At 42.3% G+C, this 84,199-nt stretch carries 77 protein-coding genes, 2 pseudogenes and 1 riboswitch; of the genes and pseudogenes, 60 read left to right on the plus strand and 19 right to left on the minus strand.

Annotated elements, in window-relative coordinates:
- Positions 1-695 precede the first annotated feature (695 nt).
- Positions 696-3,179, plus strand: coding sequence for a putative bifunctional diguanylate cyclase/phosphodiesterase (locus ACED29_RS13285; protein WP_371697845.1), 2,484 nt, complete (start codon positions 696-698; stop codon positions 3,177-3,179).
- Here the strand turns inward: ACED29_RS13285 and ACED29_RS13290 are convergent.
- On the minus strand, positions 3,145-4,119 hold the full coding sequence (locus ACED29_RS13290; protein ID WP_182742943.1) for an alpha/beta fold hydrolase: 975 nt from the start codon (positions 4,117-4,119) through the stop codon (positions 3,145-3,147). The genes ACED29_RS13285 and ACED29_RS13290 overlap by 35 nt on opposite strands.
- A gap of 61 nt (positions 4,120-4,180) precedes the next feature.
- On the minus strand, positions 4,181-5,989 hold the full coding sequence (locus ACED29_RS13295; protein ID WP_371697878.1) for a DUF885 family protein: 1,809 nt from the start codon (positions 5,987-5,989) through the stop codon (positions 4,181-4,183).
- A 215-nt stretch (positions 5,990-6,204) separates the two neighbouring features.
- Between ACED29_RS13295 and add the strand changes: the two genes are divergently transcribed.
- Positions 6,205-7,203 carry an adenosine deaminase gene (gene add / locus ACED29_RS13300; protein ID WP_371697846.1) on the plus strand — a complete coding sequence of 333 codons (999 nt, stop codon included), beginning with the start codon at positions 6,205-6,207 and terminating at the stop codon, positions 7,201-7,203.
- A 71-nt stretch (positions 7,204-7,274) separates the two neighbouring features.
- Here add and hemN read toward each other — a convergent pair whose 3' ends face one another.
- From hemN to ACED29_RS13315, 3 genes are all read right to left on the minus strand, one after another.
- A complete protein-coding gene (hemN, locus tag ACED29_RS13305) occupies positions 7,275-8,651 on the minus strand; it encodes an oxygen-independent coproporphyrinogen III oxidase (RefSeq protein WP_124017782.1) in 1,377 nt (458 codons plus the stop codon).
- A 295-nt stretch (positions 8,652-8,946) separates the two neighbouring features.
- Positions 8,947-9,696, minus strand: a complete 750-nt coding sequence (locus ACED29_RS13310) for an NRDE family protein (protein WP_371697847.1) — start codon at positions 9,694-9,696, stop codon at positions 8,947-8,949.
- Positions 9,697-9,740: 44 nt separating this feature from the next.
- Positions 9,741-11,327: a metal transporter gene (locus tag ACED29_RS13315; RefSeq protein WP_371697848.1), complete on the minus strand. Its 1,587-nt coding sequence runs from the start codon at positions 11,325-11,327 to the stop codon at positions 9,741-9,743.
- Between the two features lie 316 nt (positions 11,328-11,643).
- Here ACED29_RS13315 and ACED29_RS13320 point away from each other — a divergent pair, with 316 nt between their 5' ends.
- The 3 genes from ACED29_RS13320 (at position 11,644) to ACED29_RS13330 (ending at position 15,653) form a co-directional block, all read left to right on the plus strand.
- The gene (locus ACED29_RS13320) at positions 11,644-12,240 is read left to right on the plus strand and encodes a YhgN family NAAT transporter (protein WP_124017779.1); all 597 of its coding nucleotides are present in this window, start codon (positions 11,644-11,646) and stop codon (positions 12,238-12,240) included.
- Between the two features lie 261 nt (positions 12,241-12,501).
- The gene (locus ACED29_RS13325) at positions 12,502-12,813 is read left to right on the plus strand and encodes a hypothetical protein (RefSeq protein ID WP_182742118.1); all 312 of its coding nucleotides are present in this window, start codon (positions 12,502-12,504) and stop codon (positions 12,811-12,813) included.
- Positions 12,810-15,653, plus strand: a complete 2,844-nt coding sequence (locus tag ACED29_RS13330) for an immune inhibitor A domain-containing protein (RefSeq protein WP_371697849.1) — start codon at positions 12,810-12,812, stop codon at positions 15,651-15,653. Before ACED29_RS13325 ends, ACED29_RS13330 begins: the two co-directional genes overlap by 4 nt.
- Before the next feature lie 81 nt (positions 15,654-15,734).
- Here ACED29_RS13330 and ACED29_RS13335 read toward each other — a convergent pair whose 3' ends face one another.
- Positions 15,735-16,322, minus strand: coding sequence for a chorismate lyase (locus tag ACED29_RS13335; RefSeq protein ID WP_124017776.1), 588 nt, complete (start codon positions 16,320-16,322; stop codon positions 15,735-15,737).
- 128 nt (positions 16,323-16,450) lie between these two features.
- On the opposite strand from ACED29_RS13335, the gene ACED29_RS13340 reads away from it, so the two are divergent.
- Entirely contained in the window at positions 16,451-16,852 is a 402-nt protein-coding gene (locus tag ACED29_RS13340; RefSeq protein ID WP_124017775.1) for a flagellar basal body-associated protein FliL, read from the plus strand.
- The gene (gene rlmF, locus ACED29_RS13345; RefSeq protein ID WP_371697850.1) at positions 16,852-17,934 is read left to right on the plus strand and encodes a 23S rRNA (adenine(1618)-N(6))-methyltransferase RlmF; all 1,083 of its coding nucleotides are present in this window, start codon (positions 16,852-16,854) and stop codon (positions 17,932-17,934) included. The genes ACED29_RS13340 and rlmF overlap by 1 nt, the downstream gene beginning before the upstream one ends.
- On the opposite strand, the gene ACED29_RS13350 is transcribed toward rlmF, so the two are convergent.
- Positions 17,931-18,785, minus strand: a complete 855-nt coding sequence (locus ACED29_RS13350) for a formate dehydrogenase accessory sulfurtransferase FdhD (protein WP_124017773.1) — start codon at positions 18,783-18,785, stop codon at positions 17,931-17,933. The two genes, rlmF and ACED29_RS13350, sit on opposite strands and share 4 nt — an antisense overlap.
- A gap of 341 nt (positions 18,786-19,126) precedes the next feature.
- On the opposite strand from ACED29_RS13350, the gene ACED29_RS13355 reads away from it, so the two are divergent.
- The 18 genes and pseudogenes from ACED29_RS13355 (at position 19,127) to ACED29_RS13440 (ending at position 36,699) form a co-directional block, all read left to right on the plus strand.
- On the plus strand, positions 19,127-19,594 hold the full coding sequence (locus ACED29_RS13355; protein ID WP_124017772.1) for a DUF3305 domain-containing protein: 468 nt from the start codon (positions 19,127-19,129) through the stop codon (positions 19,592-19,594).
- Complete coding sequence (locus tag ACED29_RS13360) at positions 19,591-20,286, plus strand: DUF3306 domain-containing protein (protein ID WP_371697851.1); 696 nt, start codon at positions 19,591-19,593, stop codon at positions 20,284-20,286. Before ACED29_RS13355 ends, ACED29_RS13360 begins: the two co-directional genes overlap by 4 nt.
- A gap of 142 nt (positions 20,287-20,428) precedes the next feature.
- A complete protein-coding gene (locus ACED29_RS13365) occupies positions 20,429-22,108 on the plus strand; it encodes a 4Fe-4S binding protein (protein WP_371697852.1) in 1,680 nt (559 codons plus the stop codon).
- 10 nt (positions 22,109-22,118) lie between these two features.
- Positions 22,119-22,784 (plus strand): molecular chaperone, encoded by a 666-nt coding sequence (locus tag ACED29_RS13370; RefSeq protein ID WP_182723744.1) that lies wholly within the window; start codon positions 22,119-22,121, stop codon positions 22,782-22,784.
- 50 nt (positions 22,785-22,834) lie between these two features.
- Positions 22,835-23,032, plus strand: coding sequence for a formate dehydrogenase (locus ACED29_RS13375; protein ID WP_124017768.1), 198 nt, complete (start codon positions 22,835-22,837; stop codon positions 23,030-23,032).
- Positions 23,033-23,048: 16 nt separating this feature from the next.
- Positions 23,049-25,898 carry a formate dehydrogenase subunit alpha gene (locus tag ACED29_RS13380; RefSeq protein ID WP_124017791.1) on the plus strand — a complete coding sequence of 950 codons (2,850 nt, stop codon included), beginning with the start codon at positions 23,049-23,051 and terminating at the stop codon, positions 25,896-25,898.
- 25 nt (positions 25,899-25,923) lie between these two features.
- Positions 25,924-26,520: a formate dehydrogenase FDH3 subunit beta gene (gene fdh3B, locus ACED29_RS13385; protein WP_124017767.1), complete on the plus strand. Its 597-nt coding sequence runs from the start codon at positions 25,924-25,926 to the stop codon at positions 26,518-26,520.
- A gap of 48 nt (positions 26,521-26,568) precedes the next feature.
- The gene (locus tag ACED29_RS13390) at positions 26,569-27,585 is read left to right on the plus strand and encodes a formate dehydrogenase subunit gamma (RefSeq protein ID WP_124017766.1); all 1,017 of its coding nucleotides are present in this window, start codon (positions 26,569-26,571) and stop codon (positions 27,583-27,585) included.
- Positions 27,586-27,920: 335 nt separating this feature from the next.
- Positions 27,921-28,310, plus strand: coding sequence for a septal ring lytic transglycosylase RlpA family protein (locus ACED29_RS13395; protein ID WP_182757256.1), 390 nt, complete (start codon positions 27,921-27,923; stop codon positions 28,308-28,310).
- A gap of 292 nt (positions 28,311-28,602) precedes the next feature.
- A pseudogene (locus ACED29_RS13400) lies at positions 28,603-28,951 on the plus strand (DUF1287 domain-containing protein).
- 222 nt (positions 28,952-29,173) lie between these two features.
- On the plus strand, positions 29,174-29,611 hold the full coding sequence (locus ACED29_RS13405; protein ID WP_371697853.1) for a hypothetical protein: 438 nt from the start codon (positions 29,174-29,176) through the stop codon (positions 29,609-29,611).
- A 119-nt stretch (positions 29,612-29,730) separates the two neighbouring features.
- Complete coding sequence (locus ACED29_RS13410; protein WP_371697854.1) at positions 29,731-30,663, plus strand: hypothetical protein; 933 nt, start codon at positions 29,731-29,733, stop codon at positions 30,661-30,663.
- Between the two features lie 95 nt (positions 30,664-30,758).
- A complete protein-coding gene (locus ACED29_RS13415) occupies positions 30,759-31,457 on the plus strand; it encodes a polymorphic toxin-type HINT domain-containing protein (RefSeq protein WP_371697855.1) in 699 nt (232 codons plus the stop codon).
- A 323-nt stretch (positions 31,458-31,780) separates the two neighbouring features.
- Positions 31,781-32,578 carry an EcsC family protein gene (locus ACED29_RS13420; protein ID WP_124017762.1) on the plus strand — a complete coding sequence of 266 codons (798 nt, stop codon included), beginning with the start codon at positions 31,781-31,783 and terminating at the stop codon, positions 32,576-32,578.
- A 327-nt stretch (positions 32,579-32,905) separates the two neighbouring features.
- A complete protein-coding gene (locus ACED29_RS13425; protein WP_371697856.1) occupies positions 32,906-33,829 on the plus strand; it encodes a formate/nitrite transporter family protein in 924 nt (307 codons plus the stop codon).
- Positions 33,830-34,044: 215 nt separating this feature from the next.
- Entirely contained in the window at positions 34,045-34,758 is a 714-nt protein-coding gene (locus ACED29_RS13430) for a ZIP family metal transporter (RefSeq protein ID WP_371697857.1), read from the plus strand.
- Between the two features lie 312 nt (positions 34,759-35,070).
- Positions 35,071-35,940, plus strand: a complete 870-nt coding sequence (locus tag ACED29_RS13435; RefSeq protein WP_371697858.1) for a DMT family transporter — start codon at positions 35,071-35,073, stop codon at positions 35,938-35,940.
- Positions 35,941-36,366: 426 nt separating this feature from the next.
- Positions 36,367-36,699 (plus strand): multidrug efflux SMR transporter, encoded by a 333-nt coding sequence (locus tag ACED29_RS13440; RefSeq protein WP_124017758.1) that lies wholly within the window; start codon positions 36,367-36,369, stop codon positions 36,697-36,699.
- 208 nt (positions 36,700-36,907) lie between these two features.
- Here ACED29_RS13440 and ACED29_RS13445 read toward each other — a convergent pair whose 3' ends face one another.
- Entirely contained in the window at positions 36,908-38,071 is a 1,164-nt protein-coding gene (locus tag ACED29_RS13445; RefSeq protein WP_371697859.1) for an iron-containing alcohol dehydrogenase, read from the minus strand.
- A 253-nt stretch (positions 38,072-38,324) separates the two neighbouring features.
- On the opposite strand from ACED29_RS13445, the gene ACED29_RS13450 reads away from it, so the two are divergent.
- The 6 genes from ACED29_RS13450 (at position 38,325) to ACED29_RS13475 (ending at position 43,570) form a co-directional block, all read left to right on the plus strand.
- Positions 38,325-39,194 carry an AraC family transcriptional regulator gene (locus ACED29_RS13450; RefSeq protein WP_124017756.1) on the plus strand — a complete coding sequence of 290 codons (870 nt, stop codon included), beginning with the start codon at positions 38,325-38,327 and terminating at the stop codon, positions 39,192-39,194.
- A 58-nt stretch (positions 39,195-39,252) separates the two neighbouring features.
- Entirely contained in the window at positions 39,253-39,576 is a 324-nt protein-coding gene (yqfB, locus tag ACED29_RS13455) for a N(4)-acetylcytidine aminohydrolase (RefSeq protein WP_124017755.1), read from the plus strand.
- Between the two features lie 349 nt (positions 39,577-39,925).
- Entirely contained in the window at positions 39,926-41,263 is a 1,338-nt protein-coding gene (locus ACED29_RS13460) for a coproporphyrinogen III oxidase family protein (protein WP_124017754.1), read from the plus strand.
- A gap of 90 nt (positions 41,264-41,353) precedes the next feature.
- On the plus strand, positions 41,354-42,199 hold the full coding sequence (locus ACED29_RS13465; protein ID WP_371697860.1) for a PfkB family carbohydrate kinase: 846 nt from the start codon (positions 41,354-41,356) through the stop codon (positions 42,197-42,199).
- A 277-nt stretch (positions 42,200-42,476) separates the two neighbouring features.
- Positions 42,477-43,169, plus strand: coding sequence for an MOSC domain-containing protein (locus tag ACED29_RS13470; protein ID WP_124017752.1), 693 nt, complete (start codon positions 42,477-42,479; stop codon positions 43,167-43,169).
- A gap of 41 nt (positions 43,170-43,210) precedes the next feature.
- Positions 43,211-43,570, plus strand: coding sequence for a DUF4870 domain-containing protein (locus ACED29_RS13475; protein ID WP_182757237.1), 360 nt, complete (start codon positions 43,211-43,213; stop codon positions 43,568-43,570).
- Between the two features lie 93 nt (positions 43,571-43,663).
- On the opposite strand, the gene ACED29_RS13480 is transcribed toward ACED29_RS13475, so the two are convergent.
- Together ACED29_RS13480 and ACED29_RS13485 are read right to left on the minus strand one after the other, a co-directional pair.
- Positions 43,664-45,583 carry a methyl-accepting chemotaxis protein gene (locus ACED29_RS13480; protein ID WP_371697861.1) on the minus strand — a complete coding sequence of 640 codons (1,920 nt, stop codon included), beginning with the start codon at positions 45,581-45,583 and terminating at the stop codon, positions 43,664-43,666.
- A 216-nt stretch (positions 45,584-45,799) separates the two neighbouring features.
- Entirely contained in the window at positions 45,800-47,449 is a 1,650-nt protein-coding gene (locus ACED29_RS13485; RefSeq protein WP_124017749.1) for an electron transfer flavoprotein-ubiquinone oxidoreductase, read from the minus strand.
- A 231-nt stretch (positions 47,450-47,680) separates the two neighbouring features.
- Positions 47,681-47,813, plus strand: a riboswitch (molybdenum cofactor riboswitch).
- Here ACED29_RS13485 and moaA point away from each other — a divergent pair.
- From moaA to ACED29_RS13540, 11 genes are all read left to right on the plus strand, one after another.
- Positions 47,801-48,781 (plus strand): GTP 3',8-cyclase MoaA, encoded by a 981-nt coding sequence (gene moaA, locus ACED29_RS13490; RefSeq protein WP_124017748.1) that lies wholly within the window; start codon positions 47,801-47,803, stop codon positions 48,779-48,781. Its footprint overlaps the riboswitch before it by 13 nt.
- An 86-nt stretch (positions 48,782-48,867) precedes the next feature.
- The gene (gene moaC / locus ACED29_RS13495; RefSeq protein ID WP_124017747.1) at positions 48,868-49,344 is read left to right on the plus strand and encodes a cyclic pyranopterin monophosphate synthase MoaC; all 477 of its coding nucleotides are present in this window, start codon (positions 48,868-48,870) and stop codon (positions 49,342-49,344) included.
- 64 nt (positions 49,345-49,408) lie between these two features.
- Positions 49,409-49,657 carry a molybdopterin synthase sulfur carrier subunit gene (gene moaD, locus ACED29_RS13500; protein WP_124017746.1) on the plus strand — a complete coding sequence of 83 codons (249 nt, stop codon included), beginning with the start codon at positions 49,409-49,411 and terminating at the stop codon, positions 49,655-49,657.
- Position 49,658: 1 nt separating this feature from the next.
- Positions 49,659-50,126: a molybdopterin synthase catalytic subunit MoaE gene (moaE, locus tag ACED29_RS13505; protein WP_124017745.1), complete on the plus strand. Its 468-nt coding sequence runs from the start codon at positions 49,659-49,661 to the stop codon at positions 50,124-50,126.
- A 42-nt stretch (positions 50,127-50,168) separates the two neighbouring features.
- A complete protein-coding gene (gene modA / locus ACED29_RS13510; RefSeq protein ID WP_273058983.1) occupies positions 50,169-51,017 on the plus strand; it encodes a molybdate ABC transporter substrate-binding protein in 849 nt (282 codons plus the stop codon).
- Positions 51,017-51,697: a molybdate ABC transporter permease subunit gene (gene modB, locus ACED29_RS13515; protein WP_124017743.1), complete on the plus strand. Its 681-nt coding sequence runs from the start codon at positions 51,017-51,019 to the stop codon at positions 51,695-51,697. The genes modA and modB overlap by 1 nt, the downstream gene beginning before the upstream one ends.
- Positions 51,681-52,793, plus strand: a complete 1,113-nt coding sequence (locus ACED29_RS13520) for an ABC transporter ATP-binding protein (RefSeq protein ID WP_371697862.1) — start codon at positions 51,681-51,683, stop codon at positions 52,791-52,793. Before modB ends, ACED29_RS13520 begins: the two co-directional genes overlap by 17 nt.
- Positions 52,794-53,283: 490 nt before the next feature.
- Positions 53,284-53,760 carry a hypothetical protein gene (locus ACED29_RS13525; protein ID WP_235781676.1) on the plus strand — a complete coding sequence of 159 codons (477 nt, stop codon included), beginning with the start codon at positions 53,284-53,286 and terminating at the stop codon, positions 53,758-53,760.
- 13 nt (positions 53,761-53,773) lie between these two features.
- Positions 53,774-54,451 carry a response regulator transcription factor gene (locus ACED29_RS13530; RefSeq protein WP_182698745.1) on the plus strand — a complete coding sequence of 226 codons (678 nt, stop codon included), beginning with the start codon at positions 53,774-53,776 and terminating at the stop codon, positions 54,449-54,451.
- 67 nt (positions 54,452-54,518) lie between these two features.
- Complete coding sequence (locus tag ACED29_RS13535; RefSeq protein WP_182698724.1) at positions 54,519-55,760, plus strand: HAMP domain-containing sensor histidine kinase; 1,242 nt, start codon at positions 54,519-54,521, stop codon at positions 55,758-55,760.
- 36 nt (positions 55,761-55,796) lie between these two features.
- The gene (locus ACED29_RS13540) at positions 55,797-56,471 is read left to right on the plus strand and encodes a TIGR01621 family pseudouridine synthase (RefSeq protein WP_182723753.1); all 675 of its coding nucleotides are present in this window, start codon (positions 55,797-55,799) and stop codon (positions 56,469-56,471) included.
- Between the two features lie 58 nt (positions 56,472-56,529).
- On the opposite strand, the pseudogene ACED29_RS13545 reads toward ACED29_RS13540, so the two are convergent.
- A pseudogene (locus ACED29_RS13545) lies at positions 56,530-56,730 on the minus strand (diguanylate cyclase domain-containing protein); the annotation flags it as partial.
- 45 nt (positions 56,731-56,775) lie between these two features.
- Positions 56,776-57,984, minus strand: coding sequence for a diguanylate cyclase (locus tag ACED29_RS13550; protein ID WP_371697863.1), 1,209 nt, complete (start codon positions 57,982-57,984; stop codon positions 56,776-56,778).
- A 154-nt stretch (positions 57,985-58,138) separates the two neighbouring features.
- On the opposite strand from ACED29_RS13550, the gene ACED29_RS13555 reads away from it, so the two are divergent.
- Together ACED29_RS13555 and ACED29_RS13560 are read left to right on the plus strand one after the other, a co-directional pair.
- Positions 58,139-58,306, plus strand: a complete 168-nt coding sequence (locus ACED29_RS13555) for a YqaE/Pmp3 family membrane protein (protein WP_124017736.1) — start codon at positions 58,139-58,141, stop codon at positions 58,304-58,306.
- 105 nt (positions 58,307-58,411) lie between these two features.
- Positions 58,412-58,606 (plus strand): DUF2986 domain-containing protein, encoded by a 195-nt coding sequence (locus tag ACED29_RS13560; protein ID WP_371697864.1) that lies wholly within the window; start codon positions 58,412-58,414, stop codon positions 58,604-58,606.
- A gap of 33 nt (positions 58,607-58,639) precedes the next feature.
- Here the strand turns inward: ACED29_RS13560 and moeB are convergent, their stop codons facing one another.
- Together moeB and glp are read right to left on the minus strand one after the other, a co-directional pair.
- Positions 58,640-59,410, minus strand: coding sequence for a molybdopterin-synthase adenylyltransferase MoeB (gene moeB, locus ACED29_RS13565; RefSeq protein ID WP_347690816.1), 771 nt, complete (start codon positions 59,408-59,410; stop codon positions 58,640-58,642).
- Between the two features lie 7 nt (positions 59,411-59,417).
- Positions 59,418-60,671, minus strand: coding sequence for a gephyrin-like molybdotransferase Glp (gene glp / locus ACED29_RS13570; RefSeq protein ID WP_182698730.1), 1,254 nt, complete (start codon positions 60,669-60,671; stop codon positions 59,418-59,420).
- 135 nt (positions 60,672-60,806) lie between these two features.
- Here glp and ACED29_RS13575 point away from each other — a divergent pair, with 135 nt between their 5' ends.
- The gene (locus ACED29_RS13575; protein WP_259396219.1) at positions 60,807-61,124 is read left to right on the plus strand and encodes a GIY-YIG nuclease family protein; all 318 of its coding nucleotides are present in this window, start codon (positions 60,807-60,809) and stop codon (positions 61,122-61,124) included.
- 8 nt (positions 61,125-61,132) lie between these two features.
- On the opposite strand, the gene ACED29_RS13580 is transcribed toward ACED29_RS13575, so the two are convergent.
- From ACED29_RS13580 to hslR, 4 genes are all read right to left on the minus strand, one after another.
- On the minus strand, positions 61,133-62,992 hold the full coding sequence (locus ACED29_RS13580; RefSeq protein WP_371697865.1) for a M14 family metallopeptidase: 1,860 nt from the start codon (positions 62,990-62,992) through the stop codon (positions 61,133-61,135).
- Positions 62,993-63,169: 177 nt separating this feature from the next.
- Positions 63,170-64,726 (minus strand): phosphoenolpyruvate carboxykinase, encoded by a 1,557-nt coding sequence (locus ACED29_RS13585; RefSeq protein WP_371697866.1) that lies wholly within the window; start codon positions 64,724-64,726, stop codon positions 63,170-63,172.
- A gap of 253 nt (positions 64,727-64,979) precedes the next feature.
- Positions 64,980-65,840, minus strand: a complete 861-nt coding sequence (gene hslO / locus ACED29_RS13590; RefSeq protein ID WP_371697867.1) for an Hsp33 family molecular chaperone HslO — start codon at positions 65,838-65,840, stop codon at positions 64,980-64,982.
- Between the two features lie 25 nt (positions 65,841-65,865).
- Entirely contained in the window at positions 65,866-66,264 is a 399-nt protein-coding gene (gene hslR / locus ACED29_RS13595; protein ID WP_124017728.1) for a ribosome-associated heat shock protein Hsp15, read from the minus strand.
- Positions 66,265-66,528: 264 nt separating this feature from the next.
- On the opposite strand from hslR, the gene gspC reads away from it, so the two are divergent.
- The 12 genes from gspC to ACED29_RS13655 all read left to right on the plus strand — a co-directional run bounded on the left by gspC (position 66,529) and on the right by ACED29_RS13655 (position 78,086).
- Positions 66,529-67,443: a type II secretion system protein GspC gene (gene gspC / locus ACED29_RS13600; protein WP_371697868.1), complete on the plus strand. Its 915-nt coding sequence runs from the start codon at positions 66,529-66,531 to the stop codon at positions 67,441-67,443.
- Between the two features lie 24 nt (positions 67,444-67,467).
- A complete protein-coding gene (gene gspD / locus ACED29_RS13605) occupies positions 67,468-69,597 on the plus strand; it encodes a type II secretion system secretin GspD (protein WP_371697869.1) in 2,130 nt (709 codons plus the stop codon).
- The gene (gspE, locus tag ACED29_RS13610; protein ID WP_124017725.1) at positions 69,590-71,149 is read left to right on the plus strand and encodes a type II secretion system ATPase GspE; all 1,560 of its coding nucleotides are present in this window, start codon (positions 69,590-69,592) and stop codon (positions 71,147-71,149) included. The genes gspD and gspE overlap by 8 nt, the downstream gene beginning before the upstream one ends.
- Before the next feature lie 3 nt (positions 71,150-71,152).
- Positions 71,153-72,385, plus strand: a complete 1,233-nt coding sequence (gene gspF, locus ACED29_RS13615) for a type II secretion system inner membrane protein GspF (protein WP_124017724.1) — start codon at positions 71,153-71,155, stop codon at positions 72,383-72,385.
- 86 nt (positions 72,386-72,471) lie between these two features.
- The gene (gspG, locus tag ACED29_RS13620) at positions 72,472-72,906 is read left to right on the plus strand and encodes a type II secretion system major pseudopilin GspG (protein ID WP_124017723.1); all 435 of its coding nucleotides are present in this window, start codon (positions 72,472-72,474) and stop codon (positions 72,904-72,906) included.
- Position 72,907: 1 nt separating this feature from the next.
- Entirely contained in the window at positions 72,908-73,480 is a 573-nt protein-coding gene (gene gspH / locus ACED29_RS13625; protein WP_371697870.1) for a type II secretion system minor pseudopilin GspH, read from the plus strand.
- A complete protein-coding gene (gspI, locus tag ACED29_RS13630; protein ID WP_259395689.1) occupies positions 73,473-73,895 on the plus strand; it encodes a type II secretion system minor pseudopilin GspI in 423 nt (140 codons plus the stop codon). The genes gspH and gspI overlap by 8 nt, the downstream gene beginning before the upstream one ends.
- Positions 73,876-74,589, plus strand: coding sequence for a type II secretion system minor pseudopilin GspJ (gspJ, locus tag ACED29_RS13635; protein WP_371697871.1), 714 nt, complete (start codon positions 73,876-73,878; stop codon positions 74,587-74,589). Before gspI ends, gspJ begins: the two co-directional genes overlap by 20 nt.
- Positions 74,589-75,575: a type II secretion system minor pseudopilin GspK gene (gene gspK, locus ACED29_RS13640; protein WP_124017720.1), complete on the plus strand. Its 987-nt coding sequence runs from the start codon at positions 74,589-74,591 to the stop codon at positions 75,573-75,575. The genes gspJ and gspK overlap by 1 nt, the downstream gene beginning before the upstream one ends.
- 50 nt (positions 75,576-75,625) lie before the next feature.
- Positions 75,626-76,837 (plus strand): type II secretion system protein GspL, encoded by a 1,212-nt coding sequence (gene gspL / locus ACED29_RS13645; protein ID WP_182757246.1) that lies wholly within the window; start codon positions 75,626-75,628, stop codon positions 76,835-76,837.
- 1 nt (position 76,838) lies between these two features.
- The gene (locus ACED29_RS13650; RefSeq protein ID WP_124017718.1) at positions 76,839-77,315 is read left to right on the plus strand and encodes a type II secretion system protein M; all 477 of its coding nucleotides are present in this window, start codon (positions 76,839-76,841) and stop codon (positions 77,313-77,315) included.
- Between the two features lie 9 nt (positions 77,316-77,324).
- Positions 77,325-78,086 (plus strand): type II secretion system protein N, encoded by a 762-nt coding sequence (locus tag ACED29_RS13655; protein ID WP_124017717.1) that lies wholly within the window; start codon positions 77,325-77,327, stop codon positions 78,084-78,086.
- A 143-nt stretch (positions 78,087-78,229) separates the two neighbouring features.
- Here ACED29_RS13655 and yrfG read toward each other — a convergent pair whose 3' ends face one another.
- A complete protein-coding gene (gene yrfG, locus ACED29_RS13660) occupies positions 78,230-78,895 on the minus strand; it encodes a GMP/IMP nucleotidase (RefSeq protein WP_371697872.1) in 666 nt (221 codons plus the stop codon).
- 202 nt (positions 78,896-79,097) lie between these two features.
- Between yrfG and ACED29_RS13665 the strand changes: the two genes are divergently transcribed.
- The 3 genes from ACED29_RS13665 to ACED29_RS13675 all read left to right on the plus strand — a co-directional run.
- Positions 79,098-79,583, plus strand: coding sequence for a GNAT family N-acetyltransferase (locus ACED29_RS13665; RefSeq protein WP_371697873.1), 486 nt, complete (start codon positions 79,098-79,100; stop codon positions 79,581-79,583).
- Positions 79,584-79,892: 309 nt separating this feature from the next.
- Positions 79,893-80,492: a phage tail protein gene (locus ACED29_RS13670; RefSeq protein ID WP_124017714.1), complete on the plus strand. Its 600-nt coding sequence runs from the start codon at positions 79,893-79,895 to the stop codon at positions 80,490-80,492.
- Positions 80,493-80,586: 94 nt separating this feature from the next.
- A partial coding sequence (locus ACED29_RS13675; RefSeq protein ID WP_371697879.1) for a beta strand repeat-containing protein occupies positions 80,587-84,199 on the plus strand: 3,613 nt, incomplete at its 3' end.

Here is an 84,199-nt window from a genome sequence, read left to right on the forward strand (position 1 = left end):
TCGCCGATGGTAGTGTGGGGTCTCCCCATGCGAGAGTAGGTCATTTCCAGGCGCCAAATAAAACAGCAAGGCCACTCTAACCGAGTGGCCTTTTTGTTTTGTGCCTTAAACCTAAGCAATTAGTCAGTGTGGATGATATGCCCATGCGAGTGTCCGTAATTTTACGTCTATAGTTAAAATACTTTGAGTTATCTGATGTTTACCTGTGCACATTAAGTAAAACATTATTGCCGTATGATCGATATGCTCAGATGAGAGATGATGGCTGTACGCTACAAACTGATGTATCAGGCTTTTGCTCTAACTGACTAACATTGAACCTTAGTTAACCTAAATAACTTATTGTCTACTTGTTCACATTTGGCTGTTAGATGGTTAATCTAGTCATCTCATTGTTTTGCAGTTTGATTAGATAAAGCTTAGCGTTATGCAATAAGTTGTTTCGTTTGATTTATTTTAGAGTACGTTACACCAATAATATCCTGAGTGTTTATTGTCATGGTGCATGTTTTATCTAGGTAAATAAAATTACACTTACAGCAGAAACAAGGTAGAGTATGTAGATCGATTTAAAGCTCCTAATAAATCAATAGTTTTTTATTTTGTATATGTTATTCGTCTTCATAACTATTGCTTTACTTGTTGATAAGATAACCGTTAGCGTATCTTCATATATTTAATTGGGTGGGTTTATTTTGCCTCGTTTGCCAAAAATTTCTCTGTCTATAATTGTCCCTGTGTGTGTTTTCACCCTCTACTTCGGCTTAGTATCTGGAGAGTATTTTTATGAGCATGCTGAGCTAAATGATCAGTTGGCATTAAGACAATCAGAGCAAATACAGAAAGACTTATTCAGAATGCGTCATGTGGTTGAATCTTCAATATTGATCCAAGATCCTGAACGGATAGAGCAGGAGGTTGCGTTAGTTTCAACCGATCAGAATATGATGGTCTATGTGATCCTTGATTCAGATAGTAAGATTCAATTTGCGAATCATATTATTTGGCGAGAAAGTAATGCTACCAATGTGTTAGAAGGTTATTCTGCTGATTTGCATAGAAGTGTTGTCAGCAACAATAAATCTTATTTAAAGGTTAACTTTGATCGTCTATCTATCCAAGCCTACTACCCTGTTAATGCGAATTCACGTTACAGTTATTCAAACTCCGTTGAACTGATTTACTTAGAATATGACATTGCTAATATACTAGCTGAAGCTGTTGATAGTCTCTTAAAGCGTTTTATGGAGATATGGGGCATTGGCGCTTTGTTACTGTCGTTATTTTGCGTGATGTTGCACTATTTGCTTATTCGGCCATTGAGCCAATTAAGCCAAGCCGCCAAAAACCTTGATTCACCTGATTTTAATACTGATATTGTGTGTGCATCAACTGAGTTGGTTAACTTACGAGATTATCTAAATCAAGTTAATGGGCGACTATCTCGAAGTAAGAAGCGTCTTAATGATGCTGAGCAACGCTGGCTATTTGCTGTTGAGGGGGCACGTAATGGTATTTGGGATTGGTGTATTTCTACTGGTGATGTGTTTGTTTCTGATCGTTGGAAAGATATCATAGGCTATCAGCCTTATGAGCTCGATAATGATTATTCTGTGTGGGAATCTCGTTTACATCGCGATGATAAAGCACAGGTTTTAAATACACTACAGAATTACATTCAGAATCAACATGAATATTATGAGAGTGTTTACCGTTTGCGCCATAAAGATGGCCGTTATATTTGGATTCTTGATCGTGGGAAAATTGTTGAGTGGGATGAACTCGGTCGGCCACTGCGTATTATTGGTACGATAACAGATGTTTCTGATGATGTTAAAAATCAATCAATTACCAATGAAAAACAAAGTCATAGCGGCCTTACGGATATCATTAATCGTGACCTATTAGCTGATCAACTGTTCGATCTACAAGTTTTCAGTCGTGAAACTGGCCAGTTCTCTGCACTGTTGATGATTAATTTAGATAATTTTAAATTAATTAATGATGGCTTGGGACGCCAGCTTGGTGACCGATTATTAATGCAGATAGCGGCAAGGTTATCAGCTACTTTTTCCAGTGTTGGCCAAGTTGCACGCCTTGGTGCTGATGAATTTGTCTTTTTAGTCAAAAACTTTGGTAATGATATCGATCAAGCAAATAAGCGTGCGCTAGCATTGGCAAGCGAAGTTAGACAGTTGATTGGGCGTAGTTTTACTATTTCAGATCAAAATTTATCCATTACTGCTCGGATTGGATTAGTTGTTTTTGATGGTATTGAGTCTTTAGAGCCGCAAGTATTACTGGCTCGTGTCGACAGCGCTTTAGAACAAGCAAAAGAGAGCCGTTCTAATGGTTGTGCTATTTATCAATCTGAATCTGTTCAGCATCAGGTTCAACCATTTAAATTACAAAACGAATTGAAACTTGCGATTCATAATCAGCAAATGTCTTTAGTCTATCAACCCGTTGTCGATCAGGCTGGACAGCTCAATAGTGTAGAAGTCTTGATGCGTTGGTATCATCCGCAGTATGGCTACATTAGCCCACGCAAGTTTATTACATCTGCTGAGTTGTCTGACTGTATCTTTGAGTTAGAGTTGTGGGCGCTAGATCAAGTTTGTGAAATGATTAAAACACTTCAACAAGCTAATGCAACTATTCCCATAATGTCGTTAAATATATCTTCACGCCATTTTCATCAAGATCACTTTGCTAATGTGATAATGAATCGAATTAACGCAGCACAAATATCTCCATCGTTACTTCAATTTGAGTTAGCGGCAGATGTGTTTGTGGTAAATGCGAGTGTCGCTAAAAACAAAATTGCTGAGTTACAACGATTTGGTATCAATATTGCGATGGATAATTTTGGCAGCGGATCTTGTGCTGTTTATTTGCTGCAAGGTATTCGTTTTTCACAAGTGAAACTAGCAGCCGTTTACCTTGAAGACATTGAATTTAACCCTGAAACCTTCAATATTGTTAATGCTATTATTGAGTTTGCGGCTAAATTAAATTTCCCTGTGGTGGCTAAACAGGTGGAGAATAAGCAGCAACTTAATTTATTAACACACGCAAAATGTACTTGGTTCCAAGGTTATATTATTAGTAGGCCATTAGATAATGACGACATCATTCAATTGATTAAGACTCAGCTATCTTTGAGTGTTGTGCCATAAAATCGATAGCATAAGAAAGCGCAATATTACGCATTTTATCACTCTCAATAAACACCTCGTGATACGCGCCTTCAATGACGACTTTATGACAATGATTACTGAGTGTTTGATTTTGCGACTCGTTACATACAATCCTATCTTTTTCAGCTTGCAAGATTAATATCGGGGTTTGGCTGTTTTTAGCATAGCTAATCGTGCTCTGCGCCGCATTCATTGCTTCAAGTAACCAATGATTCGTGGGCGAGCCCAATTGCACCTGAGGATTTTCCTCAAACACATTGCGATAGTGCTGGTAGCGATATTGGCTATGAGTGAGAAGATTTCGCTTAAAGCTATCGGGTTTGTAATGAGTACCACCAAGCACAAATGTACTGTGCACTTTACCTGCTTCAAGGCGATTGTTATCAAGTTTTTGAGCTAACCAATGGACAAGTGATTTCGCAAACGGTAGCCGTATACCAAACATTGGTGCTGAAAATACCGCTGCTGCAAATGTTTGTGGGTATTGATTAAGGTAATCACTTGCGATGGTACAGCCCATTGAGTGGGCGATACAAAATAACTCATCATGCTGTTGTGGACTAACTATTTGCTCGATAAATTGAGCCAAGTCAGCAGTGTAATCGCTAAAGTTTTCTACATAACCCTGAAATGGATTATGGGTGAGTCTATCTGATAAGCCTTGGCCTCGATGATCTAAAGCGTAAACGCTGAATCCTTGTTGATACAAATCAAACATCAATTCTTGATACTTTAAATAAGATTCAACTCTGCCATTGCTGATCACGATAGCGCGTTGCTTATTGGGGTGTTCGACCATTGCATAGGCAATGTTTATATTATCAGGAGTACAGAAACTAGATTGCTGTACTTGCTGCCAAAAGTGTCGCTGTTCGCTGGTATCGAGTTTTAATTCTGATGAAAATTTCATGTAATGCATTGTGATTAAGCCAGTATGTTTGAATCTAAAATAATATTTAATTTCTGAGTGTTTGTTTAATTTATACCTTGCTTGTCTCTTCTATATTCGCCTGCTGGCGAGTGATAAACTCATCAACCATTTGCTCTAGAACCGTCATTGGGATGGAGCCATTTTCTAAAATAGCATCATGGAACTTTCTGATATCAAAATCTTTTCCTAATGCTTTCTCTGCTTTAGCGCGTAAGCGTTTTATAGTTAATTCACCAATTTTGTATGATAAAGCTTGGCCCGGCCAAGAAATATAGCGATCGATTTCCGTGGTGACGTTGTGCATTGAAAGGGCTGTATTACTGGCCATAAAGTCGATCGCCTGCTGACGACTCCAACCTTTAGCGTGCATGCCTGTATCAACGACTAGTCGCGCAGCCCGCCACATTTCATAGGTTAAACGGCCAAAGTTGCTATAAGGGTCTCGATAAAACCCTGCTTCAACACCTAAATATTCTGAGTATAAACCCCAACCTTCACCAAATGCAGAGATGTAACTGTAACGCCTAAAATTGGGTAAGTCAGTGAGTTCTTTATTGAGTGAAATTTGCAAATGATGCCCTGGAACGGCTTCATGTAACGTTAATGCTTCTAGCTCGTAAAGTGGTCGTTTATCCAAGGCATAAGTATTGACCCAATAATAGCCGGGCTCGTCGTCACGGTTTGAGCCAGAGTAGCGCCCAGTAGTATATTTAGGTGCTATTTCTGCGGGCACTGGCGCAATACCATAAGGGGTGCGGGGTAATTTTCCAAAATACTTAGGCAATATGGCATCGGCTTTTTTGGCAATAAACGCTGCTTCTTTAAGTAGCTCATCTGCCGTTTTGGGATAGAACTGTGGGTCGGTGCGTAAGAATGCTAAAAATTCAGCAAAACTGCCCTGAAAGCCAACATCTTTAATGACTTGCTCCATTTCTGCTCTGATTCGCGCGACTTCTTGCAATCCAAGTTGATGGACTTCATCTGCTGTCATAGGCAGTGTGGTGTAATATTCCACTCTGTTTTGATAAAAAGCTTTACCATCCGGTAAGGCGGAGGCGGCAATATCTACCCGTGCATTGGGAATATATTCTTGAGTCATAAAATCATAAAACTGCTGATAAAGTGGCAGTACAATTTGCTCAACAGTTTCCCGACCTTGTTTGGTTAACGCTTGCTTTTCTGCTGCGCTAAAATACTCTGGATAGTGGGTAAACGGTGTAAAGTAACCACTGGCCTCAACAGGCACAATAAACGCGCTAATGCTGTCTTCAAAACCATTTAAGGTGATTTTTGCTGGGGTGATGCCACTGGCTAAGCCTTGTTTGAGCCAGTATGTTTGCTGAGCAAAATAGCGCGGTAGTTGTTTAAGTTTGGCTAAATAATGCTGATAATCCTCAACACTACTGAAACGCGCTTTAGCAATCGATGCGATGTAAGCATGGAAACCACTTTCTGCCGTAATAGGTAAATAGTGGTCATGAAAATGATACATATCGACGTCATTTTGTAGCTGGTCTTGCAAGATTTTGGCATTGATGACATCAGATTTTGATAACTGTGTTCGATCAAGTTGTTTGAGTGTATTGAGAATTTCGACAGTCTGTTGGTTTTTTTTTGCTAAGGTTTCTGCAGATAAATCGTCAAGCTTTCCTGCTGCTGTCGCATCACCTAAACTGGCGGCTAACTCTGGAGAATAGGCTAAATTAAGAGCCCAACTCTGGTCTATAATCACTTGCAAATCTGGCGCTATCAGTGTCTGTTGGCCTACGATTGATTCATTAACTTGAGTCGTCGGCGTATAGCTATTACAAGCCGATAAACTTAACATTATCAGTAACGGTAGGATCAGTAAGCGCATCGATAGTCCTTGATGTTTTAATCTGTTTGTCAGCATTAGAGTATGCCCGATTTAAGCATAAAAAACACATCACAAATAAGTATGTTTTTTTGCTGTCATAGATTCCATATAAAAATATTGCTCATCAGAATTTATATCAATACATGTTAAACTTAGTGCTATTCTCTGACCGACAAAACTAAACTAACGGCAGGGTAAGTTTATAGGGGTTAATTATGATAGATAAAACCATTCCGCTGGTTGATTTGCATCGACATTTAGACGGTAATGTTAATGTAAAAACCATTTGGGAATTAGGCCATCAACACGGTATTCAGCTACCCGCTAATTCGCTTGAAGAGCTTGCGCCATTTGTGCAAATCCAAGATAAAGAAAACAATCTAGTGGATTTTCTGAAGAAACTCGATTGGATGGTGGCAGTATTAGCTGATCTTGATGCTGTGAAACGTGTTGCCTATGAGAATGTTATTGATGCAGCATCACAAGGTTTAGATTACGCTGAGTTGCGTTTTAGTCCATATTACATGGCGATGAATCATAATTTGCCCATTGAAGGTGTCGTTGAAGCCGTTATCGATGGCGTACGTGCCGGTGTAAAAGAGCGTGATATTCAGATTAACCTGATCGGTATTATGTCGCGTTCATTTGGACAAGAAAAATGTCGCTTAGAGCTTGAAGGCATACTTGCTCATCGTGACAGCATTGTCGCGATGGACCTAGCCGGAGATGAACTTGGTTTTCCTGGCGACTTATTTACTGAGCACTTTAAGCGTGTTAGAGATGCAGGATTACACATTACTGCTCATGCTGGCGAAGCCGCGGGTGCTGAAAGTATGTGGCAAGCCATTAACGTTCTTGGTGCGACACGAATTGGCCATGGCGTGAATGCGATTCATGATCCTAAGTTGATGGAGTATTTGGCTAAGCATCGTATTGGAATTGAGTCATGTCCAACCAGCAACTTACATACGTCTACCGTTAAAGATTATGATGTTCATCCACTGCGTAAATTTATGGACGCAGGTGTATTGATTGGTCTTAATACCGATGACCCAGGTGTGAGCGCTATTGATATCGCGCATGAATATCGTGTGGTTAAATCTGAAATGGGTTTCAGTGATAGTCAACTGGCGACATTGCAACGTAATGGTGTTGAAATGGCCTTTATGTCTGACAGTGACCGCAAAGCGTTATACGCTAAAAAAGCTAAGTAAATAGCGAGTATGAATAAAAATAGCCAGCAAATGCTGGCTATTTTTGTATTCTACTTTGTATAAACAGTGAGTTAAATTACTCTTGAAAACTGCTGTTGACGGGCTTTTTGGCGATAATAGACATCAAAGCACATGCAAATATTACGAATAAGTAGCCGACCGGTCGGGCTTACTGTGAGTTTTCTATCAGTAATATTGACGAGCTTATCATCGATAAAAGTTTGTAATAGTTTGAGATCTTCCACAAAATATTCTTCAAAGTTTATCGCAAATTTTTGTTCAATTTTGGCCATGTCTAAATCAAAATGGCAGATAATTTGTTTAATTACCGCACGGCGAATTTCGTCATCGTGATTTAAACTACACCCTTTCCACAAAGCATGACCATTAGCATCAATCGCTTCGTAATATGGACGAATGTCTTTTTGGTTTTGGGCATAACAATCGCCAATTTGGCTAATAGATGACACTCCTAAACCAAGTAAGTCACATTCTTCTTGGGTGGTATAACCTTGGAAATTACGATGTAATTTACCGGCATTTTGTAATTTTGCTAACTCATCATTGGGCTTGGCAAAATGATCCATACCAATAAATTGATAACCTGCTGCGGTTAACGATTCAATCGTTTGATGCAGCATATCTAATTTCTGTTGTGGCGATGGCATATCGACTTCTTTAATTTTACGCTGCGCCGCAAAACGCGATGGCAAGTGTGCATAGTTAAAGACAGATAGACGATCGGGAGAAAGCTCAATAATTCGGGCTATCGTTTTAGCAAACGTTTCGGGAGTTTGTAGCGGTAATCCATAAATTAAATCAACGTTAGTTGACACAAACCCGAGTTCTTTTGCCCTAGCCATTAAGTCGAAAATAAATTGTTCGTCTTGCTCACGGTTAACGGCAACCTGTACTGCTTTATTAAAATCTTGTACACCAATAGACACTCGGTTAAACCCAGCTTCTTTTAAGGTATCAAGCATGCTCAGCTCGATTTCTCTAGGGTCGACTTCAATAGAGTATTCACCCACATCTGCAAAATTAAAGTGTTCTTTAATCAGTGCGGTCAGTTTTAGAATTTGTTCAGGGTTTAAAAATGTAGGTGTACCGCCACCCCAATGCATTTGGGTTACGGTGTAATTTTTGAACAATGGTGCACGTTTAATAATTTCAGTGGCCAGATATTCAATGTATTGATCGGCTTTGTGTGCGTGGCGAGTAATAATTTTATTACAACCACAGTAATAGCAAAGCTTAGCGCAAAAAGGGATATGTACATAAAGCGACAGTTTGTCTGATTTACTGTTTTGAATGGATGTCAGTAAATTCTGCTCAGTAAAGGCATCGTCAAACTCTAGTGCGGTCGGGTAAGAAGTATAACGGGGACCGCTGTAATTGTATTTTTCGATCATCGACTGATCCCAACTAATCTGAGTGGGCTGCTTCAAGGCGTGTCCTCCGGTGGTAAATTAGCAACAGGCGAATTATGCAATGTTCATGATCAAATAACCTTGATCTAGGTTGTAAAAATGAATGTTGCCTAGTGGAATAAAGGCACTTGAGCTAAGTCTTATATTGAATCTTAGTGGTAATGCGGGGTGGGTCACAGTTTGCAATAGCCAATGTGAGAGGTATTGAGCAGTAAGTCAGTCTTAAGGGTGAAGTTAACCTTACATTGGGATATCGGTGAGGTCAAAGGTGATGATTTTAGCCAACAGGTTTCATCTATTAGCCCTGTTGCGGTTAGTTAATACTAAAGTGCTGAGTCCCTAAATTACGCGCTTTACCATCATATCTCACTTCAGTAAGTTGCACATTTCCGTTTTTATGTTTCAACACTATGCTGGTTGAACGAGTACCGTATTCTTCATGCTGGATAAAAATAGCAGACAGTAGGCGTTCCCACTCAAGGCTAATACCTGTTTGAGGTAAATCTTGATCCTTTGGTTGTGAGGTATCTCGCATGATAGCGAGTAATTGGTCTATGCAAGGTGTCTGCATTTGCTTGATATAGGTTTGCAGCTGTTGCTGGCCTTTAGCCATTTTAGGCCATATATCATCCAATGCGCCGTTACTTACCGCATGAAATCCAGGCTCGAGTATAGTGGTAGTTGATGTTTTACTGTTAAAGCAGAGGAGTTGGTTGTGGTGTTCGAAGACTAAATTAAACGGATTATAATTAACCGAGTGTTCAGCTAGCCATTGACTATTAACGTGCTGTTTTGTTAGCGCATCAACCACTAATTCTCCACGACTGCGAACGCCATTTTGCAGTTCAATGGAGCGAATATTGGTTATTCCTGCAAATTGGCCTTGCTCATTAATGCCTAACCAAGTGCCGCCAGCTTGCTTGTCTTGCCCAGCAATAATGGCAGGATGAGTTGGCCAGCGATACGCTGGTTCAGTTGCTCTGTGATGAAATTCGTCACGGTTTGCACAAATAATTAAGGGGTAGTCGGGATGCGCCTCAACGGCAATAAATAAAATACACATAGCGGCCCCCTTAAATATATTGTCATCATTAGCGACTAAATAGATTAATGATGATGTTTATGTGTCGATGCTGAGTCATGATGATGTGGCGCTTTAATGTCTGATGGATGGCCGTGATCATGTGGATGTGACACTGATTTGAGGTTAATCATCAAACGGCTTAAAAATTTGCGCGGCCCGAGCCTAAGTAAACTGGCACCAAACAATAAAGCTATGGCCACTAAACCAACAATGTTAGCAGACTCTGGTAAGTGTAATGTTAATGTTGAACTCAATGTGAATTGATCTGCCGCCATTAATCCTAGCAGTAAAATTCCGCCTAACATCAGCCCTTGTTTCCAATTCATTAACTTCAATTGACCAATACTAATTACTGGTGCGGCCAATAAAGTAAAGGCTACCGCAATTTGGCTCCAACCACTGTAAGCCAGAGATAAAGCCAAAATTACCGTGCCTAAATTACAAAAACGCATTGGTAAAAATACTAACAATAAAATAAATACCTGTAATGCAGGGTTTGCTAGTGGTACAGATGGATGACCAATCAGATTTGCTAGTACTAAACTAAGAATTATCCAAGGCGCACTTCGGTCGACTAATTGGCTAAAACCAAAACGCCATGGTGACTCTGATGCTGTTGGATGTGGGTCGGTTATCTCGACTTGCGTTAGGGTCATGAGTGCCCCTAACGCGAATAATCCCAGAGCTTGATAAAGCGCAAACCAAGGCCCTAATAATAAGATGGTAATTAATAATGCTTCCGGCCCCGCTAATCGCTGTAACCAACGTAGTCCCAAGGACGGATGAGAGGGGCGTAACCCAGATGCAAATCGAGCCGTAGCAATAAAATAGCTGCCTAATAAAATCGGTGAAATGGTCAGTAACCAACTCATAAATTGCTCTGAACCATGATTTTGATGAGCATGTTCATGGCCGCCAGTATCCATCAATAGCAGTAGCGCTAATAATCCTAAGCCTAATAAGCTGCCAATACCGGCTTGGTATTGATATTTGCCCTGCTTGTCTTCTTGTTGATGACCATGAGGTTGATGTAATACCACGTGTAAAATTGAGCCGGTAACAAAGGCTTGCAAATAAACGGTATTTTCAAGGCTCAACTGGGCTAATAGGTGTTCACCTGCAAAGTAGCCGACGCTGGTTAATATCATCATTGCCGCTAATACAGCACTGGCCCATCGATTACCCACTTGTGGTTTGAGTAACCACCAAATGGCGACACCAACAGGTAAGCGATGCATGATCACGCCTAAGGCCAGCAGTGTTGAATTGCCATCCTGTTGCGCCAAGACCATGGCTCCGCCGTCGGTCACTGTGTGTAACAGGAGCCCGGCAATACCTAATGTGAGAGTGATGTTATGGGTGATATCTGAATAGCGATGAAACAGCTTTTCACTGGCTGTTGGTCCCCAAACGCCGAGCATGACAAACAATAGCGTGATGAATCCACCATGCTCCAATAGCTCAGGCAAAATATGGATGAGCACTAATCCGCCAAGAGAGACAAAAATGAACCCATCTAAGCCCTTTTGCAATCCGCTACCTGATGCGAAGAAGCGATAAAAAAGTGGCCCAAACAGCAGTGCAACACAACTAGCAATTAGATAGAGCATGTTATCCAGAAATCAATCGAAAAAAACAACGCAGTATATCATTTTAAACCAGTATTGTAGCGTGTGAATCTATTAAGCTGAAAAATTTACCTAAAGAGGGGGCTAATTTTGATCGCGTTTTTGGGCATGAGGTTGAAAAAGTTTTTTAGATCATAACTTTGGTCGTAGTGGTGCTGCTATTTATTCGGGGGTATTTGTTGCAATCATTTACGACGATCACCTTACGATTAGCAATAAAGTAGTGGTTTGCATCGCAAATATTGTGCTGTTAGGTATACAATGTAGCCTATGTTTTTTAATTAAAAGATTGTTGTCCATGGATATTTTTTCTGCAGCTGTCATGTTGTTCTTGATTATGGATCCGCTAGGTAATTTACCTATATTTGCTTCCATATTACGTCATATTGACCCTAAAAAACGTCGTAAAGTCTTAATCCGTGAGCTATTGTTTGCGCTTATTATTATGTTGTCTTTTTTGTATGCTGGCGAAGCTATCCTTAACTTTCTCAACTTACGTTCTGAATCCGTGAGTATTGCGGGCGGCATTATCTTGTTCTTAATCGCGATTAAAATGATTTTCCCATCGCCAGGCGGTGTTGCTGGATTAGCCGCCGGGGAAGAGCCTTTTATTGTCCCTATGGCAATCCCATTAATGGCAGGACCATCTATTTTGGCGGCATTAATATTACTGGCGCACACAGATAGTAGTCGTATGATTGATTGGACCATAGCACTGGTCTCAGCATGGGGAATGAGTGCGGTTATTTTAATGTTTTACAAGTTGTTTACTCGCATACTTGGTGAGAAAGGCTTAATCGCAGTAGAGCGGTTAATGGGGATGGTTTTAGTGATGATCTCGGTACAAATGTTACTTGATGGGATATCGAATTATATTAATTCCGCCACGAATTAAGCCATTATTTCTCGATAGGTTTTACAGACTATACACTTCGTTCGAAAGATTAAAAATCAATCTGTCTACCTAGTACTGGTTATTCGTAGAGCGTTAAAGCCGACCTAATAGGGTCGGCTTTTTTGTTTTAGAAGCAGAATAAATCATCGTTTATATTAATTTTTAAGCGAACGGGAACATTTACATTAAAGAATGTCTAATTTAATTGTAACCCATAGGTTGCAGCTGTTAATGTCATGTAATTATTGTTTGGGGTGAATTATGAAATACATTATCGTCATGCTAGGACTGGCTTTTATGACCTTGCAAGGTTGTCAAAATCCATCGGTGGCATCAAACGTAGACGAGCAAGCAGCCGTAACTAAACCATTAATTAAAGACTGTGGTCCAAGTGCTATGCCGCCTTTACGTGATAGGACTAAATTAATTGAAAACTTGCGCGCGAAAGGACTCATCACCGCCGATATGGACCAAGTACAAGTCGATAAAATTGTTGCTGATTACATCACCAAACGTCAAAAAGCATTTGAAAAATGTCACAAACCAACACTTAACACAGGGAAGTTAAAATGAGTAAGTTGACCAAATATCAAGGGTTAATTGTTTCAACGTTATTACTGGCATGTAGCAGCATGGCAGCACTTGCGGCTCCGCAAACTGGCACCCCAGCAGATGGTGGATTGATTAATGAACAGCAAGTGCTGTACTGGTTAATTAAACGTGGTGAAGTGGCAGCCGATGCCAGTGATGTTGAAAAACAAGCGGCAGTGGACGCATTTGTGAGCCGTGGCCGTCACACCACATTCAAACCTGCAGCGATTGAAGTGAAAGCTGAACAATTACGGGTTAAACGTGCAGCACAAAAAAACACTAAAAGTGCGCAATATGCCGCTGCAAATAACAAAGTATTAGCCGATCAAGATATTACCAAAACGGTAAAGGTGTTAGCTGTATTGGTAGACTTTCCAGATTTACCTCATGATGCCAACCAATTAAAGGCTGGCGATAGCGACATGTATTACAGCAGCTACCCAGCAGCACATTATCAACAACTGTTATTTTCACAAAACGGTTTTGCAGGTCCAAGTAACCAAAATTTACAATCGGCTTATCAGTATTTTCAGGCGGTATCGGGTAACAGCTTCTACTTTACCGGAGAGGTAAGAGATTGGGTTACAGCAGATCACGACGCCGCATACTATGGCGGTAATAATGGCAATGATGACGATAATGCAGTGCCTGAGCTCGTTAAAGAGGCGGTCACGAAAGCTGTCGTTGGGATGACCGATGCTGAGCTAGAGAGTTATGACATTGAAGACCCTTTTGATATCGATGGCGACGGTAATTATGATGAAGCTGACGGAATTATCGACCATGTAATGTTGTTTCATTCTAGTATCGGTGAAGAAGCTGGTGGTGGGGTGTTAGCTGATGATGCTATTTGGTCGCACAGATTTTATGTGGATTCCAACACCAATGGCTATGTTATTCCTGGGCGAGGTGGTTTAAAGGTATTTGGCTACACAGTACAACCTATCGATGCTGCAGCAGGTGTATGTACTCACGAGTTTGGTCATGATTTAGGCTTGCCTGATGAGTATGACACCACTAACAGTGGCGATGGTTCACCTGTAGGAGCTTGGTCATTAATGTCTGGTGGTAGTTGGACTGGCAGTATTGCTGGGGCTCAACCGAGTGGCTTTAGCCCTTATGCAAAATCTTTTTTACAACAAAAGTACAAAGGTAAGTGGGTTAATGAACAGCATATTTCATTGGCTAATTTAACCAGTAGTGGCACTGCGGTAAAGCTAAATCATGCAGTAAATAGTGATGCCATCAACCAGTTATCGATTGCGCTGCCTGCTGAAAATATCGCCTTTAAAGCGCCATTAACAGGTAAGTATCAGTATTATTCAGGTCAAGGTGACATGATGAATAATGCTATGTCGTTCAATGTGTCATTACCATTAGATACGCCGTTAGCATTATCATTTCAAGCTCACTGGGATATTGAAGATGATTATGATTATGTACAAGTTCTGGTTGATAGCGTAGCAATAGAAGGTAACTACACAAGTTCAACTAATGCCGTTTATCCAGCAGTAAAAAACTTTATTAGTGGAAAATCGAGCAACATTAGTACCGCAGCGGGTGTAGATGCTTGGGTTAACATGAACTTTGATTTGAGTGCTTATGCCGGCCGAGATGTGCAGATCAGTGTGGTCTATAAAACCGATGAAGCTGTTGGCGATTATGGTATGGCTATTGATGATATTCAGTTAATTAACCAAGGTTCAGCGTTTTATATTGATGGCGCTGAGGCTGATGGTATGGCGACATTGTCTGGTTTTAGCCGTATTGAAGATAGTCTTCCTGGTAAAGCGAGACGTTACATTGTGCAATTACGCAGTCATCAAGGTGTAGATGCCGGACTGGTTTATGACAATTATGAACCTGGAGTATTATTGTGGTTAGAAAATTTTAACCAAAATGATAATAATGTTTCAGATCACTCAGGCAAAAGCTTAATTGGTGTAGTCGATGCAGACCAAAATTTGATTGGTGCTCAGCGGACTGATGTGCAAATTCGTGACGCAGCATTTAGCTTGTATCCACAAAGTCCTTATGTTGGTGACAACCACCTAGCCGCTGAGTCTCTGTTTGACGACAATCGCGATTACAGTGCGCCGTTAAAACAACAAGCCGGTATGATATTGCCAGAGCTTGGATTGACCATGCAAATCACTGAACAAGCCAGCGATAGCAGTACTGCAACCGTTGAGTTTGCCTTATCTGATAGCAGCGAGTTGCCGCCAGTATCCTTAGTTGCCGAGATGAACGTGCAAGCTTCAGGTGCCGATGTTAGCTTTAATGTGATTGTCAGCGGTGGCAGTGATTACAGCTATGCATGGTCGTTTGGGGAAAACAATGCCACTAGTAGCGATACTGCACCAAGCTACACATATTCAGCATCGGGAGACTATATTGTCAGTGTGCTGGTAACTGACGCGGCAGGTAATACTGTCACCGCAACTGACACGATAAGAGTGGTGATTCAGCCTTTAGCTGCATTTACCTTGAATCAAACCGATCTAACAGTAGCGCTGACTAATACGTCTAAGCAAGGTTTTGGTAATTTGACTTATTTGTGGGATTTTGGTGATAGCAGTAGTAGCACGGTTGAAAATCCAAGCCATACTTATAACACAGCAGGGACTTATACCATTACATTAGTGACCACAGATTCTATTGGTAATGAAGTGACGGCTAATCAAGTTATAACGGTGTCCTCGCCAATAATTACAGCTACTGCGTCTACAACGACAACAGACAATGGCAGCAGCGGTGGCAGTTTGGGATGGCTAACTATATTGATGCTGAGCTTGTTTGGCTTCTTACGTAAGCGGGTTTAATCATCACCCTCTAAAAACGCCCTCAAGGGCGTTTTTAGATTAACGATACTAGATCGCCGAGTGAGGCGGAGTTAATCTTGTTCAACTTTGATTGATGTATTCGACCGCCGCAGGCAGAAAAATCTCGCTGACAATCAGTTGTGAACCATACAGATTAAAATAGCGACGACGGCCCCATAAGCTACTGTTAACTTTTTGATTTAAGCTGGTGGCTAATGCAGCTAAACGCCCGCAGGTTTCAAACTGGGCCACTTCAATATTGCCTGGAGTAATGTCTGGGCTATTAAATAATAATTCACCTAATGGACGAGTGCCAAGACGGGTGAAATCATTAGGTTGATGACCATTATTCTTGTGTTGTGAGTCGAGAATGATTTGTGGGATCAGCGTGCGGGCAAATACCCATGGGATGCCATCAAGACACAATAATACTTCTCGGATCCAAACTGGATCTGTTTGAGTGGGAAATTCATCTGCTAGAGGCTGAAGTAAATGCTCGCCTAACACTCTTACTTCGAAGAGTTTACAGTGCGTCTTAAGACGTTTGGTTAAGCTTCCGGTCGCTAATAACCAGTCTTTAAGTTGGCTGTGGGGCAATGAGTCGATTTTTTGTGGCGAAAACCAATGAATTGATTCACCATAAGGAAAGCTAGTACTGGTCACATTCATTTAAAACTCGTTACAATATATGTCAACGGCAGTAGTCTATCATGTCAAAGATGAGCAAACACTCCTAAGGGAGTGAGCAATATAGCTTAATTTAAGTAACGTTCCACATCGACGGAGTTTATCTCACTATGAAAAAATTGGTTTCAACGTTAGTTATGCTGTGTTGTTTGGCATTTAATGTCCATGCTGCAGATGAGCCTGCTGTTGAAGATTATGCATATTATGGCTTTGAGCCTGATATTGTTACTAACTATATTTCTAATCGTAAAAAGTTAGGTTTTGTTAAAATTAGTGTTGAATTGATGGTAAAAGATCCTAATGATTTAATGAGCTTAGAGCATCACGATCCTTTGCTTCGCTCGGCCATCGTTGAGATTTTAGGTAATCAATCGGAAGAAAAGGTTAAATCCTTATCTGGACGTGAGGAAATTCGCCGTGAATGCTATGAGATGATTAACCGCTTAATGGAACAAGAAGTCGGTCGTCCTATTGTGGTTAACTTACTCTTTACTAAATATTTATATGATTAATGGCTCGTTCAATAACGCAGTTGCAGCGAGCAAATCCTGATATGACTAAGCGGTCGCCAAACAAGCCTGCTGTGAAAAGACATTCCGCCTCAGCAGCGTCCAGTAAACCTGTGCTGTCAAAAGCGTTGCATTCGCGTAATGCCCATAAACAGGGGTATGATTTTGACGCACTGATAATCGCAGTGCCTGCATTGGCCGCTTTTGTTCGTCCAAATCCTTACGGTAACGCCTCTATCGATTTTGCCGACCCTCACGCGGTAAAATGTCTCAATACCGCTTTATTATTGAGTGAGTACAATATCCGAGGTTGGGATATTCCTAATGGGTATCTTTGTCCGCCAGTGCCTGGTCGTGTTGATTATTTGCATTACATTGCTGATTTATTAGCCGTTAATGGCAAGGTAATTAAAGGGGCGAGTATTCATTGCTTAGATATTGGAACGGGCGCCAATGGTATTTACCCATTATTAGGGATTCAAAGCTACGGTTGGCAATTTGTCGCATCGGATATTGACCCTGTTTCTATCGACAATGTGGACCAGATCGCCCAACAAAATCCGCAAATTTCAACTTATTTACAGTTAAGGTTACAGCAACAACCCGATCATATCTTTAAGGGTATCATTAGCGCAGATGAACGGTTTGATGTCAGCTTGTGTAACCCGCCGTTTCATAGCTCTTTGGCTGAAGCATCGGCAGGTACATTACGTAAAGTCACCAATTTAGCTAAAAGCCAGCAGAAAAAGCATGGCCAACAATCAAGTCAACTCGCCGTGAGCCAAGTTAAGCCTACGCTCAATTTTGGCGGTCAAAAAGCCGAGTTATGGTGTGATGGTGGCGAGCAGAAATTTTTGGCCAACATGATTAAACAAAGCCGCGACTATGCCAGCCAAGTGCTATGGTTTACCTCATTAGTGTCTAAGTCAGAAAACCTTAAACCTTGTTATCAATTACTCAAACAGGTAAACGCTGTTGAGGTAAAAACCATTGAGATGACACAAGGTAATAAAGCCACACGCATTTTAGCGTGGAGTTTTTTAACCCCAGCGTTACGTCAACAATGGTCTACATTAAGGCGTTAATCTTTGATGGCATCAAATGTGATGGTTTCACAACCGTGATACACCAAAAAATGTCTGCCTTTGGCGCGAGCGATTAAGGTGATGCCCATTTGCTTAGCCAAGTCTAAACCCATTTGAGTCACGCCACTGCGCGACAGTAATACTGGTATGCCCATCTTGGCGACTTTGATCACCATTTCTGATGTTAACCTACCAGTAGTATAGAAAATCTTATCGTGTCCTGATTGCTGATCCAACCACATATCGCCTGCTAAAGTATCGACGGCATTATGGCGTCCTACATCTTCAACGAAGGCTAAAATTTTCTCATCTTGGCATATTCCACAACCATGAACTGCACCTGCATTTTTATAGGTTTCATTGTAAGCACTAATATTGCTGAGCAGATGATAAATAGTCGATTGTGTCAGCGATGGAGTAGGTAAACTTATGTCATCTAATCCTTGTAAAAATCCTCCGTAAACAGTGCCTTGACCACAACCGGACGTAACTGTCTTTTCGGCTAGTTTCTGCTCAATATCTTCGGATACTTCTTTGGTGATCACCGCAGCAGAACTGACATCCCAATCAACAATAACTGACTCTAATAAACTTAAATCGCTAATAAACCCTTGGTTTTTTAAATAACCAAGGGTTAATGACTCAGGTTTTGCGCCTAATGTCATCAAGGTCACAATCGGACGCCAATTTAAATAGACAGTTAATGGGCGTTCACAGGCAACAAATTTATCGACGATTACGCCTTGTTCGTTAACCGCTTTAACTGCAATGGTCAGTGGTACTTGAGTATTAGTTTTAACAAACTTTATCGCATCGCGCGTTAAAGATGTGGCTGAAACAGATTGAGTCATAAGTGAGATAGCCTCTAAATGGGTCTTTAATTGATGGACTGAGCGGCAGCATTTACTTGCTTCAACATTAGAAAGCATAGCAATTATTATTCCCGAAACTGAAAACGACTTGCCTAAGCGTGATCTAGCGCAAATCTTTACAAATTCAATATTTTTGCCGCGTATTTATGTCCCATCTAAAATGACACTATGGACATATTGTCCTATCCTTATGAAGGATTTAGGGATCTAGTTCAAAGTTAATTTACTTTTTAGTTGGCACTATTTTTGCTTTTACTTTAATAAATAATCAAATCAAGTGTATTTTAATACACACTTTCATGTCAGAGGTAAGCATTACCATGCAACACACCGACACGATTTGGCCGATGTATGTTTCACTCAAAAAGGTGCCAATCCAAGTAGGGCGCTGGGCATCGGTTCGCTGGGAACTTGACCAAATGGTTCCTGCAACACAACCGCAGCCTGAAAACTCTGTCTTAATACCACTTGAATTATATAAAGATCAACGAGGTAGTTATCGTATTAATCTCGATATGGATAATTCAACGCTCTATATCGTTTGTGATGAACTGATTGACGGTACCTGGGTGCCAGCAATGATCTCTGCCGACCAACATGTCAGTGCCGGTTGCCTTGAATCTGATACACCCGTGCTTAATATTCCTATGCCCAGTGCAATTGCGTGCTGGATAGAAGCATTTATCACTCGTCATGGCGAGGTTGAGATCAGTGCTCATCGACGCAAACATGTTAATCGTCGTAAAAATGAAGGTCCAAGTGCAAATCACTCCGGGAAAATCCAATGAGCGATAACACAAAAGGTCTTCTTAACCGTTGGGAGATTAGACGTCAACGGGTTGCTGAAGAGGCTGAGCAAGAAGAATTATTGCAACATGCGCGAGAAAAACCTGATGACTTCAACATACTAACAGCGGAAGTCGACCAAGATAATAGCGTGATAGATGCTGATGAGGTGGCAGAGTCTGAACCGTTACCCGATCCCAGTACCATTGAAGTCGGCGGTAGTTTTGCTCGTTTTATGGCTAAAAGTGTTGATCCAACCACTAAAGCCGCAGCGTTAAGAGCCTTATGGAAACAGCCGCAATATGGTCACATTGATGGGCTTATCGAATATGCGCTGGATTATACCAATCAACCGCTATTGTCAGCAGATGTATCCGCTGAGTTAGCCAGTAAAGTGTTTCGTTATGTCATTAAAAAAGAACCGCCAGAACTTGAATTAGATCCAGAGGCCGTTTCGACTGATTTATCTGCAACAGAACTTGCCCCAACGGATTTAGCCCCAACCGATTTGGCAAAAACCGAACTTTCTGAGCAAACCAGAGCGATTTCCGAAGAGGAGTCTATTGCTTCAACGGATGCAGATAAGCCAGAGGATGAACCACAAACCGCGGCGATATCGCCACAAGAACAACCGCTTTGTCACAATGATGACCTGATAAAGCAAGCTGTCGCCAGTGATGAGGCGAAAGCGTAATAACAGCAGTCACTGATGATGTGACCTAGATGAAAGCCGTTATGTAAAGATTTACAACTAGTTATACGATCAGCAATAAGCGTGAACAGTGAACTGAGCTATCACTGTTAATGAGGTATAAAAACCGAGAATTGGGAACGCAATGAGTATCAGAAAAAACCAGCCACAGCTGAAACAAGCACGACAACAGGTGATGGCGAAGACGCAGATTCTGCAAAATTTAATACCGCCTACCGTTAGTTATACTACCCAGGGGCATGTGCTCATTATTGGGCCTGAAGATCTGGCACGTTTAGCGGCGGACAAATTGTCTACTATGGCAAGTCGAGTAATTTTAGCCAATGAAGCGATCACTAGCCAAGATGAAGTCCATCTTGAAGCCGTGATGAATGCGGCGGCTGATGTCGAAAGTTACTACAATAAATTGACCAGTGTTAAAGGTTTTCTAGGCCAGTTTCAGGTCAAAGTTGAAGGTGATACTGGGATTACAGATTTAAGCGTGGTTGCTATTCGTCAAGCGCATTTTGATATCGTGCTCGATTTAAGCCACAGTCCCTGTATTAATCTAGAAATGCTTCCTCCAGGTTACTTTTATGTTGGCCAAGACTCTGCATTACTCGCTGATGCTATTGCCAATATTCCAGAGTTAATAGGAGAGTTTGATAAACCACGTTATGTTCGGGTTAATAGTGATATTTGTGCCCATGACAAACATGGTCTAAACGGTTGTAATCGTTGTTTAAATTTTTGTCCTGCGGATGCAATTAGCAGTATAGCGCATAAGATTGAAATTGATCCTTACCTTTGTCATGGAGCCGGCAGCTGTACCAATACATGCCCAACAGGTGCACTGAGCTATGATTTACCGACCCCAGCATCGTTGCATACTTACCTTGAAAAGCTTATCAGCCGCTATCGTGAAGAAGCCCAAACCGCCCCTGTTATCTTGTTTCATGATAATGAAGCTGGCGCTGAATTGATTTCGGAGCAATTAAGCGGTGATGTGTTACCCGTCGCAATGGAAGAAATAACCGTAGCGAGCATAGATCATTGGTTAGCGGCATTAGCCAATGGTGCCCGCGAAATTTTAATCTTACAAACACCAGCAACAGCACCGACATTACTGCAAATGCTCAAAGGTGAGTCTGCATTAGCTAATCGTATTCTCGACCAAATGGGCCAGCCTCAACGGATCCGCTTAATTACTCCGTCAGATCTAAGTCAGCTAGATGATGCACTCGCGGTCAGCTTAACTTGGCCTGTGATTATGCCGATGATGTTAACGGCAGCAGAACCTAATACTAATGTAAAACGCAGCATCATATTTCAAGCGATTGACCACCTCAATAGTCAAGCAGCAGCCGTTGATGATGTGCTCGTTATGGCGAATATTCCATACGGTATGGTGAGTATCAACAGCGACAAGTGCACCTTATGTTTGTCATGTGTCTCAACATGCCCAACCCAAGCTTTGAAGGATGGCGGTGATGCTCCGGCACTGAAGTTTGTTGAGCAAGATTGTGTGCAATGTGGGTTATGTGAAGCCGCTTGTCCCGAAAAAGTGATTAGCTTAATACCACAAATTAATTTTAATCAGTCCGCAAGACAACACGTTCAAGTATTAAAAGAAGAACCTGCATTTGAATGTATTCGATGTGGTAGTGAATTTGCAACTCAATCAATGATACACAAAATGGTAGAAATGGTCGGCGCCCATAGTGCGTTTAGCGCCAATATTGAGCGTTTGAAAATGTGTGGCGACTGCCGAGTAAAAGACATGTTTGAAGACATCCTTGACGATCCAGAAAAGCAATTGCAATAAGAGATCTCTTATGACCGAAGCAGGAAGACAAGTAAGTGAGAATGATCAGTTAAGAGCCGATATATATCAGTTACTGGCAGCGTTGTTACGCCGCCAACCTAGTGCTGAATTATTAGCGTTCTTAGCCGATTTAGAGGTAGAGGCCGAGGATGGCAATACCATGAGTCAAGCATGGAATGCGTTAAAACTCGCTGCAGCAAACAGTGATACCAACACCTTAGAAGATGAATACTTTGCTATTTTCTTGGGTGTAGGCAGTGGCGAAATTATGCCATACGGTAGTTGGTTTATGACCGGCTCGTTAATGGATAAACCCTTAGCTGCATTGCGCGGCGACCTGATGCAACTTGGCTTTGAACGTGAAGAAAACGTTAAAGAGCCAGAAGATCATGTTGCGGCATTATGTGAAGTCATGGGCTGCTTAATTTTAGAAGCACCAGGTTATCGCCAATTAGCGTTTTATCAACGTCATATTGGTAGTTGGATTATGCGTTTTTGTGACAACTTAGCCAACACGCCTAGTGCTCATTTTTATCAAAGCGTTGCACAATTAGCTAAAGCGTTTTTTACCGCTGAGGCCAATGAATTTGAACAACTGAGTTTAAATATTCCGGTGAATTGTCCAGGTAGTGCTGACTTAGATCCGCTTGAACAAGACGTTGTACAAATTAACTAAATCGGGTGATGGCTTATTTTGCCTCATCTTTTTATCAACAAGGAGACAATATGAAAAAGCAAGCTTCCGACATGGGTCGCCGCCAAATGCTAAAAGCATTAGCGCTCGGCACAGCGGCAGGTGCTGTGGCTAGTGTTAGTGCACCTGCACTTGCCCAAGTCACTAAACCGTCTGCAGAAGAGCCTACGGGCACTAACTATCGCGAAACAGAGCATATTCGTAATTATTATGCATCGTTAAGCAAATAACAAAGGAGAGTGTGTGATGCGATTAACCCGCAAAACAGACACGGCCACCAAAGCTGAAAAGCCAGGCCTAGGTCTTAACCGACGTCAATTCCTCAAGTCTGCCAGTTTGGCGACGGGTGGTATTGCAGCGGCTTCAATGCTTGGCGCAGGTATGATGCGTAAAGCAGAAGCTAAAGATGTCCCACATGATGCTCCAACCGAGATAAAACGGACAATTTGTTCTCATTGTTCAGTAGGTTGTGGTGTTTATGCTGAAGTTCAAAATGGGGTATGGACTGGGCAAGAGCCTGCGTTCGACCATCCATTTAACCAAGGAGGTCATTGTGCCAAAGGCGCTGCATTGCGCGAGCATGGTCATGGTGAAAAACGCTTAAAGTATCCGATGAAGTTAGAAGGCGGTAAGTGGAAACGTCTATCATGGGAACAAGCTATTAATGAAGTGGGCGACAAAATGGAGTCGATTCGTCAAGAGTCTGGTCCTGATTCCGTTTACTTTATGGGTAGTGCTAAATTTTCCAATGAACAATCTTATATGTATCGCAAATTAGCAGCGATGTGGGGCACTAACAACGTCGATCACTCAGCTCGTATTTGTCACTCTACCACAGTAGCCGGTGTTGCAAACACTTGGGGCTACGGTGCGCAAACTAACTCGTTTAACGACATCCGCAATTCAAAATGCATGATGTTTATTGGTTCTAACCCATGTGAAGCTCACCCTGTGGCGATGCAACACATTTTGATTGGTAAAGAACGCGGTGCCAAAATCATCGTTGTTGATCCACGCTTTACCCGAACAGCAGCTAAGTCTGATGAGTATGTCCATATTCGTCCAGGTACCGACATTCCATTTATTTATGGTTTGTTATGGCACATTTTCGAAAATGGCTGGCAAGATGATTCGTTCATTTCTCAACGTGTATACGGCATGGAACGTATTCAAGAAGAAGTGAAAAAATACACTCCAGAAGAAGTTGAACATATTGCTGGTGTGCCAAAAGCTCAAATGTACCGTGTTGCGAAAATGATGGCAGAAACTAAGCCAGGCACTATCGTGTGGTGTATGGGTGGTACTCAGCATCATATTGGTAATGCTAACACTCGCGCATATTGTATTTTACAGCTTGCCCTTGGCAACATGGGTATCGAAGGCGGCGGAACGAACATTTTCCGTGGTCACGATAACGTACAGGGTGCGACTGACTTTGGTTTGTTATTTGATAACTTACCAGGTTATTACGGTTTAACCTCTGGTGCATGGGATCATTGGGCCAATGTGTGGGATCTGGAACCTAAGTGGATCACCGAGCGTTTTGACCAAGGTGAATACTTAGGTCAATCACCTCAAACATCAGCGGGTATTCCTTGTTCGCGTTGGCACGATGGTGTGTTAGAAGACAAAACCAAGATTGCTCAAAAAGATAATATTCGTCTGGGGTTCTTTTGGGGGCAGTCAGTTAACACTGAAACCCGTGGTCGTGAAGTGCGTGAAGCGCTAAACAAAATGGATACCATTGTGGTCGTCGATCCATTTCCAACTATGGCTGCAGTAATGCACGAGCGCCAAGATGGAGTGTATTTATTGCCTGCGGCAACTCAGTTTGAAACCTATGGTTCGGTTTCGGCTTCTAACCGTTCTTTACAGTGGCGTTCGCAAGTTATTGAACCATTATTTGAGTCATTACCTGATCATACAATCATGTATAAATTGGCTAAAAAATGGGGCGTAGAGGACCAATTCTGTAAGCACATCAAGGTCAATGGTGATGAGCCATTAATAGAAGACATTACCCGTGAATTTAATACAGGTATGTGGACTATTGGTTATACAGGCCAAAGCCCTGAACGTTTGAAAATGCACCAAGAAAATTGGGGCACCTTTGACGTTAACTCGCTGGAAGCACCCGGCGGCCCAGCTAAAGGCGAAACCTATGGTTTACCTTGGCCATGTTGGGGTACACCAGAGCAGAAACATCCAGGTACTCAAATTTTGTATCGCACCGGACGTGAAGTTAAAGACGGTGGTGGTAACTTCCGTGCACGTTATGGTGTTGAACATAACGGCAATAATATTCTTGCGGAAGGTTCTTTCTCAAAAGGTTCTGAAATTCAAGATGGTTACCCAGAGTTTACTGCCGACATGCTAAAACAGCTTGGCTGGTGGGATGACCTAACAGCAGACGAAAAAGTTAAAGCTGAAGGTAAAAACTGGAAAACTGATATCTCTGGCGGTATTCAACGTGTGGCAATTAAGCATGGTTGTATCCCTTATGGTAACGCTAAAGCGCGTTGTATCGTATGGAACTTCCCTGATGATATTCCATTACATCGCGAACCGTTATACACACCTCGTCGTGACTTAGTGGCTAAATACCCAACCTATGAAGATCGGATGGTAGCGCGTCTACCAACACTTTATAAAACGATTCAAGACAAGGATTTTGCTACTGATTTCCCAATGGCATTAACCACTGGTCGTTTGGTTGAGTACGAAGGTGGTGGTGAAGAAACCCGTTCAAACCCATGGCTTGCAGAACTGCAGCAAGAAATGTTCATCGAGATCAACCCAGCAGATGCTGCTGATCGCGGTTTACGTGATGGTGATGACGTGTTTGTTCATAGCCCAGAAGGTGCCAAAATTACTGTTAAGGCTATGGTGACACCGCGTGTTATTGCGGGTGAATGTTTTATGCCATACCATTTTGCTGGTGTATTTGAAGGCAAGAGTTTGGTCAAAAACTACCCAGAAGGCACAGTGCCTTATGTGATTGGTGAATCTGCCAATACCGTAATGACCTATGGTTATGATGTCGTAACGCAAATGCAAGAGACCAAGTCTAGCTTGTGTCAGATAAGCAAAGCCTAAACACTTGATGAGGAGATAAGCCATTATGGCAGTCATGAAATTTCTGTGTGACACCAAACGCTGCATCGAGTGTAACGGTTGCGTCACAGCATGTAAAAACGAAAACGACTCTGCTTTAGAGTGGGGTATTCAGCGTCGCCGCGTGGTAACGCTTAATGATGGTGAACCAGGAGAAGCGTCAATCTCAGTAGCATGTATGCATTGTACCGATGCACCATGTATGGCTGTTTGTCCGGCCGACTGTTTCTACCGTACCGAAGACGGCATTGTGCTCCACAACAAAGATACTTGTATCGGTTGTGGCTATTGCTTTTATGCTTGCCCATTTGGCGCGCCGCAGTTCCCTAAAAAGACTGCATTTGGTAGTCGCGGTAAAATGGATAAGTGTACTTTCTGTGCTGGTGGCCCAGAAGAAGATCATTCAGAAGCCGAGCGTCTCAAATATGGCTCAAACCGTATTGCTGAAGGCAAATTACCAATGTGTGCTGAGCTTTGTTCAACCAAAGCTCTGTTGGCCGGTGATGCAGGCATAGTGTCTGATATTTATCGTCAACGTATGGCTGCACGCGGTAATCCAAATGTGATTTGGGGCTACAATCCTAAAACAGGTGAAATGGTTTAACCCAGAGCAATGGCTGCGATAATTTTCGCAGTCATATAAGGAGTGACAATGTTAACTTTAACGTTAAACAAATCACTGCGCAGGATGTTTGCTCTGTTGGTTCTGTGTATGGGATTGGGGTTGGTTACATCGACGGTTTATGCCGCCGATGAACAATCAAGTCAGCAACAAGCAAAGTCTAAAACCAGTGATGCAGATCTCTGGCGCGCAGTAAAAGCTGGCGAACCCGGATACAGTACAGACAAAGGCCTTGATGCTGATGTTCTGATTAATGTATCGGGTAATGAAGGCAAAATATTGCGAAATACTTACCTAAAACCAGCACTTGGCTTAGCCATAGTGGGGGTTTTTGGGGCCTTTTTAGTGTTTTACTTAGTCAATGGTCCATCAAGATTAAGTAAGGGCTTTTCAGGAAAAATGGTACTTCGTTGGAGCACAGCCGATCGTTGGTTACATTGGATTATGGCAGTATCTTGCCTAACCATGATGCTAACAGGTGTGATTATTATGCTTGGGCGACATCTCTTAGCCCCATATGTCGGAGACGGTATATGGGCAGGGGTTATAGCCTTCAGTAAATTTGCCCATGATTGGTCTAGCCCCATTTTTATGGTGTCTTGGCTAGCATGTATCATCAAATGGATGCCACTACAATTTTTCAAGATGTATGATTTGAAATGGTTTTTAGTGGTTGGCGGCTACATTAACTTTGGTCCGTTTAAAGGCAAACACCCAGACAGTGGTTTTGCCAATGCGGGTGAAAAAATGTGGTTTTGGACCTTAGCTATTTTTGGTCTAAGCATCAGTTTAAGCGGTATTATGTTAGTGTTTCCGACACTGGATTTGCCGCGTGAACTGTCGATGCTCGCTTTGTTGATACATGGTCTTAGTGCGACGATCTTAATCGCATTTACTATAGTGCATATTTGGATGGGAACCGTACTCAGTGAGGGCGGGATGGAGTGCATGTTATCGGGCTATTGTGACGAAAACTGGGCTTCACAACATCATAATGTGTGGTATGACGAAATCAAAGCCGATGGTACTTTAAAATACAAAGAGTAACCCTGGCACTCTGGTGTTAGTACACTAGTTGATTGCAGATATAAAACACCTTGTTAGGTCACTGACAAGGTGTTTTTTATTGACCATTTTAACTGCGTTATCGGCTTTTTAACGGCATAACGCCACCCAAAAGTCTCAGTTTTATCACTATTGTTATTGTTATGGGCCAACGATTCTTTGCCAAAACAACGTTGAGAGATCAACATACGGTAATCAAAATAACGGTTTCATTTGAATCATTATTCAAAGTCAGTTAGTGTTTCTGACATTATTAAATTACAAGAAAACGAGTAATTTAGCCGGCTCGTTATGTGGACACACTAAAAAGACAAACCATGGTCGCTATTTCACGAAAATTTCAGTTTTTAATGTTTTCCATTATGTTGGCAGGCTGTTCTTCGATGCCAGCTGATGTTGGTGGCAATTGGATCGGTTTTACTGAGTCTGGCCAAGCCTCACATTATGCAGATAGATACCAAAATAAGAAAACGGCTAGCGGGGATCTCTATCGCCACAATCAAAAAACAGCAGCCCATAAAGATTTACCATTCGGTTCAAATGTAAAAGTCACCAATATTAATAATGGTAAAAGTGTTACCGTCAAAATCAATGATCGTGGTCCGTTTGTTAAAGGACGCATCATTGATCTTTCTAAGTCGGCTTTTAGCAGTATAGGCAATGTATCTACAGGTCTTCTTGACGTTAAAATCGAAGTGATCCGTTAGCGGGTACAAAGCTTGCTGTATACGTGAGTGTAAATATGTTTGGTCTGGCTTAGTAGCATAGGTTTTCAGGGTTTAGCAGGTGAATGTTATATTCTAAGGATGGTTAGTGGGACAGTCAGTACTGTTTTGCGTGTTATTTTTTAGTCCAGTAATTCATGCAGTAGACTTTCATCACGATATTGTCTCGAGTTTGCTTAATAGAACACCCCAGCAGATTTTGTATGACGGTTCTTATATCTCAATACCATTATCTCAATGGTGATGTAGCTAAAATATCTGTGTATGCACAAATATGATTATTCGAGTCTACCAAGGAATTGGTACTGATTTGCAACAACTAGTGCACCAAGATAGGCGTACACTTTTCTCTTTATCCTTCTCAAAGACTTTGGGGTCTGAATTCTACAGATAGAAATATACACCAGCGACGTGCTGCTCATTTGCAGACGTTCTTTAAAAGGCATGGTAAATCGTTAACCATTAGGACTCATGACTCAGCTTATGCTGTTAGTGATGTTGTTACTTGGATATTGCCAGAGAATTTACCCCATATTGATATGGTTATCGCTCAGGTTGACGCTACAACCGGTAATCCTATGATTGTTCATTATATTGGTTTTGCGCCTAAAATTGATTTTTGATTATGACATGGCTAGGCATTATCGATTTGAACCATCGAAATATAACCACTAAGTAATGGCTTGGACTATTATTTAAAGTGACGGTCGTACGGCATTAGTGGCTGGTTGTGCAACGTTAATATTATCAAATAAACAACGTTATTTACTGTTGATTTGCTACCAAAGTTAAACAGATATTATCTGGTGCTTCTAAGGATAAATGATTAACCCTAAAGAGAAATTATGAACATCATCGAGAAATCATTAGCAATCGCTTTACAAGCTTATTCGGGGAAACAAGATAAGGCAGGGAAAGCATATATTCTTCATCCACTTAGGGTCATGGCCAAAATGGATACTGAATACGAAATGGCTGTTGCCTTGCTTCACGATGTTATAGAAGATTCTGATTATACTGCTGAGTATCTCCTGGAAGAAGGTATCCCATTAGATGTAGTAAACGCAGTGCAATTGTTATCTAAGAGCTGTGATGAAAGTTACCATCAATTTATCAATCGCGTTACCGCTAATCCATTGGCGGTCAAAGTTAAAATCGCTGATATTGAGGATAATATCAATATTTTACGTTTAAAGGTTATTGATGCAAAAGATCTTGAGCGGATGGCTAAATACCATGCCGCCTGGAAGACGCTGCAAACTTTAACGCCCATAACGTCATAAAATTAAAAAGTTTTCGTTACACCTGCTATTGTTGAGTAATTAAGCTAACATTCACTATTGTCTAACCGTAGTATTTGGATGAAATAAATAGGACTGGCTTTAAAAACGAGAGAGTTAATATGGATTTTAATTTACTGCGTTTGTGTGTGTATTTACTTTTTCTAAGTCTATGTAACCTAGTTTATTTCCCTTATGCTTGTTCAGCGGACAAGTTCGTTATAAATCACTCTGTCTCAGAAAGTGATCGACGCTATCAATATACTTATGAGCTGTTAGATTTAATTATTCAAGAGACCAATGCCGATTTTGGGGATGCTTCTATTGAAGTGACGAATCTGGTGATGAGTCGAAATCGGATATTTAAATCATTACAGGATGGCCAAACGATTAATGTTATGGCCGAAGCATCAAATGAAGAGTGGAATACAAAGCTCATTCCTATCCCTATCCCCATCCGCAAAGGCATTCAAGGGTTTAGAGTTTTTATTATTAAAAATGAAAATAAAAACTTGTTGGCCAATATTGATTCACTAGAGCAATTGATGAGGCTGCGAACCGGTTCAGGTAGTCAGTGGTCTACCAGGGTTGCTATGAAACAAGCAGGATTCGATGTGGTGGAGAGCGCGCAGTACGATAGTTTATTCAATATGCTTTCAAAAGGACGTTTTATCACATTTGGGCGTGGAGTGAATGAGGCTTATCAAGAGGTTGAGTTATTTCAAAAGCGTTATCCTGAATTAATTGTAGATGAACATATTGTGCTTAATATCCCTCTGGCGACTTATTATTATGTATCACCTACAAAGCCTAGGTTAGCGAATAGAATCAAGGTTGGTTTACTGAGAATGATTGAAAATGGCAAGTTTGATAAACTTTTCTATCAATGGCATTGCGAGTACTTAATGCGAAGTCAGCTTAACAAACGCAAATTATTTAAAATTAGTAACCCGCTGGTAGTCGAATCACAAATGACTTCGATTATGGGTAAAGACTTTTTGTTTAATTCAAGTTTGGATGCATCATCTATCTGTCAAAAGTACCTTAAACCATAATAACCAATGACAAATGGTTCAGTGAGTATTCTCTAAGTCGGTAAGAATACTCATTTATGCCGATTTAACCACTATTTGGAAATATTACTGCCGTTATGCTAGAGATTAACTATTCTATTGGTGACCTAAAAACCTCGATGCTGGTTGTAGAAGATCATCATTTTTACCTTCTAACTGAGGTATGGGTAAAGGCTGAAGAACTGAGCATCGGTGATAAAATAGTTGCCTGCAGTGATGCTGTCGCTGAGATAGACAAGATCAATAAAGTTGAAGATTCACATCATTGCCAAGATTTAAAAATAAGCCACAATCATAATTATTTTGTCACCAATACTCGTCCGGCTTTTCATGACACCCTTTGCGATAGGGCACCAATCGATAAACTTGAACTTATGGCCTATGAGTTGGCCAATAGACCCTCTAACTATCCTGATGGTAGGCTAACCGGTTACCATGGTGGGCCTTGGGTTGCGGCTAAATATTTACATCGCAATCCCGACAAGGAAGTCATCGGTTGGGGCCGTGCCAATGACAGCATGTGCGCTGAAGATGCAGCTGTAAGTGATTTGAGGCAAAAATTGGGTGATGCGATTGTGCTACATCGAAGTAATGTAACTATTTCTCATGCCTATTTGAGAAAATATACTAAAAAAGGCCGCTTTGTGAATACAATGAGTCCTTGTATTCACTGTCGTGATAACTATGGTAGTGCACTAAATGACCTCACAGTTGGTGTGAGTAATTTAGCTAAAGACGGTCGTGATTATTTACCCCCAGTCGAAGAGTCATCCTAAGTTACATAGTGATTAACCACCCGAAACTCCAAATCAACAATCCCAGTTCAGCTTGAGATTAAGCCTATCTGCATATTTTATATCGCTCGATTTTATTGCACTAATGAATAAATTTTGCGGCAGCAATTATCTGGAAAACCTGACAGATAATGATTGTCGCAAGCGATGATGTTGGATTTGGTAATAGGAAACTGTAGGCTTATTGTTGAATAAGAGCTTTAAGTTGATTTGCAACCGACGCTATTTTACGTCAAATTAGTTTCAGTGATTTAGGTTTATTATAGAACTGCTCAGGTGCCTTGTCTCACTACTAAGGAATTTACGTGAATATTTCAGAATCACACAGAAAAGAGCTTTTGGTTGCTAAATCGCTATTAGAAAACCCTGGGCTAGCGGTAAAAATAACTAGCTTTATAGGTACTCCTATTGAAAAAGGTTTAGCGTTACTACCTGAAAACTGGAATAAAAATATTGCCAAAGTCACAGAAAAATCGCTACTTAAAGCGTCTGATGCGGCGATATTTACAATGAAAGATATTCCCGGAGAACAGTCGTCTAATGTTTGGCATAAATTAGGCGTTGCGGTGAGTGGTGGTATGGGTGGTTTTTTTGGCTTAGCTGCAATTGCCGTTGAGCTTCCTATTTCGACAGCAATAATGTTGCGCTCTATCGCTGATATTGCTCGAAGTGAAGGCGAGTTGATTACTACGCTGGAAACCAAGATGGCTTGTTTAGAGGTCTTTGCATTAGGAGGCGCAAGTGATTTGGATGATAGTAGTGAATCAGGATACTTTGCCATACGCGCTACGCTAGCTAAATCTGTGTCTGAAGCCACTGAATTTATGCTTAAAAAAGGGCTTACCGATGAGGCCGCGCCTATTTTAGTTAAGTTAATTACTAAAATCGCTGAAAAGTTTGGCGTTCAAGTGACGCAAAAAGCTGCAGCTCAAGCTGTACCCGCTATCGGCGCAGCTGGTGGCGCAGTCATCAATACTTTGTTTATTGATCATTTTCAAGACATGGCCAGAGGGCATTTTATTGTACGAAAGTTAGAGCGAGTATACGGACATGAAAGTGTAAAAATCGCCTATGAATCGTTAGCTCAAAAAGGCAATAGATAACTTCACATGCGCAATTCATTTTGATAATAAGCGTATTTCATACGCCAGTTTTATTACGCTGATACGTCAATGCGCTTTGTGTACTAAATCAATTACTCGTTTGCTATCAGTGATGCAAACCGTTCGGTTTGGACTGGCTTAATTCATCTCTTATATTCAATAGCGGTTCTGTAAACACAAGCTCGCAGGTACATTATCGACCAGTAATACCCTAGCCAGACCATTATACTGCTCGCTGTGTTTGTTGAATAGATGACATAAAGCATCTATTCTTTATGCACTTAGCTATAACATCAAGCTGGATTTTAGTCAGAGAAGGATAGCAATATGACACAACCTGTACCTGAACAGGCCGATAATACTAAGTCGTCAACAATCGACGATCTACAGCCAAACAACAAGGCTGTTAAACGTGAAGAGCGGCAGAAGCAGTCAACAAAAGTAGAGATAGCGTTGACAGGTTCAGAGCGTGAAGCTGTGGATGAGCATGGCAGTCTTTCATCTCTCACCGTCTATTCTATTATTCTGCGTGAAGGTCAGGAGGAGCTGCAGCGGCCGCTACTCTCTTTGTGGTGGTCTGGTATCGCGGCTGGTATCGGTATTTCATCATCGGTGTTGGCTGAAGGTATCATCCGAAGTAATCTAGGCTCCGATCACCCTTATTTGTCGCTTATTGAAAGCCTTGGATACACTTTTGGTTTTGTACTCGTCATTTTAGCAAGACTGCAGCTGTTTACTGAAAACACCATCACAGTCGTACTGCCGCTGCTAGCCAGCACAACACAGCGTCGTCTGGTGTGTACTGCTCGCTTGTGGGCTGTGGTATTGGCCGCTAATTTCGTTGGCACTTTGTTTACCGCGGCTATTTTCGTTCACGGTAGCGTTTTAACAGAAGAGATCCTTAGCGCGGTTCTCCAGATATCACGCCATGTCGCCGAGTTAACGCCGGCAGAGACACTGATGCGCGGCATTCCGGCGGGCTTTTTTATAGCCGTACTGGTGTGGATGTTGCCCTCGGCAAAAGGGTCTGAAGTGCTGGTTATTATTATGTTTACATGGTTAATTGCAGCTGGAGGCTTTACTCATGTTATTGCTGGCTCCAATGAAATATTTAGCCTTGTTGTCAATGGGGAGATGAATATGTTCACTGCGCTATCACACCATATCGGTCCCATGCTGCTGGGCAATATTATTGGCGGTACAGGGCTGTTCGCCATGTTAGCTTATGGCCAAGTTAGAGAAGAAATGTAAATTTCATATTGAAACAAGTGATGTTGTCTATTCTCAACATGGCTGACATGGTTGTTTTTATATGATTTACTGGAGCCATTTCATCAGGCGCTTGATTTATAATGAGTCAGCACCTGTCTTAAATGATGACGATGTTGGATGACCCATATCGTCTCACATAGCTTAGTCCTGTTATGCAGGTTACAGCAGCGTAATACTCTTTTAAGGATTTAATCATGTCTTTGCTGCTAACGGTTTTAGCAACCACATTGCTTGCTGGTTTGGCTATGCCATTAGGGGCCTTAATTGCCCGTTTTGAGAGCGTCAGCAGTGAGTGGCTTGAGCAGGAGTTTAGGCACAGTGTCATGGCTTTTGGCGGTGGGGCACTATTGTCTGCCGTTGCTTTGGTTTTAGTACCAGAGGGTATAGCGCATCTTAAGCCATTATCTGCTTGTATCTGGTTTATGGTCGGTGGGCTGAGCTTTATGGCCCTTGATATTTACCTGCAAAAAATAGCGACGCCTGCTAGCCAGCTTGCTGCAATGCTGGCTGACTTTATCCCTGAGTCCATTGCTCTGGGAGCCGCATTTGCAACGGGCAGCAGTAATGCATTTTTACTTGCAGCGTTAATCGCGCTCCAAAATGTGCCAGAAGGATTTAGTGCTTATCGTGAGTTAAATGGCTCTTCTGCTTTTCGGCCCCATAAAATTATTCTTATGTTTTGTTTTATGGCATTGCTGGGCCCCATAGCAGCCATGTCTGGCTATTTATGGCTTTCAGAGTCGCCAAAAGTGATTGCCGCAGTCATGCTGTTTGCCTCTGGCGGTATTCTCTATTCAATATTTCAAGATTTAGCTCCTCAGGTAAAACTAGAACAACGTTGGGCACCGCCAATGGGAGCGGTATTAGGGTTTTGCCTTGGTATGCTGGGGTTAATGTTAACCGCATAATCAATACTATCGTTAGGTAACATTGGACAATCTCCAGACGACAAAGGGAGTCAACAAAAAGGATGATGCTCAGTTAACTTATCTACATTTAACCATCGTTGTGCCAGTCTTTATGTCGAGTAGATAATTAACTCTGTGAATTTTTGCTTAGCCGGTCGACGGCCTCACATATCATCAACCTCTGTTGTTATCTTTTCGGTATCTGAATGATATAACTTGTGTGACAGACGGTAATTATTGCTGCAGGGTTTTATCTGTCTCAGGTAGAATGCCGGCCCAGCACTTCGTTTTTTATTTTTGGATATCCTCTAAATGCAAATCAATCGTGTACTTCTGACCGCTGTCGGTAGTGTGTTACTGGCTATGGTGACCATTCAATCCGGCGCTTCTTTAGCCAAGCAACTTTTCCCTTTGGTTGGGCCAGAAGGCACCACCGCTTTGCGTTTAGGCTTTGCTGCTACCGTACTTTGGTTGGTGTTTCGCCCATGGCGAGCATTACCACAAGGCCGAGATTGGCAGAGTATTATTATTTATGGCCTATGTTTAGGTGGGATGAATATCCTGTTTTACTTAGCTATTGATCGCATTCCTCTGGGGATAGCTGTTGCGCTGGAGTTCACCGGCCCTTTAGCGGTCGCTTTATTTGGCTCTAAGCGCAAAAGTGATCTGTTTTGGGTTGCCTGTGCTGTTGCGGGGATTTTGCTGTTAATGCCTGATTTATCTAGCGCACAAGGGCTTGATCTCACTGGTGCATTAATGGCATTAGGCGCCGGAGCATGTTGGGCTGGTTACATTTTGTTTGGAACTCGCACAGGCAAGCAAGCATCAGGTGGCATCACCGTTGCCTTAGGCATGACTGTTGCTGCAGTCGTTCTGGTACCTATTGGCGCAGTTAGCCAAGGCATGGCATTACTGAGCTGGGAAGTGTTACCGCTTGGATTATTAGTCGGGGTGTTATCCAGCGCTTTGCCTTATTCTTTGGAAATGGTGGCCTTGAGAAATATGCCGACACAAGCTTTTAGTGTGTTGATGAGTTTAGAGCCTGCGATTGCCGCATTGGCGGGCTTCATTATTTTAAGTGAGCAATTGACCTTGCTCCAGTGGGCCGCAATCGGTTTAGTGATTATCGCCTCTATCGGCAGTAGCTTTACGCCTAAAAAAGCCATCGAGATGGGCGTGTAGCTTTGTTGATAGTCTTTGTTTGTCTAATACATTGATATTCATGCTTTGGTTTGTCGTTAAAGGTGCTACAAGCCACAATAGCTAGCTTATGCTGGCTGTGTGTTTAGGGTTAACTTTATCGCTGAATTATAATTTTTCGCTCATTGATTCCAGCTATGGATTCTAGGTGTCGCCAGCCATATTTTTCACATCTTGTCGCTCATCGTTTTTATCGCCGATAGGTCACAGGCACAATGATCAAGATAGCTGCTTAATGTTTTCTGCTTACAACCGTAATGTTATCGATTAATAAATGGCGATGTTAGTCACGTATTATGTGGTTGTTAAATCTACTGTGGCACAGAAGAGGAGATAAAAGACTAGACTGTTTTTTTATTATTTAGGCTTTATACTTCCCGGCTGTTTTGTCTTTATAGAATGTAAAACATGAAAAGTTGGATATTTTTAAGTGTGGCCATTTTAACTGAAGTGGTAGCCACTTCAGCGCTAAAAGCCAGTGATGGATTTTCAAAATTAGCGCCTTCAATCGTAGTTGTTGTCGGCTACGTATTATCTTTTTATTTTTTATCTCTCGCACTAAAAAGTATTCCTGTTGGTGTTGCTTACGCTACTTGGGCTGGACTGGGTATCGTATTAATTACACTTATTGCTTGGGTGATGTATGGGCAAAAATTAGATTTAGGTGCACTGGTGGGGATGGCGTTCATTTTAGTCGGTGTCGTTGTGATGAATTTATTCTCAAATGTGACTCCGCATTAGCGCGTTAACTAATAAGTAGGCACTGAGCTATTGAGCCCTAGTCTGTTAAGTAACGGTATTGATTAGCAACTTATGGTGCGCATTCGTCGTCCGTTTCGGGGCAATAAAAAGGGCTTAACAATGATAGTCATTGTTAAGCCCTTTTTTGTATCAGTGGTAACTCAAACCCAAACGATCAATGAGTTTATCGTTTGGGTTATCAGTACTATTACCACGCCATGTCTAAAATCTTGCGACTGGTAGCTAAATCCACTTTGCCGCTTTCAGATAATGCCGTCATACCGTGTGCTTCTAAAGCATCTATCACTAGGCCAAGCTGATCTTGAGTGACACCATGATCGCGCAAGCGTGTCGGTAACCCTACTTGCTTGAAGAACGCCTCTGTTTTATCAATCGCTTGATCTACACGGCTGCCTTCATCACCTTCAGTAATATCCCAAACGCGTGCAGCGTATTGCACTAATTTAGCGTGCTTTTGCTCTTTTAATACGCGCCATAATGATGGCAACACAACGGCTAAGGTTTGCGCATGGTCAATATGGAATAATGCAGTTAACTCATGGCCAATCATGTGCGTCGACCAATCTAAAGGGACGCCAGTGCCGATCATGCCGTTTAAGGCCGATGTTGCACTCCACATTAAGTTAGCACGAGCATCATAATTGGTTGGTTCTTCAACCGTAATAGGACCAACTTCGATTAGGGTACGTAAAATACCTTCAGCCATGCGGTCTTGTACACGGGCATCAACAGGATAGGTCGCATATTGCTCAAGTACGTGTACAAAGGCATCGACTACACCATTTGCCACTTGGATTTTTGGTAAGCTAAAAGTCAATTCTGGATCGAGCATGGCAAACGTTGGGTAAACGCATGGATGATTTACTGGGAATTTACCACCTTTATAGCTGACTACTGCAAAGGCGTTCATTTCAGAACCCGTTGCAGGAAGCGTTGCAATAACTCCCAGTGGAATAACCTTGTCATTAGCCACGGGTACCGGTGTAAAGCCGTGATGTAATAAGCTTGCCGTGTCGCCATCAAACTGAGTCGCTAAAGCGATAAACTTAGTACCGTCCATCACTGAGCCACCACCAACAGCGAGTAAGAAGTCGATGTTTTCTTTACGAGCAACTTCAACCGCTTTAATGAGTGTGTCGTACTTAGGGTTCGCTTCAATGCCACCGAACTCAAATACTACGCGGTCACCTAATGCAGCTTTAACTTTATCTAATGTGCCAAAACGCTGAACGCTGCCACCGCCATAAGTGATTAATACTCTTGCATTGGCTGGAACAAGCTGATCTAACTCTGCGATACGGTCTGTACCGAAAACAACATGTGTAGGGTTACGATAATCAAAATTAAGCATAATAGACGCCTTTTGGTTTTGCGCTGAAACAAAGAGTTGGCTTCTTGTGTATATAGGTTTTTTATACACAACAGCAACGATAAATCATCTGGCTATGATAGCCCTTTGAGTCAAAATAAACATACACAGAACTATCGTGTTCATGCCTATTCCTATCTTTATTGTATGAATATGATGATTTTTAGATAAATTAAATACCTTTTTCTGCTTTTTTGCTAGTATCATCACCATGATTTATTCTGAGGGGAAGGGTATGAGTGAGATAGCAAGATTAATGGCGCCGCTTGCGCCTAAAGAGGGCGTTAATCATACTCATTTAGCGGGTGTTAATGTATTTCGTAGCTCGCAGTATGGCGCGCGTGGACCAATGTGCTACTCGCAAGGTGTACTCATTGTTGGCCAAGGTAAAAAGCGGGTTTACTTAGACAATCAAAGCTTCGATTACGATCGCCAGCGTTCATTAGTGATGACGGTACCATTGCCGGTAGAGTGTGAAACCTTCGCCAGTATTGAAGAACCGGTATTAGTGTTGATGGTTGATATCGACTTAGTACAGCTTAATTATATTATTCGGCTGATGGACGAGCATAATCAAATTCCCAAAGATTTAAATGAATCGCGTCAGAGTGGTTTTTTTGTTGCAGACAACACTGAAGACATGGATTGTAGCGTGATTAGACTATTACAAGCATTGCAATCACCGCTTGAGGCTAAAGTGATGGGTGAGGCGTTAGTGCTTGAGCTGTTATATCGTTTGTTAGACTCACCTAACGCAGCGCCATTGTATGCATTATCTTTAAGCCACACACGTTTATCTAGGGTTGAAAAAGCCCTCAGTTATATTCATAAGCATTATGGTGAGTCGGTCGAAGTCGACACATTAGCCAGCCTAGTTAATATGAGCCCGTCTGCATTTCATCGTTGCTTTAAAGAAGTCACCGCATCTTCACCGATACAATACTTGAAGAAAATTCGCCTGAATAAGGCCAAAGCATTACTGCAACTGCAAAAACTCAAGGTCAAAGAGGTATCGACACAAGTGGGTTATGAAAGTACTGCCCAGTTTAGTCGTGAGTTTAAGCGCTACTTTGATCAAAGCCCGGGCGAGTGCGCTAGGTTATAATATTTTATATCGATAAGGTGCTATAAACCCATCTTATGTTTTCTGTTAAGGTTTCCCTATGTCAGCTGCGCCAACGCAAATTACCTTTTTTGAATTTTTAACGCCGTTAGTCGCATCTGGACTAAAAACCATTACTATCCGCGATATAAGCGAGAGCCATTACCAACCTGGTAGCCAAGTTGAGGTGTTCACCCTCGAAAACCATATTAAAGTGTGTGACATTATGATTTTGGCGGTTGAGCCATTAGCCTTTGCTGACATTAATGAGTTTCATGCCGCCCAAGAAAGCTTGCCATTAGCAGAGTTAAAGCTGCTTATTCAGAAGGTCTATCCTAATCAGCCAACATTATTTATGATTTCATTTAAATTGGTTGCAGCTTAATCGCTATTATTTCCCTAAATGCTGCACTAAGACTAAGACTAAGAGTATCCAGATTCTATTTTATTCCTAACCAATTATTCGATAGTGCGCGATCAAGCCTTTATTTTATATGTTTGTTTTGGTTGCTGCATAAACTGTTTCATTGGCGATCTAACAGCAGTGTCTAAAACATGATCTGCTTAACAAATGGGTAAGGATAAGCGTGTTAGTTTATGTATTTGTTGGCGAGTTCGCATTTTAGCAATTTATAAAGTGTTATTTTGATTTCCTGCATCTACAGTGCGTCTTTTATTTAGCGCTTTTTATCAATGGTTTTTGCTCTCAGTGACTCATTCAGTTAGGATTTTTTATGTCTCCAATTATTCAATCAGCCAGTCATGAGCTGATTAAACCTTATCAGTCAAATATTACGGTACCCAATTGGATGATCAGTTCTATGGAGCGGGTGATGCAATATTATGTTGATAAGAATTTGCGTCTCGACACCATCTCAACAGACCGCATGCCTAAGCCCGTTGAAGGCAAAAAATATATGTTGTACGCACACATTCCGTTTTGCCATACCTTGTGTTCATTTTGTACTTTTCACCGATTTTTATTTCGTGAAGACAAAGCGCGCGAATATTTTGTGGCGCTGCGCAAAGAAATGCAAATGGCCAAAGATTTAGGCTATGAGTTTGAATCTATGTACATTGGTGGCGGAACGACTACCGTACTTGAAGATGAATTAGCCCGCACAATTGAACACGCAAAAAATCTGTTTCCTGGCATTAAAGAAGTCTCTTGTGAGTCGGATCCACAACATTTAGCCAGCCCTGAGTTTAAGCAGTTAAAAGGTTTGGTCGACAGAATGTCGATTGGGGTACAAAGCTTTGACGACGGCATTTTAAAAATGACTGATCGATTAGATAAGTTTGGTTCAGGCCAGCAAACCTTTGACCGCATTATGGCAGCTAAAGAGCTATTTCCGATCATTAACGTTGATTTGATTTTTGGCTTTCGTGGGCAAACAGAAGAGATTATTCGGTCTGACCTTGAAATGGCGTCTAAACTCGATCCGCGCCAAATTACCACTTATCCATTGATGATCACCCATCAAACGCGTAAAAGTGTCAAAGCAGATCTGGCAGCACCTCATGGTGAAATGGTTAATCAGTACCGCCAAATTTTAAATCGCTTAACTGGACAATATACTCAATTGTCTGCATGGGCGTTTGGTAAAACCAATGATGAAGGTTTTGATGAGTATGTGATCGACTATGATGAATATCTTGGTGTCGGTTCAGGCTCATTTAGTTTTTTAAATGACACCTTATATGTAAATACTTTTTCGCTAAAAAAATATCAACAACGTATTGCTGAAGGTCGAATGGCTGTTGAGCAACAGAAAAAATATCAGCTAAAAGAAGTCATGCAGTATCGTTTTTTACTGGGGATGTTTTCTGGGCGTTTATCGCGTCAATATTTTCGCGATACTTTTAACGTTAATCTAGATACCGCCTTGTTTAAAGAAATGGCATCAATGAAAGCGATGGGGGCACTAAAAAATGATCCTATTAATCCAGACAAACTGATTGTGACCGACAATGGCAAAATGCTCGGATTATTGATGATGAAGGAGTTTTACTCGGGTATGGACAATGTGCGCGCCCAATTACGTCAACCACTTGCTGAAGCGGATATGTGATCCTGTGATCAACCACCAAAGGCCGTGTTAATCACGGCCTTTTTGTTATACTCAAGGTTCTTTTTAACTACACTTTTTTAGGTGAGTTGCATGGCTAATATTCTTTTGCTTGCCAATATTAATTGTGATCGCATTCTAATGCTTGATAAACCCTTACAAACCGGTGGTCGATTTCATTATCAAGACGGTGGGTTACGTTTAGGCGGTGGCGGCGCGAACACTGGCTTAGGTTTAGTATGGGCCCAGCACAATGTGTCATTGGTGAGTGAGGTTGGCAGTGATGATATTGGCGATTGGATTTTAGCTAAGGCCAGCACTTTAGGGCTTGATTGTCGCTTAGTGCATCGTTTTAATGGCAATACGTGTGAGATGCTATTGGTGATGACCCCAGATGGTGAGCGCACCATTATTCGCCCTCAGCGACCTATTTTTGAACTGCCAGTGCCGCCTAAATGGCATCATTGGGATGCCTTTTATATTAACTCTTCGGCAAAAGGTGCTGGTGTTTGGGCGGCAAATGCTATTGCATCCAATCCTAACTGCAAAGTGATATCTCAACTGGCGAAAGATGAACGTAACCGTCCTTGTCATGTACTCATCGCGTCGATTACCGATATGCAAGGGCGCTGTAATCAAGACCCATGGCTATTTGCTTACGCGATTGCGGGTGATACATTGGAGTACTTTATTGTCACCGATGGTGACCAGGGAGCTATGGTGTACAGTGCCGACGGTGAACAACATGTGCCCGCGGTTACTGCTGACGTTATTGACACCACTGGGGCCGGCGATGCTTATGCTGCTGGGGTTATTCATGGTTTATGTCAGCAGATGTCAATTACCGATGCGATGCATGAAGGCGCTTTGTGGGCCTCATTTGCCGTTGCCACCCAAAGCTCAATTCCTGGCGAGGCCTTAAAACAGTACTTAAGTTAACGGCTATGAGTAATGATTAACTTTGAGGATGAATACATGTCTATGCACATGACTAAAATAGTCTTCGATTGTCATTTTAGTGTCATTGTTAGCGCTTATGATAAGTCCGTCTAAACAACTTTTATAGTGTCGGATGGTTAAGATCATTTTTCACTATGTTTTTAAGTATTATCTCCCATTATATTTATGGCCTTACTCTTCCCCAGTAAGGCTTTTTTTTGTCTGAAAATTGGGTATATTGGCACTCTGTAATCATGTTTAAGCAAGGACCCGCTGGATGAGTAAGCTATGGGTGAAAGGTATTTCTGGGTTATATTTAGGTGATCAAGTGCAAATGCATAATGGTGTTGCCAGTTGCATTAACCAAAAACATATCGCTAAGCAGTTAACCGTGCAATTTGATCGAGTTATCGGTAATAGCGAGGCTGATCCTAAGCATCATGGCGGGCTAGATAGAGTGCTGCATCATTTCCCGCGAGAGCATTATGGTCAGTACCGCCGCTGGGATTTAATGTCGACCTTTTTTGATGCACCTTCAATGGGTGAGAATATCAGTACTGTCGGCCTTAATGAGGCGCAAGTTTATATTGGTGATATAGTCCAAATTGGAGATGTGACATTACAAGTTACCCAGCCGCGATCACCTTGTTTTAAACTCAACTTGCAATTTGGTCACCCTAAATTTGCTTTAGCAATGCAAGAAAGTCGCATGTGTGGCTGGTTTTACCGAGTGCTATCGGAAGGCGATATTAATCCGAATGACAGTATTGTTTTGTTAGAAAGAAAAACGGATATCAGTGTCGCTAAAGCGATGCAGATATATTTTTTAGCAGAATTTGATGCTGCGCAATATCAGATACTGCTTGAATGTGAAGGTTTAGCGCAAACTTGGGTTAACTCATTACAGCGCCGACTTGATCAACAAAGTATAGAAGATTGGGCGATGCGCTTGTATGGCAATGCCAGTTAGTTAACCATAATATTATAAGAAATCTTGATAAGGAATATCACATGACCGAACTAACAGACACGTTATCCAAAGACGCTAAAAATATGGGATTATTAGTACATGCCGCCAGTTTTGTCGGTTATATTTTCCCTCTGGGCAGTGTTCTTGGGCCGTTAATTATCTGGTTAATGAAGCGAGACGAGTTTGAGTTTGTAAACCAATGTGGAAAGAACTGCATTAATTTCAAACTAAGTTTAATGATTTATGCCTTAGTGTCTGGGATATTGATTTTTATTGGTGTGGGCGTATTACTACTGGCAGCGTTAGCATTACTCGACATTATTTGTACCATCATCGCAATGGTGAAAGCCAGCGATGGCAAAGCTTATCAGTATCCACTGACTATTCGGTTTCTGAAATAACTAGCATGATAAATATATCGTGATCGGCAACAACCATGAGCATAAAAAACGCCACTCAAATGAGTGGCGTTTTGTTAAAACGATTTATCGCATTTACACTTTAAAACGAGCAACTAGGGTATCTAGTCGAGTGGCTAATTGGTTCAATGATTCACTTGCGTGTGCAGCGGCATGAGCTGTTTCTGCGGTACGTTGAGTAATATCGTTGATTTCAGTCACATTACGATTAATGTCTTCAACCACAGTTGATTGCTCTTCCGTCGCGGCTGCAACTTGTATGTTCATATCGCTAATCAGTGCAATTCGTTCACTAATACCGCTTAATGACTGGCTCGCTTCATCAACAGCTGTGACACCCTCATGCGAGCGGCTGCGCGATTGTTCCATAGCACTGACTGCTCGCGTCGTTTCTGATTGAAGTTTATCTATCATAGTTTGTACTTCGTTAGTCGAAGCTGCCGTACGAGAAGCTAAGTTACGGACTTCGTCTGCAACAACAGCAAAGCCTCGTCCTGCTTCACCGGCTCGAGCCGCTTCAATTGCCGCGTTCAGTGCCAATAAGTTAGTTTGCTCTGAAATTGCACGAATAACATCTAAAATACTGCCAATCGATTTAGTGTGCGTCGCTAATGATTCAATCACGTCACCGACTTGTTCGACGTCTTTAGATAGTTGATTAATGGTTTCACGTGCCCGTGTTACGACTTTCTGACCTTCAATTGATTCCGCATCTGCATCGCGGGCTGTGACTGCGGCTTGAGCAGCGTTAGTTGCAATTTCATTAACCGTAGCGCCCATTTCGTTAATTGCGGTAACCACCATAATCGTACGGTCTTTTTGTAACTGGCTGTCATCTAACGTCTGGTGTGACTGATTTGATACATCAATAGCAGATAAACCTAGCTGTTGGCTTGTGCTGGCAACTTCCAGGACCGTATCTTGGATCTTACTGATAAAGCTATTAAAACCACGAGCAAGCTGAGCAATTTCATCATCACCATTAACGGGTAGTCTTTGACGTAAATCGCCTTCGCCTTCACCAATGTTGCGAAATAGCTCGGCAATATGAGCAATAGGGCGGCTGACGGAACCTGCAACCGCAATCGAGATGGCTATAAATACCACTGCAATAAGAATGGTCCATATTAAGATCTGATAAGCGGACTCTTGTAGTAAGGCAAAGACTTCAGCTTCAGGCACTTGAGCCACTAAATACCAATCCATCGATTCAATATAGCTACTGGCAATCAACATGTGTTGGCCATCAACTTCTGCTTTAACTAAGTTAAAGTCACTTTTATTTAGCAGTTGGTTAGTATTGGCATTAGGGTATAAAGTGCTGAGCTTAGCCTTACCTACTTTATTGGTATCTCGATATAGTTTTACGTCACCTTTAGCATCCACTAAAAAGACAAATCCAGTGTCTTCAATTTTGAATGAATCTAATAAGTTAACCATATCATCTAGTGATTTAGCTAAGCCAACAAGCCCACGACCATTTGGCTGCTGATAGTTAATAAACAGTTTGACTTCACCATTGGCTTCGGTAAAAACATTGAGCATGCGCTCTTGTTTACTGTCGCGGTAATCAAAAAACCAACCGTCTTGTTCAGGGGTTAATACCCGTAAAAAGCCGTCTTGTGTATAGTAAGCTGCGGTTTCGCGATCGGCGTAAGACGCTTGAGCTAAGCCGTACTGATTTTTTAAGTCATTTAATTGTGCGATGACGAGGCTTTCTTGGTCCGCTGGGCGACCATTTTGGAGCCAGCCAAGCAACATTCTGCTATTGGCTAGTTGTTCTGCAGCATTCATTAAACTGCTAATTTGCAGGTCTACTTCATTGCGAATTTGCATGACTAAGCTTGGCATTTCTGAATTAAGCATACGCTGCTCGACAATTTGCTTAGCACTGCGTTGACTCAGTAATCCGACTAATATTGTTGATAGCAGTACAGCAACTGTCACTGTTAGCAATATTTTTTGTTTAATGGTAAGGGTATTAAATGTGCTCATCTACAACAGCCTCTTATGGTATATCTATGATATATCGGACACAATGCCAATAAATTGATAGTTATTTTGCTCTTAAGTTAATTAAGTAAACAAAATAGTCTTTTTGCGTAGGTTGTTCTGATTTTATGTGAGTAATAATAGTCTATAAAACAAAAAAAACGCACCTATATTTAAGTGCGTTTTTCGGCGGAGCCAATATTTTAAGTATTGGTTAGCTTACATATTTGGGTAGTTTGGCCCACCGCCGCCTTCTGGAGTGACCCAGGTAATATTTTGGCTCGGATCTTTGATGTCACATGTTTTGCAATGAATACAATTCTGAGCATTTATCACAAATTTTTTGTCGCCGGCTTCTTCAATCACTTCATATACGCCTGCTGGGCAGTATCGTTGCGCGGGTTCATCAAATTTAACTAAGTTGACCGAAATCGGAATACTTTGGTCTTTAAGGTGTAAATGGCACAGTTGATCTTCTTCGTGATAAGTATTCGACAGGTATACTGAAGACAGCTTATCGAAACTTAATTTACCGTCAGGTTTAGGATAATCAATCTTATTGTAATCACTGGCTAGGCCTAAAGTTGCGTAATCAGGGGTGGTATCCCTAAAGGTCAGCGGAAATTTACCACCAAACCAATTTTGGTCGATGTAATTAAAAGCGCCACCGACTATGGTGCCAAACTTATGTAATGCAGGACCAAAATTACGAGATTGATACAGTTCATCGTGCAGCCAGCTTTCTTCAAAACGTTGTTGGAAGCAATCGAGATCTTTACCACCTTCGATACCAGCCATCAAGCCTTCGCCTAACACTTTGGCTGCGATGATCCCACTCTTGATCGCGGTATGGGTGCCCTTAATTTTAGCAAAGTTAAGTGTGCCTGCATTACAGCCAATAATTAACCCTCCAGGGAAGCTCATTTTAGGCAGTGAATTTAAACCACCTTTAGCAATGGCACGTGCACCATAAGTTAAGCGCTCACCGCCAGTTAATGTTTTGGCAATCACTGGGTGAGTTTTATAACGTTGAAATTCATCAAATGGGCTGAGGTGAGGGTTTTGGTAATTTAAATCAATAATTAACCCCACTGCAACTTGGTTGTCTTCCATATGATATAGGAATCCCCCTCCAGATGAACCATTCACTAGAGGCCAACCGCCGGTGTGAACGACTTTACCTTGTTGGTGTTGTTCAGCAGGGATTTTCCAAATTTCTTTAAAACCTAAGCCATAATGCTGCGGTGTTTTACCATTGTCTAAATGGTATTTTTGGATCAGCTGTTTACCTAAGTGACCCCGACAACCTTCTGAAAAAACGGTGTATTTAGCATGTAATTCCATGCCTGGCATGTAGCTGTCTTTGTGTTGACCATTTTCGCCAACGCCCATGTCACCAATTAAAATACCTTTGACACTATTGTCTTCATTAAACAGTAATTCACTGGCGGCAAACCCGGGGAAAATTTCTACGCCAAGTGCTTCAGCTCTATTAGCTAACCAACGGGCTAAGTTACCGACACTAATAATGTAATTACCATCGTTGTGCATGGTTTTAGGCACAAAGCTGTTTGGTATTAAGCGCGATTTATTCTCTGAGTTAAGCAGATAAATTTCGTCATGAGTGACTTTAGTCGTTAGCGGGATATCAGATTCACGCCAATCATTAAATAATTCGTCCAATACATCCGCTTCAAATACCGCTCCCGATAAAATATGTGCGCCAACCTCAGAGCCTTTTTCTACCACGCAAACGGTGATTTCCTTGTCGGCATCTTTAGATATTTGCATTAAACGACAAGCTGTTGCTAAACCTGCAGGGCCAGCACCGACTATTACTACGTCGAACTCCATTGACTCGCGTTCCATGTTGTCACCTTTCAAAGTTTCCCGTTCATCGCGGGTTTATTGTTTTTCTACAACGATAACTAAACGATCGTTTATCTTTTTAGTTACCTTACCGCAAAATTCACTTTTGTCACAGTAGCAAACATAATCTTGTCAGGGTGAGACGAGTCACAAATAGTTAACGATATAATCTTTTTCATTAAGATATTCACTAAAGGGGTATTTGTTAAAAGGCAATTAGGCCTATAATTGGATCTGACGGTTCTCCGAGCTTTGTGTCCTAAGTCAATGATATGGGCAGTTAGCCGTGGTAATTTTGCCACCGGGGTGAGTAAAGAAATGCATTCACCTCCCACACTTGGAAAGGTTAACATGTCCCAATTACAAGATAGTTTTGGTCGAAGGTTTCACTATTTACGAATGTCAGTCACTGACGTTTGTAACTTCAAATGTTCCTATTGTTTGCCAGATGGGTATAAACCCGATGGCAAACCGAGCTTTTTAACCCTCAATGAGATTGAAAATCTTGTTGCAGGCTTTGGCGCCGTTGGCACTCAAAAAGTTCGTATTACTGGTGGTGAGCCCACTCTGCGCAAAGATTTCACTGATATTGTGCGGATTGTTGCGGCGAATCCCAATATTAATACCGTAGCAATGACCACCAATGGTTATCGTTTACAGCAGAATGCTAAAGAATGGTATGAAGCTGGTTTACGGCGTATTAATGTTTCCGTTGATAGCTTAGATCCTAAAATGTTTTATCAAATTACCGGCGAAAATAAGTTTGATCTTGTTATGCGTGGTATTGATGCTGCATTGGAAGCGGGTTTTGAGCGGGTTAAAGTCAACGCCGTATTACTTAAAGGCTTAAACGATAAAGATTTACCACGGTTTTTACAGTGGATTAAACATATACCTATTGATTTACGCTTTATTGAGTTAATGGAAACGGGCTTGGGTCGCGACTACTTTAATGCGCATCATTTAGCTGGCGTTGATATCAAAAAACAACTTGAGCAGCAAGGCTGGTTATACGATTTACCGAGCGTTGATGATGGTCCTGCACAGAACTTTAGTCATGCCGACTACCAAGGTCGTATCGGGCTAATTATGCCCTATGCTAAAAATTTCTGTGCCAGCTGCAATCGCTTGCGCGTATCTGCCAAAGGTAAATTACATTTATGCTTGTTTACTGAAAATGGCCTAGATTTGCGCGATTTATTGCAAGACACTTCACAGCAAGATGAGTTAATTACTCGGTTACACGGTCAATTAGCGCAGAAAAAAGAAACCCATTATCTACATCAAGGTATTACCGGTGTGACTCAGCATCTTGCCTCTATTGGTGGTTAAGCGGTTATTGAGCTAAACCGACTGATGCGGACATTTTTGTGACGCTCAGTCGATAGACATTGAATTTTTATTAAGGCAGTAGCAGCATGAGCAATCGTTTTACCCATATTAACGCCGATGGCAATGCCCATATGGTTGATGTCACTGAAAAAGCCGTCACTGAGCGCGAAGCCCGCGCAGAAGCCTTTATTGATATGGCTCCCACTACCTTAGCGATGATTATGAATGGCAGCCATCACAAAGGTGATGTGTTTGCTACCGCACGTATTGCCGGTATTCAAGCGGCTAAAAAAACTGCTGATTTAATACCTTTATGTCATCCGTTAATGCTGACTAAAGTGGAAGTTGAGCTTGAAGCTCAGCCTGAGCACAATCGTGTGCGCATTACCAGTTTATGTAAGCTATCGGGTAAAACCGGTGTAGAAATGGAAGCGCTAACGGCTGCTTCTGTCGCCGCCTTAACCATTTACGATATGTGTAAGGCAGTACAAAAAGACATGATTATTTCTCAAGTTCGTTTGCTTGAAAAACGCGGCGGTAAATCAGGCCATTTTCAAGCTTAAGCTGCCTTATATGAGCTAACGTTCATCCAATATGTTTTATGAATAAATGCATTGAGAGACCACTATGATCCAAGTGTTATTTTTTGCGCAAATTCGCGAATTACTCGATACCGCTAAAGTCGAACACAGTGCCGACAATATAGACACCGCCGAAGCATTACGCGCTGCGCTTGCTGCCACTGATGATAAGTGGGCTAAAGTGTTGGCATCAGACAAATTGCTGGTGGCGATTAATCAAACCATGAGCCAATGGGATTCGCCTGTAAATGACGGTGATGAAGTGGCCTTTTTCCCTCCGGTCACAGGAGGGTAATATGAAACAGAGCAATCAAATTATTGTCCGTGTGCATGCTGAAGATTTTAGCGTTGCCGATGAGTATGCGCTCTTGGCTTGCGATAATCAGGATGGTGCAGTAGTCAATTTTGTTGGCAAAGTTCGTGACTTTAATGATGGCTGCGCCGTAACCGATCTAACCCTAGAGCATTATCCTGGAATGACAGAGTCGGTTTTATTACAGATTAGCCAGCAGGCTTGTGAGCGGTGGCCGTTAAACAAAGTGACCATTATTCATCGAGTGGGTACGCTAACACTTGGTGAGCAAATAGTCTTTATCGGTGTCACCAGTGCCCATCGTAAAGCCGCTTTTGCAGCGTGTGAGTTTTTAATCGACTTCTTAAAAACCAAAGCCCCTTTTTGGAAACTGGAAGCGGGCGATACTGGCAGTAAGTGGGTTGAAGCGCGTGATAGCGATCAACAAGCGGCTCAAATGTGGAAAAAGTAATATTGTTCCGTATTACTGGTATACAGTAAGGATAATCTCTCAATGCCTTTCATTAATAGCATTACTCCAATTTTTTGTCGGCTGGTAAAGTATATTAACGCAAGTGGTATGGCGGCGTTACTGGCGACGGTGGGTGTGATTGGGTTCAGTTCCGCAAGCTTGGCCAGCGATGCTCCGGCCATTGCTGCAGCGGCTAATATTAAGTTTGCAGTAGATGAAATCGCGACGCGTTTTCAACAGCAAACAGGCTTGGAACTGCGGATTAGTTATGGTTCATCGGGTAATTTTATTACCCAAATTCAGCATGGCGCTCCATTTGAGATGATGCTCAGTGCTGATGAAGGTTATATTGATAAGTTACATCAAGCGGGCTTTACTCAAGACGAGGGCATTGTTTATGCCATCGGACGTTTAGCTCTTGCTGCTCCTAAGGCTTCGCCATTGATTTTAGACCCTGAGCTAGTGGGCTTAAGGCAGTTAATCGATGATGGAAAGCTATCTCGTTTCGCCATTGCCAATCCAGATCATGCACCTTATGGAGTGAGTGCCCGTGAAGTTCTCAAAGCAAAAGGTTTATGGGATGCACTCCAGCCGATGCTGATCTTAGGTGAGAATGCCGGACAAGCGACCCAATTTACCATTAGTGGTTCCACTCAAGGCGGTATAGTGCCGTTATCCTTGGTGTTAACACCTGAGTTTGCTAAGCGCGGTAACTACGTGATTATTCCAGACGTGTTATTTCAACCTCTTAATCAACGGATGGCATTGATGCCACAGGCATCTGAAACGGCCGAGCGATTCTATCAATACATGCAATCTAATGAGGCGCGGCAAGTGTTAACGCAATTTGGATTTAACTTACCTAAGCCTGTCGTTAAGCAGGGTGACTGATGGATTGGCAAGCGCTGTGGCTGTCGGTAAGATTAAGTTGTTTTACCGTTGTAGTGTTAATTCCGCTGGCCATAGTGGTTGGGCGATGGTTAGCGTACCGTCAGTTTAAGGGCAAGTCATTGCTTGAGGCTCTGATCATGGCACCATTAGTATTGCCCCCGACTGTTATTGGCTATTACTTATTGGTCGGTTTAGGCAATCAGAGCATGATTGGCCAGTGGGTTGAACAATTAACTGGTCAACAACTGGTGTTTCATTTCTCAGGGTTAGTCATAGCCTCTATTATTGTTAATATTCCCTTTGCTGTTCAGCCGATTCAACGTGCGTTTGAAACTATTCCTATTGATATTCGCGACGCTGCGGCTTGTTGCGGTATGAGCCGATTACGGATTTTTTTTCGAGTTGAGTTACCCATGATTTGGCCTGGTGTATTAACCGCCCTAGTACTGTGTTTCTCCCATGTGCTGGGTGAATTTGGTGTGGTGTTAATGCTGGGCGGTAACATTGCGGGTGAAACTAAAACTATCTCAATAGCCATTTATGATAGTGTGCAGGCATTCGATTTTGATTCGGCAGGGATGATGTCTTTAGTCTTATTGTTGTTTGCGGTAAGCGCATTAGCACTCACTACCAGTATGTCGAGGCGTTTAGGAGGGCATTATAATGCCTCGCCACGCTGATCTTACTTGTGATATTTCACAAACACTACCTATTCCATTGAAAGCGCATTTTAGTTGCCAAGCGGGTGAGGTCTTAGCGGTTGTTGGCCCATCGGGTGGTGGTAAAACAACACTACTGAGAATGATTGCTGGTTTGACATTACCGCAACAGGGGCAGATTCATTGTGGTGAACAGTTGTGGTTTGATGCACAACAGTCGATTTCACTCACACCACAGCAACGACATATTGGTTATATGCCGCAGCATTTTGGTTTGTTTCCGCATTTATCGGCGTTAGATAATGTCATTTCTGGGCTTGATCATGTGCCCAAAGCCTTAAGAAAGCAACGTGCACTAGATTGGTTGGAACGTGTCAATTTGCATGGATTACCTGATCGTTTACCCGCACAATTATCGGGTGGACAGCGTCAACGAGTTGCGCTTGCGCGAGCGCTGGCACGTGAGCCGGCTATTTTGTTATTAGATGAGCCCTTTTCTGCGGTAGATAAAGAAACTCGTGAGCGCTTATATATAGAGTTAGCGCGTTTGAAGCAACAACTATCCATACCGGTAATCATGGTAACCCATGATATTCACGAGGCCTTGTTACTGGCCGATAAAATGATATTAATTAGTCAGGGTAGGATGCTGCAACAAGGCAAGCCCTTTGAGGTGTTATCTCATCCTAATGATGAGGCGGTTGCGAGACAGATGGGCTTGAGAAATATTTTTGATGGCCAAGTTGTGTCACAAGATATTGAACGCAACATCACTCAGTTTACACTGGGTGATGAGCTCATCATCTGTGATAGCGTCCCCACATTAGAGATTGGTCAAGCTATTCGTTGGGTTATTCCCAATCAAGGGATTCGCTTTAATGCCATTAGCAGTGGTCGTCTGTGCAAGAGCATAAATAAGTTAGAGGTATTCATTGAATCTGTATTGATAATGGGCGAATCCTCTCGGGTGATCGCATCAGTTGTTGGCATAGGGTCAATCATTAATGCTGATGTACCAACTCATTTAGTGCAAAAGTTATCAATCGCGGCAGGAGTGCAAACGACCATAGCGCTCAAGTCAGACCAAATTCATATTTTAAATATCAGAGACAGTTGATCTTTTAAGATGAATGCAGCCAGAAGGGGACGGCTAAACGATTTTTCCCTTTAGTTATAAGGTATTTTCTCAGAATGGCTAAGTGCCACAACTTATGTCGTATTAGAAACTGTTTATCTCGAACCCAATTTAGCCATCAATGTTCAACAGCCCTTTGTCTTAACTTGGATCGTTAATTTATTTTAAATAACTTTTTAGCTCAGTTTGCTGCGCCGATTAGCGTGTGAGACGCATCAGTGCCGAATAAGATAACACAGCCTAATATTGGCGCGAGTTTGATCACTCTATTCGATCTTTTATACTGATTTTATGTCATAAAATGGCGCTTCAGCATCATTTAAAATGGTATTTATGATCAATTATTAATCTTAGATTTCTTGGGACTTTGGCTGCTCTTAGGTAAAGTGGGCAGGTAATAAAATTTTCAATTATATAGAGGCTCGTGATGGTTCGGTTGCTGCTAGCAATATGCTTTCTTCCTTGTGTCGTGATGGCCACCCCATCTATGCATTCCTTATTGATAAATGGTAACTTTTTAAAGCCCATTTCTGTCATGGAGCAATTAGAGCAACAAGATCAAGGTACAATTTGTGACTTTGATGTTGACGTCGAGGAAGGCTTGCTGGTATATAAAATTTCTATGGTTAACGTAGAAACCCACCGAATCAATAAATACGAATATCGGGCCTTAGACGGTATATTATTAACTGAAAAATCGTCTGCCTACGCAAGTGATGATACTGGTCAAGTTAATGCTGCTAAAATGCTCGAAGCTAAACATATGAAGTTTTCAGAATTAGTGACTCTTGCGATAGAAAATCAGCAAGGATATTTAACAAAGGCAGAATTGGACCACGATTTATCAATTAGTTATCTCGAATTAAAATTACTCAATCAAGATAGTAGAAGTACCATTGCTTTCGATATTGAAACTCTACGTCCTCTACCTCTGCTCAAATGGGATTAAAGACTCTATGACTATGCGTATTTTACTGGTTGAAGATGATGCTACTACATTAAAGTATGTAGCTGATGGATTTACTGCTCAGAAATATCAAGTCGACAGTGCGACGGATGGCCAGGAAGGTCTGACGTTAGCCAAACATAATCAATATGATTTATTGATCCTCGACCGTATGTTGCCTAAGTTAGATGGCTTAACGTTATTATCAGCTCTGCGTACCAGTGGCAACAAGACACCGGTACTTATTCTATCGGCCTTGAGCCATGTTGATGAACGCGTAAAAGGTTTACGTGCCGGTGGTGATGACTACATGACTAAGCCATTTGCGTTTGCAGAGCTATTAGTGCGTGCGGAAAAGCTTGCTCAACGTAATGTGGTTGAACCTGCTGCCACTGATATTGAAGTGGGTAGTCTAAAAATGGAGTTATTAACCCGTAAAGTTACCCTTGATGACAGCGAGTTAATGCTACAACCCAAAGAATTCCAATTACTTAAATATCTAATGGAGCATCCTAATCAAGTCATTAGCCGCACATTACTATTTGAAGCAGTATGGGATTACCATTTTGATCCTCGTACTAACGTGATTGATGTGCACATTGCCAAGTTACGTCGCAAGTTTGAAGAGCTTGGGCATGGTGAGCTAATTGAAACCGTAAGAGGGGCTGGATATCGCCTTTGCAAAAGGCATTAAGCCTTACCAGAGTAGTGCGTGGCGGATCACGCTGATCTTCTCTACATTAGTAACAATATTGATTGTTATGTTGGTGCTTAGTCTCTATCGACAGCTAGTGATTGAGCAACAAAATCAGGTAGATAAACATCTTGCTGCAGAAATGCAACGTTATCAGCAGTTGGCTTTAACAGTCAATCGCCGTAGTTTTGCTGCTCAAATTCGTGCTGCCGATCCCAAAACAGCCTTGATTGCCTGGCGCAACAGCGTTGATATGGTCGGCGCACTGACTTTTTTACCTGAAAATATGCCGCAACTGCCTGAAACCAGAGATTTCCCTATTTTTACCGGCGGTCCAGATAAGCTGCATATTCTCACCGGTGGTCTAGTTATTACCCGTTATGGTCCAGTTCTTATTGCGACGCGAACTGATCAGTTAGCGGCACTAATTGAGAAATTCATTAATGCTGCTTTCTGGGCGGTGGCATTTACCTTAGGACTGACACTGGCATTAGGGTATATATTCTCAAAAGCCATCCTTAGACGACTGGTCGAATACAACCGCTTAAGTGAACAAATTGAAGCTGGACACTATGAGACGCGCTTGCCGGTAAGTGAAAGCCAAGATGAGTTTGATATGCTTGCGCGGCAATTTAATTTGGTGCTCGACACATTAGAGCAAAACTTGCGTGCGGTTCGGGGTGTAACCGATAATATTGCCCATGATTTACGAACCCCGTTGTCACACTTACGTATCGGGATTGAGCTATTATCGCAAAAACCTACCGCTGAACTTGCCGATGCCACCGCTGAGTTACTCGAAGAGTTAGACCACTGCCTGGGAACATTTGATGCCATGTTATCGTTAACTCGCATTGAAGAAGGCCAGCAAATGCTTGATTTACAGCCAGTGAGTTTGCAGCAAATCTGTCAAGATTTATTCGAAATGGCGGAAGTGATTGCCGAGAGTCGCGACCAAGTGCTGAAAATCAGCTTAGAAGATGATATTCAGGTTAATGGCGACAAGTATTTGCTGTTCCAAGCCTTGTTTAATCTGGTTGATAACGCGATCAAGTATTCCCCAGACGGTGCAACAATTAGCATTATCCAACAGGGGAAGCATATTCAAATTAGTGACAATGGCCCGGGTATTATTGACGAAGATAAAGAGCGAGTATTTGATCGCTTAGTCCGTTTAGACCCTAGTCGTCATTACAAAGGCACCGGGTTAGGTTTGTCGATGGTGAAGGCCATTCTATCGCGCCATAAAGCGACCATTTCACTACACGATAATAATCCGGGTTTGCTGGTGAGTATTCACTTTAAATAATAGTGCACTCGGCATTTAATCCTGGTTGGATAATTTATGTATCAACTGCTCAGTGATCAAACAGATTTTATTATTATCAGTAAGTCTGCCAATGTCCATTTTCACAGCCAAGATGGCACTGCTGGAGTGATTGCTCAGGCTGAGGCTGATTTAGGCTATAAGCTTTATCCGGTTCATCGCCTCGATACGCCTACATCTGGTTTATTGATTGTGGCTAAATCGCCACAAGCGGCCAATGTATTCACTCAGATGTTTACTCAGCATCAAGTACAAAAATATTATTTAGCCATTGCCTGTGGTAAGCCTAAAAAGAAGCAAGGTTGGATTATTGGCGATATGGCTAAGTCGCGTCGCAGCATGTATAAATTACTGCGAACCACTGATAACCCTGCAGTTACACAGTTTTTTAGTCAGAGCATTGCCCAAGGCATACGGCTGTACTTGCTCAAACCGCTCAGTGGTAAAACTCATCAATTACGAGTGGCTTTAGCCAGTATTGGCGTGCCTATTTTAGGCGATCAACTTTATGGTAATGAGCTCAGTGATAGGTGCTATTTACATGCGTACAGTTTGCATTTTAGTTATCTAGATAAGACTTATGTTTTCCAACATGTGCCATCATTCGGTGTACACTTTCTATTGCCTCAATGCCAACAACTTATTGGTAATCAGTGGCAATCGCCGAGTGATTTGTCTTGGCCAAGTAAGTGATAGTTTTTTCTATTAATAAGAATATCGGTGCATTTCTATTACCCAAGTTGAGGTTTATCTAACCAGCTGTTGCAATACAGTTGCGGCCGGCTTTTTTGGCATCATACATGGCTTTGTCGGCTTGGGCTAAAATGTGCTTAATGGGGTTTTTGGGAGTGACAATAGCGCAACCAATGCTTGCCGTTATACTAAGCCTCTCTTCACCAGTATCAATTCCCAGTTCTGCAAGTTCTTGCTGACATCGTAAAGCCATTTCATGCGCCTGCGCTAGTGTGAACTAAATCTGCAAAAGGGCTCGTACTGACTATTGCCGGGTTGTGGAGATTATCTCATTGGCTTGCTCTATCGAGTCAAGCGAACAAATCGTATTACGCCCCCTACTTTTTGCGAGATACATAGCATCATCAGCTAGCTGTAATAGTTGTTCAATACTGAGGTGAGTTTTACAGGTGGCATAACCAATACTGAGGGTGGTGCTGATGTGTTTTTTTTGCCACACGATGACGCTTTCTTTGATTTTTTGTTGTATCTTTTCGGCCACAATTTGAGCCTCTTTTTTATCAGTTAACGGCAGTATGATGAGAAACTCCTCACCACCATAACGACAAATAAAATCGATTTTACGCAGTGTGTTTTGTAACGTTTCAGCTGTGTGTTTGAGCACTTTATCACCGGCTAAATGTCCATATGTATCATTGATACGTTTGAAATGGTCTAAGTCGAGTACCATTAAGCTATAAGCTAAATCATTTCGTAACCACAAGGCATCAACCTGCTTGAGTTTGTCCAGTAATGCATGCCTATTCCATAAGCCGGTTAATTGATCCTTGTTAGCTAACCGCGCCACTTTGAACACTAATCGAGCCAGAGCATTACCAAATAATACTAGATTAGTTAATAATAACAGTATGATATAGCTCCATAATACTAAGGGTGAGTTAAGTTTGTCGGCGGCAGAAATATGCGCAAGTTGTTGTGGAGAAAATAACAAAACAATTGCTCGGATGATAAATAATAATCCAATAGTAAAAAAGGGCACGTTAAGTAAGGCGGCATAATATAGTGGTAAGTGTTTTTTTACTGCCCGAAAATTATCAATACCACTGAGGGAAATGAAGATAGCTGCAGTCATGCTCATCACAATAACTAAGTAAACGGCATAGATCACTGAGGGTGGTACTAACAGCATTAATAGTGCCGCAGTTGTCAGCAATATTAGATCAAAACGGTAGGATAAAGCTTGTTTAAATAAGTATTGGCAGCCCCAACGCACCAGAGCAAATCCCAAGAGTATTGTCATGTCGGCAACAAACCAGTATAAATAGTTAATTGCTTCAGTGCGTTGAGTGTAAAGTAAAATGCCGATAACAGTGAAGGTGTTAGCCGCAGCGAAGCACCAACTGGCTCTGGGTGCTATGCGTAATAGAGTGGCAAGCAATGTCCAAGCTATTGCACAGCTAAGCGCAATTAAGCTGAAAAATTGTACAAAAACAATACTCTGGCTATTTTCCATATGACTCATTACTATCGGGAAGAAGACGGTTCCATGATGCAATATCAATATACAAACAAAATAATAGGATAATTATTCTAGTTAACAACTTGTATCGTATACTCTTTTTATAATAGTTATAGCTAAATTAATCAATTTAAATAAGGCAACGAAAATGGATACTAATAAATTATTACTAGTGATTATTGCGATTTTGCTTCCACCTGTGGCGGTATTGCTCAAAAAAGGTATGGGCAAGGATTTATTAATTAATATCCTATTATGTATTTTCTTTTTTGTCCCCGGGCTTATTCATGCTTTGTGGGTAGTATTACAAGAGTAAAGGCTAGTATATGATGCCGCTGAGTCGCTGATAAGTTGGAATCGATAGGGTTTTAATCACTTTAAGATTATAATTGCTTGGTAGAAATGCTATTAAGTGACCAACATGAATCGTAAAAAGAAAATTAATCAAACCCTGAAAGCTAAAGCCAAGAAGGCCAATGCTAAACTCCATGCAGCCAATAAATCTCCTTATATTGCCAAAGCCGATCGCGAAAAGCTTATGCAAGCGCAATTGATAGCCGCGCCAACAGTAGGTTTAGCTGACAGTGCATCAAGTGATACAGATACTATCCAGTAGTATCTGTATCATGAACTCGCGATGTCGTTTCACTTACGCATGTACACCACAGATTTTACACTGGGGTTGTTTAGGCAAGCGCATTTGTCTAAATTCCATGGTCATGGCATCAATCATTAGCAACTTCCCAGTTAACGCTTGACCGATACCTGTGATGACTTTTATCGCTTCAGTTGCTTGAATGCAGCCTATCATGCCGACCACTGGAGCAAGAATACCCGCTTCAACGCAGGTTAATTGCTGCTCGCCAAATAAAGCGCTAAAACACTGATAACACGGGCTATCTTCTCGGTAGTCAAATACGGTTACCGTGCCTTCCATTCTGATTGCAGCAGCAGATACTAAGGGGACCTTGTGCTCAAAACAACTTTTGTTGAGCTGTTCTCGAACAAGCATGTTGTCGGTGCAGTCAAGAATTAAGCTGTGCTGGCTTACCGAGGCATTTATCTCATTATCATCTAATTGCGCATTAATGGTATTGAGAGTAATCAATGGGTTTAGCTGCATCAATGCCTGTTTGGCAGACGCCACTTTCGGCTGACCAATATTGGCGTCATGGTGCAATACTTGGCGTTGTAGATTTGAAAGCTCCACCGTATCAAAATCAACTAAGGTGATTTCACCAACCCCCGCCACAGCAAGATATTGGCTTGCAGCACAACCTAAACCGCCAGCGCCAATAATTAACACCTTGGCAAGTTTAAGCTTTTCTTGGCCATCTATATCGATAGCTTTAATCGAAATCTGTCGGCTATAACGCAGCATTTCACTGTCGGTCAGTATTTCTTGCTCAAGTGAGTCCATAATATTCCTAACACAACACGTTATTAAAAGGCTCTACAGTCACTTGGACACCCTTAGATGTGTCGCCTTGGAATTGATCTAATATTACAAAGCAATTAGCTAAGCTCATTGATGTCAGCATACCCGATCCTTGGCCACCTGTGATGGCCACTTCAAGCTCGCCCGCTTCATTGCGACTGAGTATGCCGCGTTGGTATTCGACTCTGCCAGGATGTTTACGTATATCCGTCAGTAGCTTGGCTTGGCAAAATAAAGGCGTAACCGGTTTGAGTCCCTGCATCTTTTTCAAAATAGGTAATACGAGCTTATAAAAAGTCACCATCGAAGAGACCGGGTTACCGGGTAAACCACAGAAAATAGCATTATCTATTTTACCGAAAGCAAATGGTTTTCCTGGTTTAATGGCTAGTTTCCAAAAGGTGATTTTGCCTTCTTCAGATAAGATTTGTTTAGTAAAATCAGCGTCACCAACAGAGACACCGCCTGATGTGAGCACCATATCCGCTTGGCTAGCCGCTTCTTTAAATGCCCCGCGAATCGCTTCTTTATTGTCGGCTATTACGCCCAAATCAATCCACTCAACATTACTTTTACTCAGTAAACCTTGGATTGAATAGCGGTTAGAATCATAAATCTGTCCTGGCGCCAATTCGCTTCCCACCGGGCGTAGTTCATCGCCAGTGGAAAAGAAGGCCACTTTTAATTTGCGTGTCACCCTTACTTGGCTGATACCAATGGTGGCGAGTACCCCCATTTCTGCCGCGCGGATAATGACACCACGGTGTAATACTTTTGTACCAGCCAGCAGTTCTTCACCGCGACAGCGCACATTGGCGCCTAAGCGATGTGGATGTTCAATACTAATCTGGTTTTGGTTTGCTTGAGTTTTTTCTTGCATTTGTACGGTATCAAAACCTGGGGGAATAGGAGCACCGGTCATAATGCGGATACAACTATTAGGTAGCACTTTGCCACTGAATGGGTGGCCTGCAAAAGAGCTACCCACTAATGTGAAAGTTGTTTTATCTTGTGATGCCGTTAAGTCTGCAAACCGAAATGCATAACCGTCCATAGAAGAGTTATCAAAAGGGGGTAAATCAATACTTGAGGACAGATCTTCGGCAAGAACCCTGTCGATAGCTTGGGTTAATGTTACCATTTCGGTATCTTGAGTTGCTTCAACTTGAGCTAAAAGTTGCTCAATCGCTTGATCGGGATGCAGCAATGTTGGTTGAGCGCAAGGGTCTTGATTACTAGACATCAGAACTTCCTTAATGAAATGCTAAAATACGCTGTAGCGTATTTTGGCTGAAAAATAGGTGTTTGCATTTTCATGGGGCTTAGTATGCCATGATGGCACAAGCGTTTTATGATCACACTTAAGGTTTTAAATTTTATGCCGAAAAATAACGCCAATGCTGGTTGGTACTTGTACATTATTCGCTGTGCAAATTCACATTTATATACAGGTATTACCACGGACATTGCGCGCCGCTTTGCTGAGCATCAAACAGGCAGTCCAAAAGCGGCTAAATATTTAAAAGGTAAAGGCCCGTTAACCCTGGTTTACCAAGAATCCTTAGCGGATCGAAGTGAGGCATCAAAACGCGAAAGTGCGATTAAAAAACTATCTCGCCAGCAAAAGTTAGTGTTAATTGAACAGCATCAGCGACTAGGGCGTCACTCTACCAGCGATAACATGCTTGTAGAGTGACGAGCAGATTACTTAGATACCCTTAACACAGGATATTTCATGTATTGGTTATCATAATATGGGCTGCGTTCATAAAACCAACGGAGTCTTGCTTCACTGTCTTTGGCAAAATCAGGGTTCTTTAGTGCGAGATTGAATTCAGCTTGTAGGCCGGGATTCTCTTGTAACATTTTTGCCGCTAAAGGTTCAACCGCATAATCTTCAATGTATTCGGTGCGGGTGAAAATAGGATTAAAAAATCCCCAGTAAAACAATGAATCCTCTGCTTGTGGCTCGAGCAGCAGCATGGCTAAATCACCCAAAGGCTGGTCGGTTAGAATACGCACAGTACCAGCAGGAAGATCAGTAGTAACTTTGTGAATGGTCGTGTTGGCGGTGACTGTTTGATGGCCTTCGTAATCAGCACTAGAAAACATGGGCTCGTTAAATTGATATTGCTGTGCGATTACTGTGGTGACTTGATTAAGACGCGTCATTCTGATGCCGTGTAAAGCGAGACGATCAATCACATCAGCCCACTGTGGTGGAATATAATACGCCACAGGACGCGTCACTGTCACAATCGGTTTGGTATTAGCCACAAGCGGTAAGTTTTTATATAACTTAGGTTCACCTGTCCAGCGTACTACTTTGTCGCCACTGATTGGGCTTTGCTCAATACGGTAATCAATACCTTTAAAGTCTCGCCCTTGTGCTAATGTTTGGTTTTCCCAGCTTAGGGTTAACTTGCTTGGATTTCGGTATTTATCTTCATTGATGGCAGATTTTAGCTTAGTGCTATTTTGGGCCACTGTTTTAAGGGTTTGTTCAAGCATGACATAGGTGCCTAGTACGCGTTGCTTGTAGGGCTTAAGGCTATGGTTTTCAATTAAAATGGTGGGTAAATGACGGGCATCGCCATAGCCATTGGAGAATCGTGGGCTAGGGTTCCAAAGTGATATACCTTTACTCATGTCGGTATTGTCGTTAGCAAAAACTAATGGACCAGGTATGTGGCCTTGTTCTGTTAAGGCTTGTTCTACCTCTGGACGATAAATAGTCTCTAGCCATTTAAAAATGCTCGGGCTGTAACCTTGAGCGAGGTTGTAGCCAAAGGTGACATCATATTGGTAGTCAATACCATCGGTTACATGAACATCTATGTATAAATCTGGCTGCCAAATATTAATAGTGCGAATAAGGTGCTGCATTTCCAGTGCATCAGCTTTGGCATAATCACGGTTTAAATTAAGGTTTTTAGCCGTAGTACGCCAACCCATGTTCACAGGTCCACGCTGATTAACGCGGTTAAATTTGCTGCTGCGCTCGTGAGCATCAACACTGAAAATAGGGATAAACAGTAAGTTAACGTTTTCAAGTAACTCGCGTTTGTGGTTATGACTGATATCACGCAATAACATCATCCCAGCATCTTTACCGTCAATTTCGCCAGCATGAATGCCCGCTTGCACTAGCACGGTCGCTTTACCATTATCACTCAACGCTTGCGCAGTTGATGCTCCATCTTGCGACGCAACAATCATCCATATATCTCGGCCTTGGGGACTTTTGCCGATACTAACCAGTTGTAATACATCGCTGCTGTCGACGAGTTTGTTTAACCATTGCACCGTATCATGATAGTTCGGGCTAGAAACGTAACCGTTTTGCTCAAACGGAGTGATCCATGGCTGATCTGCACTTAATAACAAGGTTTCACTTGCACCAGACCAAGGGTGAATTGGCGGCAGTATATTGTCGTTTTCAAAATGTGCAGTGTGCTCTGTTGCGACTATGGGCGTCGAAGATGCAGCATCATCAGCATGAGTGAAAGTAGAACAAATCAGTAACGGACTAACCATTAAACTTGCAAGCAAAAAGCGGCGCATGAATATCCCTGTAAATGGTGATGGTGTTGACATAATAACGGTAATAACATCATAGCATTGCCTATCAACAGTTTCAGTGGCTTTATGCTGTAATTTTACAGATAAAAAATCCCAACCGAAGTTGGGATTTTAGGCATGACATCGCATTATGTTAATTGCGAATTCTTGCTGGCTTGTTTAGACGTTTGGGCCAGCATTTTTGATTGCTTCAGACACTTTATATTTAGCAAAGTTGTCACTGAACTCTTGTGCTAGTTGTTGTGCGTATTTGTCATAATCAGCTTTATTTTCCCATGTATTAACTGGGTTGAGTAAAGCGGTATCTACGCCCGATACACTAACAGGTACATTTAGGTTGAGTTTATCGATATGCACTGTGGCAACATCTTTTAATTCACCACTTACAATAGCGTCAACAATGGCGCGAGTGGTTGGAATATCAAAACGTTTGCCTACACCGTGTGGACCACCCGTCCAGCCGGTGTTAACAAGGTAAACTTGGCTACCAAACGACTCAATGCGCTTCATTAGCAGCTCGGCATACATACCTGCAGGACGTGGGAAGAATGGTGCACCAAAGCATGTTGAGAACGTTGACTGGATTGCCGATGTTGAGCCCATTTCTGTTGAGCCCACTTTTGCGGTATAGCCCGATAAGAAGTGATACGCTGCTTGCTCTTTGCTTAACACTGACACTGGCGGTAATACACCTGAGACATCACAGGTTAAAAACACAACGGCATGAGGTTCGGCACCACGGTTATCTTCTTTACGCTGAGCAATATGCTCTAAAGGATAGGCTGCACGACTGTTTTCGGTCAGGCTAGTGTCTTTATAGTCAGGCACTCGCTGTTCATTCAGAACGACGTTTTCCAACACAGTTCCAAAACGAATCGCATCCCAAATCACTGGTTCATTTTTCTGGCTCAGGTCGATACATTTAGCATAACAACCACCTTCGATATTAAACACGCCACCCGGAGCCCAGCCGTGTTCATCATCACCAATTAAGAAGCGTTTTGGATCAGCGGATAGGGTTGTCTTACCTGTACCCGATAAACCGAAAAATAATGTGGTATCACCATCATGGCCAACATTGGCCGAGCAATGCATTGGTAATACACCTTTAGCAGGTAATAAGAAGTTCTGTACTGAGAACATCGACTTCTTCATTTCGCCAGCGTATTTTAAGCCAGCAAGCAGCACTTTTCTCTCGGCAAAGTTAAGAATAACCGCCGCGTCAGAATGGGTGCCATCACGATCAGGTTCACACACAAACCCAGGCGCATTGATAATTTGCCATGTGTCTTTGTTGCCACGATTAAAGCTTTCTGGCGCGATGAATAAGTTACGAGCAAACAGCTGATGCCAAGCATATTCAGTGGTTACACGCACTGGAATATAATGATCATCATCAGCGCCGACTTCAAGTTCAGACGTAAATAACTCTTTGTCTGCAAGGTAAGCTTCTACACGGCCCCATAATGCATCGAATTTACCCGCTTCAAATGGACGGTTTACTTTGCCCCATTCAATATCCGCTTCTGTATTTGCCTCTTTGACAATAAAACGGTCATTAGGCGAGCGACCTGTTCTTTCTCCTGTTTTGGCCACTAAGGCACCATTCGCGGTGAGCTGACCTTCTCCACGAAGAAGCGCTATTTCTACCAGCTGTGCTGTCGTAGGGTTAAGGTGAACGCGGTTAGATACATCCGCCATAGTGTTGATCTCCATGTCTTTTAGGTCGTGTTTCGCAGTGAATCGCTATTGGGGTTAGGTGTTCAAACTTAGCTTGATATTATTTTTTGCGCGGAGGCTATAAGCTAATGTCAGGGATTGTAACGCAAGTTAATGTTTTGGTAACGAACAGTTTGGTAATATTTTTGAAAGTTATTTTGTTTTGAGGGGGTTTTTAGTGATTTTTAAGGCAAAAAAAGCGCATTGCGCGCTTTTTTGTCATGGGTTACGTAGGTTGTAACGGTATGAATTACTGTTTTGACTGACTGCTATGGCTGCCCGAATATAGTGCGGCAATATCTATTGCGTCAAAAGCGTATTTTGCTGTGCAGTATTCGCAATCCATTTCGATTTTGCCATCTTCAGCCAAAATGGCCTCAACTTCATGTTGTGATAAGGTCTTGATAGCAGCGCCACTGCGTTCATATGAACAGCTACATTTAAAGGTAACATCAACAGGGTCAAATAAACGTACTTCTTCTTGATGATACAAGCGATGTAATACCTGTTCAGCATCCAGTGTAAATAGCTCTTCTGCTTTAATTGTAGCGGTCAATGCTGCTAGATGTTCAAAATCATCCGTTTGATCTGACTTTGATGGCAATACTTGCAGCAGCATACCTGCAGCTTGTTTGCCGTTAGCAAATAACTGAATTTGAGTCGGTAATTGCTCTGATTGATTAAAATATTCTTCTAAACATGCGGCTAGATTGACATGGTCTAGTGATACGATACCTTGATAACGTTCACCTTCATCAGGTGTTAAGGTGATCACCATGTAGCCTTTACCAAATATTTCCTGCAGGCTCGCATCATCTGCAATATCATCATTCCAACGGGCAACACCACGTAAAACTTGCTTATTGTTACCATTAATTACCGCTAAAGAAACCGGGCCATCGCCTTGTAACTGCACGCTAATATCGCCATTAAATTTAATGGTGGCGGTCAGTAATGATGTTGCCGCCATTAACTCACCAATTAGATGTTCTATTGCCACGGGATAAGTATGTGCAGAAAGCACTTCTTGGTAGCTATTTTCTAATTGGACTATTTCGCCACGCACATCGACGTTATCAAAAATGTAGCGATGTAAAATATCGTTGTTCATTTGTATTCTCTTACTCTTTGGGCGCTTAGTAGTCTTTAAAGCGCATAATCTGTCGTCTTTGTTTTTTATCCGGTTTATGATCTGGGGCCGGATTATTCAATATATTTAACCGTCTTGCTTCAGCGTTTATAATCCTTTTACTGATGCTTTCTGGTGTTTCTTCGTATAGGGTTTGCGCTACATTGGCGCTTTGTCTATGACCAGATAATTGGATGACAAAAACCTCTTTATCATCATTACCTTGACGAAGACGGATTTTTGCACCGACTTCTGCATTCTTACTGGATTTAGTCCGTTGGCCGTTGTAATGTACTTTACCGCCATTGATCATGTCTTTTGCGATAGCGCGGGTTTTATAAAAACGTGCCGCCCATAACCATTTGTCGAGCCGAATAACGCTTTTTTCGGGCTGAGTTTGAGTCAAATGACCTCCAAAACAGGGATGATTTCACAGACTGAGTAACCTAACTGCCATACAATGTGTGTATTATCGTAATAGAGGGCAATATTATGGCTCTTTTATGGTCGCAAAGTTAGCATATTTGATGGAGATTCGCCAATCGATATGCTCTGGGGTTGTCGCTTTATCCTGTGTGAGTTAGCATGACGACTTCACATATATTTAACGAATTTTATTAACAATTAGAACAGAGACCTGTACCAAGGCGTATAGAGGGTCCAATAACATATGGATTTATTAGATAGACTGATCACCAACGCAGCAAAAATACCGCATAAACGATTGAGTATGATTGTATTTTGGCTGGGATTGATCATTGTGTTGCTACTCGCAGCACAAATCACATGGAAGTTGATGCCAGTATCATCGCAATCTGCGGTGTGGCAACCATCCCCCATCTCTGTGGGCACTGCAAAGCGTATTGAGCTTGCCGGTGTGCGTGACCTATTTCTTTTTGGCCGCTTAGACAATAACAACGACAAGCCTAAAGTTGAAGTCGTAGAGCAAATAACAGATGCACCTAAAACAAACTTGTCAATTCAATTGACGGGAGTTGTTGCATCCACCGAGGAAGCTCAAGGCTTAGCCGTCATTGAATCAAGTGGTCAACAAGAAACGTATAGCTTAGGCGATAAAATTAAAGGGACTTCGGCTTCTTTAAAAGAGGTTTATGCTGACAGGATCATTATCAGTAACAGTGGCCGTTATGAAACCTTAATGCTTGATGGGCTTCAATACACCACACAAGGTGCGGCAAACACCCAGCTACAACAAGCTAAAGTTGATCAACAGGTCACTCGAGTTGATCGTCGCGATAATGAACGTTTTTCTGAAGATCTGTCTAATTCTCGTGACGAGTTACTAGCAGACCCCAGTAAAATTACAGACTTTTTGGCTATTTCACCGGTACGTAATGGTGATGAATTAGCGGGTTACCGTTTAAACCCTGGCAAAGACGTCGCATTGTTTAAGCAAGCGGGTTTTCAGGCTAATGATTTAGCCAAATCAATAAATGGATTTGATCTGACCGATATGGGTCAGGCATTAGAAGTGATGGCACAATTGCCTGAGCTCACCGAAATGGCTGTCATGGTTGAGCGTGAAGGGCAGTTGGTCGAAATCATGTTTAGTTTGCCAGAATAATTTGGCGTTAGAGGATTGAGTAGAATGAATAATAAAGGGATCCGACATAAGATTATTGCTGGAATGCTGATGGGAGCTGCGATGATAGCAGCACCAAGTGCTTGGTCGGAACAATATGCCGCCAATTTTAAGGGCACTGACATTCAAGAGTTTATTAATATTGTCGGTAAAAACCTCAATAAAACCATTATTGTAGATCCAACCGTACGTGGCAAAATCAATGTCCGCAGTTACGATTTACTCAATGATGATCAATATTACCAATTCTTCCTTAACGTACTTCAAGTGTATGGTTATGCCGTGGTTGAAATGGAAAACCATGTCATTAAAGTGATTAAAGATAAAGATGCCAAAATGGCTGCTATTCGGGTTGCCGATGACAAAGCTCCAGGTGTCGGCGATGAAATGGTTACCCGTATCGTGCCTTTATACAATTCTGAAGCTAAGCAGCTCGCACCATTACTTCGACAGTTAAATGACAATGCTGGTGGCGGTAACGTCGTCAACTATGACCAATCAAATGTACTAATGATTTCTGGCCGTGCAGCGGTAGTCAACAAGCTGGTAGAAATTGTTCGTAGAGTCGATAAGCAAGGCGATACAGATGTGCAAGTAGTGGCATTAGACTATGCCTCTGCAGGTGAGATAGTTCGAATTGTAGATACTCTTTACCGTTCCAGTGCTAATCAATCACAACTTCCAGGTCAAGCACCTAAAGTGGTCGCGGATGAACGCATGAATGCGGTTATTGTCAGTGGCGATGAGAAAAGCCGCCAGCGTGTGATTGAACTGATTAAGCGTCTCGATGCCGAACAAGCGAGTACCGGTAACACCAAAGTCCGTTATTTACGTTACGCCAAGGCAGAAGACTTAGTTGAAGTATTAACTGGTTTTGCACAAAATTTACAAGACAATAAAGAGGGCGCTAGTGCCCAGCAAGGCAACTCAAGTAAGCGTCGTAGTGATATCAATATTATGGCCCACAGTGACACTAACTCTTTGGTGATTAGTGCTGAGCCCGATCAACTGCGTACTATTGAAAGTGTGATTAATCAGCTTGATATTCGCCGTGCGCAAGTGCTTGTTGAAGCCATTATTGTAGAAATAGCCGAAGGCGACAACGTTGGTTTTGGCGTGCAATGGGGTAGCGAAGCGGGTGGACTGACTCAGTTTAACAATATCGGTCCAACGATTGGTGAAGTGGGTGCCGGGATCTGGGCGGCGCGTGAAACCGATGGCACTACCGTAACCACTACTTCTGGTACTGAGTCTAATACTGTTGTTAATCCAACGACTGAAGGCGACTTTACGTTGATCGCGCAAGCACTCGGCAAAGTAAATGGTATGGCCTGGGGCGTGACGACAGGTAACTTTGCTGCGTTAATTCAAGCCGTTTCAAGTGATACTAATTCAAACGTACTAGCCACACCGTCGATTACCACGCTCGATAACCAAGAAGCGTCGTTTATAGTTGGTGATGAAGTGCCCATTATTACCGGTTCAACCTCCAGCTCTAATAATGACAACCCTTTCCAAACGGTAGAACGAAAGGAAGTGGGAGTTAAATTAAAAGTCGTACCGCAAATTAACGAAGGTTCATCGGTTAAATTAACTATCGAACAAGAAGTGTCGGGTGTTAATGGTAACACTGGCGTAGACATCAGTTTCTCTACACGCCGTTTAACCACTACTGTCATGGCAGATTCAGGCCAAATTGTCGTCTTGGGCGGTTTAATTAACGAAGAAGTTCAAGAAAGTATTCAAAAAGTGCCAATTCTTGGTGATATTCCTTTTATTGGTCATTTATTTAAGTCTTCTTCTAGCAAGAAAACCAAAAAGAATCTGATGATTTTCATCAAGCCCACTATTATCCGTGATGGCATTACAATGGAAGGTATTGCCGGGCGCAAATATAATTACTTCAGAGCATTGCAGCTGGAACAACAAGCGCGTGGTATTAACTTAATGCCAAATACTCAAGTACCTGTATTAGATGAGTGGAACCAAGAAAGTTATATACCGGACGACGTCAACGACATGCTTGATCGCTATAAAAGCGGCAAAGGATTGAGTACTGATATGCGTGATTCAGATCCCGCTTTACGTACCATCGATGAAAGCATGCAAAAGGACAAGGCTCAAAACAATGACTGATAGCGTGATAACTGAGCCATTAGCCCAAGTATCTAGTGACGTTGCCATGGAAGTGGTCGAAGGTGATGGGGTTTTTCACTCCAACAGTAAAGAACGTTTGCCGTTCGCCTTTTCACATCGCTTTCAATTAGTGTTAGCGAAAGATAACGATCAGCTTTGTCTTTTTTATACTGATAAAACGCCGCTCAGTGCCATGCTAGAAGTACGGCGCTATGCGGGTGTTGAGTTACCGTTGATTAAGCTAGAAGTGGCTAAGTTTGAGGCTAAATTAACTCAAGCATATCAAGCTAACTCCTCTGAAGCTCAACAGCTTATGGAAGATATCGGTAACGAGATGGACTTATTCACTCTGGCCGAAGAATTACCGCAAACCGAAGATTTGCTTGAAGGCGATGATGACGCACCAATTATTAAATTAATTAATGCGTTATTGTCTGAAGCCATTAAAGAAGAAGCCTCAGACATTCACATCGAAACCTATGAGAAACAATTAATTGTTCGTTTCCGTATTGATGGTGTGTTGAAAGAAGTATTAAAGCCAAATCGTAAGTTGTCATCTTTGTTGGTGTCGCGGATTAAAGTGATGGCGCGCTTAGATATTGCCGAAAAACGCCTCCCACAAGATGGACGTATTTCGCTGCGTATTGCTGGTCGTGCTGTCGATGTGCGGGTATCAACTATGCCATCGAGTCATGGTGAGCGCGTGGTAATGCGTTTACTGGACAAAAATACCGGTAACTTAGACTTACAACAACTGGGTATGACACCAGGCATTCGTGAAAAATTCGATGAACTAATTCGTAAACCTCACGGAATTATTCTTGTTACAGGGCCTACCGGTTCTGGTAAAAGTACTACCTTGTATGCCGGGTTAACGGAAATTAATTCTAAAGATACCAATATTTTAACCGTTGAAGATCCGATTGAATATGAATTAGAGGGCGTTGGTCAAACTCAGGTCAATACTAAGGTCGACATGACTTTTGCTCGAGGATTACGCGCAATTTTACGTCAAGATCCCGATGTGGTGATGATTGGTGAAATTCGTGATTTAGAAACAGCGCAAATTGCGGTGCAAGCATCATTAACCGGTCACTTAGTGATTTCAACTTTACATACCAATACCGCATCAGGGGCTATTACCCGTCTGCAAGATATGGGGGTAGAACCCTTTCTAGTGTCATCTAGTTTGCTTGGCGTACTCGCTCAACGTCTTATCCGTACATTATGCCCACAGTGTAAAGAAGCACATGAGCCTGATGAACGTGAACGTGAGTTACTTGGTATTACTGCGAACGACACCCGTATTATTTATCGTGCTAAAGGGTGTAAGGCTTGTGGCCAAAATGGTTATCGAGGTCGAACCGGTATTCATGAGCTACTTATCGTTGATGACAATGTCCGCGAGTTAATTCATGGCGGCAGGGGCGAATTAGCCATTGAAAAATATGTGCGCAAATCGATTCCAAGTATCCGCCATGACGGTATGAGTAAAGTACTCTCCGGTGTGACCACCCTAGAAGAAGTATTGCGAGTGACACGCGAGGAGTAATCAATGGCGGCGTTTGAATACAAAGCCCTTGATAGCAAAGGCAAACAACAAAAAGGTGTGATTGAAGCTGATACGGCACGCCATGCAAGAAGCCAGCTGCGTGAGCAGCGTCTTATGCCACTGGAACTTCTGCCGGTTAACGAGAAAGAAGCTCGCTCACAGCGTGGTGGGTTTAATCTCGCGAACGTGTTTAAAAAACGTATATCTGTTGCCGAACTGGCCCTGATCACGCGCCAAATTGCGACACTGGTAGCTGCGGGCTTACCGATTGAAGAAGCACTAAAAGCGGTTGGACAACAGTCTGAAAAAGATCGTTTAGGCAGCATGATTATGGCGGTGCGATCTCGAGTGGTTGAGGGTTACACCTTAGCTGACTCAATGGCTGAATTTCCGCATGTGTTTGATGATTTATACCGTGCAATGGTGGCATCCGGTGAGAAATCAGGCCATCTAGAAGTGGTACTTAATCGCTTAGCTGATTACACCGAACGCCGTCAACAGCTCAAAACAAAGCTAACACAAGCCATGATATATCCCATCGTATTGACTGTGGTCGCCATTGGCGTGATAGCCGTGTTATTGGCGGCTGTAGTACCTAAGGTTGTTGGCCAATTTGAACATATGGGCCAAGAGTTACCTGGCACGACCCAGTTTTTAATACTCGCATCGGATTTTGTGCAGCATTGGGGCGTGGTGGTGGTACTGATTATCTTCGGTTGTATGATTGTGTTTCAGCGTATGCTGACTAATCCGCAACTGCGAATGAAATACGACACCGCCTTATTGCAAATGCCCGTTATTGGTAAAGTCAGTAAAGGATTAAATACCGCACGTTTTGCGCGTACATTAAGTATTTTGTCAGCAAGCTCAGTGCCGTTACTTGATGGTATGCGTATTGCCAGCGAAGTATTACAGAATGTCAAAGTGCGTGCCGCCGTTGATGAGGCGACGGCGCGAGTCCGCGAAGGAACTAGTTTGGGGGCTGCGTTGACTAATACTAAGCTATTCCCTGCAATGATGTTGTACATGATTGCGTCAGGGGAAAAAAGTGGTCAATTAGAGAATATGCTTGAACGAGCTGCTGATAACCAAGACCGAGAGTTTGAGTCTAACGTCAACATTGCTTTGGGGGTGTTTGAACCCATGCTAGTCGTGAGTATGGCATCGGTTGTATTATTTATTGTAATGGCTATTCTGCAGCCTATTTTAGAGTTAAACAACTTGATCAGCGGCTAGGACTAACCTTGACCTTGCTTGGGTAAACCAAGCTTAACACCGATTTTACGCATGAATATATAGACAATTTTTAGAGGAAGTAATCAATGCAACATAATAATAAACAACGTGGTTTCACCTTACTCGAAGTAATGGTGGTGATTGTTATTTTAGGTATTTTAGCGTCAATGGTTGTGCCGAATTTGATGGGGAACAAAGATAAAGCAGATCAACAAAAAGCGGTGTCAGATATTGTTGCGCTAGAAAATGCATTGGATATGTACAAGTTAGATAACAGTATTTACCCAACAACAGAGCAAGGGCTTGATGCTTTAGTGCAAAAGCCTAGCTCGTCGCCAGAGCCGCGTAATTTCCGCGAAGGTGGCTATGTTAAGCGTTTACCACAAGATCCATGGCGCAATGACTATTTACTTTTAAGCCCTGGTGAAAATGGCAAAATTGATATTTTCAGTGCTGGCCCAGACGGACAGCCAGGTTCTGAAGATGATATCGGAAGCTGGAATTTACAAGATTTTCAATAAAATGGCTCAACATCGTCAAGCCGGTTTCACTTTATTAGAAGTGTTAATTGTGGCATTGCTAATGGGTTTGGTTGCCTCAGCGGTAACCTTATCGATTAGTGTTACTGGGCCGGAACAAATGCTCAAAAAACAGGCGCAACGTTTTATGTCTGCCACCGAGATGGTGCTAGATGAAAGTGTATTAAGTGGCCAGTTTATTGGGATTGTGATTGACGAAGATCAATATCAGTTTGTGTTCTACAAAGAAGGCAAATGGATGCCTGTTGATCAAGACCGGCTGTTATCGGCTAAAAAAATGGAGGCCGGTATTACCTTAGATGTGGTGATTGATGGCATGCCATTAGTTCAAGAAGACGAGCAAGATGAGTCGTGGTTTGATGAACCTTTTATCGATGAACCGAGCGAAGAAGAAAAAAAGAAACACCCTGAACCGCAAATTTTATTATTTCCCAGCGGTGAGATGACCCCCTTTGAGCTAGGTTTTAATACGGTTAATGATGACCTTCAGCCCGTTAATGTACTGGTTGTTGGTGATGCGTTAGGCCGCTTAACATTAGGGCGTGTAGATGAGTAAATTCACAGCATATCGACGCCCGCTAAACCTAAGTCATAAGCGTTTATCGACTCGAAACCGTGGTATGACATTACTTGAAGTTATTGTTGCCTTAGCAGTGTTTTCTATTGCAGCAGTATCGGTCACCAAAAGTTTGGGTGAACAAATGGCGAATATGCCCATTTTAGAAGAGCGTACGTTAGCCCAATGGGTGGCCAGTAACCAAATGGTTGATGTGCGATTACCAGGTACTTTTCCAGACATTGGCCAAAAAACCGGTCAGTCAGAACTTGCTGGCCGTGAATGGTATTGGCGTCAAGAAGTGATTAAAACGACAGATGATAAGTTCAGGATGATCCGTATTAGCGTCAGTGACGATGATAAATTTAAGCGTGTTGTTGCCCAGGTGAGTAGTTATGTACATAACAAAGCCTAAGCATTCAAGCGGTTTTACGTTACTGGAAATGCTTATTGCGATTGCGATATTTGCCATGCTGGGGATTGCGGCTAACTCGGTATTGTCGGCGGTGATGAAAAATGATGAAGTGACCCAAGAGTTTGCGACTCGACTTAAGTCATTACAGCAAGGTTTTGGCGCGCTAGAACGTGATCTGGGCCAAATGGTGGCGCGTACACCGCGATCATTTGAAGGCGAACGTAACAATCGATTTTTCCAAGTTGGTGACAATATTCTCGACTCAGAAACCCAAGCATTGGTATTTTACCGTTTAGGCTGGTTAAACCCTGATGGCATGTTACCCAGAGGCAGTTTACAGTCGGTTGCCTATGTGGTTCAAAATGGTCGTCTAGAGCGCTGGTATTATCCTTATCCTGAACCCGTATCGGGTGCAGAGCCACTAAAAAGTGTGGTCATTGATCATGTGTTATCAATTGAGTATTCATTTTATATTGATGATAAATGGCAGAAACAAGTTGATGGAAGCGTAATGCCAAAAGGGATTGCGATGGAAATAGAATTAGAAGGTTTAGGTAAAATCCAGCGTCGATTTTTATTGCCCAAAGGTGCACCAGCGATTAAGTCTGATAAAGACGATCCTAACGATTCAAATAATAAACAAGACAATAATAGCGAAACTGATCCTAAAATAGATAATGGGGAAAACTCATAATGGGTGGCCAAAAGCAGCGTGGTGTGGCGCTCATCGTGGTTATGTTGATTGTGGCTATGGTAGTGATTATCGCGACCAATATTACCAGTCGTAATCAGCTTTCTATGCGCCGAACGCTTAATTTAGCCCAATATGATCAGGCTTATTGGTATGCGCTTTCTGCCGAAGAGTTGGCGATGAAAGTGCTCAAGCAAGATTTTGAAGATTCAGAAGGTACAGTACATTTACAACAGTACTGGGCCTTAGCCAATGTGGCATTTCCGGCTGAATATGGTGAAATCGTCGGTGAAATACAAGATATGCGGGCATGTTTTAACATTAATGCCGTTGGGCAAGCATCAAAAGAGAATGACAATGGTCAGCCCAAAATGACCGTAGCCGCTAAACAGTTCCAATCGTTACTGATCAGTTTAGGTGTCGATGAGTTTGGTGCAGAGCAGCTGACGTATACTCTAAAAGATTATATTGACGAAGATACGTTATCTGGCCCATACGGGGCTGAGGATGCCGAATATGAGTCGCGTAATGTGCCATATCGTGCCGCCAATACCTTGATGCAACATCGAAGTGAGCTGCGTGCTGTAATGGGCTTTAGCCAAAATGTTTATCTGAACATTTTGCCTTATGTGTGTGCAATACCGGGCGAAGATACCCAGTTATTGAATGTGAACACCATTAAAGTTGAGCAAGCCGCTTTACTCGCTGGGATGCTGGAAAATCAAATTTCAGTCAGTGAAGCTGAAAATATTATTAATAATCGCCCAGCTGATGGATATGAAAAAATTGATGATTTTTGGGAAAGTTCGTCTCTGAGTGGCATCAAATCAGAAGCGAACGTAAAGTCGAGTTTTGTGGTCGATAGCAAGTATTTTTTATTAAAAGCTGGCGCCAAAGTCGATAATGCAATATTTAGAATGGAAAGCGTACTTAAGCGCAATGGTAAAGATTTAGATGTGCTCACTAGGCAGTACGGTGGTCAACAATAATAACAAATTCATTGCGTAACAATACGTATTGAGATCGGTGGAGAATAACAGTGTCTGAACGGCTATTTATCCGGTTAGGAAAAACATCAGAACACCCATGTTCATGGCTGGTATGGTCTGAACAAGAGCAAGAAATTATCGCTTCTGGTGAGTTATCTGATGCTGCAAGTCTCAGCACTTTAGCTGATCGCGCGGGTAATCGTCCTGTTGATGTACTTGTGCCTGCGGCCAACATGGCATTGACACAAATTATGTTACCCGAAAAAGGTCAACGCCAAGCATTAAAGGCATTGCCTTACATGCTTGAGGAATCATTAGCGACTAATGTCGATAACATGCACTTTGTGGTGGGCCCTCGTGAAGGTGAACTACTCAATGTGGCTGCGGTTGCGCATGAGCAAATGCAAACATGGCTTCAATGGTTGTATGATGCAGGCTTGAAAGTGAAACGCATCGTGCCAGATTGTTTAGCATTACCGTTAGATCAATGTCGTTGGGCAGCAATGAGTGTTGGTAGTGAATATTTAATCAGAACTTCAGAAGGCGGCGGTGTTAGCGTACCTAAAGCATGGGCTGAATTTGCATTACCGCAGTTATTAGCTCAAACGATGCTAAACCACACCGATGCAGATCCTCTTTTGGTAGCGGGTTATAGTGATGATATTGATTTTGTTGGCGTTACAGTTGAAGCCAAGCCTTTAGATTTACCCATGATGATATTAGCCAAGGGCATCTTAAATGCGCCAATCAACTTATTAAGTGGTATTTATAAACCTAAAAGTGAGTACAGCAAACAGCTATTAACCTGGAAAAATACTGCGATTGTGGTGGTGGTGGCGATTGTTTTAGCATTGACGAATAAAGGTTTAGCTATTCATCAACTTAATAAGCATACCGCTGAGATAGAAGCTCAAAGCGAAATGCTTTTTAAACAATCTGTCCCTGGGGTTAATCGTATCGTTAATATGCGCTCACAAATGGGCAGTGAATTGCGCAGCATGCAAGGCCAAGGCGGTGGTGCAGTATTTTTTGAAATGCTAGATGGATTAAAGCCTGCATTTAGCAAGGTGCCAGAATTAAAACCCAATACTTTGCGTTATGAAGCCAATCGTAATGAATTACGGATGCAAGTGACTGCAAAAAATTATGCTCAAATCGATAAGTTTAAAGAGATTGTCATGAAAGACTACCTCCTCGAAGGTGGAGCCATGAACAGTAACGAAGAAAGCGTTACCAGTACGCTGACGTTAAGGATTAAATAACATGGAAAATATGCGTAGTTGGTGGCAAAGTTTAGCCATTAGAGAGCAACAGCTGGTTGGTTTTTGTGCCGCAATACTGGTGGTCGGTATTTTTTATTGGGGCATTTGGACACCGATTTCCAATGCCCAAGAAACAGCAGAGCGCAATAATAGCGCCGCTCAACAAACGTTAAATTATGTAAAACAAACGGCCAATAAAATTGCTGGTCTGAAACAAGCGGGTGCACAAGCGAAAGTTCGCGGAAGTTTAAGTTCCATTGTTAATCAAACCGCTGGATTATATAAATTAGAGATCACGCGTATGCAGCCGCAAGGCGATAAGATCCAGCTATGGATGGATGATGTACCATTTGATGCGCTACTGGGTTACTTACATGACTTAGTCGAGCAAAAAGGGTTAACGTTAGACAGTGTTGATTTAACGGAATCAGACGTTGCTGGCTTTGTAAAAGTAAGACGTATTCAGCTTTCTCAGTAAGGGTTCTTTGTGAGTTTATTTTCAAAAATAGTCATTGGCGTCATTATTTACCTAGTGTTTTTATTGGTTTATTTACCAGCAAACTGGTTAGTCAGTATTGCTCCGTTACCCAATAATGTTGCCATCAGTGGTGCAGAAGGTACTCTTTGGCAAGGGCAAGCGTCCTTAGTTACCATCGACCAGCGCCAGATAGAGCAAGTCAGTTGGCAATTAAGTCCTTGGGGATTATTAGTTGGTAAAGCTGATATTGATTTTAAAATCGGCAATCGTGCTACGCCAGTGAGCGGTAAAGGCAGTATTAGTTGGTCATTTTCTGGACTGAGAGCAAACAATATTCGTTTTGACCTGCCGGATAGTTTTTTACTCGCAGGCGCTCGTTTACCATTTAAAACCCAAATTGATGGCGATGTAAGTTTAATGGTTGAAATCTTAGAGCAAGGTAAGCCATGGTGTGAGCAATTAAGCGGTAAATTATTTTTAAATAACACCAACGTTAAAAATCAATATGGTGTTTACCCTTTGGGTAACATCTCATTAGGATTGAGTTGTCTTGATGGCCAGTTAAAAATAGCCACAGATGAAACCCAAAACGTATTAGGCTTAACTGGGAGCGCTATTTTAGGCGAGTCAAACTTGGTTAAAGTCAGTGCTAAAATTAAACCGACAGATGCCCAACCTAAAGATTTACGTGAAGCGTTATCATTCTTAGGCCGACAAGATAGCCAAGGATATTACCCTATAAACTATCAAGGTGTTGTGCCTGGTTTGTAATGTTTTGAGTAATGAAAAACTCACGTCTTGATATCACTATCAAGGCGTTTTTTTATATCAATAATAAGTCATCCATACATTTGGTTTATAAACCGACTTTGAGAGAACTCAGCTTTTATATGATGATTCAATGTTATTGCGGGCTATAGCAATAAAAGTGCAGATGATAATAATTGGTAATCAGTAATCGCAGGAAAGTCGGTAAAATCAATATGAGGTTTCTGGCTGTCTGGATTGCTAATTCCGAGTTGATAACCCACGCCTGCTTTTTTCGATGCAGCTAAAATCACTTCGCTGTCATCAATAAATAAACACCGTGATGGATTTAAGTTAAATTTATCAAATGCATATTGCCAAAATTGCGGATGTTCTTTGGGATAACCGCTTTCATGGCTAGACAGCATCAGGTCTAAACCTTGGTCTAAGTTGGTATGGATTAACTTAAGCGCTAAACTTTGCGGGTGTGCATTAGTAAACAATATACGCTGCTTACTTGCTCCTGCTAAAGCACGTAAAAAAGGCATGCTGTCCTGACGGAGTCTGATTCTATCTGCAGATGCATGATGTAATGCCAATATATCGAGGTTTAAATAACCTTGCCAGTAATCAAGGCAATACCAATCTAAGGTTCCCGCCACATCGAGATAAGCCTGTTTGACGAGTAAATTAGCATCGTCAACGCTAATGTTACGTTTTAGGCTCAATTGCTGCGGTACAACTTGTAACCAAAAGTGGTTATCAAAGTGTAAATCTAACAGCGTACCATCCATATCGATCAGCACTGTGTCTATGGCATTCCAGTCAAACATTAAATAATCCTTTATCGAAAAAAATTTAATAATCACTTGTTATCATGACTTGTGCTTATCTGATTTTATACTAGTCTTGATAAGAGTTTTTAATATTTATGGACCCTCAAGATATGGATATCTGTTTATTTTCACCACTTCCTCGTGGACATTTCACAAATAATAAATCGTTGCTAACGTTGCCTTATGTCAGGGCATATTAATGTTAAGCCAGTTAAATTCATTATTTGGAATAAGTATACGCCACGCCAGTGATCGTGATGCCATTATTATGGCCGAGCTTTTTTATTCAACTCGCTGCGACTTTTATCAACTTGGGTTACCCCAAATGACAGTTGATATGCTGCTACAGCAGCAATATCAACTGCAACAAATTTCTTACAAAAGCCATTATCCTAATGCAAAGGATTATATCTTGTGCCAACAATCTGAAGTGATTGGTAAGCTGACGTTGGCGGTTAACCCAGAATACTTGCACCTTGTGGATTTGGTATTGGCGCCAGAAATACGCGGTAAAGGCTTAGGTACTGCGGTCTTAGAGGCGCTCAAACAAGATGCGATAGCGCAAAAAGCTGACATTCGTTTGTCGGTAGCATTGGATAATCCAAGAGCGAAAGCGCTTTACCTACAACAAGGTTTTATCATCCACAGCATTTCACAAACCCATGAAACCATGTTGTGGCAATAACGCTCTTGTAGTCGGGGATGATAAAAGAAGGTTAATAGAAGGTTTTTAATGTAAGCCTACTTTATTATAAGTATCAACTAATATATATTCCTGTTACCAAAAGGTTGCTGCGCTGTTTTTTGATAGACTGGTATCTTTTTATGGTACTGACTGTATTAGTTTTGTTGATCACATTCGCTGGTGATCGGCAGTAAACCGTAAAGGATTCATTATTAATAGCCTAGGTAATGCAGTTTGGCGTCTATCAGAAGCCATGATGCAACACCAGCTTAACTAGGTTTAATCATAAACTATCTAAGGAGAGAGACTATGGCAGATCCATTTGTCGGTGAAATTATTATGTTTGCGGGCAATTTCGCTCCCCGTGGTTGGGCTTTTTGCAATGGGCAAGTATTGTCCATTCAAAGCAATCAGGCTTTGTTTGCAATAATAGGTACTACTTATGGGGGGGATGGTACTACCACTTTCGGTTTGCCAAACCTGCAAGGCCGTGTGCCTGTGCATCAAGGCCAAAGCCTTGGTATGAGTCAATATAACCTGGGACAATCGGGTGGGACTGAAAATGTGACATTAACTGCCAATGAGTTACCCGCGCATGTTCATTCCGTAGCACTAAATGGAACAGGAAATACGAGCGTTGCATTTGGAGCTTCCTCCGCTAACGGTAATACCGCTACTCCAGGGCCAACCACGGTACCCGCCAAAGTGGTTAGTGGATTAACTGATCTTAATGCTTTTAGCACTACTGCACCAGACACCACACTATCGCCTGCGACTGCCACCACAACGGTTAACGTAAATGGAAATACTGGTATTGCCGGTAATAATATGCCAGTTCATATAGTACAACCTTATCAAGTAGTTAGTTTTATTATTGCTCTTGAGGGGCTTTTCCCTCCTCGTAATTAAATCTGAAACAATGTGGTTTAAATCTGTGAGTGAAAATGCGCGCAGGGATTGTGCGCTACTTGTATTTAAAACAAGCTAATTTAGGGGATATGTCATGCTGCAACATGCTTATAAAATAATTCATGCTTTTAAGAGTATTATGACTAGATTCTGGCATTCTTATTTTAAAATATTCATTGTAGGCAGTTTTCTTGCGATGACCTCCCTCTATGCTAGCGCACAAAACAGTTCTTTTGACTTTACAACTGGTGATACCGTAACGCTGACAAATGCGGGATCTGCGTTATCGAATCGAACAACATTTACACTGGAGTTTTGGGCCAAATTTACTAACGTCAGTGGAACCATCAATTTAGTGGATTTCACTGGCGGTGCCGATGCCGGTGGCCTCATATTGAACTCAAGTAAACTAACTGTCGATCTTGAGTGTGATTTTGGTTGCCTGACAGAAAGTAATGTGTTGTCGTTAAGCACAGGAACCTGGTATCACATTGCAGTTGTATTTGATAATGGAACTTGGGATTTTTATGTTGATGGCGTCGCACAGGGAATAAACGTTTTAGATCAAGGCGCCCGTAGTAGCGTCCCTAATTATACTGGATTTGGAGTGACCAATCTGTTGTTTGGTATGCAGAACCACGGAGCGGTAGATGATTTCGTCGGTGGTATCGATGATATACGTATGTGGAGTAGTGCGCGCACGCAAGTGCAGATTCAAAATAACCGCAGTATTGAATTGGTAGGCAATGAATCCGGCCTGCTGGGGTATTGGAAGCTGAATGAAGCCAGCGGTACGACAGTCAACGATAGCCAGACTAACTCCTCAATGTTAACAGGTACTAGCAGCGGTATCGGGTATAACGCAACGGGTGCATTTGTTACCGATTCTGTTGCCCCTACAGTAAGCTCTATCACAGCCAGCACTGTAAATGGTACTTACAAAGTCGGGGACGTTATTAGTGTTCAGGTGAATTTTGATGAAGCGGTATTGGTTACTGGCACACCTCAACTCACACTTGAAACAGGCTCCACTGATCGCACCATTAACTACACCAGTGGTAGTAACTCCAGTACGTTGACATTCAGTTACACAGTTCAGTCTGGCGATACTTCGGCCGATTTAGATTATGTTGCGACCAATTCGCTGATGCTAAATAGTGGCACTATTCGCGATGCGGCAAATAACAACGCCACCTTGACCTTGCCTTCTCCCGGTACCGCAAACTCTTTGGGGGCGAATAAAAATATCGTCATCGATGGCGTGGCCCCGACAGTGTCATCTGTTAATGCCAGCACCGCGAACGGCACTTACAAACTGGGCGATATCATTAGTATCCAGGTGAATTTTAATGAAGCCGTGACTGTCACCGGTACCCCGCAACTAACGCTGGATACGGGTACAACGGATCGCACTATTGACTACGCAAGTGGTAGTGGTTCCAGTACGCTGACATTCAACTACACCATTCAGTCCGGCGATACGTCCAGTGACCTAGATTATGTCGCCACTAACTCCTTGGCATTGAATAGCGGAACCATCCGCGATGCCGCTACTAACAATGCGGCCCTCACATTGGCTTCCCCTGGCGCAGCTAATTCACTGGGCAATAATAAAGCGCTGGTAGTGGACGGCCTTGTGCCCTCTGTGACGAGCACCGCACCTGCGGGTGGTGCAGTATCAACAGATACCATTGTTGATTTCACCGTTGACTTCAGCGAATCAGTCAACAACATTTCTACCGATGACTTCGCTCTTGACACTACTGGTGGCGCGACTGGCACTATAGTCAGCGTCTCCGCGAGTTCAGGCTCCAGCTTGACGGTGAGAGTGAGCGGTATTACGGGTAACGGTACTATTAAGCTAAACTTGAATGGCTCTACCAATATTAGTGATGCAGCGGGTAACGCTGGCCCTGCTGCCTATACCAGCGGCTCAACTCATACTGTGGCTATCCCGACAGCCCCATATGCTCCTGCTATTGGCGCTGCAACGGCAGGTATTGGGCAAGCCTCCGTGGCTTTTAGCGCACCAGCAAATAATGGCGGCTCTGTCATAACGGGTTATACAGTGACATCTAACCCTGGTGGCATTAGTGCTGGTGGTAATGGATTTACAACTTCTCCGATAACGGTAACTGGCCTAACGAATGGTACGGCTTACACCTTTACTGTGACGGCAACTAACGCCATTGGAACAAGCTCTGCATCAGGTGTTTCAAATTCAGTGATACCCAAAGTTAACCAGACAATTACCTTTGCTAATCCGGGTGCACAAAATTTCGGCACTAGCCCGACGTTAACTGCAACATCAGATTCATCGTTAACCGTCAGTTTTAGTTCATCGACACCAGCGGTTTGTACAATTACGAGCGGTGGAACCCTGACCTTTGTGTCAACTGGCTCCTGTACCATAGATACAGATCAGTCAGGTGATATTGCCACTAATGCAGCTACTACAGTGACACAATCGTTTACTGTGAATCCGGTCGTTCCCGGTGCGCCTATCATTGGTACCGCTACAGCCGGTAATGCTCAAGTCAGCATCACCTTTGCTGCGCCTGCTGACAATGGTGGTTCGGCGATTACGGCTTATACGGTAACCTCCAGCCTCGGTGCTTTCACGGGTACAGGTGCAGGCTCACCAATTTCAGTGACGGGATTAACCAATGGAGTTGCCTATACCTTTTCAGTGACTGCGACTAATGGAGTAGGTACAGGCTCGTCTTCAGCGGCATCAAACAGTGTTACGCCCAAGGCTGCGCAAACTATTACCTTTGCAAACCCTGGCGCTCAAAATTTTGGTGCTGCGCCAACATTAAGTACTACGGCTACGTCTGGTTTGACACCCACTTTTAGTTCCTCCACTGCAGGTGTTTGTACCATTACCAGTGGCGGCACCTTGAGCTTTGTCACCACAGGCACCTGTACCGTTAATGCCAATCAAGCTGGTAACAGTGCTTATCTACCAGCAGCGCAAGTGAGCCAGAGTTTCTCTGTCAATGCTGTGGTGGCAGGCGCGCCAACTATAGTTACAGCTACTGCAGGTGATACTCAGGCGAATGTCAGCTTCAGCGCTCCAGCTAGCAATGGCGGTGTCGCGATTACTGGTTATACCGTGACCTCAAGCCCAGGTGGTTTGACAGCGAGTGGTACAGGTTCACCATTAACAGTCTTGGGGCTGACTAATGGCACGGCGTATACCTTTAGTGTCACGGCTCAAAGTGCTGCGGGCACCAGTGCCGCGTCGAATGCCTCTAATAGTGTGACACCGATAGGATCACAAACGATTACTTTCCCTAACCCAGGCGCACAAAGCTTCGGCACCACACCAACATTAACGGCCAGCGCTAGCTCAAGCTTAACACCCAGTTTTACCTCATCTACCACTGGAGTGTGTACTATCACTAGTGGCGGTGCCTTGAGCTTTGTCACCACTGGCACCTGTACTATTAATGCCGACCAGGCGGGTAACGCCAGCTATTTAGCGGCAGCTCAGGTGAGCCAGAGCTTTTCTGTCAATGCAGTTGTTGCGGGTGCGCCAAGTATAGGTACAGCTACCAGAGGAGATGCTCAAGCCAGCGTGAGTTTCACGGCGCCAGTGAGTACTGGCGGCGCAGCGATTACTGGTTATACCGTGACCTCAAGCCCAGATGGTTTGACAGCGAGTGGTACAGGTTCACCATTAACAGTCTTGGGGCTGACTAATG

Source organism: Shewanella sp. 5S214 (genome assembly GCF_041439795.1).
Taxonomy (GTDB): Bacteria; Pseudomonadota; Gammaproteobacteria; order Enterobacterales; family Shewanellaceae; genus Shewanella; species Shewanella vesiculosa.

Coding starts and splice junctions, on each gene's coding strand:
- modA (WP_273058983.1), top strand. CDS start 50,169: ATGCCTTTCATTAATAGCATTACTCCAATTTTTTGTCGGCTGGTAAAG.
- ACED29_RS13410 (WP_371697854.1), top strand. CDS start 29,731: ATGGATTTTAATTTACTGCGTTTGTGTGTGTATTTACTTTTTCTAAGT.
- ACED29_RS13335 (WP_124017776.1), bottom strand. CDS start 16,322: ATGAATGTGACCAGTACTAGCTTTCCTTATGGTGAATCAATTCATTGG.
- ACED29_RS13670 (WP_124017714.1), top strand. CDS start 79,893: ATGGCAGATCCATTTGTCGGTGAAATTATTATGTTTGCGGGCAATTTC.
- ACED29_RS13560 (WP_371697864.1), top strand. CDS start 58,412: ATGAATCGTAAAAAGAAAATTAATCAAACCCTGAAAGCTAAAGCCAAG.
- ACED29_RS13450 (WP_124017756.1), top strand. CDS start 38,325: ATGAGTGAGATAGCAAGATTAATGGCGCCGCTTGCGCCTAAAGAGGGC.
- gspK (WP_124017720.1), top strand. CDS start 74,589: ATGGGTGGCCAAAAGCAGCGTGGTGTGGCGCTCATCGTGGTTATGTTG.
- ACED29_RS13580 (WP_371697865.1), bottom strand. CDS start 62,992: ATGCGCCGCTTTTTGCTTGCAAGTTTAATGGTTAGTCCGTTACTGATT.
- gspC (WP_371697868.1), top strand. CDS start 66,529: ATGGATTTATTAGATAGACTGATCACCAACGCAGCAAAAATACCGCAT.
- ACED29_RS13460 (WP_124017754.1), top strand. CDS start 39,926: ATGTCTCCAATTATTCAATCAGCCAGTCATGAGCTGATTAAACCTTAT.
- ACED29_RS13470 (WP_124017752.1), top strand. CDS start 42,477: ATGAGTAAGCTATGGGTGAAAGGTATTTCTGGGTTATATTTAGGTGAT.
- ACED29_RS13425 (WP_371697856.1), top strand. CDS start 32,906: ATGACACAACCTGTACCTGAACAGGCCGATAATACTAAGTCGTCAACA.
- ACED29_RS13550 (WP_371697863.1), bottom strand. CDS start 57,984: ATGGAAAATAGCCAGAGTATTGTTTTTGTACAATTTTTCAGCTTAATT.
- ACED29_RS13650 (WP_124017718.1), top strand. CDS start 76,839: ATGGAAAATATGCGTAGTTGGTGGCAAAGTTTAGCCATTAGAGAGCAA.
- ACED29_RS13375 (WP_124017768.1), top strand. CDS start 22,835: ATGAAAAAGCAAGCTTCCGACATGGGTCGCCGCCAAATGCTAAAAGCA.
- gspJ (WP_371697871.1), top strand. CDS start 73,876: ATGTACATAACAAAGCCTAAGCATTCAAGCGGTTTTACGTTACTGGAA.
- fdh3B (WP_124017767.1), top strand. CDS start 25,924: ATGGCAGTCATGAAATTTCTGTGTGACACCAAACGCTGCATCGAGTGT.
- moeB (WP_347690816.1), bottom strand. CDS start 59,410: ATGGACTCACTTGAGCAAGAAATACTGACCGACAGTGAAATGCTGCGT.
- ACED29_RS13480 (WP_371697861.1), bottom strand. CDS start 45,583: ATGAGCACATTTAATACCCTTACCATTAAACAAAAAATATTGCTAACA.
- gspF (WP_124017724.1), top strand. CDS start 71,153: ATGGCGGCGTTTGAATACAAAGCCCTTGATAGCAAAGGCAAACAACAA.
- ACED29_RS13520 (WP_371697862.1), top strand. CDS start 51,681: ATGCCTCGCCACGCTGATCTTACTTGTGATATTTCACAAACACTACCT.
- ACED29_RS13310 (WP_371697847.1), bottom strand. CDS start 9,696: ATGTGTATTTTATTTATTGCCGTTGAGGCGCATCCCGACTACCCCTTA.
- modB (WP_124017743.1), top strand. CDS start 51,017: ATGGATTGGCAAGCGCTGTGGCTGTCGGTAAGATTAAGTTGTTTTACC.
- ACED29_RS13370 (WP_182723744.1), top strand. CDS start 22,119: ATGACCGAAGCAGGAAGACAAGTAAGTGAGAATGATCAGTTAAGAGCC.
- gspI (WP_259395689.1), top strand. CDS start 73,473: ATGAGTAAATTCACAGCATATCGACGCCCGCTAAACCTAAGTCATAAG.
- ACED29_RS13465 (WP_371697860.1), top strand. CDS start 41,354: ATGGCTAATATTCTTTTGCTTGCCAATATTAATTGTGATCGCATTCTA.
- hslO (WP_371697867.1), bottom strand. CDS start 65,840: ATGAACAACGATATTTTACATCGCTACATTTTTGATAACGTCGATGTG.
- moaC (WP_124017747.1), top strand. CDS start 48,868: ATGAGCAATCGTTTTACCCATATTAACGCCGATGGCAATGCCCATATG.
- ACED29_RS13295 (WP_371697878.1), bottom strand. CDS start 5,989: ATGCGCTTACTGATCCTACCGTTACTGATAATGTTAAGTTTATCGGCT.
- ACED29_RS13320 (WP_124017779.1), top strand. CDS start 11,644: ATGGATATTTTTTCTGCAGCTGTCATGTTGTTCTTGATTATGGATCCG.
- ACED29_RS13530 (WP_182698745.1), top strand. CDS start 53,774: ATGCGTATTTTACTGGTTGAAGATGATGCTACTACATTAAAGTATGTA.
- ACED29_RS13440 (WP_124017758.1), top strand. CDS start 36,367: ATGAAAAGTTGGATATTTTTAAGTGTGGCCATTTTAACTGAAGTGGTA.
- ACED29_RS13555 (WP_124017736.1), top strand. CDS start 58,139: ATGGATACTAATAAATTATTACTAGTGATTATTGCGATTTTGCTTCCA.
- ACED29_RS13415 (WP_371697855.1), top strand. CDS start 30,759: ATGCTAGAGATTAACTATTCTATTGGTGACCTAAAAACCTCGATGCTG.
- ACED29_RS13535 (WP_182698724.1), top strand. CDS start 54,519: ATGTTGGTGCTTAGTCTCTATCGACAGCTAGTGATTGAGCAACAAAAT.
- ACED29_RS13475 (WP_182757237.1), top strand. CDS start 43,211: ATGACCGAACTAACAGACACGTTATCCAAAGACGCTAAAAATATGGGA.
- ACED29_RS13540 (WP_182723753.1), top strand. CDS start 55,797: ATGTATCAACTGCTCAGTGATCAAACAGATTTTATTATTATCAGTAAG.
- ACED29_RS13340 (WP_124017775.1), top strand. CDS start 16,451: ATGAAAAAATTGGTTTCAACGTTAGTTATGCTGTGTTGTTTGGCATTT.
- moaE (WP_124017745.1), top strand. CDS start 49,659: ATGAAACAGAGCAATCAAATTATTGTCCGTGTGCATGCTGAAGATTTT.
- ACED29_RS13290 (WP_182742943.1), bottom strand. CDS start 4,119: ATGCATTACATGAAATTTTCATCAGAATTAAAACTCGATACCAGCGAA.
- yqfB (WP_124017755.1), top strand. CDS start 39,253: ATGTCAGCTGCGCCAACGCAAATTACCTTTTTTGAATTTTTAACGCCG.
- ACED29_RS13430 (WP_371697857.1), top strand. CDS start 34,045: ATGTCTTTGCTGCTAACGGTTTTAGCAACCACATTGCTTGCTGGTTTG.
- ACED29_RS13585 (WP_371697866.1), bottom strand. CDS start 64,726: ATGGAGATCAACACTATGGCGGATGTATCTAACCGCGTTCACCTTAAC.
- moaD (WP_124017746.1), top strand. CDS start 49,409: ATGATCCAAGTGTTATTTTTTGCGCAAATTCGCGAATTACTCGATACC.
- ACED29_RS13665 (WP_371697873.1), top strand. CDS start 79,098: ATGTTAAGCCAGTTAAATTCATTATTTGGAATAAGTATACGCCACGCC.
- gspE (WP_124017725.1), top strand. CDS start 69,590: ATGACTGATAGCGTGATAACTGAGCCATTAGCCCAAGTATCTAGTGAC.
- ACED29_RS13315 (WP_371697848.1), bottom strand. CDS start 11,327: ATGCTCTATCTAATTGCTAGTTGTGTTGCACTGCTGTTTGGGCCACTT.
- ACED29_RS13395 (WP_182757256.1), top strand. CDS start 27,921: ATGGTCGCTATTTCACGAAAATTTCAGTTTTTAATGTTTTCCATTATG.
- ACED29_RS13380 (WP_124017791.1), top strand. CDS start 23,049: ATGCGATTAACCCGCAAAACAGACACGGCCACCAAAGCTGAAAAGCCA.
- ACED29_RS13355 (WP_124017772.1), top strand. CDS start 19,127: ATGCAACACACCGACACGATTTGGCCGATGTATGTTTCACTCAAAAAG.
- ACED29_RS13390 (WP_124017766.1), top strand. CDS start 26,569: ATGTTAACTTTAACGTTAAACAAATCACTGCGCAGGATGTTTGCTCTG.
- ACED29_RS13525 (WP_235781676.1), top strand. CDS start 53,284: ATGGCCACCCCATCTATGCATTCCTTATTGATAAATGGTAACTTTTTA.
- ACED29_RS13405 (WP_371697853.1), top strand. CDS start 29,174: ATGAACATCATCGAGAAATCATTAGCAATCGCTTTACAAGCTTATTCG.
- ACED29_RS13485 (WP_124017749.1), bottom strand. CDS start 47,449: ATGGAACGCGAGTCAATGGAGTTCGACGTAGTAATAGTCGGTGCTGGC.
- gspG (WP_124017723.1), top strand. CDS start 72,472: ATGCAACATAATAATAAACAACGTGGTTTCACCTTACTCGAAGTAATG.
- rlmF (WP_371697850.1), top strand. CDS start 16,852: ATGGCTCGTTCAATAACGCAGTTGCAGCGAGCAAATCCTGATATGACT.
- yrfG (WP_371697872.1), bottom strand. CDS start 78,895: ATGTTTGACTGGAATGCCATAGACACAGTGCTGATCGATATGGATGGT.
- ACED29_RS13445 (WP_371697859.1), bottom strand. CDS start 38,071: ATGCTTAATTTTGATTATCGTAACCCTACACATGTTGTTTTCGGTACA.
- gspD (WP_371697869.1), top strand. CDS start 67,468: ATGAATAATAAAGGGATCCGACATAAGATTATTGCTGGAATGCTGATG.
- ACED29_RS13435 (WP_371697858.1), top strand. CDS start 35,071: ATGCAAATCAATCGTGTACTTCTGACCGCTGTCGGTAGTGTGTTACTG.
- ACED29_RS13365 (WP_371697852.1), top strand. CDS start 20,429: ATGAGTATCAGAAAAAACCAGCCACAGCTGAAACAAGCACGACAACAG.
- glp (WP_182698730.1), bottom strand. CDS start 60,671: ATGTCTAGTAATCAAGACCCTTGCGCTCAACCAACATTGCTGCATCCC.
- moaA (WP_124017748.1), top strand. CDS start 47,801: ATGTCCCAATTACAAGATAGTTTTGGTCGAAGGTTTCACTATTTACGA.
- ACED29_RS13360 (WP_371697851.1), top strand. CDS start 19,591: ATGAGCGATAACACAAAAGGTCTTCTTAACCGTTGGGAGATTAGACGT.
- ACED29_RS13350 (WP_124017773.1), bottom strand. CDS start 18,785: ATGACTCAATCTGTTTCAGCCACATCTTTAACGCGCGATGCGATAAAG.
- gspH (WP_371697870.1), top strand. CDS start 72,908: ATGGCTCAACATCGTCAAGCCGGTTTCACTTTATTAGAAGTGTTAATT.
- ACED29_RS13330 (WP_371697849.1), top strand. CDS start 12,810: ATGAGTAAGTTGACCAAATATCAAGGGTTAATTGTTTCAACGTTATTA.
- add (WP_371697846.1), top strand. CDS start 6,205: ATGATAGATAAAACCATTCCGCTGGTTGATTTGCATCGACATTTAGAC.
- ACED29_RS13325 (WP_182742118.1), top strand. CDS start 12,502: ATGAAATACATTATCGTCATGCTAGGACTGGCTTTTATGACCTTGCAA.
- ACED29_RS13575 (WP_259396219.1), top strand. CDS start 60,807: ATGCCGAAAAATAACGCCAATGCTGGTTGGTACTTGTACATTATTCGC.